Source organism: Persicimonas caeni (assembly GCF_006517175.1).
In the GTDB taxonomy this organism is placed as follows: Bacteria; Myxococcota_A; Bradymonadia; order Bradymonadales; family Bradymonadaceae; genus Persicimonas; species Persicimonas caeni.
In genome coordinates, this window is sequence record NZ_CP041186.1 from 3,107,884 (window position 1) to 3,223,226 (window position 115,343).

Genomic DNA, 115,343 nt, shown 5'->3' on the forward strand with positions numbered 1-115,343 from the left:
CCGAGACCCAACAGACCAAGCCCCAAACCGAGAAGACCTCGGCGACGGCGCAGTCTGCGAGTGAGTCGACGCAGCAACAGCATTCGCAGCAGCAACCGCAGCAGAATCAGCACAACCAGCACAACAAGCTGCCTCTGCCCGGGCTCGAGCGCATGATGCAGAACCTGCCGCGTGGGCAGGCCCAGGCGCCCCAGGCGCCGGTGGCCTCGCGATTCGACGCGCCTCTAGTCGCCCCCGAGGCGATGGCCGAGCGTATCCGAATCGCCACCACGCGCGACGGCGGCGAGGCTCGCTTCGCCGTCGATACGCCCGACGGTCGTCAGATCGAGGTCGAGCTGAAGGTCCGTAACTCGACCGCCGAGCTGACCCTGCGCGGTGAGTCCGACGAGATGCTTCGTCATATGGAGCGCACCGCCAAAGAACTGACCCGCGCGCTGCGCGATTCGGGACTGCAGACCGGTTCGGTCAGCGTCGAGTCGCAGAGCCCGCAGACCGGTCAGGGACGCGACGGGCGCAAAGAGGCGCATAACCCATCGGGTCATAAGGCCACGTCGGGCGCGCCCGGTGAGGGCCGCGAAGCCGGCGACGGTGCGCCCAGCGCGCCGCGCAAGAATCACGACGGTCTCGTGTACGTCGTTGCATAAACCTTCGGTGCGAGGGCCCTGCCCTCTTCCACGAGCGCTGGAAGCACTCGCACCGATTTTTTGGGTGCGAGGGCAACTCTAGCCTCGCACCGGTTTTGGAGAACGCATGAAGATCGACAACGCCAGCGCCGCCCAGCAGAGCCAGGCCAATTCGGCCAGCCAGCGTCCGCCGGACCAGATGGGCAAAGAGGAGTTTCTGAAGCTGCTCACCATGCAGCTCGCCCATCAGGACCCGCTCAATCCGATGGACAACCAGAAATTCGTCACCCAGCTCAGCCAGCTGGCCAGCGTCGAGCGCCTCGAGAACCTGTCGATGGCGATGAACAACATGGCGATGGCCCAGTCGGCCAACACCAGCGCGCAGGTCGTCAGCTTTATCGGCAAGTCGGTGCGGATCGGCTCCAACGAGTTCGAGATGCAAGGCGGCGAAGCGGCCCAGGAGATCGGCTTTTCGGTCCCCGAGGACGCCGCGCGCGTCGAGGTCACCATCAAGGACAAAGACGGCAACGTCGTTCGGACCATCGAGATGGGCGGCTGCGACAAAGGCGAGCATGCGGTCGAGTGGGACGGCCTGGCCGACGACGGAACCCCCGTCGACGACGGCGACTACACCTTCGACGTCAAAGCATACGACAGCGAAGACGAAGAGATGGCCGCCAGCGAAGAGGTCGAGCGCACCGTCAAGGGCGTGACCTTCAACGGCGGCTTCCCGCAACTGTTGATCGGCGACGACAAGTCCGTCCCCCTGGGACAGGTCAAAGAAGTCCGCGAATAGAACCCCTGAACCCCTTAATTTAGCTCCCCGGTGCAAATATGAGCATTCTCAAGTCAATGAATATCGGCGTCAGCGGCCTTCGCGCGAACGGTCGCTCCATGTCCACCATCGGCGACAACATCGCCAACGTGAACACCGTGGGCTACAAGCGCAGCCGCACAAACTTTAACGACGTGCTCGCCGCGACCACCATGGGCGTGGGCGACGGCGTGGGGGTCGGCGGCCAGCAACAGCACTTCGAGCAGGGAACCCTCGAGATGACCGGCGTGTCGACCGACATGGCGATCACCGGCCGCGGCTTCTTCGCCGTGCAGGGCACCGTCGACGGGCGCGAAGGCGAGTTCTACACCCGCGCCGGCCAATTCATGGTCAACAAGGACGGGCTGATGGTGACGACCGGCGGGCTGAAGCTGCAGGGCTACGGGGTCGACTCCAACGGCGAGATCAACCAGGCGTCGGTGGGCGACCTGCAGGTCGGCGGCATCACCGCCCCGCCGCAGGCGACCACCGAGATGGAGGTCGGGGTCAACCTCGACGCCGACGAAGAGGTGCTCACCGACCCGTGGGACCCGGCCAACCCGTCGGAGACGAGCAACTACTCGACCAGCGTGACGATGTACGACTCGCTGGGCAACGCCATCGAGACCGAGGTCTACTACCGCAAGACCGGCCCCAATAGCTGGGAGTACCACGCCATGGTCGACGGCGGCGACGTCACCGGTGGTACCGCGGGCACGCCCACCGAGATCGGCACGGGCACGCTCGACTTCGACACCGACGGCAACCTGACCACGGCGATGCCGGTCAACGTCAGCTTCAACCCGATCAACGCCACCCAGCCCCAAGACGTGACCATCGACTTCACCGGCACCACCCAATTCGCCGGCGACTCGACCTTGCGCGAGCTCGACCAGGACGGTTTTACCTCCGGAGAACTTCGCGACCTCGAGATCGCCCAGGACGGCACGATCACGGGCATCTTCTCGAACGGCGAGCGCCAGACGCTCGGCCAGGTGGCCCTGGTCGACTTCCAGGCCCCCGAAGGCCTGAACCGCTTGGGCAACAACCTGTGGGATGAGAGCCAGATGAGCGGCGAGCCGATGATCGGCACGCCCGGCAGCGGCGGCCGAGGTGGCGTGGCCGCCGGGGCGCTCGAAGGCTCGAACGTCGACCTCGCCCACGAGTTCGTCAAAATGATCGCCTCGCAGCGTGGCTATCAGGCCAACGCCCGCACGGTGACCACCGGCGACGAGATGCTCCAGGAGGCGATGAACCTGAAGCGTTAATGAGAGGGCGGAGCGTTGATGCACCAAGTCGCGCTCCATTACGTTTTTTCTAAAAAACCGAGCAACAGGTGTCGATGTAATCGGCAGATCTGTCGCGATGCCGGGAGGTTTGAGACGCACGCAAACCTCCCGGCATCTTTTTTAGCAGTACGAGGAGGCATCCATGGAGAACTTGAGCGCTGTGAAAGCGGCCCTGGAAGCGGAGATCGGCAACCCGATCGCCTTCAAGTCGGTGGCGGTGCGCATCTTTTTGCGCACTGGCGTCAACTTGCAGGAGGACACGAGCGCACTCGACGCAGACGCGGACAAGGTGGCCGAGGTCCAATCAGAAGCACGCGAAATGGGTTACCTGTCTTGAATCCCGCATCCTCGAGCCCCGAAGGAGTCATTATGTCACAGTCCATCTTTACCTCGCACACCTCCGCCGGCGACGCCGCCGAAGCGGCTCGTGAACTCACCAGCGGCTTTGCAGACGCCGACATCGCCGTCGCCGCCTTCTTTTGCGCCCCCGACCACGACATCGCCGCGGTCGGCGAGCAGTTGGTCGAAGCGCTACCCGACGCGCAGGTCATCGGCTGCACGACCGCCGGCGAGTTTACCGGCACGGCCAGCAGCACCGACGGCGTCTCGCTATTCGCCTTGAGCGCCGACGCAGTCGCAGACGCCTCGGCCGCGCTCATCGAGTTCGGCGACGACGTCGCCGCCGACGTCGAGCAGGCCGCCGACGCGGTCGCCGACGAGCTGGGCGTATCGCTGCGTGAGGCCTCGGCCGACGAGTATATCGGCTTCGTGCTCATCGACGGCCTCTCCGGCAAGGAAGAGGCGGTCAACCGCGCCCTCGGCAACGTCGCCCCCACGCTGAACTTCGTGGGCGGCTCGGCCGGCGACAACCTGGCCTTCGAGAAGACCGAGGTCTTCTGCAACGGCAAGAGCAGCGCCTCGGCCGCCGTCATCCTGCTGGCGCACATGAGCGCGCCCTTCGAGGTGGTCAAAAGCTGCAGCTTCGAGCCCACCGACGCCTCGCTGACGATCACCAAAGCCGACGAAGACCAGCGCATCGTCTGGGAGTTCGACGGCAAGCCGGCCGTCGAAGCCTACGCCGAAGCCGTGGGCGTCGCCCCCGACGCCATCGACAGCTCGGTCTTCATGTCCTCGCCGGTAGGCCTGATGCTCGGCGACGAGCCCTGGATCCGCAGCCCGCAACAAGCGGTCGACGGCGGCGGCATCAAGTTCTACTGCAGCATCAAAGAGGGCATGCAAGTCTCAGTGATGCGCTCGACCGACCTGGTCGGCGAGACCCAAACCCACGTCGCCCAAGCCTGCGACCGCCTCGACGGCGAGCCGGCGGGCATCCTGGCGTTCAACTGCATCCTGCGCCGCCTCGAGCTCGACGCCGACGACGCCCACGAGGCGTTCCGCGAGTCGTTCCCGGCGCCGGTGGCGGGTTTTCATACGTACGGTGAGAGCTGGTTGGGGCATATCAACCAGACGTTGACTGCGGTGGTGTTTGGGGGGTGAGGGGGCCTCTCCCTCGATCTCTCTCCTTCCCTTCGCTTCGCTACGGGTGGAGAGGGGGTTTGGGCCTCTCCCTCGACCCCTCTCCTTCCCTTCGCTTCGCTACGGGCGGAGAGGGGGGCCTCTCCTCGGTCCTCTCCTTCCCTTCGCTTCGCTACGGGCGGAGAGGAAGATGTCGTTCAATCGATCTCTGTACAGGGTACGCTGCAGCAACATCTTCCTCCCCTGCGCGAAGCAAAGCGTAGCGTAGGGGAGGACCGAGGAGGGGACTCCTCCTCCGCAAGCGAAGCGAAGTGGAGGAGGACCGAGGAGGAGGAAAACAGAGCACAACAAAAAAAATCGCCCCCACACACCCACCACACCCCGATCTCACCACCCTCCACGCAACAAAACACCCTGATCTGCCGAAAACCGTAATGAAGCAGTCAAACGACACCTTCCGCTTACGGAGATAGATATGCAGATCAACAAAGCCCACAAAAAAGAGCTCTTGAAGCGCGCGCGCACCATGCGCTCCAACCCCACCGACGCCGAGCGCTTGCTGTGGAATCGTCTACGCAACAAGCAACTCGGCGGCCACAAATTTCGCCGCCAGAACGTGATGGCGCCGTACATCGTCGACTTCTACTGCGCAGCAAAGAAGCTCGTCGTCGAGGTCGACGGCGACGTGCATGACGAGGAGGGCCAGCAGGCCAAGGACGAGACGCGCGATGAGTTTCTCGAGCGTGAGTATGGGGTCGAGGTGGTGCGTTTCGGTATGTGTCAAGATAGTTGTCGCGTCTGAATTATCTACGTCTCTTGTAAATTGAGCGGCGCAAGCCGCACCTCTTCGGGGCGCGTCCATCCTCGCGGCCTTCGACTCCAGCGTGCGGGATTCTTTTGGCGCGCCTGTTCATAGAGCTTTTGGCGTCTTTGTAGCAGCTCGACGTCTTCGCCCGCGTGGCGCTGCTCGGGGGTCACCCAGCCGATCCCGCTGTGATAGTGCTCGGTGTTGTACCAGCGGACAAACGCCTCGACCCACTCAGACCATTCATGCACGCCGTCGAGCGGCTTTTTGGGGTAGCCAGGCCGGTATTTGAGCGTGCGAAAGCTCGATTCGCAGTGAGGGTTGTCGTTGGAGACGCCCGGGCGGCTAAACGAAGCGGCCACCTCCAGGCGCTCCAGCGTCGCCAGAAGCGTCGAGCCCTTCATCGCAGCCCCGTTGTCGGCGTGGATGCAAAGTCCGCTCGCCTCGACCTGTTCGGCGAGGATCGTCTTTTCAATGAGGCGGCTCGACAGCTCCATCGATTCTTGGTCTTCGACGCTAAAGCCGACGATCTTGCGGCTGAACAAGTCCATGATCCAGTAAAGGTAGACAAACCGGCCGCGTACCTGGGTGGGCAAGTATGTGATATCCCACACCCAGACCTGGCCGGGGCTGGCGGCCACTAATTCGGGCTTCGGCCTGGGCTTCGGCGGCCGGCTTGGCTGGCGGTGGGTCATCATCTTCTCTTCGCGCAACACGCGGTAAAATGTCGACTCGCTGGCGACATACTCGCCCCGGTCGGCCAGGCTGCATACGATCTGCCGGGGGCTCACATCACAGAATTCACGACCTGTGGCGATGGCGACCACCTGTGCTCGCTCCTCGTCGGTGAGCGCGTGCGCACACCGACTGTGGGGTCCCTGGCGAGCGTCCTCGGCCTGCGGGTCTTTTCGCCACCGCTGTATGGTGCGCTCGCTGATGCCCAGGGTCCGACAGGCCTGGGCCTGACGCGCGCCGTGGGAGACCGCCTCTGCGATCATGTCGAGGATGACTTGTCGCTCTTGCCGATCATGGGAGCGTCCTCGTCCCCCCACAACCGGCGCGCCTTTTTTGAGAGCACCAACAAGGCGGCCGTCTCGGCCAGCGCGGCCTCCTTTCGGCGAAGCTCGCTTTCGAGTTCGCGCTTGTCCCGTTGGGCCTGGCGCAGCTTCTGGGTGGCCTCCTTCTTGGCCCTGGTGCGTCCATCAAGCCCCTCGTACATCTGCGCTCTCCAGCGTCGAAGGTCGCTTGTATGCACTCCTTCCTCGCGCAGGAAAGCGCCAAACTCCTTGCCCTCGAGCGCCTCGGCGGCCATCACAAGACGCAGCTTTTCGGCCGAAGAGCGTCTCTCGGGTGCCGACTCTGGCTTTGCCTCAGCACGCAAGGCACCATCGAGCGCCGCCTTTCTCCACCGCCAAAGCGTCGTCTTGCCCACGCCGCTCAGCTCGGCCAGGCTCTCCGGGCTGATCTTTTCGTCGAGCATCCGTCGAACAAGACGCTCTTTTAGCTCTTTAGGATATGGACTCATCTCGGATCTCCTTGTTGCCCCTTCGTTCCATGAAACTAACAATCGAAGAGGCGACAACTATCCTGACACCTGGGGGTTTTACGAATGAGGAGGTGCTGTCGAGTACGCGTGAAGTGTTGGATGAGATTTGGAGGATTTGTTCGGTTAAGTAGTGGGGGCCTCTCCCTCGATCCCTCTCCTTCCCTTCGCTTCGCTACGGGTGGAGAGGGGGTTTGGGCCTCTCCCTCGATCCCTCTCCTTCCCTTCGCTTCGCTACGGGTGGAGAGGGGGGTTGTGCCTCTCCCTCGATCCCTCTCCTTCCCTTCGCTTCGCTACGGGTGGAGAGGGGGGCCTCTCCTCGGTCCTCTCCTTCCCTTCACTTCGTTACGGGCGGAGAGGAAGACGTTGCTTCATCGAACTCTGTACCAGGTGCGTACTGGCAACATCTTCCTCCCCTGCGCGAAGCAAAGCGGAGCGTAGGGGAGGACCGAGGAGGGGACTCCTCCTCCGCGCAGCGAAGCGAAGTGGAGGAGGACCGAGGAGGAGGAAAACAACTCACCCCACCTTCCGCAAAAACTCCCTCCCACGCCGCACCTCCACCTCCACCGGCTCACACACCGCCTCCCGCAACGTCGACACCAACCAATCCCAATTCGGCTCCGGCGTCTCCCGACACCACGAGAACCTGAGCGTGCTCGCCAGATCCGCCGGGGCGCGGCCCATCGCCTCGAGGACGTGGCTCGGGCCGCTGGTGTTGTGGGTGCAGGCCGCGCCGGTCGACACGGCGACCTGCGAGGTGAGCAGGGCGACGGCCAGGTCGGCGTCGAGGTGGGGGATGGTGACGTTGAGGACGTGGGGTTGGACGTGGCGCAAGTCGCCGTTGATGCGGGGGCGCAGCCCGCTGAGGCTGAGGACGTCGAGCAGGCGCAGGCGGAATTGGGCGCAGACGGCGTTGCGGGCGTCGGCTTCTTCGACGGCGAGGGCGGCGGCTTTGCCGAATGCGGCGATGAGGGCCGTTGGTTGGGTGCCCGGGCGCAGGCCGCCCTCTTGGCCGCCGCCGTGTAGCACCGGGGTGAGGGGGACGCGCTTGTCGGCGAGGCCGCGGGCGATGAGGGCGCCGACGCCCTGGGGGCCGTAGATCTTGTGGGCCGTGGCGCTGATGAGGTCGATGCCGGGGTGGCGCAGCGCCTCGAGGTCCTTGCCGAAGGATTGGGCTGCGTCGACGTGGAAGAAGCAGTCGCGGTCGGCCAGGAGCTCGGCGAGCTCGGCGACCGGTTGGCGCACGCCCGTTTCGTTGTTGGCGCCCATGACCGACACCACCAACGTCTCGTCGCGCAGGTGACGCATCACCATCTGCGGGTCGAGGCGGCCGTTGGGGCCCACCGGCAGCAGCTCGACGTCGAAGTCGTCGCCGTGCAGCGCGCTCAAGGGGCCGAGCACCGACTTGTGCTCGATGGCGGTCGTCAAAATGTGGCGTTTGTTCGACTGGCGGCCGAACTCGGCCAGACCACCGAGAGCCAGGTTATTACTCTCGGTCGCCCCGCTCGTGAAGATGACGTCGGTCGGCTCGGCAGCGACCACGTGGGCGACTTGCTCGCGGGCGAGCTCCACGCTGTGGCGCGCCCGCATGCCGTAGCTGTGACCGACGCTGGAGGGGTTGCCGAAGGCGGCGCCGAGGTGTTGGAGGAGGGTTTCGCGGACGCGCGGGTCGAGGGGCGTGGATGCGTTGCAGTCGAGGTTGATGGTCATGATCGATGTTCCGGTGCGAGTGCTTTTAGCTCTCGTAGGTCACAGCCGGTCGAGCACCGACTCGAGCTTCTCCTCGGTGCAGCGACGCTGCTCTTCAGTGGTGTTGACCCGGTGGTTGACCAGCACCTCGCCGTGGCGCTCGCCGAGGCGAAACTCGGCGACGAACCGCGCGATCAGACGCACCACGGTGCGCCCGGGCCACGGCTCTTCGCACACGACGAGTTGGTCGTCGAAGGCGGCCTGCAGCCCGTCGACCAACCGAGCGACCTCGGGGGCCGGCTCGACGTGGTAGATGAACTGCAGGCCGCGCAAGCAGCGCGGGTTGGGTCGGCGCTCGTAGGGCATCGCGACGCTCAGCCCTCTTTGGTGACGACGATTTCGCTGAAATCATCGCCCTGCGCCATGCACTTGGTCTGCTCGGCGACGTAGCGATCTTCGGACTCGAAGATCTCCTTGAAGTAGTCCTCGTCGAGCGTGGGGCCGTCGGCGATGCCGCCGGTGTAGACCAAGTTCATGATGCCGGCGGCGCCGCCCTGTGCCAGGTAGCAGATGGGGCGGTCGGCCTCGCCGTACATGCCCAGCCAGCCGCGGCTCTCGTAGTCGTCCCAGATGCGCACGACCAGCTTGTCCTCGCTGAGCTCGTGCACGCGCCACACACCCCAGCCCAGCGCGTTGACCACGGCGACCATGCCGTGGACCCAATCCTCTCGGGTCTCGCACTGCGGGCGTACGACCGCATCCCACTCGGCGCTGGTCATGATGCCGCCGAAGGTGTTGAACGCGCAGCGGTAGCCTGCGTCGACCAGGAGCTGCTCGCCGTACTCGAGCAGGCCGGTGTCGCCCATGCGTCGGACGAACTCGAACGAGATCCGGTCGTAGAAGTTGGCGAAGTGGTGGGTGAGCATCACGCCGAAGCGCGGGATCAATCCCTCTTCGTTGCCGCTGAAGTCGAGGCCGGCGAGCGCCTCGAGTACGGCGGCTTCGTCGACGTTGGTGTGCTCGCTTTGGGGCGGCGGCTCTTGGCCCGAGCCCTTGCCTTCGCCCGGCGAGTTGAAGCTGTCGGCAGGCTCGTCACGGCGCACCAGCGCGATGACGCCTTCCTCGGCGCCCAGCGCCATGCACTGCTCGCAGCGCGCGGCGAAGGCCCCGGCGTCGAGCCCGTAGGCTGCGGCGACGGCGCCGGCGGCGTAGCCCTGGTCGAAGTAGGTCTGCGGCTCGGCGAAGTCGCCGTCGACGATGCTTCGGAAGCATTGGCCGTAGTGGGACGTCGGGGTGCGCACCGTACCGCCGTCGGCGTCCGCTTCCGAGAAGTCGATCGTGCCGAAGCCGTGTTGGGCGAACGCATCGGCGGCGAATTGCAGCGCGCCGGCGGCGTCTTCGAAGCCCAACTCCTCGCGAGCGTTGCTAACCCAGGCGTGCGCCACCGAGGCCGCCGCGTCGCGGATGACCTCTCCCATCTTCAGATCGGTGGGGAGGAGCAGGGTCTTCTGCAGCCAGTAGTTGTAGTGATTGCAGTGAAAGAGGGTGGGCTCGCCGGCCACCAAAGTGCGGCCGTGGGGGGCTTGCTTGGGGGTGGATAGAACGCGTGACATCGTTACTCCTACACGAAGTGTTTGAAGAAAATGCTCGAACTCGAAATCACGACGGGCTCAGCCCGCCTCGACCTCTTCGATGGCCTGTTTGAGCGTGGCGACAAGATCGGGGGACAGCGGCTTGTCGCGGTCCATCTCGGAGAGTTCGGGCATTTGCTTCCGCAAGATCACGCGCACCATGATCATGCGCCCGCTATTTCCGGGAAATAGGTCGTTGAGGGTGGTACTGCTCGACACGTGGGTACCTCCGTTGTCATTCGGTGAATGGCCGATTGTTGTGACGCCAACCCCCCACCTGAGTTAGCTCTACGTGCATCGACACGGAGCACAGCGAGTTTTAGAAAATTTTTCGCGAGGGCAGGGATGAGGCTGTCGCAGAAGCTCGGCGCCGTTTGGAGGCAGCGCTTCCAGCGCTGGTTACAGAAACGTGCGGCCTTGCAACCAGCGCAAGATGCGCTGCCTCCAAAGGCTTTTGCGACAACCTCAGGGATGCCCCGCACCTAAAACGAGAGGATTTTTAGAGTTTCATAAGCAGGTCGGACGACTTGAGCCGTCCGGCCACCTCGGCGGTGGCTTGCAGCGCGGAGGTGATCGACTCGAGGCGTGAGGCGGCCTCGGCGACGTCGGTCGACTCGAGGCGCGAGGCGTCGACCTCACTCTGGAAGGAGATCGCCTCGGAGAAGGCGGCGGCGTGGTCGAGCGCGTCGAGGCGGCTGCCGGCGATCTGGCGAGAGTGGTTGAGCTGCTCGATGGAGCCGTCGATGTCGGTGATCAGCGCGCGGGCGGCGTCCTGGTCGCCGGCGCGCAGCGCCTGCTCGAGTTGGTCGAGCACGAAGGGGATGTCGATGTTCCCGGCGAACGCCTCGGCGCCCGAGAGCTGCTCGATCTTGGTCGTCGGCGCGACCTCGACCTCGCGAAGCCGCGTGCTCCCCACGTAGCCGCCGGCGTCGTACGGCGGCTGGCCGTCGGCGATGCCGCCGAACAGATACCGCCCCTGATGCTTGGTGTTGATCGTCTGCACGAGCGCCTCGCGCATCTCGGCGATCTCGTCGGCCCCGCCGTCGAGCACGGCCTGCGACTTGAGCCCGCTGGCCATCTGCACGGTCAACTCTTTGACGCGCACCATGATGTCGTCGGCGTTGCCCAGCGCGGCGTCGGCGGCCTGCATCTCCTCGCGCACCCGGGCGTTGACCTCCAGATACGCCTTCTGGCGAGCATCGGCGGCCTCGATGCGCGACAACATCGCCGCGGCGACCGGATCGTCGCTGGGTCGATTGACCTGCTTGCCGCTCGAAATCTGCTCGATCGTCTCTTGAAGCCGCGACTGATTGGTGCGCAGCCGGTCGACCAACGACAAGTACTTGTTATGTTCGGTGACACGCATGGTGCTATTTCCTACAGATCCCCCAGCTACGCTTCGCTTCGTGGGGGGCTATCAAATTTTTGGCTCCGCCCTCCGATCCCCCAGCTACGCTTCGCTTCGCAGGGGGCTATCACTTGTTTAGTGAATCGAGGCGAACGCGCTAACGCTACCTCTTGATCGACAGGATCGTATCAAACATCTCATCACCCACCTGAATCAACTTCATCGACGCCTCGAAGGCCCTCTGGGCCTGCGTCATCGCGACCATCTCCTCTTCGAGGGAGACGCCCGAGACCGACGCTTCCAGGCTTTCGAGCTGGGCGAGGCTCGCCGAGGCGGCTTCGGCCATGTTGGAGGCGGACGCGACGGATTTGCCTACTGCGATCGCCACGCCGCGGCTGCCCTGGCGCAGGGTGTTGCCGGAGCTGAGCGCGGCGTCTTGGAGCGTCAGCATCTGCTCGATATTGCCGTTGCCGCCGGGCACGCCCGCCGGGTCGGCGGCGGTGGCCAATGCGTCGGGGTTCGTGGTGACCAGCGAGCTGACCTGCAGGTTGCGCGCGGCGCCGTCGGGCGAGCCGAGGGGCACGAAGAAGTCGCGCCCGCCCACGCCGTCGGTGCCTACGCCGGCCCCGTGTACGGCGTTGAACTCGTTGGCGAAGTCGTAGGCGAGCTGGTCGAGGTCGGCGATCTGGCCGGCGAGTAGCTCGTTGTGCGAGTCGAGCAGGCCGCCCAGGCCGCCGCCGGGCGTGTCGAGTTTGCGCGGGGCGGCCGCGCCCCCGTCGAGCAGGAGCTGCAGCTCGCCGGCCGCGGTGCGCTCGACCTGCAGCGTGCGCGCCTTGCCGGCTTCGACCAGCGCCGCGCCGCTCTTGTCGATGAGCTGGATGGTGCCCGCCTCGCGGGGGACGACGTCGACCGAGATCTGCTCGGAGACGCCGGCGATGAGCCGATCGCGCTTGTCGATGAGTTCGCCGGCGTGCTGGCCGGCCTGCACGGCTTGCTTGATGCGTCCGTCGAGCTGGGCGATCTGCTCGAGGTCGCCGTTGAGCGAGTCGACGCGCGCCTGCATCCCCGTAAAGATCTGGTCCTGCTGGTCGGCCATCGCCTTTCGCGTACGCGAGAAGCGCCGGGTCATCTCCTGGGCCGACTCGATAAAGTCCTGGCGCTCGATGGCGCCCGAGGGGTTCGACGACAAGTTGCGAAGGCTCGAGAAGAAGCTGTCGACTTGCGAGGCGAGGTCCTGGCCGTTGCCGGGGTTGAGGGCGGCCTCGACGATCGATTCGGCCTCGATGCGGGCGGCCTGGTAGCCGAATTCGCCGCGATGATGGGCGAGCTGGCGGTCGATGAAGGGGGCGCGGACAGACTCTTGTGCGCCGACTTGCACCCCGCGAAGCTCGGGGTTGGCGTAGGCGCCGCCCAGGGTGGTCAGCTCGACGCGTTGACGTCGGTATCCGGGCGTAGATGCATTGGCAATATTATTCTGGACGGTCTCCATCCGACTCTGGTGGCTGAGCAGAGCGGTGCGGCCCAGCGAGAGTAGATTTCCGACCGAACTCATCAGATTTTACTCCTGATCGCGCTCAGCGAGCGTCGTTTCATGCGCCCGTTGGCGTTGTAGGTGGTCGACGCAGCGGCGCCGCTGATCTCGCCGATATACGCTTCGATCCAGCTCAGAGAGCGGCTCACCAGCGACTGGTTCACAGAGTTCAGCTCGGTGACCACGTCGACCAGGGCTTCGAAACGATCGGCTTTGTCGCCTAGCTTGCTGCTCAGCTCCGGGTCGGCCTGAGCGGCGAGCCCGCGCAGCGCGTCGGGCATCGACTCGGGCAGGCTCGCCTGGTCGCGGCCGGCGTCGTTCCACAGCCGGCTCAGCGCGGTGCGGCGCTCGGCGCCGTCGCGCTCGAAGCCTTCCAGCAGGCCGCGCTTGCGATCGAGCGTGCTCAACAGGCTGCCCACGTCGAAGACGGTGACGTACTCACGCTCTTTTTGCAGACATTCGGTCAGCTCCACCAGACGTGCCTCGGCGCGAGCGAGAACCGCTTCGAGGGCTTCAACGTGCTTGGTATCGAAAATCTGCATGGTATCCGTCGAGGTATTCATCGGGCGGTGCTCCAAAGGTTCTGCCGAATCTGATCGGGAGATCCGTGGGCCGGCGGGCTCACAATGAGGCCACAAGTCCACGGCGGCTCGTTCGTCTTGCAGAGGATCGAGTCGGCAGCCGTAGTCTCAGCGCGCGCTCAACTGTCGCCCAAGATTTCGATGGCAGCACCGTCACCGAGCATCCGATCGGCCAGGCCCTGCAAGTCGGGCTTGTACTCACCCGAGCGGATCGCGGCCTTGAGCTCTTCGAAGGCGACGTCGTCGACCGGCGATTGCATGGCAATGTCGGTCAACTCGTTGAGATGACGAGAAGCACTCACGTCCACCGAGTCGCGTGCGTTGGCGGCATTTTGCTCGCCAGTCTCGCTTTGCACCTCTGCGGCTTTCTCAGAGCCGCCGGCTTTGTTCACGCGCGTGGAGGGCGTGTTATTCAGATTGATGATTTTCATGGTCTTCTCTCACGGCTATCGGGGTCTCGACACTCTGCGTGGAGTACATCGACACGCGTAAGTATGAGCTTTAAAAATTATTTCCCTTTTTTTCCGTTTCGTCCGAAAGGCCCCAGGCTCGCTCCAAAAGCCGAGCGATTCCAAGCTCTCCTCGGTCGGCGGCCATGTCGGCGACGCGCTCGGAGAGCATATCCTGATAGAACTCTCCGGCCAATTGTTTGTCGGCGCCCATCGCCGACGATTGGTTCATCTGCTTGAAGAGTTGGCGGGCAAAAATTGCCTCGAACTCTTTGGCGGCCTCGCGCATCTTCTCCGATCGCTCGGTGTTTGGTCGCTCGCCACTTTTGCCCACAGCGCCGGCCTCGCCGCTCAGCTGGGCGCGCTGGGTAAGCTGCAGTTGTTGGATGGCGCTCAGGTTCATCGTGCTCATGAATCGTCCTTACTGGATAACCAGTTTGGCGTTGAGGGCTCCGGCCGACTTGATTGCCTGCAAGATCGCGACCAGGTCGCGAGGCGTGGCGCCCAAAGCGTTGAGTCCGGCCACCACATCGCCGATGGTCGCCTCCGGCGCGACCACCCGAAGCGCGCGGTCCTGCTCGTTGGCCGACACGTCCGAGTCGGGCGTCACCGTCGTCTGCCCCGCGCCCAGCGCGTTGGGCTGGGAGGCGCGGTAGTCGGTCGAGATGGCCACGTTCAGGTTGCCGTGGGCGATGGCCACCGGACCCAGGGTGACGTCGCCGCCCAAGACCACCGTGCCGGTGCGCTCGTTGATGATCACCTTGGCGACCGTGCTTCGCTGCACGTCGATGCGCTCGAGGATGGCGATGAACTGCGGGACGTGGTCGGAAAAATTGTCCGGAACTTTTACCCGCACCGTCGACGCGTCGGTCGCGCTTGCGATGCCCTGGAACGGCTCGGGCTTGTCGCTCTCTTCGGCGGGCTGAGCGTTCGGGTCCTGCTGAGCGTTGGGATCGGGCTGGGCATTCGCATCCTGCGCGGGCTCGTCCTCGGCGAACAGCTCGCTGACGGTGCGCGCGATGCCTACGGCGGTGGTGAAGTCGGCCTGGTGCAAGATCAGCCGGATCTCGGTCTTCTGCGACAGGTCCAGCGCCACGCTGCGCTCGACGAGCGCGCCGTCGGGGATGCGCCCGGCGGTCACGTGGTTCTTGGTCACCGAGTTGCCCCCGACGCCGCTCGCCGAGTAGCCCCCCACCGACACCGAGCCCTGGGCCATCGCGTAGATCTTGCCGTCGGGCCCGCGAAGCGGCGACATCAGCAGCGTGCCGCCCTTGAGGCTGCGCGCGTTGCCCATGCTCGAGACAGTCACGTCGAGCTTCTGGCCCGACTGCGCAAACGGCGGCAGCTGGGCGGTCACCATGACCGCGGCGACGTTTTTGGTCTGCAGCTTTTTCTTGTCGACCTTGATGCCCATGCGGCTGAGCATCGAGGCGGTCGACTGCACCGTCAGCGCCGAGCGACCCACGTCGCCGGTGCCGTCGAGGCCGACGACCAGGCCGTAGCCCAGAAGCTGGTTCTCACGCACGCCCTGCACATACGCGATATCCTTGATGCGCACGGCTTCGGCGTCGGCCGGCAGCATGACCAGCAACGCGAGGAGGAAGGCGATTATGTGAGTCAATTGCTTCATGACGTCCATCGGTGCGGGGGCATCTTGCCCTCGTCATCTAAAACGGCCAAATCCACCCAAAGAACCGCGTAAACACACCCGGCTTTTGCTGCTCCGAGAGCACGCCGCGGCCGGTAAACTCGATCTCGGCGTCGGCCAACTTCGTCGAGCTGATCTCGTTCTGCTCGTCGATATCGTGCGGCCGGGCCACACCGCTCACGTAGAAGTGATGTTCCTCGTCGTTGACCAGGATGACGCGGTGTCCCTCGACGAACAGGTTGCCGTTGGGCAGCGTCTTCTTGACGATCACCTGCACCGTCGCGGTCAACTGCTCGCTGCGTCCCGTCTCGCCGCGGCTCTCGTAGTCGATCTCGGAGCCGGCGGCGATGAGCTCTTCGGGGTCGATGTCGGCGTCGAGCTTCTGCAGCTTGGCCATCGCCCCCAGAAACGAGGCGATATTGGCGTTGATCTCGGTCTTGCGGTCGATGCGGGTATTCGCGTCGCGGCGAGCGTCGGCGTACTCCTCGACCTCGACGGTGAGCACGTCGCCCACACGCAGCGCGCGCTGGTCGGCGTACAGGTAATTCGACAGCTCGTTCGCGCTCCACAGCGACCCGTCGGTGCGCCCGCCTTGGGCCTGCTCGGGCTGCACGGGCATCTGGTAGTCACGCGACTTGGGCTTGTACCCGTCGATATGACTCGGCTCGTTGGCGCAGCCTGCTGCGAGCAACGCACCGGCCAAGAGGGATCGAACAGCTACGGTTTGCAGCAGCGACTTGGCCACGTTGTGGCGGTTCTTGGTTCTTGGTTCTTGGTTCTTGGTGAGCATCAGGGGACCTCGACGAGGGCGTTGGAGCGGGCAATGGCGTTGACGACGGCGTTGGAAGAGGCGCTGCGCACGCGCACGGTGTCGCCGCGCTTGCCGCTCTGCAGGGCGACGCCGCGGTCGGTGATCTTGACCGCGCCGCGACGCACCAGAATCGTCACGATCTGGTTGCGCTCCACGGCCACCGGCTCTTCGAGCAGGCTGGCAGTGATCACCTGGCCGGCCTTGATGCGCCGGCGCGCGATCTTGTGGTCGAGCTCGCCCGTGTCGGTGACGAAGCCGTGGGGGAGCCCGTCGAGTGTTTTGGGCTCCACGCGCACCATGGAGCCGACCGCGGCGTCGGCGTCGATGTCGGCGTCGGCCACCAGCACGGGGACCTCGATGGTCACCGGCGCCTGGACCCACGCCCCACGAGCGCTCTCCGAAGAGACGAGTCGAGCGCGGACGCGGCGACGCAAGCGCCGCTCGTCGAGCTCGAGGCGATAGTCGCCGGCGGGCATCTTGCCCACGACGCGAATCTTGCCGACCTCGACGGTGGCGCCCTTCCACGGAAGCGCGGCCTGGACGGCGTCTTCGAGCTGCTGTTTGAGCGGCTGCGAGTCGGCCTGGGCACGGGGAGTCCAGGCGGTCAGCGCGAGTAAGACGAGCGGGAGGAGGTAAAGAAGGCCTCTCCCTCGGTCCCTCTCCATCCCTTCGGGCGGAGAGGGAGTCCTCTCCTCGGTCCTCTCCTGGCCTACGGCCGGAGAGGAAGATGTCGGGTTGACGTAGGTCATCGGCTCGTTGCTTAGCGGATATTCGTGGTCGACTGGAGCATCTCGTCGGCGGTGCGAATCACCTTCGAGTTGAGCTCGTAGGAGCGTTGGCTGACGATCATCGAGATCATCTCCTCGGTCACCTCGACGTTGGAGGTCTCCAGGTACCCCTGGCTGAGCGCGCCGGTGCTTCCCTCGCCCGGAAGCCCCATGCGCTCGGGGCCGGAGGCGACGGTCTCGGCGAACAGGCCTCGCCCGAGGCTGTCGAGCCCGGCGGGGTTGGCGAAGTTGGCCAGCTCGAGCTGGCCGATCTCGACTTCGGCCGGGTCGTCGGCCATGACCACGCTGACGCGGCCGTCGCGGCCGATGGTGATCGAGGTCGCCTCCTCGGGCACGTTGATATTGGGTTCGAGCTGCAGCCCGTCGGCGTTGACGATCTGGCCGTTGGCGTCCACGCGAAACGAGCCCACGCGGGTGTACGCCGGCTGGCCGTTTTGCTGGACGACCTTGAAGAACCCGTTGCCCTCCACGGCGATGTCGAGCGGGTTGTCGGTCGCCTCCAGGTTGCCCTGCGAGAAGCTCTTCTGAGTGGCCGCGGTGCGCACACCGCTGCCGACCTCGAGGTTGGTGGGCGCGCCGCCGGCGTTGGGGTCGCCGGCGTTGCGCGTCTTCTCGTACAGGAGCTCCTGGAACTCGGCGCGCGAGGACTTGAAGCCTGTGGTGTTGGCGTTGGCGATGTTGTTGGCGGTGACATCGATCTTACGCTGCTGTGCCTGCATGCCGCTGGCTGCTGTGCGAAGTGCCTTATACATCGTCTACATCCTCCAATTTGGCCGTCCTCTTCGGCTGAACCTGTTCAGCCGCTCGACTTGCCCACTTTGTTGATCGCCTGCTGGTCCATCGTGCGATAGGTCTTCATGAGCTGGTGCATCGTGTCGAAGTGCCGGTGCAGCGCGATCATCTCGGTCATCGACTCGACCGGGTTGACGTTGGCGTTCTCCACAAAGCCCTGCTCGAGCGAAGCCCCCTGGGCGGGCATCAGGTTCTGTTGGGCGGTGGTATACAAACCATCACCCGAGGCCTGAAGAGCCTGAGGGTCTTGCACGTCGACCAGTCGAATCTCGTCGAGCACTCCGATCTCATCGAAGATCAGCCCATCGGGCGCGATCTGGATGTTGGCGGCGTCACCGGGCACGTAAATGGGGAGTCCGTCGATATTGAGCACGGGGTGTCCGGACTGGGTGACCAACCGCCTGTCGGCGTCGACGCGCAGGTTGCCGTTGCGGGTCAGCGAAGCCTGCTCGCCGCCTGCCCCGGCCTGCACCTGCAAAAAGCCTCTCCCGGTGACGGCGACGTCGAGCGGATTACCCGTCTCCTGCAAAGCCCCCTGGCTCAAATCGAGCCGGCTGCCCTCCATGGCTACCTGGCGGTCGGCCACGTCCTCACCCGCCAACACCTCCGAGAACGACACGCGCTTGGCGCGATATCCGTCGGTGTCCGCATTGGCGAGGTTATGGCTGACCACCTCGAGCTGGCGGTTGCGGGCGATAGCGCCCGACAAGGCTGTGTAGATTCCGTCGCTCATCGTCACGTTCGGTCGAAAGCTTTAATCATTTTTTGGTAGAGCAATTGGCGTGCCAAGCCACAATCGGCCCGAGAGGGGTGTAGGGCGGGGATTTCGGGGCCGAAAAAAAGTGGCGGGAAAATTATGCCGGGTGGGTGGGCAATTGGTTCGGGGGATGGGGGCCCGACCCGTGAACCTGCACGTGCACGTGAACGTCTCACCATCCCGCACACCTTTGTTGATGCGCTGCGTTGACGGTCGGGGCGCGGTCGTCCCCGGCCGCCGGGGTCCGTCTCGGGCCCCGCACGTGTTTGGGCAAGGCGTGTGCCTTGCAGGAAGACACGCAAGCTGGGGCGGGGACGCCCCAGGGCGGGCGAGGACGCCGCGCGCCCCGACCCGGTTGTTCGCCTCCGCCATTTGTGTTGGATGGTGACACGTGAACGTTCACGGCCGTTCCCACAGCAATGCGGTCAATCTTGCGATTGAGTCCCCCACTTCAGCGGCGGACCTTACAGTTCGGAGCCCCATTCCGCCCACCGGAAGCCACCCCGCACCTCACCCATACTTCTTCGGAAAAAAGTCCTCCAACGCCATCGAGGCGAGGTGTAGGCCCTGCAGAAGGCCCACGCCCGTCCGAGAAGCGCGAACGACTCATCCCTCGCCGCCGCCGGCCACCAACGCGTTATCCAACTCATCCGCACGCTTTTTCGCCGGCCGGTCCTTGATCCTGCCCCAATAGTCGACGAACTCCGCCCGCTTTTCCAACGTGCCAAACTCCAGCCCAAACCCGATCTGCAGCCCCACGTACACATCCGCCGCGCTGAACCTGTCGCCGGCAATATACGGACGCTGCGACACGGCGTCGGCCAGCGTATCGAGGACGGCGGCGAGGTTGCCGTAGCCGACCATCCGCTCCTGCTCCGGAGCCACGCTAATCTCCAACGATTGGTTGGTGATCGCCGACTCGAAGGGCCCGGCCGCAAAGAAGAGCCAACGATAATACGCCGCCCGCTGGGCCGGCTCGGGCGCCAGCCCCGCCTGCGGAAATGCATCGGCCAGATACGCACAGATCGCCGCACACTCGGTGACCACCTCATCCCCATGCCGAATCGCCGGCACCTTGCCCATCGGGTTGACGGCCAAATACTCCGCCGACTTCATCTCGTCGCCATACTCCAGCACCACGGTCTCATACGGCGCCCCAACCTCCTCGAGCATCCACCGCACGATCCGGCCCCGCGACTGCGGATTGGTATAAAAGATGAGTTCGTCGGCCATGCTGTCCTCCACGGTTGGGTTGTCATCGGTTGGTTTCTGAGCAGCGCAGACCTACACCCAGGCGCCGACCTCGGTCAATCCGCGCGGGGCCGTTGCGAAACGTACGTCCTGCAGAAGGCCCGCGCCTGCTATTGTAGCAATTATGATTGAAGGGCAGGGAGGGGGGCCTCTCCCTCGATCCCTCTCCTTCCCTTCGCTTCGCTACGGGTGGAGAGGGGGGCCTCTCCTCGGTCCTCTCCTTCCCTCCGCTTCGTTACGGGCGGAGAGGAAGATGTCGTTTAATCGATCTCTGTACAGGGTGCGATGTTGCTCTACCGATCTCTGTACAAGGTGCGTACTGGCAACATCTTCCTCCCCTGCGCGAAGCAAAGCGTAGCGTAGGGGAGGACCGAGGAGGGGACTCCTCCTCCGCGAAGCGAAGCGAAGTGGAGGAGGACCGAGGAGGAGGAAGCCTTTTTACCTACCCCCGACGCATCTCCAACCCCTTTGGCTGTGCGGCTCGACAGGCAAGAAAGACCCCGGCGAGCCTGCGGGAGGCTCTTTCGAGGATGCTCGCAGGGTCGAAAATGCCTGCCGGAGGCTCTTTCGAGGATGCTCGCAGGGTCGAAAATGCCTGCCGGAGGGGGACGCGAGGGCGCGAGATGCTCGGAAGTGCCTCGGCGAGGGGGCGGCGAGCTCGCGGGCATCCACGGAAAAAGCCCCCGGCGGCTCGCCGGGGGCTTTGCTGTCCGCGCGCGCCACGTGCGGAGGTTATGCGGTCGGCTCGACGACGTCCTCGACGACGGCCGCGGCGGCCATGACGGCGTTGTGGAGGTGTTTTGGGGGGGTAGCAGAGATTGGGGGAGGGGGGCCTCTCCCTCGATCCCTCTCTTTCCCTTCGCTTCGCTACGGGTGGAGAGGGGGCCTCTCCTCGGTCCTCTCCTTCCCTTCACTTCGTTACGGGCGGAGAGGAAGATGTCGTTTAATCGATCTCTGTACAGGGTGCGATGTTGCTCTACCGATCTCTGTACCAGGTGCGTACTGGCAACATCTTCCTCCCCTGCGCGAAGCAAAGCGGAGCGTAGGGGAGGACCGAGGAGGGGACTCCTCCTCCGCGAAGCAAAGTGAAGTGGAGGAGGACCGAGGAGGAGGAAAAAAAGCCGTTACCCAGCCATCACCCCCCGCAACTCCTTAATCGCCGCCGACTTCAACTGACTCACCCGCCCCGGCGTCAAATCGAGGATATCGCCGATCTCGGCCAAGGTGAGCTCCTTGTTGAAATACAGGTCCAACACCAACTGCTTGCGCTCACTCAACCCCTTCAAACAGTCGACGAGTTGCTCGCGGGTCTCCTTGTAGTTGACCAGGCGGAACGGGTCGGGGGTCGGGGCCGTGAGCGAGAACGAGACGTCGGCTTCGTCGACGAACGAGTAGGGGGCGACCTTGCCGCGGAGCTCTTGGAGCTCCTGGAGGTCCATCTCCATCTCGGCGGCGAGTTCGGCGGGTTCGGGGGCGCGGCCCAGGTTGGACTCGAGCTTCTTTTCGGCCTTTTGCAGCTTGTTGGCCTTCTGGCGCAGCCGGCGTGGGAAGAAGTCGTGCTTGCGCAGGGAGTCGAGGATGGCGCCCTTGATGCGGAACTCGGCGAAGGTGCCAAAGGGCTTGCCCTCGGACGGGTCGAAGCGCTCGTGGGCGTCGAGCAGGCCCATGACGCCGACGCTGACCAGGTCTTCGAGCTCCAGGCCGCGGATATACGGCGGCAGCCGGCGTAAGATCCGCTGGGCGACCTTGCGCACCAGGCTACCGTACTCCTCGACGAGCGCGCGGTGCTGGCGCGCTTTCTCGAGCTCCTCGTTCGACGAGCTCGACTTCTGGTAGCTGCGAATGCCTCGTTTGGCTCTATACATCGTTCAGTCCCTCAACGTCCTTGTACTTCCAACTTCTCGCCTGCCGACTCCGAGCCAGGTCGCTCACCGAGCATGATCCAATCGACCAACTCCTGGCTGTCCGGGCTGGCGATGTCTTCGGGGACCCGCGGGCCGTAACACACGTGCGACACGGGCAACTCGGTGGCGAAGCTCGTCGACAGGATCGAGCCGAGACGGCGCGATTCGTCGAGCTTGGTGAACACCAGCGAGGCGGGTTGCAGGCGGGCGTACGAGCGCACCGTCTCGACCATGTCGGCGGTGGTGCGCGTGGCGCTCATGCAGATCTCGAAGCGCAGCGCGAAGTCGTCGCGGCATGCTCGGGCAAAATCTTCGTAGGCCAGCCCCTGCGAGGGGGCGGGGGCCCAGGGGCTTCGGCCCATCGTGTCGACCAAGATGAGGTCGAAATCGCTCAGGCGGGTGAGCGCCAGGCGCAGCTCGGCGGGGGCGGAGACCGCGAAGATGGGCACGCCCACCAGGTCGGCGTAGGTCTCGAGCTGGTACAGCCCGCCAATCCGAAACGTGTCGGCGCAGATGATGCCCACGCGCTTGTTGCCCACCAGCTTGGCGTGGGCGGCGACCTTGGCGATGGTGGTCGTCTTGCCCACGCCCGTGGGGCCGACGAAGACGGCCACTTCGGGCTTGTCGCTCTTCGTCTCCCACAGCGGCGGGGTCGTCTCGAGGCGGTCGATCATCTGCTGCTCGATGACGTCGTGGAGCACGCCGGGGCTGAGTTCCCACTCGACGTCGGCGTTGAACGCCCAGGCGATGAGCTCCTCGATATGCCCCTCGAGCACGCCGCGGTAGCTCAGCGCCTCGTAGATCGCGGCGATGGTCTGGCCGAAATTGTCGGTGTGCTGGGGCTGGTATATGCGCTTGATGCCCAGGCGAATCGACTCGAGCGCGTGGTACGGCAGCTCGGGCTTCTCGGGACGCGGCGCGGGGGCCGGCGCCGGGGTGGGCGCGGGCTGCTCGGCGCGCATCTCCTCGCGAATGCGAAGGTGGCGCACCTCCGAGCTCAGCGAGCGAATCTGCTTGGCGAGGTCCTCGACCAGCGCGACCAGGGCCGCCTTCGACGGGTCCTCCTCGATGGGCGCCTGAGTGACCGGGGCCTGTGCCTGTGTCTGGGCGTGGGGCATCGGCGGGTGGGCGAACTCGCTGCTGGAGTCGCTGGGGGCCACCGCGATCTCGAGGTTGCGCCCGTCTTCGGCGTGGGGCAGCCGCGAGGTGCTCACGATGACGGCGTCCTCGCCCAATTCACGTTTGATCTGACGCAAGCCCTCGCGGACGTCTTTGACGCGGTATTTTCGAAGCGGAAGTGTCATAGCGTTCTACCTTGAGTTACGGGTCATGCGTCTTGTTGCATCGTGCGTCATTGAATCTGGGCTTGCTGGGCGCCTTCGAGTTCGCCGGCGGGCAGGCTCAATTGAGCCACGCTGACCAGCTCGGCGCTCGGGACCACCTCGCGGTGGCAAAGCACCTGAATATCCGGGAAAAACTGGGCCAAAAACTGCTCCAGGGGGCCGCGCAAATCGGGCGGAGCCAGGATGACCGGCTCGGCGTCTTTGACGGCGAATTTGCCCAGCGCCTCCTCGATGGCGCCGAACAGCCCCTGCGCGGTGACCAGGTCGCAGGCGAGCACCGGCTCGCCCTGCTGCTTGACCAGGCACTGGCGAAGCTTGTCTTCGAGGGGGCGGTCGAGCAGCGCGGCGTGCAGCGTGCCGTTCTCGTCGGTCAGCTGGGCCGAAATCTGGCGAGCCAGCCGCGCGCGGACCTGGTCGGTCAGGGCGTTGACCGAGGTGTCGGGGTGCGCGCTTTCGGCCAACGCCTCGAGCACCGAGCGCAGGTCTCGGATGGAGACGCCCTCGCTGAGCAGGCGGCGCAAGACGTTGAGCAGCTTGCCGAAGCTGAGGCGCTCGCCGACGAGTTCCTCGACCAGGCGCGGGGCCTGCAGCTTGATCTCTTCGAGGCGATCCTCGAGGTCTTCCCAGCCAAACAGCTCGGCGGCGTGCTGACGGATGACCTCGGTGACGTGGGTGGTGATCACCGCCTCGTGGTCGACCACGGTGTAGCCGGCGGCCTCGGCGCGGTGGCGCTGGCTCTCGTCGACCCACACCGCGTCGAGCCCGAAGGTCGGGTCCTTGGTGGGCTCGCCGTCGATGCGCTGGGTGACGAAGCCGGGGTTGATGGCCATGAGCTTGTTCTGGCGAAGCTCGGCCGAGGCAATGGGCACGCCCTTGAGCAACAGGCGATAGGCGCCGGGCGCCATCTGCAGGTTGTCGCGGATATGAATCGACGGGACGATGATGCCCAGGTCGGAGGCGTATTGGCGGCGCACCTGCACGAGGCGCTTGAGCAAGGAGCCGCCGGAGGCCTCGTCGACGACCTTGACCAGCCCGAAGCCGATCTCGAGGGCGAGGGTCTCGACGCGCAGCAGCTCGTCGAGCTCGGGCTCGGCCTTCTCGTCCTTCTTTTCGTCGGCGTCGTCCAGCTCGACGGTCTCGTCGGCCGCCTGCGAGACGCGCCAGCCGAGCCAGCCAATGGCGCCGGCCATCGTCGCAAAGATCATGAAGGGCATGCCGGGGACCAGCCCCAGCAAAAAGAGGGTGACCGAGGCGCCGAACAACACGCGCTGGTCGCCCAGGAGCTGACCGGTGAGCTCGTCGCCCAGCTCGGCCGCGCTGGCCGCGCGGGTGACGACCACGCCGGTGGCCGTCGAGATGAGCAACGCCGGAATCTGGCTGACCAGGCCGTCGCCCACCGTGAGCACGGTGTAGGTCTGCGCGGCGTCACCGAAGGCCATGCCGCCCTGGAAGACGGCGATGAGCAGGCCGCCCATGATGTTGATGGCGGTGATGATCAGGCCGGCGATGGCGTCGCCGCGCACGAACTTGGAGGCGCCGTCCATCGCCCCGTAGAAGTCGGACTCGCGCTCGACGTCGCTGCGCTTTTGGCGCGCGTCCTCTTCGGTCAACGTGCCCGCGGCGAGCTCGGCGTCGATGGCCATCTGCTTGCCGGGCAGCGCGTCGAGGGTGAAGCGCGCGGCGACCTCGGCGATGCGCCCGGCGCCCTTGGTGATGACCATGAAGTTGATGAGCACCAAGATCAGGAAGACGATGATGCCGATGATGCTGTTGCCGCCGACCACGAAGTGGCCGAAGGTCTCGATGATGCGCCCGGCGTTGGCCTTGCCCTCGGCCGCGCCCAGCAAGATGAGCCGGGTCGAGGCGACGTTCAGGCCCAGGCGAAAGAGCGTGGAGATGAGCAGCAGCGCCGGCAGCACTGAGAACTCGAGCGGCCGGTTGACGAAGACGGCGGTGAGCAGGATGAGCACCGCCACGGTGATGTTGACCGACAACAAAAGGTCGAGCAGCACCGGCGGCAGCGGCAGCACCATCAGCGCGATGACGCTGAGCAGCACGAACATCAGCGGAGCGCTCTTGGCGCCCTGGAGCCTCTCGGTCAGGCTCATCTGCGTGCTGGATTTGGTGGCCGAACTCATCGTTTGCTTATCTCGTGTACTTCGTTTCTCGTTTCGTCACCCTTGCGGGTTAGCGCTTCTTTTTCTTCCAGACGTAGGCCAGAACTTCGGCCACCGCGCGGTAGAAGTTTTCGGGGATTGGCTCCCCGACTTCTACGTGTCTATGCAGTGTGCGTGCCAACGGAGGTTGGGTGACCATCGGCACGTCGTTTTCGGTGGCGATTTCGCGGATACGCAGCGCCTTGTGGTCGAGTCCTTTGGCGACCACCATGGGCACGCCGAAGTCGGGATCGTAGCGCAGCGCCACGGAGACGTGGGTGGGGTTGTTGATGATGACATCGGCCTCGGGCACCGCCTCGATGAGCCGGTTGGCGTCGAGCAGGCCGCGGTGCTGCTGGCGGCGCCGGCTCTTGATGAGCGGGTCGCCCTCGCTTTGCTTGTGCTCTTGCTTGGCCTCCTGCTTGGTCATCTTCATCTTTTCGTTCATCTGATGGCGCTGCCAAAAGAAGTCGGCGATGCCCAGAAGGACCATGGTCAAAGCGGCGGCAAAGAGCGGGTAGACGGAAATTTTCTCGAAGTAGCGGGCAAATTCTGCCGGGTGCATGTGCAGCAGTTGCCCGGGGGCCGGCGCGAAGGCGGTCAGCGCCAGGGCGGCCACCAGGCCGATGACCACGACCTTCGCCAGCGTCTTGATGAGCTGGGCGACGGTGTCCTTGGACAGAAACTTCTTTTTGAAGCCCTTGATGGGGTCGAGCTTCTCGAGCTTGGGCTCGAGCGGTTTGCCGCTCAAAAGCGGGCCGGTCTGCATCATGTGGGCGGCGATGGCGGCCACGCACATCACCCCGAAGACGGGCACCAACGGGGCGACGACCGCCTCGACGAGGCCCGAGAAGACGACCTCGGGGCTGCTGATGAAGTTCTCCGACTCGTCGAGCCGCGCCCACACGCCGCTCAGGGCCGCCGAGATGGGACCGCTGGCCAGCGTCGAGCCGACCCACAGCGCCGCCGCGCTGGCTACGAGCATGACGCCGGCGGCGAGCTCCTGGCTCTTGGCGACTTCACCGCGTTCGCGGAATTGTCGTTTGCGCTGGGGTGTGGCTTGTTCTGTTTTTTCTTGGCCGGACTCGCTCATGGTGAGGAGTGGTGCAAGGGGTGGGCCAAGCCGGTGTCGTCCTCTCCCTCGATCCCTCTCCTTCCCTTCGCTTCGCTACGGGTGGAGAGGGGGGCCTCTCCTCGGTCCTCTCCTTCCCTCCGCTTCGCTACGGGTGGAGAGGAAGACGTTGCTCTATCGATCTCTGTACGGGGTGCGTTGAAGCAACATCTTCCTCCCCTGCGCGAAGCGAAGCGTAGCGCAGGGGAGGACCGAGGAGGACCGAGGAGGAGGAAAGTACTTAGTTTGCCACGAGCATGCGCATCTGATTGGCCACGTCCAAGAGCTGGTCACTCATCAACGCGGCGAACGACGGCATGGTGAAGTAGAGCATGATCATGCCGGCGGGGATGGTCAGCGCGAAGCCGAACGCAAAGAGGTTCATCTGCGGGGCGACCTTGGCCATGACGGCCAAGACGACGTAGACCATCAGGCCGGCGGCCATGACTGGGGCGGCCAGGCGCAGGCTGACCGAGAAGAACTGCGAGCCCAGGTGGGCCATGTCGAGACGCGAGACCGTGGTCATGGCCACGCTGCCCGGCGGGAGCATGCGGAAGGTGTCGAAGACCGCGCTGATGATGTGTAGGTGGGCGTCGACGGCGAAGAAGACCAGGAGGCCGATGACCTTGAGGATGCGGCTGATGACGGTGGTGCTCGCGCCGGTCGACGGGTCGACGAAGCTCGCGAAGCCCAGGCCCATCGAGTAGCTGGCCATCTGGCCCATGCCGGTGGCGAAGGCCATGATCACGCGCACCATAAGCCCCATCGCCAGGCCGAGGATGAACTCGGGGGCGAGCACGGCCAGCCAGGCGGCGATGCCTGCTTCCGGGGGGAGGTGGGGGAAGCCGAGCGCCCAGCACATCACCAGGGTCAGGTGCAGGGCCAAGAGCGCGCGCACCCTCGGCGGCACCGCCGAGTTGGTGCCCAGCGGCGTGCCCGACAAGACGCCCAGCAGGCGCATCATGACCGCCGCGCCGCCCAGTATGTAGCCGTCGGCGGCAAATAGGAGCGCGCTCAGCTCGTTCACGGCAGCTGTCCTACCGTTTCGATGGAGCCGATGATCTCTTGGGCGAAGGTCAGCCAATGCTGCAACAGCCAGCCGCTAAGCCCCCACAACACTGCCCCGATGCCCACGATTTTGGGCACGAAGGTGAGCGTCATCTCGTTGATCTGGGTGGCCGCCTGCAGAATGCTGACAACCAGGCCGATCGCCAGGGCGGCGGCCATGAACGGGCCCCCCAAGAGCACGGCGACCCACATGGCCTGACGCGCCAATTCACTGACCCACTCGGGACTCATCTCAACCTCCCACGATGCTTCGCGCCAGGCTGCCGATGACCAGGTTCCAGCCGTCGGCGAGCACGAAGAGCAAGAGTTTGATGGGCAGCGAGACCATGACCGGGGGCACCATCATCATGCCCATGGCCATGAGCACCGAGGCGACGACCACGTCGATGACGATGAACGGGATATAGAGCAGCGCGCCCATGATGAAGGCGGTGCGAAGCTCGCTGAGCATGAACGCGGGCACGAGCACCAGGGTGCTCACCTCGTCGAAGCTCTTGGGCCGCTGCGACTGCGTCATGCTGACGAAGAGGCGCAGGTCTTTGGGCCGGGTGTGGCGCGACATGAACCGGCGAAGGGGCTGCACGCCCGCGTCGATGGCCTGTTGGTCGGTCAGTTGGCCGGCGCGGTACGGCTCGATGGCCTGCTCGTTGATGTCCGAGATGACCGGGCTCATCGTAAAGAGGCACAAAAAGAGGCTCAGGCCGATGAGCACCTGGCTTGGCGGCAGCGCCTGGGTGCCCAGCGCCTGCTTGAGGAAGCCGAGGACCACGACGATGCGCGTAAAGCTTGTGACGCTGACCAAGAGCGCGGGCAACAGGGTGAGCCCGAGCAGCAAGAAGATGATCTTGAGCACGGGCACCAGGCGCCCATCGCTCTCGCCCAGGTCGATGCGCACGCCGATGCTGGCGTTGCCTGTGTCGACGGCGTTGGTGTCGATGGTCTGCGCGCCTGTGGCGGCGGCCGCGTTGGCCGGGGCGCCCTGCGCGCTCGCCGCGACGGGGACCAGGAGCAAGCAGACCGCGATGACGACGGCGCTCAGGAGCAGATAAAAGTGGTGAATCGGGTTCACGACCGCTCCCAGTTCTTGATGCCGGCCTGGCTCTTGAGCGACTCGAGGCCGCAGACCACGCTGTCCGATTCGAGGTTGGCGCGCGAGGCGCGGCGCAGCTCGCTGCGGGCCTCATCGCGAGAGCTTCGGGTATTTCGGGTATTTCGGGTGCTCCGGGAGCTTCGGTCGGCGTCGGTGCGTCGGAAGAGCCCGTCGTGTCCCTCGGGCCTGGGTCCGGAGTCGATCGCCTCTTGGAGCATCGCCTGCCAGGTATCTTCGTCGCTCTGGCGGGAGGCTGCCTGGCCTAGTGCGGTGGAGCTCAGTGCGGTGGAGCCGAGTGCAGTGGAGCTGCGGGCTGCGGGAACTGCGTCGAGCTCGGCGAGTACTTGCATGTGGCCGTCGGAGAGGCCGAGCAGGAGCCGACGCCCCTCGACCTCGACGATCGTCAGCTGGTGCTTGGTCCCCAGCTTCATGCTGCGAACGTGCTCCATCTCGACGAGCGCGTTCGGGGTCTGGCCGGTGCGGTATTTCTGGTAGGCCCAGCCGCCCAGCGCGATCAACCCGGCGCCGCCGAAGAGGATCCAGAACGACGACATCGGGACTTCGCCGGCCGGGGTGGCGGGCTTTTGGACCTCGCCGTCCCCTACGGGTTGGCCGGCGCCCTGCTCGAGCAAGGCGCGGTAGGCGTCGGCGTCCTCGGCTTGCTCGTCGGATGGTGATGGGTCGGCGGGCGGGTCGGCCGCCACCTTGTCAGCGGCCGGTTTGTCAGCGGCCGGTTTGTCAGCAGCCGGCTTGTCAGCGGCGGCATGATCGGGCTGGGCGGCATCTTTTTCCGCCCGTGGCTCCGAGTTTTTTGCCGGTTCCTTCGCGCTGGCAGGTACGGCGCTCGCCGCCATCACCAACACGGTGGCCATCATCATCAAAATTCGCAGGTTCATTTTCGGCTCCAGCGAGCCTCAACCCTTCTTGAGGCTCTCAATCACTTCGTCGGTATCGATGACCGCGGTCAGTCGAATGCCGAAGCGTTCGTTGACCACGACCGCCTCACCGCGGGCGATGAGCACGCCGTTGACGCGTACGTCCAGCGGCTCGGTGGCCGCCTTCGACAGCTCGATCATCGATGAGGGACCCAACGACAATATCTCGGCGAGGGTCTTGCGGCTTCGGCCCAACTCGACGGTCACCTCGAGGGGGATATCTCCCAGAAACTCGAGGCCGGGCAGGTCGTGCTGCCCGTCGACCAGGCGCTGGTTATCCAGCCCTGCCTGGTCAGACTGCATGTTCTGTGCCGAACCTTGTCCCGAGGGATCGAAAGCGTTGTTGGCCGGGTTCATCTCGTCTTGCATGGCAATATCCTCAGGATCAGGAAGCTTCGTGTAGGGAGGTCAATTCGACGGCCAGGTTGCCGTGGCTCACCGAGATCTGGGCGCGGTACTTGGGCCGGCCCTCGATGCTCACGCACACCGGCTCGCTGGCCGACTGGTCCAGGCGCAGCACGTCGCCGGCCTTGAGCGAGGCGAGTTGGCGAAGGGTGATATTGGTGCGGCCCAACTCGCCGATGAGCTCGACGGGGAGGCCCGAGGCACGTTGCTTGAGCGTCTGCTGCCAGTCGTGGTCGTCGCGCTCGCTTCGCTGGTAGCGCCCCGAGGCGAATAGCTCGCGGTAGTCAGCAAGAAGTTCGAAGGGCAGCGCGAAGCTCATCGACCCGCTCTGCGAGCCGAGGTCGATGTTGAAGGTCGACGCCAGCACCCAGGCCGACGGGCTGGTAAAGGCGATATTCGATGGCGAGGTGTCCACGCGCAGGTGACGCATCGCCACGGGCACCACCGGGCGCCACGCCTCTTCGACGGCGCGGCCGAAGATGCGCACCAGCCGGCGGATCAAACGCAGCTCGATGGCCGAGAAGCGCTCGCGCTTGGGCGGCGCGGCGTCCGCGCCCCCGCTCAGGCCGGCGCCGCCGAAGAGGCGCTCGAGCAGGCCGAACAACAACTTCATCTCGATGGAGACCATGCCGTAGCCGTCGAGGGTCTCGAACTCGACCAGGTTGTAGCACCCCGGCGATTCGAGCTTGTCGAGCAGCTCGCCCCACGGCTCCATGCCGTCGGCGCGCGCCTCGACGTGGGTCTCGACGTTGAGCACGTGGGACAGCTCGATGGCCAAGTATTCGGCCACCCGCGCGTCGATGAGCTCGAGGGTGGGCAGCCGGCTGCGCTCGACGCGGCGCTCGCCGGTCAGGTTGAACGCTCGGTGCTCACGCTCCTCGACGTGGTGGGGCAGGTTCTCGACCAGCGGCGCCGCCTCCTCGACCTCTTCGACAGGAGGCTCGATCGACTCGGGCAGCGAGAGGCTGGAGTCGGCGGGAAGCTCCTCTGGAGCCTCGCCATCTAAGGGTTCGAATGAAAGATCCACGACGGGCTCCCGCTCACTGCATCATGAAGTCAGTGAAATACAGCTGCTGGACGGCGCGCGGCGAGACCACTTTCTTGGCCTCCTCGATGAGCGCCTCGCGCAGCCGGGCTTTGTCCTCCGGCGAGCGCAACTCGGCGGTGGTATACGCCGACAGCTTGCTCAAGTAGGCGTCGCGCAGGCGCACCTTGACCTCGTCGATCTTGGTGACGGCGTCTTTGTCGGTCGCCTCCAGGGTGATGCTCACGCGCAAGTAGCGCGGCTCGCCCGGCTCGTTGAGGTTGACCACGAAGGGGTCGAGGGGAACCAGGGGGCCCGGCGTGGCGCTCGGAGCTGCCTCGACCTCCGCTTCGGCCGGCTCGGCGGCCGCTTCGGGTGGGTTGGCGGCCTGAGCTCCTCCCATCAGCGAGGGGCCCATGAAGAAGAAGAAGGCCGCCAAGCCCGCGTTCGACACCAAGATGGCGGCGACCACGGCGATGATGACGCCTTTGTTCGATCCGCCCCCGGAGGCCTCGGCGGCCTCTTCGGCGCCCTCGACGTTTTCCTGCTCGTTATCCTTACTCATTTCGGTGCCCCCTGAGGCGTTGAAGAAGTCGGTTCGGCGGCCGGAGGGCCGGTCAAGATACTCATTCGCAGTAGATTGCTCTGGCGCAAAAAGCGCTTCTCGCGGCGGCCGGCCTCGTGGCCAAAGCCCATGATGCGCAGCCGGTCGGGCTCGATGCCGCGCTGCAACAGGAAGCGGGCGACTCCGTCGGCGCGGCGAAGCGCCAGGTCCCAGCCCGCTTCGACCTCCTTGAAGGACTCGCCGCCCTTGGCGTAGGTCTCCACGGCGACGTTGAACTGCGGCGGGCCAACCAGACTGACCAGTTGGCGCAAGAAGCGCTGGGCGGCCGGCTGCAACTCGTCGCTCCCCTCTTTGAAGGAGATCTGCCCGTCGACGTTGATGTGGATGCCCTCGGGCCGGTGCTCGACCCACGCCCGCCCTTCGAGGCCGGTGGCCTTGAAGAGCGCGGAGACCAGCGACTCGACCTTCTTCTTGGAGCGCTGTTTGACGGGCATGTTTAGCTCCTTGCGCAGCTCTTCGACCGCCTCGTTCATGGGCGTGCCCGCGATGAGCTCGCGCGTGGAGACCATCGCCGACTCGCTCTGCTGGGGATCGACCATCAGACCGTCACGCATCGCCTGACGAATCTGCTGGTCGTCGAGGCTCGACATGGTCAGCAGCAGCACGAAGAAGGTGAGCATGAGCATCAACAGGTCGGAGAACGTCGACATCCACGCGTTGGGATCGCCGGTCGGCCCCGACGGCTTCGAGCCTCCACGTTTGTCACGTCGGCCCATCACGAACCTCCCTTGCGCACCGGCGGCAAGAAGACGACCTCGACGCGGCGCTGCTGGGTCTCACCGGTGCGCAACGGGCGAGTGGCGCCGTAGCCGGCGGCGGTCAACATGTCGGCGGGCACCCCGGCGGCGTGGTGCAGGTAGCGGTACACCGCCGCGGCGCGCGCGGCCGACAGGTACCAATTCGACTGCGGCCCCGAGCTGGGGACCACGTCGGTGTGCCCCTCGACGCGTACCGGAAAGCCCACGCGCACGATGAGATCGGCCAGCCCGTCGAGCTGCGGAAAGCTTCGCGGGTTGATGCGCTGGCTGCCCGAGGCGAATAGGAGCCGGCTCTCGAAGCGAATTACCACCCGGCCGTCGCTGCGCTCGGCGACGTTGGCGCCCTGCAGGTCGTGAATCTCGAGCAGGGCCTGCACGCGGCGTTTGAGGTTTTGGGGCTGCTTGCGTGACTTCTTCTTGTGGGGCATCTCGGGGCCGAACTCCCCCTGCTTGAAGCCGGGGAGCACGCCGAAAGTACCGATCAACGAGTTGAGCACGATGCGGCTTCGGGCCTCGTCGATGGTCGCCAGGCTGTTGAGCATGATGAAGAAGGCCAACAGGATCATCGACAGCGCCGTAAAGAGCACGATGAACTCGTCGCTTTTCGGCTCGTCCTCTTTTTTCTTTCTGCGTCGTCCCATGATCTGGCTCAGCCGTTGTCACTGCGTTGGGAGGGCGGAAGCTCGACTTCGAGTTGCTGGGCCAGGATGCGCGGGTTCTCGCCGCGGGCGATGCCCATCAAGCCCTTGACGACGAGCGCCTTGGCCTGCAGCTCCTCTTGGTGGCGAATGCGCAATTTGCCGGCCACGGGGGTGAACACGACGTTGGCCAGAAGCGCGCCGTAGAAGGTGGTCAGAAGGGCGACGGCCATCGCGGGGCCGATCGCCGAGGGGTCTTCCATGTTCTGGAGCATGTTGACCAGACCGATGAGCGTACCGACCAGACCGAGTGCGGGCGCCGAGGAGGCGAAGGTCTCGAAGATCTGGGCGCCCGTGCCGTGGCGAGTCTCCATGCCCTCGAGCTCGTCGTACATCAGGTCTTCGATCTTCTCGGGCTCGATGCCGTCGACCAGAAGCTGCACGCCGCGCTTCATGAAGTCGTCCTCGATGCTCGACAGGCTGCCTTCGAGCGACAAGATCCCTTCTTTGCGCGCCGTGTCGGCGAACTCGATGATCTGGGTGTTCTGCTCGCTGATGTCGGGCACCTCGTAGCGAAATACGTTGATGGCGACCTTCATGGCCGAGAGCACCCGGGCCATCGGGAAGCTGATCAAGCCGACGCCGAACGTACCGCCGACCACGATCATCATGCTGGGCACGTCCAAGAAGGAGGTCAGCGAACCGCCGGTGAGAATACTACCGATGATGAGGCCGAAGGCGGCCACCAGGCCAATGATGGTTGCGATGTCCACGACTGCGTCTCTCTCTCCTGAGGCAGACAATCAAACAGTTCCGGGCCCGAGTTGGAGCAAACTCCGTACCAGCCCGAAAACAAAGTTCGTGCTCCGCTCGCACACCCCGTAGAAGGCCTACTCGGAAAATTGTGCCGGATCCGAAGGTGGATTTTTTGCCGGGTGGGTAGGGATCGCGCCTGGCGCCAAGACCCACGACCTCACGACGCCACGACCTCACGACTCCAGCCGTTGGCACACCCCTTGCTAGTTGTTCGGCACGTCAACGAGTGCCCCGCGCCGACCGAGTCGAACGCGGACGATTTCAAGGGTCTTCGCCCCAGACACACATGAACTCCCGATCGATCGAATTACTCCGCCGCGTGCGCGACACCGAGATGGCCGACGCGGTTCGCGCCGTCAGCCGCGCCCGCCAGGCGGTCGAGCAGGCCGAGCAGAAGCTCGACCAACTGATCAGCCAGCGCGACGACTTCCGCCAGCAGGTGCGCGCGCAATTCGAGAGCGGCGTGCCTCAGCGTGAGATGACTTTGCTCCACCGCCAGATGGACTCGTTCGACCGGCAGGTCGAGATGCAGCGACGCGAGCTCAGCCGCCAGTACGGCCAGCTCGAAGAGGCGCGCGAGCACCAGATGGAGCTGGCGATGGTGCTCAAACAGCAAGAGCGCCTCGAAGAGCGACTGGCGGCGATGCGCCGCAGCGAAGACCGCGCCCGCGAGCAGCGCCAGCTCGACGAGCTAGGAGCCCAATCCGTGTACCGCTGGAACCTGTCGGACTGAATCATGACGAGCCTGTGTAAACGAGCTGAGGCCCACGGCTGCGGTCAATTGCTGACCACTCGTGCCCGCGTATTGACGATCGGTGACCGCGACACCTGCGAGCGCCTCGAGCGCAACTTTCGCTCGCCGGCGCCCGACGCCCGGCAGTGTGACCAGCAATCCCACCTGGAGTTCGTCCACCTCGACGAGCAGCCCAAACTGCGTGAAACGTTGAACGCGAGCGCCGATCAGTGGGCGCTGCTCTTCATCGACGGCGACTCCATGCCCAGCTTTCAGGCCGTCCACCTGATGGCCAACGCTCTGACGGTCGAGGCGTCGTTTCTGGTGCTGGTGGCCGTCAAGCGCATCGGCGCCGAGTGGTGCATGGCGCTCGAGCAACTGCAGTGGTCCAACCGCGTCTTCGCCATCGAGTCGTCCCCGGAGGCGGCCAGCGAGGCGCAGACTGCCCGGCGGCTCATCGAGAAATGGTGTTGCTCGTCGCAGGCCGGCCACGGCGCCGAGCTCGGCGAGAACGACACCGAGGTCGACCGAAATCATCAAACCGGCGAGGCGGACGAGGCGTTCGACACCAAGGATACGCAGCGACAGCCGGCGCCGGCCTTTGTCGGCCACGACTCGACCGATGAAGCCGCGTACTCGGAGACCGCCCCCACGCTGGAGGAGGTCGGCGAGGCGCCCGTCCCGGCCATGCCGCCGATGCACCAGGCCCGCGCGCTCGAAGCCGTCGGCCAACTGGCCAGCGGCGTCGCCCACGAGATCAACACCCCGGTGCAATTCGTCAGCGACAGCGTCTTCTTTTTGCAGGAGGCGTTCGAGGCCTTCGCCGAGTTGTTCAGCTCGCATCAGGAGTTGCTCGACGAGATGGTCGACGGCCCGGAGGTGCGCCGCCACTGGAAGCACATCAGCCGCAATCACGACCTCGACTACTTTTTGGAGTCGGCCCCCGGTGCGTTGCGCCGGGCCGTCGAAGGCCTCGAGCAGGTCTCCGATTTGGTGCGCGCCCTCAAGGACTTCGCCCCGCGGGCCAATCAGCACGCCAAGAACCCGGCCGACCTGCACCGCTCGCTGACCAACGCGGCCACCGTGTCGCGCAACCACTACAAGTACGTGGCCGAGCTCGAGCTGGACCTCGAGCCGGTCCCCCACGTGCCGTGCTACGTGACCGAGCTCAACCAGGTCTTCTTGAACCTGATCATCAACGCCACCGACGCCATCGCCGAGCGCTTCGAGGGCTCGGGCCAGATGGGCACCATCAAGGTGTCGTGCTGGCAGGAGGCGAACGAGGCCGTGGTCACCATCGAGGACAACGGCTCGGGCATCTCCCCCGAGACCCAAGACCGGATATTCGACCCCTTTTTCACCACCAAGCCCGTCGGCAAAGGGACCGGTCAGGGACTGGCGATCGCGTGGGCGACCGTCGTCGATGGCCACGGAGGCCAGTTGAGCTTCGAGTCGACCATGGGCGAGGGAACGACCTTTACAGTGCGACTGCCGCTCGTCTGATCAGGCGGGCCGCCAGCCCATCGACCCCAACTTGCCAAAGCAATGAGCCATACCAAACACATTCTCTTCGTCGACGCCGAGCAACGCGCGCTCGAGGCGATCGAGCAGGTGCTGCACCGCGACAGCTACCGCTGGAACCTGTCGTTTGCCTCCGACGGCGAATCGGCGCTGGAGCTGCTGGAGACCGACACCGTCGACGTGCTGGTCACCGAGCTGGCGCTGCCGCGTCTCGACGGAGTCCAACTGCTCGAGTCGGCCCGCCAACTGCACCCGGACTCGATCCGCATCGTCTTCTCGGGCGAGGTCGAGTTGCACCGCATCCTGCAGTCGAGCGCGGTCGCCCACCAGGCGCTGGCCAAGCCGGCCTCCCCGCGACAGGTGCGCCAGGCCATCGAGCGCGCCAGCCAAGTGCACGAAGCCCTGGGCACCGAGGCGTGCCGGCGGCTGGTCAGCGGCGCCGACGGCTTGCCGATGGTCCCGTCGATCTACTCGAAGCTGGTGTGCACCCTGGCCAACCCGAACGCCTCGATGCAGCAGGTGGCCGACGTGATCAGCGAGGACGTCTCGCTGTGCGCCCAGATCCTGCGGCTGGTCAACTCGGCCTTTTTCGGCCTGGCCCGCGAGGTCACCACGGTGGGCGACGCGATCCGCTACCTCGGCCCGGCGGTGGTGCGTGACCTCGTGCTCTCCGAGGAGGCCTACCGGCTGGTCGCCCACGGCTCGCAGCAGGCCAACGCGATCATCGAGAGCGTACGGCGCCACTCGCGCATGACCGCCAAGGTGGCGCGCAAGCTGGTCAGCTCGCCGGAGTTGGCCGAGCAGGCCTTTTTGGCCGGCATGCTCCACCAGGTCGGCACCTTGCTTCTGGCCGCGCGCGGCGAAGACATCGAGTCGCTCGAGCGCCCGGCACGAGCAGACGCCCCGAGCGCCGGCGGCGGGTTGATCGCCCGGCGCAAAGAGCCCGAGCTCGACCATTTTCGCCTGGGCGCCTACTTGCTCGGTCTGTGGGGGCTGCCCGCCGCCATCGTCGAGACGGTCGCCGAGTGCAGCGACCCGTCGATCAGCGCCTCGACCCACGCCGAGTTGATCGCCGCGGTCCACGTCGCCCACCGCGTCATCGCCAACGTTTTGCCTGCCCATGACGGCAGCGAGCCGGTCTACGAAGCTCCGCGCCTGTACTGCCTCGAGCGCCTGGGCCTGCCCGACGCCCACGAATTGACCGCATCGGTGCGCGCCCAGATTTCCGTTCAATCGATGGAGACGCGATCATGATCACTTCGAGTTTGGTGCGCCCCCGCGTGCTGTGTGTCGACGACGAGCCGCGCGTGCTCGCCGGGCTGCGCCTACACCTTCGCCGCGAATACGAGGTCGAGGTGGCCGAAGGTGGCGAGCAGGCCCTCGAAATCATCAACCAGCGCGGGCCCTTTGCGGTGGTCATCTCGGATATGCGCATGCCGTACATGAACGGGGCGGCGTTTTTCGCCCAGGCGCGTGTGCTCGCCCCCGACACCGTGCGCATTCTGCTGACCGGCTACTCCGACATCGACGACGCCATCGCCGCGATCAACCAGGGCCAGATCTTTCGATTTTTAACCAAACCGTGCCGCCCGGCCGTGCTGCGCCACGCCGTCGAAGATGCGGTCGCCCAGTATCGCATGATCACGGCCGACCACGAGCTGGTGCGCCGCGAGGTCGACAAGATCTCGCACCAACTGCTGCACACCGAGCGATTGGCTACCCTGGGCACCATGGCCAGCGGCGTGGGACACGAGCTCAACAACATGGCGGCGGTGTTCAACTCCCTGGTCCACGCCCTCGAGCAATGCGCGCAAAAAGAGCGTCCGCCCAGCGCCGAAGACCTCGAGGACCTCAACTGGGTCGCCAAGCGGCTGACCATGCACGGGCGCCAACTGCTCAATATGGGCCGGCCCCAACGCCACCACACCGAGACGCTCGACCTGCGCGAGCTGGTCCGGCGCACCATCGAGCGCCTGGAGCTGACCGGCAAGCTCAAGACCGTCCAACTGCAGCTCGACCTGCACCCCACCCCGCTCAAAATTACCGGGAAGGCCGGCCAGCTCGAGCAGGTGCTCATCAACCTGTGCCTCAACGCCGTCGACGCCATCGACGACCACGGCACCCGTCCCGGCCGCGTCCACGTCAGCCTGGGCACCGACACCCACGGGGGCGTCTGGTGCAAAGTCACCGACAACGGGGTGGGCATTCCCCAGTCCGACCTCGGCTCGATCTTCGAGCCGTACTTCACCACCAAATCCGACGACCGCGGCACCGGTCTGGGCCTGTCGGTATGCCGTCAGATCGTCGTCGAGCACGACGGCGAGCTGAAGGTCGAGTCACAGGTCGGCGAGGGCACAACGATGACCATGACGCTGCCCAACGCCGAGCCGGACACCGAACCTCTCAGCGAGCCGGGCTTCTCGCTCGACGAAGACACCATCGCCACCCAGGACCGCTCCTAGGTCCTCATACGCCTCCCTACCACTCCAACGAACACCACTCGCCGCGCGCTCGTGCAACTGCCTTTCGTGCACGAGCGTGCACGGTCTCTGCCGTTCTGGCACACATTGGGGAAAGGCTGCACGAAATCTGCACGAAGCCCCTCAAATTGCACGATTTCGGCGGCCATTCGCCCCCCATTCTTCACGCAAATAAGATTGTCTACGCAGGCACTTAAGCTAAACTTACATATGTTGCTTAGAGCCTCTCGGGGGACAGAAACCGGAGGCCAACGCTACCCATTTTGCGTAGGAGTCGAACATGTCAGCATCACTCGAAGAATGGTCGTCCGCCCTTGGACTCGAGGTCTCCGAGGTCTTCGAAGACGAGCGTCCGATTGTCCGTCTGACTCGTTTCCACCAATGGGATGATTCGTATCCTGTGATGGTCTATGGGGACGACAAGACCGAAAAGTTGCTCTGCCTCGCCGAAAGCGTGGCGCGCACGCCGTCCACGGTGCTGTTGCGCGGCGAATCGGGCGTGGGCAAAGAGGTCATGGCCCGGTTCATCCACCGCGAGTCGCCGCGCGCCGACAAGCCGTTCGTGGCGATCAACTGCGCGGCGCTGCCGCCGTCACTGCTCGAATCGGAGCTGTTCGGCCACAACAAAGGTGCGTTTAGCGGCGCCCATAAAGATCATAAGGGAGTGTTCGAGCGCGCAGACGGCGGCACGCTGCTGCTCGACGAGGTCACCGAGATGCCCTTGGAGCTGCAGGCGAAGTTGCTGCGCGTCATCCAGGAGCGCAAGGTGCGCCGCGTGGGCGGCACCAAGGAGCATCCGGTCGACATCCGCATCATCGCCACGACCAACCGGGACCTGAAGGCTTACGTCGACGACGGCGAGTTTCGCGCCGACCTGTACTACCGCCTCAACGTCTTTCCGCTGCGCATGACGCCGCTGCGCGAGCGTCCCGACGACATCGCGCCGCTGGTGCGCTACCACCTGGGTAGGATCGCCGCGACCACCCACCCGGGCCTGCGCGGGTTGACCCAAGACGCGATGCGCAAACTGCAGAGCTACACCTACCCGGGCAACGTGCGCGAGCTGCTCAATATCCTGCAGCGCGCCGTGATCATGGCCGGTCGCTCGGACATGGTCGACGTCGAGCACCTGATGTTCGAGACCAACGTCGAGTGTCTGGCCTCCTACCGCCAGAGCGACGGTCCCGAGCACACGGTGACCATCCGCGCCGGTGACGACCCGCTCGACGACGTTCAGCGCGAGGTCATCCTCAACGCCCTGGCGCGGTTCAACGGCAACCGCACCCAGACCGCCCGCGCCCTGGGAGTCAGCGTGCGCACCATCCGCAACAAGATTCGCACCTATCGCGAGCAGGGTATCCCGGTCCCCGAATGACCTGCCACACCGCACGCCGACCGGACCATCGAGGCCGGTCGGCGTGCGCCTCGAACTTTTTAGTGGTCGAAAGCGCCTAAATGATTCAAGATTGAGTTGGCCAGCCCCGCTCTCCGCCAGCTCCACGTGAATCATGGCAAAGCCCAACGACCCCACGCATTCACCCGCCGTCGACCACCGCGCGCTCGAGCGCAGTGCGGCGCACGCGCCGGTGGCGCTCTACCAGTTTCAACGACTCGACGACCGGGCGCACATCCCCTTTGTGACCGAGCCGGTCGAGCGCGTTCTCGGCGTCGACGCCGCGACCATGATGCGCGAGTTCGACCTCGACTGGCTGGCTGCGCGCGTGGACCCGAACGACTGGGAGGATTTCTCCGACGCCGTCGCCCACTCTTGCCATACGGGCGAGACGTTCGACCAAACATTCCGCTTTCGGGCCGGCGAGGACCAGCCGTGGCGCTGGATTCGGGCGACCTCAGTGGCCGAAAACAACGCGTCGGGGCGGGTGTGGCACGGCTCGTTGCAAGATGTCACCAGTACGATTGAAAAGCGCCAGGCGCTCGATCTGACCCGCCGACGCCTGTCGACGCTGGTCGAAAATGTCTCGGTGGGCTTGCTCGTCGAAGATGACCGCGGCCAAGTCGAGCAGCTCAACCGCACCCTCATCGAACTGTTCGCCGTCGACTACGACACCGACGATCTCGCCGGCCTTCCAATCGAAAAATGCCGCGAGATTCTAGCCCCCCGCTTTGCCGAGCCCGACACCGCCGTCGCCTGGTTCGCCCAGCGCCGGCGCGAGCGCAAACCCGCCCGCCACACCTTCTCCATGGGCGACGGGCGTGTCCTCGAGTGCATCTATCGCCCGCTGACCGACACCAGCGGCGAGGGCGCGCACCTGTGGCAGTGGCACGACGTCACCGACGACAAACGCGCCGAGGGTCAATTGCGCCAGGCCAAAAGGGAGGCCGAGGCCGCCGTGGCCGCCAAGAGCGAGTTCGTCGCGCGCATGAGCCACGAGCTGCGCACGCCGCTGAGCGGGATCTTGGGCATCACCGAATTGATGACGCGCAGCCCGCTGACCGAGGAGCAGCACGAGTATTGCGACATCATCGCCGCCTCGGGTCACACCCTGTTGTCGATCATCAACGAGGTGCTCGATTTCACCCGCGGCGAAGAGGGCAAGCTCGACCACCAAAGCGGCCCCTTCGATCTGTACGAGGTGCTGTTCGGCGCGGCCAAGATGTTGATGGCCAACGCCGCCAACGCCGGCCTCGATCTGGCCGTCCATTACCCGCCCGACGCCCCGCGCACCTTCGTGGGGGACGCGCGCAAGTTACGCCAAGTGGCGCTGAACCTGATCGGCAACGCCATCAAGTTTACCGACGAGGGATACGTGTGCGTGCGCGTCGACGTCTCCGAGCCGGTGGGCGCCAGCAGCAAGGTGCGCGTGGAAGTCTGTGACACCGGCGTGGGCATCCCGCCCCTCGACCAAGATCGCCTCTTCGAGGCGTTCACCCAGCTTCCTGGCCAGCATCGCCCCGGCACCGGGCTGGGGCTGGCCATCTGCCGACACTTCGTCGAATCGATGGGCGGCACGATCGGCGTCGACAGCACCGTAGGCTCTGGCTCGACCTTCTGGCTCGAGCTCGATCTGCCGCGATTCGAGGAGGCAACGGGCGATGTGCTGCACACGTCGCTCAACGACCAGCGGCTCCTGGTGGTCCACGAGTGCGTGGCGGTGCGCAAGCTCACCGAAGACTACCTGCGCTACGCCGGCGCGAGCGTCCACAGCTTCGCCTCCGTCGAAGAGGCCCTCGCCAAACTCGACGTGCTCTGTGCCGCGCCCTTCGACGCCCTGCTCGTCGACGAGCAACGCAGCGCCCAATCGCTGCGCGAGGAACTCTCCCGGCGTCAAGCGGACCCACCGGCGCTGATCTTGCTCGACCACCGCCGCCAACGCGCCGCAGGCGATCACGACACCCCGAGCCTCGAGCAGCCACTGCACATCCACCACCTGCTCGACACCGTCGGCGCGGCGTTGAGCCGCCGCCAGGACCATGACGAGACGGTCCACGATCGCAACCTGCGCTACTGTCGCACGCGGCCCGTGACCGACCCGCGCATCAAACGGGTCAACCGACCGCGACGCGTGCTTTTGGTCGAAGACGACCCCATCAACTGCACCGTGGTCACGCGCATGCTCGAGACCTTACGCTGCGCGGTCACCCACGCGCCCGACGGCCCCGACGCGGTGGCCGCAGCACAAGCCAGCGAGTTCGATCTCATCTTGATGGATTGTCAGTTGCCCACGTTTACGGGCATCGAGGCGACCCGGCGAATCCGTGGGCTCGACACCGAGCGCACCACACACCAGCCGATCCTCGCGCTCAGCGCCAACGTGATGCCCGAGTTCCGACAGGCGTGCATCGAGGCGGGGATGGACGACTTCCTGCTCAAACCGGTCAACCGCGACCAGCTCTCCCGGGCCCTGCTCGAATGGTGCGGCGGCGAGACGTTGGACGAAGCCTCGTCGGCCGCCAGCGACCGTATCGAGCCGCCGGTGGTCTTCGACCGCGACGCCCTGCTGGCTCGCTTCGACTACGAGGAAGACCTGGTCGATGCGGTCGTCGATGCGTTCTGCCAAGATCTGCCCCGGCGGCTGGATCTGATGCGCGAGGCGGTCAAATTGCGCCGCAGCGAAGATCTCGACCGCCACGCCCACACCCTCGCAGGCGCCGCCTCACAGGTGGGCGCCGATACCATCGCGCAGGCTGCCGAGCGGATTCGCCAGGCGATTCGCGCCCACGACTGGGACCGCGTGCGCTACAATATCGGCTGGCTTTTCGAGGAGAGTCAGTTGTTCGGAAGATTGATCAGCGGAGAGCTGACCTCGGTGATCGACGAGTCCGAGGACGAGACGCCATCGTAATGAAGACCGGGGGCTCCATTAAGACACACTGCTAAGACCCACTTCGGTCGTCGAACGAGTTGATCTGGAAGCCCACACCGCGAACCGTCTGGATGAGCTCGACGTCGAAGCGCCGAAACTTCTTGCGCACTCGGCGCACGTGGCTGTCGATGGTGCGCTCGCTGACGACCGTATCCTCGTAGACCTGCTCGATGAGCTCGGCGCGGGGAAACACTCGCCCGGGCGCGCTGGCCAGCACCTGCAAGATCTCGAACTCGGTCTTGGTCAGCTCGACGTCCTCACCGGCCCAGACCACTTGATACTGGTTCAAATCGAGCACCAGCGGGCCTAGCTCGATAAGCCCCTCGTCACCGGCGCGCTCGGCGCTTACCGGCTCCTCGACGGTGCCCGAGCGACCGGTACGCCGGAGCACCGCGCGCACTCGAGCGAGCAACTCGCGCGGGTTGAACGGCTTGCTGATATAGTCGTCGGCCCCCAACTCCAGGCCCACAATGCGGTCGATCTCGTCGGCGAACTTCGACATGAACAAAATCGGGACTTCCGAGCGCTGCCGAATGTAGCGGCAGATGTCTTCGCCGCGCATATTCGGCAAAATATTGTCGAGAACGACGATGTCGAATGCATCGGAGTCGAACACCTCCAGGCAGTCTTCGCCCGTCGTTGCCTCGACGGTCTCGATTCCTGCGCGCTGGAGCGTACGAGTCACCAATGTCAACGTGGTCGGATCGTCGTCGACCACCAGACAGGTTAGGTCAGCCATAGAAGAGAACTAGGGCAAAGGACTTCTATTGCGACGCAAATGGCCCCAAAAACTCCATCAGCGCCTGAAAGGTGCTAAACCACTAGATATCCTATAATTTCTGGACAGTTGTGCAAGTGGCTTTGCAAAAAACGCGCAAAAAGGTGGGTTAACGCCGCGGGGAGAATACGCGCGTCATTCGCAGACAAGCTGGAAGCCGACACCACGCACGGTGCGGATCGGGTCGACGTCGAAATCACGAAATTTTTCTCGAATACGACGCACGTGGCTGTCGATGGTGCGCTCGCTGACGACGACATTGTCATCGTACGCGCGGGCCACCAACTCCTCGCGGGTGTAGACGCGCGACGGCCAGCGTGCCAGCGTGCTCACCAGATCGAACTCGGTTTTGGTGAAGTCGATGGCGTGCTCGCCCCAGAAGGCTTTGTAGGCGTGCAGATCGAGGCGAAGCTTGCCGACTTCGAGTTCGTTGGTGTCGGCGCTCGGTTGGGGGGTGGGTTTGTGCTGGTCTCGCGCCGAGCGGCGCATCACGGCACGGACTCGCGCCAGCAGCTCGCGCGGATTGAACGGCTTGGCGATATAATCGTCGGCGCCCAATTCCAAGCCGACGATTCGGTCGACGTCGTCGGCGAATTTGGAGACGAACAAAATCGGCACGTCCGACTCGGCGCGGATGTGGCGGCAGACTTCCTCGCCGTCGACCTCGGGCATGACGTTGTCGAGCACCACCAAGTCGAGGTCGGTGGAGTCGAACAGTTCGATGGCCTCAGCGCCCGTGGTCGCCTCGATGATATCGAAGCCCGCCCGGGTCAACGTCTTGACCACGATGGCGCGGCTGGTCGGATCGTCTTCTGCGACAAGTGCCTTTTCTCGAGCCATAACCAAGTACTTTTACTGTTCACGACGTCATCCACATCGGTAGCCCACACAGGGAGCCTATCCGATGGCGCTCGCTCTACCGGGGCATTCCCAAAAGAATCGAGTCATCATCACAAAGCGTATATGTCGAGCATTCGGCTTTAATGAAGCTAATGTAGTCGGAACCGCCCACATTGCAACAGAACTATCCGGCCATGCGCTTTGGGTGAATTAGATGCAACAACGACCGCTCGAGTTGCATTTTCTCGAAAAACACAGAAACGGGTTGCGAAGCCCATGTACACGCACGTATCTTCACAGCAACAAATCCCCACGTTCTTTGGGAAGTGTCCATGCAGCACATGGTATCCTCGCTGTTTACGGCGGCAGTCGAGAGCTGTAAGCAACTCTCCTCGGCGCTCGGATCCCCCGACGATCTGATCGTCTTGCTCGACCAAGACCTCCGGCCCGAAGAGGCGTATCGTCCGGCGCGCACCGATGCCGACCGTGGAAATCCCGCGAGCTATGTCACCGCGCATTTCGCCAAGATGGAAAACGGCGCTCAGATTCGCCAGGCGCTCGAAGCTCGCGCTCGAGAGGTCGTTCGCACCGGCGATCCCGCGGCGATGCTCTACCACACCACCATCGAGCAGCACCGGCGGACCTACTCGAGTCGCATCACCCCGCGCACCGACACGGACGGCGACGTGTGCGGGGTGGTCGTGTGCTGCCGCGACATCACCGCCGCCGAGGAAATCGAGACCCAACTCGACCGCCTCAAAGCCGATGTCTCCGAGGCGCTACGCACCCAGATCGAGTTTATCGCGCAAGCTTCTCACGAGCTTCGCACTCCGCTCAACGGCATCTTGGGCATTGCCGAGGTTCTCAAGGACACGAATCTCGACACCGACCAAAAGCACCTGGTCGACGTGCTCGGCGCCTCCGGCGAAGTGCTGCGTGATATCATCGACGACGTGCTCGACTTCTCGCGGCACACCCGCACCTCGACCGAGTTGGAGCATATTCCGTTCGATCTGCACGACGTGCTGGGCGACGTGATTCAGCTGATGGCCATGCCGGCCGAAGCCAAAGGCTTGGAGTTGGCGCTGCGCTTCCCCCCGGATGCGCCGCGCAACTTCTTTGGCGACGCCGGGCGTATCCGCCAGGTGGTGCTCAACCTGGTGAGCAACGCCATCAAGTTCACGGACGACGGTCACGTGCTCGTGGAGGTGGCCGCCGAACCCATCGAAGACGAGCGCATGCAGGTGACGATCACGGTCGAAGACACCGGCATCGGCATCGCGCCCGACGAGCACGACGTGCTGTTCGAAGCGTTTTCGCAGGCCACGACGGCTATCTCCCGGCGCGAGCAAGGCAGCGGCCTGGGGCTGGCGATTTGCAAGCAACTGACCGAACTGATGGGCGGCCAGATCGCGGTCGACAGCCAGCCGGACGAGGGAACCCGGTTCCGAGTCACCGTCGAGCTGGCCAGGCTGAGCAACGTGATCCTGCCTGTGTTGGCCGCCGATCTGCACGGCCGCCGCGCGCTGCTGGTCGACCCGAACCACATCCAGCGCTGGATCTCGCAGGAGTACCTGCAGGATGCCGACATGCGCGTGACCTGCGCGGACGCGGCGGGCGACGCGCTCGACCTGATGCGCGAGGCCGTCGCCCAACACGACCCGTTCGACGTGGTGCTCATCGCCCGCCAGCTAACACGCGGCGACGGGCCGACGCTGGGCCGGCTGATCAAAAGCGACCCGACGCTCAGCCACACGCCCCTGCTTCTGCTCTGCCCGGTCCACCTCGACGAGAGTCCCCACCCGAGCTTTCCGAGCAAAGATTTCGAGGCTCGCCTGCTGCGACCGATTCGGCCGGGCATCCTGCTCGACTCGGTCGCCGCGGCCATCGAGGGCGGCTTCGCCGAGTTGACCAGTGAACCGGTCGACGTCGACCCCGACGCATTCGCCGCCGAGATCGAAAAGAGCGTCGAGGCCCATGCCGAGACCGAGGTCGACTCCACCCCCTCACACGTCTTGGTCGTCGAGGACGATCCCGTCAGCCAGATGGTCACCGTGCGTATGCTCGAGCGCGCCGGCCACAACGCCGACTTGGCCGAGTCGGGCGAGCAGGCCCTCGAGCTCATCGACCCCGACCGTCACCGAGTGGTGCTGCTCGACTGCCAGATGCCCGGCCTGAGCGGCTTCGAGACCGCCCGGCGCATCCGTGCGCGCGGCATCGACACGCCCATCGTCGCCCTGACCGCCGCGGCCGTCGAAGGCATCGAGCAGCATTGCCGCGAAGCGGGCATGGACGCCTACCTTCCCAAACCCGTGCGCTACCAATGCCTGTGCAGCGTGGTCGAGCGGTGGTCGGGAGAAAACTCGTCGACCGAGGAGTTCGATCCGGGAGACCTCCCCGCCGCGCTCGATCTCGAAGGGCTCGTGGATCGCTTCGAGGACGACGTCGAGTTTATCGACGAGGTCACCGACATGTTCCGCAGCGACGTCCACCGGCTCATGGGCAACCTGGTCGACGCGCTCAGCGAACGCGACGCGCGCCGCCTGGCCCGCAACGCGCACACCTTGGCCGGCGCGGCCGCCCAGGCCGGCGCCATGGCCATCAGCGAGCTCGCCTCACGCACCGAGCAGGCCGCCGACATGCTCGACTGGGAGGATTGCGAGCGGCTCTGCTGGGCGATCGGCGCCCATCACCGCCTCTACGAGGCCCGCGTCGCCGAATACCGCGCCCAGCGCGTCTGACCGCTGCCGCGCTCTCTCATCGCGGCCGAACTCATGGGCGTCGAAACCGTCGGTTGTTAAATACGTCCAAATTAACTACAAATGAGCCTCGTAATAACACCATCGACTGGAAGCGAGGGTCACGAGCCGCGTGCGTCCCGTTACAACGCTCGTAAGTGACGACGAATGGAAGAGTTTCTCCAGATTGCACTGTCTTTCCCGACGGTCATCTTCTCGGGCATGCTCATCGGCGTGTTGCTGTACTGGACGATGGTCATCGTCGGCGCGGTCGACATCGACTTATTCGATCTCGACATCGATCTCGACACCGACTTCGACATCGACATGGACCTCGACGTCGACGCCGATGTCGACGGTGACTTCGACGTCGACGCCGACGGGCCCAGCGCAGGCATCATGCATTCGTTGATGGCGGCCATCGGCCTGGGGACCGTGCCGGTGACCATCATCGGCAGCATCGTCACCCTGGCGGCCTGGTTTTTGTCCTTCGCGGCAGTCTACTACCTGGGCCCGATGCTCGGCACCAGCGTCTTTGCCGGCCTGGGCATCGTGGTGGTCAGCTTCGTGTTGAGCCTGCCGATCACCTCGGTCTTCACCCACCCGCTCAAGGGCATCTTCAAGACTCACACGCACACCGGCGGCCAGACTCTGGTCGGCAAGCTGTGCAAAGTCACCTCGGGCTCGGTCACCCAGACCTTCGGGCAGGCCGAGGTCGACGACGGCGGCGCAGGGCTGCTGGTGTCGATCCGCTGCGAGACCGAAGGCCTGCTGAAGCGTGGCTCGCGCGCATTGATCATCGAATACAACGCCGAACAAGATATCTACTTCGTCGAGCCCTATGACAACTTGCTGGCTGACGATGACGATGAAGTCGTCTTCGACACCGCCCAGGCGACCGACGACGCCGTACAACCCCAGCGAAACAAACAACTCGAGACGAATGAGTGAGCCCGCGGGCTCGCGCAAACCGAACGTTCTACTCGGAGAATAGAAATGGACCCGATATCAGGAATGAGCGTGGCGACGATCGTGTTGGCGGCCGCCGCCGCGGTGATCATCCTCGGCGGCTTCGCCTTCGCCATCAAGTGCTATGTAAAGGTCGATCAGGGCCAGGCCTTGATCATCAACAAGACCACCAAAGAGCCGGAGGTCACCTTTACTGGCGGGTTGGTCATCCCGGTGTTCAACCGCGCCGAGTACATGGATATCTCGCTGAAGACGGTCGAGATCGACCGGCGAGGCAAAGAGGGTCTGATATGTGCGGACAATATCCGCGCCGACATCAAGGTCACCTTCTTCGTGCGCATCAACAAGACCGCCGAAGACGTGCTCAAGGTCGCCCAGTCCGTGGGCTGCAAGCGCGCCTCCGACCAGGACAAAATCGAGGAGCTCTTCGTCTCGAAGTTCTCCGAGGCATTGAAGACCGTCGGTAAGCAGCTCGAGTTCGAGTCGCTGTACCAGGAGCGCGTGCACTTCCGCGACAAGATCATCGAGATCATCGGCCAAGACCTCAACGGCTACGTCCTCGAAGACGCCGCCATCGACTACCTCGAGCAGACCCCGGTCGAGAACCTCGACCCGCAGAATATTCTCGACGCCCAGGGCATCCGTAAGATTACGGATCTGACCTCGGTCCAGCGGGTTCAGACCAACGAGTTCAGCAACAAAGCCAAGAAGGATATCGGCAAGGACGACCTCGAAACCAAGATGGCGCTGCTCGAGTACGAGCGCCAAGAGGCCGAGGCGACCGCCAAGCAGCAGCGCGAAATCGGCGTGGTCCAGGCGCGTGAGAAGGCCGAAGAGGCCGAAATCACCGCCAAGGAAGAGGCGCGCGCCCAGAAGGCGCACATCCAGGCGCAGCAAGAGATCGAAATCCAGAAGATCAACAAGCAGCGCGAGGAAGAGGTCGCCCAGAAAAACCGCGAGCGCATCATCGCGGTCGAGACCGAAAACGTCGAAAAAGAGCGCCAGCTCCAGGTCATCAGCCGCGAGCGTGAGACCGAGCTGCAGCGCATCGAGAAGGACAAAGAGGTCGAGGTCGAGAAGAAGAATATCGCCGAGATCGTGCGCGACCGCGTCTCGGTCGACAAGACGGTGGCCGAAGAGGAAGAGCGCATCCAAGACCTGCGCGTGATCGCCGACGCCGAGCGCCAAAAGAAAGCCGCGGTCATCGCCGCCGAAGGCGAGGCCGAGCAAGCGCTCGTCAAAGACATCAAAGAGGCCGAGGCCCAAGAGGCCGCCGCCAAGCACCGCGCCCAGCAGAAGGTCATCGAGGCCGAGGCCGAGCTCGACGCCAGCGAGCGCACCGCCAAGGCCAAAAAGCAGCTCGCCGAAGGTATCGAGGCCGAAGAGGCCGCCGCCGGCCTGGCCAAAGTCCGCGTCAAAGAGGCCGACGCTCAGGCCAACGAAAAGCAGGGTCTGGTCGACGCCCGCGTGCGCAAAGAGCAGCTGCTCGCAGAGGCCGCCGGCGAGGAAGAAAAGGGCATGGTGGAAATCCGCCTGACCGAAAAACGCGCCGAGGCCATCGAGAAGGAAGGCCTGGCCCAAGCCAAGGTCACCCGCGAGAAGGCCGTGGCCGAAGCCGCCGGCGACCAGGAAAAAGGCCTGGCGCAGGTGCGCATCAAAGAAGCCGAGGCCGACGCCATCCGCAAGGAAGGCATGGCCCGCGCCGAGGTCCGCGCCCAGCAGGGCGAGGCCGACGCCAAGGCCATCCAGGACAAGCTGGCCGCCGAGGCTGCCGGTCTGACCGAGAAGGCCGAGGCGATGAAGAACTTCGACAAGGAAGGCTACGAGTTCGAACGCTTCCAGATGGAGCTCGACCTGCAGCGCGAAATCAGCATGGAGCAGCTCGAGAAGTCGATCGAGATCGCCAAGGCGCAAGCCGCGGTGCTCGGAGACGCCTTCAAAGCCTCCAACATCAACATCGTGGGCGGCGACGACGCCTTCTTCGACAACTTCACCAAGTCGATCACCGTCGGCAAAATGGTCGAGGGGTTCATCGACACCAGCCCCACGGCCCGCAAGGTGCTCGACCAGGTCATGAACAAGGTCAGCAAGGACGAGGAGCCCGAGGCGCCCAAGGCGTCGGAGCCGACTGCATCGAAGGCTGACGACGTCGAAGAGGCGGTCACGGATCTGACGCCCGGAGAGTGACGTCGTTCGCGGAGCGGCTGCTTGCTGCCCGCGGAGCGCGCCCCGTTGTTTGGGGCGCCCGTGCAGCCCCGGGGCTCGCCCCGGGGGTTTGATCGACAATCACCACATGCGTTCGGCTATGCGACGTTACGTTGTGCCGACACGTGGCGTTCAGAGTTGCCCCGAGTTCAGGAGACGCACGGTTAACCCCAAGGCAAGCCATGGGGCTGCACCGGCGAGGGCTCCGCTGGGGGCAAGCCCCCGCTCCGCATGATTCCGGCGTTCGCAGGCCATTTGCCATGTCCGAAGAATCCCAAAAAGCCACCGAGACCCAAACCGACCAACCCCAGGTCTCGTCGTCCAACTACGACATCATCCGCAAGCGCCTCGAAGACCAGGCGCGCCAGCTGCGTGAGCGCACCGACAAGCTCAACGCCGCCCGCGCCGACCTCTTCGGCGGCACCGAGATGACCGTCATCGGCCAAGAGCGCATCCGCACCGAGAACAACTGCATCCCGCAGGACATCGTCAACGTCGGCGGGCGCATGCTCTTTGGCTACAACGTGCATATCGGCCTGAAGACCAAGACCGAGGTCGACGACGTCTTCAGCCTGCACGCCTTCGACAAGTCCGACGACGGCTTCAAGCTCGAGTCGGTCGGCCAGGATTCGGACGCCAACTTTCTAAGCGACGCCAAGTTCGTCAAAGACTTCGACGAGCTGTACGCCTACTACAAAGACGCGCGCCTGCGGCAGCTCATCAAGCTCGAGGGCCGACTGCTGGGCATCTTCCAGATCGGCTCGACCCTCGAGGACCGCCGCGTGCTTCGCTGGGGCTTGGACGCCCAGGAAAACGTCGAGTACATCGACAACGCCGGCGACCGCGACCTCAAGGCGCCCGACACCCACGACTTCCAGTGGCAGGGCGTCACCCGCGACGATCACGTCAAGGGCAAGCACCCGCATATCAGCATCCTCGACGAGGTCTTCGTCGAGACCGTCGGCGGCGACCTGACCATCAAGATCGAGGACAACACCGACGACGGCAAAGGCATCTACAGCGAGCCTGTGGAGGACCTGCACCAGTCGCTGGGCGACGGGGAGTTTTTCTGGGCCAAGATCGGCAACCTGATCTTGCTCAAGATCTTGCCGTACCGCGAGGAGGCGTGGCGCTACTTCGTCTACAACACGCTCACCCAAAAGGTGGAGCGCCTCGACGCCATCGGCCAGTCGTGCATCCGGCTGCCCGAAGACCAGGGCGTCATCTTCCCGGGCGGCTTCGTCTTGTCGAACGGCCAATCGAAGCGCTTCGACGCCACCGTCGAAGGCCTTCGCATCCACCAGGTCATCCGCTCGGCCAACGGTGAGGACGTCCTGTACGTCTTCTATCATCCCAAAGAGGGCGACTACCTACTGCTGGCCTACAACGTCATCCGCAAGGACGTCCAAAACCCGATCAACTGCCACGGCTACTCGCTGTTCGACGACGGCACGATGATCGTGTTCCGGTTCATGGGCGACGAGCCCACGCGCATCCATCCGATGCAGATCTGGCAGACGCCGTTTATCTCGGATGAGCACGCCGCCCAGCAGCCCAAAGACGACTCGCTGCTGAGCAATATCGGCAACGCCGAGCTGGTGCGCGGCATCTCCGACGCCTACAGCCTCTGCTCGATGGTCGGCGACCTCGAGCCGTCGATGCCGGTGTACGAGGCGCTCATCGCCACCGCCCAGAAGCTGCTCGACGCCTACTTCTGGCTCGACAAGGACGAGGCGCAAAACCTCGCCGAGGTCGCCACAGAGATCATCTCGACCGCCGAGCTCGTCATCGACGAGTTCCAGAAGGTCACCGCCCTCAAAAAGCGCGCCAAAGAGGCCCTCGAAGAGGCCGAGGCCAAGCAGCGCTCGCTCTTCACCGACGTGCGCTACCACGATTGGAACCGCATCGAGCGCTTCGTCGAGGGCCTCGACAAGCTCCGAAAGCAGCGCGGTCATCTGATCACGCTCAAGGAGATGCGCTACATCAAAGTCAGCCGCCTCGACGAGCTCGAGGCCGAGGTCAGCGAGCGCTACGACGACCTGAGCCGGGCGACCGTCGACTTTTTGCTCCAAGACGAGGCGCTTCGCACGTATCAAGAGGGCCTCGACGAGCTCGACGCCACTGTCGAAAACCTCGAGAACACCAAGCAAGCCGCCGAGCTCGAAAAGAAGCTCGACGAGATCAACAAAGGCCTGAACCTGTTGACCGAGGTCATCAGCGGCCTGCAGATCGACGACCCCACTAAACGCACGAAAATACTGGAGAATATCGGCGAGGTCCTCAGTCGCCAGAACCGCGCCCGCGCCCGGCTCGAGCGCAACACCAAGGAGCTGCAGGAAAAAGAGGGCAAGGCCGAATTCGCCGTCCAATTCCAGCTCTTCAGCCAGAGCGTGACCAGCGCGCTGGGCATGTGCGACACGCCTGAAGCGTGCGACGAGCAGCTCACGCGTTTGATGGTCCAGCTCGAGGAGCTCGAGAGCCGCTTTAGCTCCTTCGACGGCTATCTGGGCCGCCTCGCCGAGAAGCGCGAAGAGGTCTACGAGGTCTTCGAATCGCGCAAGCAAGCCTTGCTCGAGGAGCGCCAGCGCAAGGCGAACAACATCGCCAGGAGCGCCGACCGCATCCTCAAGGGCGTGGTGCGCCGCGCGTCGAACATGAAGTCGGTCGACGACCTGAACGCCTACTTCGCCTCCGACGCCATGGTCATGAAGGTGCGCGACCTGGTGACCAAGCTTCGCGAGCTCGAAGAGGACGTCAAAGCCGACGACATCACCACCCAGCTCAAGGCCGCCAAAGACAAAGCGGTGCGCCAGCTCCGCGACAAGCTCGACCTGTTCGAAGGTGGCGACAACGTCATCAAGTTCGGCCAGCACCGCTTCAGCGTGAACACCCAGTCGCCCGAGATGACGATGGTGCCGCGCGAGGTCGACGGCGAGCCGCGCATGGCGCTGCACATCACGGGCACCGACTTCTTCGAGATCATCGACGACGAGGAGTTCAACAAAACCCGGCGCTTCTGGGACCAGCACCTCATCTCGGAGACCGACACCGTCTACCGCGGCGAGTACTTGGCCGCCTCGATTCTCTTCGACGCCGAAGCGGGCGAAAACGAGCTGACGGTCGCCGAGTTGCAGCGCCGCAAAAAGTCCGAGAAGGGCCTGCAGCCGCTCATCCGCGAGTACATGAACGAGCGCTACGACGAGGGCTACGAGCGCGGCGTCCACGACGAGGACACCGCTAAAATTCTCGGAGCGTTCTTGGGCATGTACGCCACCGCCGGCCTGCTGCGCTTTACGCCGCGCGCCCGGGCGCTGGCGACGATGTTCTGGACGTTCGCCGAGCAACCCGACCGGCGCAAGAACTGGGGCCGAAGAGGCGTGAGCCTCGGGCGTCTGCGCGAGATCTTCGAGCACGGCAAGCCGCTCGAGGCATTGGGCGAAGAGCTCGCCCAAGAGATAGAAGCGTTCGCCGCCACCTTCGGTGCGGGGGCATCCCTGCCCTCGCCGCGAGAGCTAGAAGCACTCGCACCGAAAAAGGGCCTCTGCCGCGAAGCCGGACGCTACCTCGCCGAAGAGCTCGTCGACACCAACCCCCGCTTCGTCGAATCGAGCGAAGCGGTCGCCCTGCGCGACAAGTTCTTCAACTATCTCGACCAAAAGCACACTCGCCTCGACTTCGACGAGGACTTGAAGCAACTCCAAGGCAACCTCGCCGCGCGCTGGGAGCTCGTCATCGCCTGGCTCACGGGCTTCGCCGACAGCCAGCTCGACGACGACATGTCGCACCTGATCCCCGAGGTCGCCGCGCTGATCTTGACCGACGGCACCCTCGAGCGGCAGACCGCGCAGGCGCGCACCACCGCCGAAGTCACCGACCTTCTGGGCGACCACCCGCGCATCGACGGCGGCGCGCTCGAGCTTCGCCTCGACGAGTTTTTGACCCGGCTTCGCCGCTATATCGACGAGCACGTCCCCGCCTACAAGGAGTACAAAAAGCTCAGCCGCGACTTGCTCGAGCGCGAGCGCCGGCGCCTTCGCGTCGACAGCCTCGAGCCGCAGGTCTTCAGCGGATTCGTGCGCAACCGCCTCATCGACGAGGTCTACCTGCCGCTCATCGGCGACAACCTCGCCAAGCAGATGGGCACCGTCGGCGAGGACAGCCGCTCGGACCGAAGCGGCCTGCTCCTGCTCATCTCGCCGCCCGGCTACGGCAAGACGACCTTGATGGAGTATATCGCCGACCGCCTCGGCCTGATGTTCATGAAGATCAACGCACCCAGCCTGGGTCACGACGTCACCTCGCTCGACCCCGACGAGGCGCCCAACGCCACCGCGCGAAACGAGGTCGAAAAGATCAACCTCGCCCTCGAGATGGGCAACAACGTGATGCTCTATCTCGACGATATCCAGCACACCCACCCCGAATTCTTGCAGAAATTCATCTCGCTATGCGACGCCACCCGCCGCATCGAGGGTGTCTGGAACGGACGCACCAAGACCTACGACCTTCGCGGCAAGCGCTTCTCGGTGGTCATGGCCGGTAACCCGTACACCGAGTCGGGCGAGCGCTTCACGATCCCCGACATGCTCGCCAACCGCGCCGACACCTACAACCTGGGCGACATCCTCAGCGGCAAGCAGGACGCCTTCGAGATGAGCTATATCGAAAACGCGCTCACCTCGAACAAGGTCACCGCCCCGCTCGTCACCCGCGAGCGCCAAGACATCATGCGCTTCATGAAGATGGTCGACGGCCAGCAAATCCCGCTGACCGAGTTCGACCACGCCTACTCGTCAGTGGAGGCCGGCGAGATCGTCAACGTGCTCGAAAAGCTGGTGCAAATCCGCGACGTGGTGCTCAAGGTCAACCAGCAGTACATCATCTCGGCGGGCAAAAAGGACGAGTACCGCACCGAGCCGCCCTTCCAGCTGCAGGGCAGCTACCGCAACATGGGCCGCATGACCGAGAAGGTCGCCTCGGCGATGAACGACCGCGAGGTCCAAGAGATCATCGACAACCACTACAACCAGGAATCCCAGACGCTCACCACCGGCTCCGAGCAAAACCTGCTCAAGCTCGCCGAGCTTCGTGGCACCTTGACCGAGGAGCAAAAAGAGCGTTGGGAAGAGATCAAACGCGAGTACAAACGCCGCAAGATGATGGGCGGCGACGACGACCCCGTCAGCCGCGTCGCCGGCCCCCTGGCCACGCTCGTCCAACGCCTCGAAGACGTCCACACCGCCCTGCAGACCGACACGGTCTCCGGCGAGCTGGGCGAAATCCGCGGGGTGCTCGAAAAGGCCGTCGATTCGGCAGCCAAAGCCACAGCCAAAAAGCCGTCGACCGTCGACCGCCCCAAGCCCAAACAACAGCAGCCGGCAGCAACCGCCCCGGCCACCGCCGAAGCCTTGTCCGAAGCCCTGCTCTCCCTGCAACAAGCCAAGCTCGAGGTCCAGGTCGTCGGCGACATGCCCTCGAAACTCGGCGAGGTCCTCGAGAGCCAACTCGGCCTCATCGAAAGCGCCATCTTGCCCTTGGCCAAATTCGTCTACCGCGAAGCCGAAGACGACAAACGCCGCGACGCCCAACTCGACGAGGTCATGCGCAAGCTCGACGCGCTGCGCGGCACGCCCGTGCCGGAAGGCGAGTAACCCAATCGGTCAATTGTTCGACATCTTCCTCCCCCGCGTAGCGAGGGGAGGACCGAGGAGGGGCGTCCCTTTCCATGTAGCGAAGCGAAATGGAGAGGGATTCAGGGAGAGGCCCCTACTACAATCGCCCGCAAGCAATCCGCCCCCCGCTACGGGCAACGCACGTCGGCTACGCCTCCGTGCTCGCCCGCAGCTAAAAGTTCGTATCACCCACAAGGGGTTCGAGGACGAGAAGCGGCTTCGTGGTTAGCAACCGCCGGGAAGCAACCCATTGGAACGAGCGTCGATCGTTGCTAGAATCCGAGTAGGCGCCCACACTTGGGCTGTGAGCATAGGAGGTGCTTCAATGCCGCGTACCGAAATCAAAGAGCAAGCCCACAAACTTGTCGATGAACTACCAGACGACGCGACTTGGGAGGACCTCGAGTACAAGATCTATGTGCGTCGCAAGATAGAGCGTGGCCTCGAGAGTATCGAGAAGGGAGAGACCGTGAGTACCGATGAGGTACGCGCACGCTTCGGACTGGATAAGAGAAGCTACGGGCAACGCACGTCGGCTACGCCTCCGTGCTCGCCCGCAGCTAAAAGTTCCGTATCACCCACAAGGGGTTCGAGGTTGGAGTCCTGGCAGGAGAATGCATTTTGAGCCGTCCGGAGCCTGTTGCTCAATTGTCTCGAACGGGCCGTTTGGGCAGGACCGACGATCGTGGAACCCCTTGTGGGTGCAAAAGAATTTGTAGCTGCGGGCGAGCGAGGCGTCCCGAAGGGCGCCGAGAGTTGCCCGTAGCGGGGTTTGTCCTTGCCTTCCACCTCACGGCACCGTCGCCTGCCCGCTGCTATCACTGCCCCAACAATGGGTCGTCCCATTGTCATCCACCCCGCAGGTATGCCACCGCCCCGCGTCGATGGACGTGAACACGACCGTCGTAGGCGGCGTCGATTGCCCGTAGGAGTCTTGCCCCCAACACTCGACCTGCCCAAAACCGTCGAGCACGCAGGTGTGGTTCCACCCCGACGAGATCTGCTCGTAGCCAGCCCCCGCTGGCGCGTCGCTCACCTCGCCGGCGTCGTCTTTGCCCCAGCAATTGACTTCGCCGCCCGTCGTCAGCGCGCACGTAAAGCTCTGGCCGACGCTGACCTGCGCGAAGCTGCCCTGGCGCACCTGGGCCTGGCCGTGGTCGCTGCGTCCCCAGCACCATAGCTCGTTCGACTCTTTGATCCCGCAGGTATGATGCGGCCCGGCGGCGATCTGCAAAAACTCGCCCGTCGGCGCCGAGGCCTTGCCGTCGTCGGTATTGCCCCAGCATTCGACCCGCCCGTCGACGCCGATCGCGCAGGCGTGCCGGCTGGCCGCGCTCACCTGCACGTACTCGCCGCCCAGCGGCGTCGCCATGCCGTCGGTGTCCGCGCCCCAGCACTGCAACTCGTGAGACATATCGATACCGCAGGTGTGCAGGCCCCCGGCGCTCACGTCGATGAAGCTCGCCTGCGGCGGCGTCGCCTGACCGGCGTTATCCGCGCCCCAGCACCGAACGGAGCCGCCGGCGGCGATCTCGCAGGTGTGGTTGCCGCCGGCGCTCACCTGCGTGTCGATGCAGCTCGCGGTCGTGCTCGGCATCCAGTCCGACGAGACGGACGACGGAAGGCACAACAGACACGCATCGTCGCTCTTGGCCTCGCCGCTCGAAAAACACGTGCCGTCGATCAGACACGCGTCCGCATTCACGCTGCCCTGCTGGCACTGCCCCAGATCGTCGCACGTCCCCTCCCCGGTGCAGCTCAGCCCGTCATCGCAGCTCGCGCCGGGGGTCACGCGCTCCACGCAATTGCCGCGCAGACACACGTTCTCCATGCACGGCGTGTCGATGGGCGCACACTCGACGTCCGCGCACAGGTCGGCCGCGTCCGCCTCTCCCGTATCCTCGTCGCCTGCATCCTCCCGGCCTCCATCCGGAGCGACGGTGCTGTCCTCCTCGACGTCACTCGACGCATCCTGGGGCTGCTCGGCGTCGCCGGCATCAGACACCCCCGCGTCGGCCGTGCCGTTCGGCTCGGGGTCGTCCGAACAGCCGCCCGTCGCCAGCACGGTCGCCAGCGCGACGAACAAAACAACCACCACACGACGGGATGCGGGCACGCGCCCCCGGGACATCGAGTCTGACTTCATACAACTTCTCTCCAAAAGCATCGTCTTGATCAGGCGCCGTATCGCACTCTACAGACTTACCTTGCGGGCGCGTTTGCAAGCAACCTGCGAGCACTGCTCACCGCAGTTGCCCAACCGGCCTCCCTTGGGGCACACTCGCCCAGCAAAACGTTTCTCCAGATTCGGTGCATGTCATGCTCTTCGAAGTCCTCGTCGGCGTATTTTTCATCGCGGTAGGCGCTGCGGTGACGCTCTACCAACAGCACAAGACGTACAAGCCCCCCGAGGGGAGCGCCCTCGACGAGCCGATCAAGTTCGACGAGCTGCGCAACAAGCCCGCCAAGCTCGCCCGCGTGGCCGACAAGATCTCGTCGGTGGGCATCATCCGCTTCGAACAGATCGAGGGCCGCAACGAGCACACGGTCTACGAGGCCTTCGTCATCGACAGCAACGGGATCCCGGTCACGATCGCCCAAGAGCTCGATCATGCGACCGCGCTCGAAAAGGCCCAGTGGCTCGCCGCCAAGCTCGACGTGCCCCTCGACGACCAATCCGACTGACTCACCTCTCCCTACCTCTTCCTCCCCCCACCTCCCCCTCCCATTGTATCGCAACCTCGCTTCCGCTATGCACAAGGCGAGGATCGACAATTCGACCACAATGAATACCACTGGAGGGAGAGGAGTATGAGGTACTGTAGAGACGCAACTGTTTCACCTGCGGCCGGCGCGATGCGCCTGCTCGCCCTGATCGGCCTGCTCGCCTTGACGATCGTCGGCACTGCGTGCTCCGACGACGAGGAGCCGCCCGCCGAGACGACGACGCCGCAGATCTCCGCCTTTGCGGCCGAGCCTGCGACCATCACCGCCGGTGAGCCGGCCACGCTCAACTGGACGATCGCCAACGCGACCTCGGCCGAGATCTCGGTCGTCGACGGCGACTTCAGCCACACGATCGCCGACGAGAACCTCGCCTCCGGCTCGCTCGAAGTCACCCCCGAGGCGACGACCACCTACGTGCTGACCGCCGTCAACGGCGACAAAGAGGCGACCGCGCAGGTCGAAGTCACCGTCGAGGAGCCGGTCGCCGCGCCCAGCGTCGACAGCTTCGAGGCCTCGCCCGAGACGATCACCGAAGGCGAGACGGCCACCCTCAGTTGGACGACGACCGGGGCTACTTCGCTCGCGCTCGTCGACGGCGACGGCAACGACATCGACCTGGGCGACGCCGACGTCGACTCGGGCTCGGTCGACGTCTCGCCGACCGCAGACACCACCTACACCCTGACGGCCACCAACGATGGCGGCAGCGACCAACAGAGCGTGACCGTCTCCGTCGACGCGCTGCCCGACGCCCCGACCATCGACGCCTTCTCGGTCTCGCCGAACCCGGCGCAGGTCGGCGGCACCGTTACCGTCTCCTGGGATGTCACCGGCGCCGACACCCTCACCCTCGAATCGGACGCCGACGGCGCCATCGACATCAGCAGCGAGCCGACCGACACAGGCTCGATCGACGTGACCGTGCCCGACCAGACCGACGTGGTCTACACGCTCACCGCCGAGAACGCCGGCGGCACCGCCACCCAGGACTTCACCCTGACCACCGGCGACGCGGTCACCATCGCCTCGTTCACCGCCGACCCCAGCGACACGATCGTCCAGGGCGACAGCGTCACGCTGAGCTGGTCGGTCGCCAACGCCACCGACGTCACCCTCGAGTCCGACATCACCGGCGCCATCGACCTGAGCAACCTGGCCACGCCCGGCGAGATCTCGCTGCAGCCCCAGCAGACCACGACCTACACGCTGACCGCCGAGGGCCTCGGTGGCCCGGTCACCGAGACCTTGACCGTCGACGTCGCCCCGCCGGTCGCCATCACCGACTTTAGCGCCAGCCCGCAGACCGACGTCGCCCCGGGCTCCGACGTCACCCTCAGCTGGACCGTCACCGGCGCCACCCAGATCGACATCGAGGATAGCGCCGCCAACTCGGTCTACTCGGGCACCGACCTGACCGGCACGGTCACCGTCACCCCCTCGGCCGACGAGACCTACACGATCACGGCGAGCAACGCGGGCAGCTCGGACACCGCCGACGTCACCGTCACCGTGCTTTCCGCCCCCACGATCAACACGTTCGGCGCCACGCCCGACACCGACGTCCCCGCAGGCTCCGACGTCACCCTGAGCTGGGACGTCTCCAACGCAGCCCAGGTCGACATCGTCGACGACGCCGCCACCTCGATCTACTCGGGCAGCGACGCCACCGGCACCGTCACGGTCAACCCGACCGCCGACGTGACCTACACCCTGACGGCGACCAACGCCAACGGCTCGGACACCGCCGACGTCACCGTGACCACCGTGGCCGCGATCACCATCGACAGCTTCAGCGCCGACACCACCACGACCGTCTCCGGTGAAGCCGTCCAACTGAGCTGGACGACCACCAACGGCAACGCGCTGACGATCACCGGCGACGCGGGCATCACCAACTACACCGCCGCCAGCGGCGAAGTCGCCTCGGGCACCCTCGTGGTGCGCCCGCAGACGACCACCATCTATACGCTCACCCTCGACGGGCCGGGCAACCAGCAGCAGACCTCCACGCTCACCGTCACCGTCGACGCCGCCAACCTGGTCATCAGCGAGGTGCTCTATGACGTGGCCGGAAGCGACGACACCTACGAATGGATCGAGGTCTACAACGCCGGCGACACCTTCGTGGACCTGTCGAATTACTCGATGGGCGGCGGCGGGAGCGACTACACCTACTCGCAGCTCGACCTGAGCGGCACCCTCGCCCCGCAGGGCTGCGCGGTCTTCGGCGGGCCGGCCTCCACCGCCGACAACGCCAACCCGACCTTCTTCGACGGCACCGGCACCGACATCGTCAACGACCTGCAAAACGGCGGCAGCACCGCCGACGGCGTGGCGCTCTTCTTCGCCCCCTCGGCCAACGTCGACGCCTCCAGCGTGCCCATCGACTCGGTGCTGTACGGCGACGCCAACAGCTCCGGGCTGCTCGGCGAAGACGGCTCCGCCGACACCGAGCTCTCCCCGGACGTCGCCAGCGGCTCGAGCCTCGCGCGCATCTCGCCGACGAGCGACGTCTTCGTCGAGCGCACCTCGCCGACGCCCGGGCGCTGCTTCAACGCCACCACCGTCAGCTCGGCCAGCGCCCCCGCCGACACCACCGGCACCACCACCATCGAGGGCTTCGGCCTCGACCCGGCCCTCGACACCTACGAACTCGAGGACGACAGCGGCACCGCCTTCGTGCTCACCAACTGCACCGAGACGAGCCAAGACGTCGTCGAATGCACCGTCCCGGTGCTCACGAGCGCCTCGTCGGCCGCCCTCGACCTGGTGATCACCCGCAACCTCGAGTACACCCCCGACGCCGACGGCGACCCCACGGCGACCCCGGCCGCCCAGCCGCAGGAGTTCCGCCTCGCCGACGCCTACGCGCCGAGCAACACCATCAACTGGTGCAACGTCCAGTTTCCCCCCACCGCCACACTCACCACGGGCGGCACCACGATCGTCTACGGCCAGCTCTACATCGCCGGGTACACCGACACGCAGTCGACCGTCTTCGACTCTCCGTCCATCGTCTCGCAGCTGGGCGTCGGCCCCGACAACAGCGACCCGTCCACGGCCACCGGCTGGTCCTGGACCGACGCGTCGCCGAACACGGGCTTCGACTTCTCCCAGAATAACGACGAGTACCAGGCCACGCTCACCGCTCCGGCGACCGCCGGAAACTACGACTACGCCTATCGCTTCTCGGGCGACGGCGGCCAGACCTGGACCTACTGCGACAGCAACGGTCCCGGCGACGGCTACGTACCGAGCGACGCCGGCCAGTTGACGGTGAACTAAGCTCGCCCCGCGTGCACAACATGCGGGCACAAAAAAAGGCCGCCGAGGATTGCCTCGGCGGCCTTTTTTCATGTCACACACGCGAGCTTCTCAGCCGCGATAGACCCGCTCCATGCGGTTGGTCAGCCGGTTGAGGCCGCCACCCATGAAGGTCTTTTGGACCTCGCCGTCCTTGTAGATGACCGTGAACGGAAGGTCGGTCACGTCGGCCAGCCACGGGCTCTGCTTTTTGAACCCGGCCAGACCCGGCTGATTGATGATCAGCTTGCCGAAGCGCACGTCGTCCCATCCCTCGCAGCCTTCGCACCACTCGGTGAGCTCTTTGGCGAACGCATCACATGCGGGGCAGTCAGACTTGCCGAGCATCAGCACGGCCTTGGGCGAATTGACGAACTCTTCCCAGTTGTCGCGTCCAATGATTTCAAATTCCGCCATGATTTACTTCCTTGGGGTTTGAGGCGTTGGGGGTTGGGACTTACCACGGGGGCCACGGCGAACACGGTGAACGACATTATTGTTCTTCCCCGTACTCCCCGTGGTGAATTACATGCAGTTCTCAGTCAGTCTCGACGAACTCTGCGCCCGGCTCCCACTCGGCGCCGCAAAGGCCACCCGACTGGAGCGCCTGCACGGTGCGCAGCACCTCTTTGGCGCTACGGCCGACGCCGGCCTCGTCGCGGTCGATGTCGTTGACCGACAGCGACTTGATGCGGCCTTCGGGGTTGACGACCACGGTGGCGCGGAAGGCGATGCCGTTCTCTTCTTCGTAGACGCCGAACGCCTTGCTCACCGAGTGGTTCGTGTCGGCGAGCACCGGGTGGGTGATGCCCTCTTCGAAGGTCTCTCCGTCTTCGAACCAGTTCTTGTGGCTGAAGAACGAGTCGGTGCTGCAGCCGATCACGGCCACGCCGTCGTCGGCGAAGTCTTCCTGCAGCTCTTCAAACTCACGGATCTCGGTGGGGCAGATGAACGTGAAGTCGGCCGGGTACCAGTAAAGCACGTACCACTGACCCTCATAGTCCTTGCTCGAGACGGTCTTGTTCTCGCCTTTGACGTATGCTGCTGCTTCCCACTCAGGTGCCTGCTGTCCTACGATCGTCATTGGGTTCCTCGCTTCCTGATTACAGAAATACAAATTGGTACTCTTAGATGCGCAATCGCGCCGGCCGTTACATGCGCCGGTGCACTCGCGCCCCGGAGAGTAAAGGGACATCTTGTGCTGTCAATCCCCCATCGGGGATCGCCAGGCAGAGTAATTAAGAACGATTCTAAATTATTTCAAGCCCCGATTTCGTCCGGCGGCGTCACCCCTCGGAGCAACGGGTTTGTGGAGGGCCCTACCTCGCAGCAGCGTCTATCGTTTGCACAAGCGCTGCGGCTTCGCTATCACACCCGGCGTCGAACGATACCTTCTGGCACTACGAATTCGGAGAACCACGATGTACCTCTACAAAGCACTCACGGGCGCAGCCCTGCTGCTCCTCGTCGCCGCTTGCAGCAACACCGTCGGCCGCAGCATCAGCCGCGACCACGTCGGCACCAAATACGCCAAGCTGCAGGGTTATTTTCGCGCCGCCGACATGGTCGAAGAGGTCCCCGGCGACATCCGCCACGACGCGGTCCTGGACGAGGCGATCTTGACCAAAGCGGGCGACGCCGAGACCTGCGCCGAGGTGACCATCCGCACCGCGCGCCGCTACGACGAGCCCATCTCCCAGCAAAGCCCCACCTGCCAGGCCGCCGGCCAGACCGCCGAGGCGATCGCCGACAACGAGACGGTCAGCGTCTACGACTACAGCTACGCCGGCCGCATCGAGACGGTCGCCGTCGACGCCGTCGCCCTCGACGAGTACGTCGGCCTGTCCATCTCCGAGCCGGCCGAAAAGATCTTCCGCGTCGTCGAGCGCAAGGCCACCGTCTGCTGCCCCATCTCCGGCCACTCCGGCGTCGAGCTCACCTTCGAGAACTCGCGCATGGACTACAACAACCTGGCCTACGGGCTGGGCTTCGACTGGAAGCTGCAATAAGCGTCGACATTTGTTCGGTGCGGCCCCGGGCTCACCGCCGACACCCGATACGCTCGGTCGCCACCACCACATCGTCGTACAGGATCGTCTGCTCGTCGGAGACGGTCAGCCCGCGGTCTTCGAGCGCCTGCTGTTTGCGCGCGCTCGAGCCGCGCTCGTAATACGCGTCGAGGATGACGCGCTTGAAGCCGACCTCCTCGGAGGTGCGGAAGTTGAAGCCCTCGAAGGGCTCGGGCTCGCCGCACGCGCTCCAGTCGCAGCCGTCGGTGTGGAATTGGTCGCGCAGCCAGGTCCCCTCGGGGTGGCCGGCGCGGTACTCGCCGACCGGCTCGCCGTCCACCCAGAAGGCCAACTCCCCGTCCATCTGCCCGGGCGTATTCGCCTTCGCGCGCATCTCGATGCACACCCACTCGTCGAGGGGATAGGGCTGCTGGCCGGGCGGGCGGAAGGTGTTGCCATAGTGGTACGTCGTGCCCTGGTCGCCCGCGCAGCCGGGCTCGGCGGTGCCGTCGTTGCAGCGCCCCGAGCGCATCTCGTGCCAGTAGACGTAGAAGTTGAAGACGTTGTCGTTGTTGATGTCGAAGTCGAACCAGAACCCCTCGTCCCCCGGCGGCACGGTGTTGGCCAATCCGCTCGAGTTCCACGACGCGTTGCCCGCCGACACGCGCACCCAGTGGTGCGGGTTGGGGGCCACGTGCGGAAAGCGCGCGTAGAAGCGCCAATAGATCTCGTCGACCCGCTCGAAGCCCACCCGCGACGCCGACGAGATATACTGGTCATTCGCCAAATCCTCGGTGGTCACCGTCGAGCGCAGGTAGCCGCTGCCCGAGTGGGCGACCGCAGCGTCGTCCTGCATCGTCAGGTACTGCGTATCCGCCTGCGGCGCATCCCAGCGCCCCCACCCCGCCTCGAAATCGTCGAAAAAGAGCACCGCCGAATCCTCGGCCATCCCCTCATCCCCCGGATAACGCTCACTGAGCGTCGCCGCGTCGGCCTGTACGTCGGCTTGCGTGTCCGCCAGCACGTCCTCCGACACATCGGCCGCCGTCGTATCCGCCGCATCACTCGTCGCCACGTCGACCAACTCCCCGTCGCCTCCCGAGGAGCCGCCGTCGTCGCAACCGAGCGAGGCGAGCAGAAGCACCGAACACAAACCGACCACCAGACGTGCACCCATCATCATCCTCCGACCACGAGTCATTCACACAAACGAGCCCCCATCTTGCCCGGAGACACCGCGCCAAGGCAACATCTTCCTCCCCTGCGCGAAGCACAGCGGAGCGTAGGGGAGGACCGAGGAGGGGACTCCTCCTCCGCGAAGCAACGCGAAGTGGAGGAGGACCGAGGAGGAGGCCGGGCTCCATAATCGAACCCCGCTACGGGCAACGCTCGACTCCCTCCGGTCGCCTCGCTCGCCCGCAGCTACAAGTTCCGTTTCACCCACAAGGGGTTCGAGGCTGTCGGCCCCGCAAGAAATCACGTCCCGCGCCGGTCGAAGCCAGACGCACAAGCGCCCAGGACCGCCGCACCTACAGGGCCGGAGGTTGTGGTGGATGAGCCGGTCGGGCCGGTCGAGCCGGTTGGGGTGTAGGACTCCCAGCCAGGTTGACCGGCCCCCGGGGCGGCCTACGCCGCCCGGCCCCCCGCCGCTCATTGAGCACACATAAATCCGTGTACTGGCCAAGAGGCCAACTCAGTGCCCGTGACCGCGCCCGCGCCCGCGACCGCGCCCCGTTGTTGAACTGCCAAGAGGTCGCCACTGGCGTTTGCTTCGAACCCACCCGATTTGCTCGTCTGAAACCACAACGCATCTTCGAAGGCCTTGCAGCTCTAAACGGCGGGGCGCGGTCGCGGTCACGGTCGCGGGTTCGAATCGACCGTCGCCGCCAATTAAGTAACTGCACGAAGATTCTGCGGTCATCTCGGCGGTTCTGAGCGCCAATGACTGCGTTGCTTCTTCTCGACGATGCGCTGCATCGCCTCGGCGTCGCGCCTTGTCCTTGACACTCAGTCCTCGCCGAGGCTTTCCCGCACAATCTCCGTGCAGTTACTTAGAAACTCCTGATCAATCATGAGCCGCTCCGTGCGCGGGGGGCAGCGTAGCGAACCTCTCATACCTTCAACTACAACACCTCGACGCCACCCACCCCAACGAGTAAGATGGCCGCCATGAAATACGCCATCACACTCGTCATACTCGCCGCCGGTCTCACCCTCGCCACAGGTTGCGGCTCCGATGCCGACTCCACGCAGCAGAACACGGGCGACGCCGGCCAATCCGATACAACTCAGACCGATACAAACCAGCCTGACACGAATCAGCAGGACGCAGGCGGCGACGCGGCGCTCGCGCCGCCGTGGGATGCGAGCGCGCCGTTGGGCGGCGACCGTCCGGCGCGGGTGATCTTGCCCAACGCCTACGACCGCACGCAGAGCTGGCCGCTGGTCGTGTTGCTGCACGGGTACACGGCCACCGGGCCGCTGCAGGATGCCTATTTCGGGTTGAGCCGGCGTGGCGACGAGCGTGGGTTTATCACCGTGCTGCCCAACGGGACGCAGGACGGGGCGGGCAACCGGTTTTGGAACGCGACCGACGCGTGCTGCAACTTCGGGGGGAGCAGCGTCGACGACGTGCAGTACCTGAGTGACCTGCTCGCCGAGGCCAAAGAGCGCCTGGCGGTCGACGCCGACCGGGTCTACTTCATGGGGCACTCCAACGGCGGGTTCATGAGCTACCGGATGGCCTGCGAGCTCGGCTCCGAGATCGCGGCCATCGCCAGCCTGGCGGGCAGCGCGTTCGACGACGCGCAGGATTGCGCCGAGAACGGGCAGGTGGGCGTGCTGCAGATCCACGGCGACGCCGACGAGACCGTGCTGTACGACGGCGGCCAATTCGCCGGCAACGCCTACCCCGGCGCGCGCGAGGTCGCCGAGCGCTGGGCGGCCAGAAACGGCTGCGACGCCCAGGCGCAGACCGGCGAGGCGGCCGATCTCGACAAGGATGTCGACGGCGCCGAGAGCGATATCGAGCAGTGGGGTGGGTGCGAGGCCGACCGGCGCGTGGAGCTGTGGAGCATCCGCGGCGGCGGGCATATCCCGAGCCTGAGCGACGATTTTACCGACCGGGTGCTCGACTTTTTGTTCGCGCACAGCCGATGAGGAGCGAAAAAGCTAACGAGCGAAGCAGGGAATGAGCGAAGAAGGGAATGAGCGAAGAAGGGAATGAGCGAAGAAGGGAATGAGCGAAGAAGTGAATGAGCGAAGAAGGGAATGAGCGAAAAAGAGAATGAGCAGAACAGGTAATGAGCGAAAAAAGGAATGAGCGAAAAAGGGAATGAGCAGAACAGGTAACGAGCAAAAAAGGCGCGCAAATTCTGCCTACGCGGCGCGCTGACGAAAATATTGCCTACCTCGAACGGCGCTGGAGACCTCTCTAGCGCCGTTTTTCGTGGCACACGCCTTGCATCGCCTTTCTACGGTTTAAATCCACCCCGATTAAGTAACTGCACGGAGATTGTGCGGGAAAGCTCGGCGAGCAATCGGCGGCAAGCACAAGGAGACAGCCCGCAGGCGATGCCAGCGGCATCGTCGAGGGATGGCGACGCAGTGATTGGCGTCGAGAGCCGCCGAGATGACCGGCAGAATCTTCGTGTAGTTACTTAACCAAGATGAGGTAAGGCATGGCATTTATCGACTGGAAAGAATCGTACAACACCGGCGTTGGCCCCATCGACGAGCAGCACCAGAAGCTCGTCGAGCTCATCAACGAGCTGCACTCGGCGATGAAGCAGGCCAAGAGCAAAGAAGTCATCGGCGACGTGATCGGTGAGCTGGCCAAGTACACCCAGTATCACTTCACCGACGAAGAGAAGTACATGCAGCGGGCCAACTACCCGAAGCTGCTCGAGCACAAAAAGGAGCACGACGACTTCGTGGCCCACGTCAGCGATTACAAAGGCCGCTTCGACCGCGGCGAGGTGATGCTGTCGATCGACGTGCTCAACTTCTTGCAGGATTGGCTCGTCGACCACATCGAGGGCAGCGACCAGGATTACGTCAGCTACGTCAAAGGCTGACGTTCACGAGTACGTCTGACCTCTTCGGAGCGTCGGCGTATCGCTGCGCAGCGCGCCCTCACCGCGCTGCGCGGCTCTTGCTTGCTGTCCGCACGCACTTGCTTTCCGCACGCACCTGCCCCCCTGCATCCTTTAGAACGCCCGAGTCCTTCGGAAAGCCCCCGCCTCGGCGCATCGCTTTTGAATATCGACGGTCGCGACACGTCTCACCGGCCCCTGCCGGATTTTGCTCGTGTTGATGATTGACTTGTTTGGGACCGATTCAAATGCGCTACCGTGCTTGTTGTGCCGCCCTCGGTTTATTCGCCCTACTCACTGTGTCCGCCGGATGCTCCGAGGATTCGGGCGGCGGGACGGACGCGCCGCTCGACGGCGGGTCCGGTGCGGACGCCGCGGCTGACGTGGGCGACGTCGGCGACGACGCAGCCGACACGTCCGATCCGGGCGACACCGGCGTCGACGCGACCGATGCGGCGGACGCCGACAGTTCGTCCGACTCCGGGGATGCGGCCGACGCCTCCGACACCGCGGAGGACGTCGAAGAGGACACCACGCCCGCCGCCGAGTGCGGCAACGGCGTGCGCGAAGAGGGCGAGGCGTGCGACGGCGACGATATCCCCGAGGCGTGCACGGGGTGGAGCGAGGCGGTGTCGTGCACGGCCAGCTGCGAGTTGACCCCGTGTCGGGGCAGGCTCACGATCACGCCGAGCACCCAGGGCCAGGTCGACCTGGCCAAGGTCACCGCGGACGGCCAGACGCTCTTCTTCTACACCTCGGCGGGCGGCGACCTCGTCGACTGGCACTCGCTCGATCTGGCGACCGGCAACGTCACCCCGGTGGCCTCGGGGCTCGACGAAGACTTCGCCGCCGTCTACCCGAGCTCCACCGGTGAGCACGCGGTGCTCTACGAGTTCTTGTCGCCCTTCAAGGTGTGGACGAAGTCGACCGGCGCGCTGGTCGACTTGACGGTCGATCCCGTCGAAGACCAGCTCTACGTGTACGACCACGCCCTGGCCTATCTCGAGGAGCGCGGCAACAGCCGCCGCGAGCACGCCCTGCATGTGTTCGACTACGCCAGCGGCCAGACCACCGAGGTGCTCGACAACGTCTACGAACCGTACGGAAGGCTGCGGGTCAGCCCCGACGGGCGCTACATGGCGGTGTGGACGCAGGCGGACTTCGACGCCCCATTCGAGATGCACGTCGTCGACCTGACCACCGCCAGCGTGCTGGCGAGCGACTCGAGCCGCGACACGGTGCGCGGGCGCTTCTCGCCGACCGGCGAGGCGTTCGTCTTCGAGAAGAACTCGGGCCTGGCGGTGTGGTTTGCGGCGACGAACACCATCGAGGAGGCCCCCAACGGCGGCGGCACCGTCCTGGAGGCGCGGTTCTCGCCCGACGGCTCGCTTCTGGCCTACGCCGACCCGGTCAACAGCACCAACAAGGACTACGAGAGCTGGTTGTGGGACTTGCAGGCCAACACCGACACCGCGTTGAGCGATCGAGCGGGCACGCGCTTCGACTTCTCGCCCGACGGCACCAAGCTGGCCCATTTGAGCACCCGCAGCCCGAGCTTGCGAGACAGCGCCGAGCTGCGCATTCGCGACCTGACCACGCAGACCGATATCGTCGTGGCTGACGGCGTGGCCCACGAGCACGTCACCTGGAGCCCGTCGAGCGACGCGGTGGCCTTCGCCGACCCGACCTCCAACTACATCTACGCCGAAGAAGACTTGCGCGTCGCCGAGCTGGCCAACGGGGCGGCCACTGTCCACGACGTGACCCGCGGCGGCTCGGCCCGCGCGGTGTGGCACCCCGACTCCGAAGGCCTGTTCTGGATTACCGCCCAGAGCCAGGTGCAGAGCAAGCGCTTTGGCTACTGGCAGCGCGCCTCGCAGCAGACCACCGAGTTGCTCGACGAGTTGCGCCAGAGCTTTTCGGTGATCGTCAACGCCACCTGGGATCACGTCCTGGGCGTCTTCCCGGGCACCGGGCTCAACCCGGGCGCGCCCATCACCGCCTTCGCCCCCGACACCCAGACGACCACCGAGCTGTCGGCCTCCGACCGCTTCCGCGCCGAGTGGTTCGACGGAGGTTCGCCCCACTCGGCCGCCTGGACCGGCCAGGGTCAGTGGTTGGGGCCGACCTCGCGGTTTGTGAGCTGGCGAGAGCGCGACGAGGAGTTCGACGGCACCGGCCCGCTGGACGTGTTCGACCTGGCCACCGGCACCACCAGCAGCGTGCCGCTGCTGCTGAGCGATGAGGCCCGGCTCAACGACCACATGCACGGGTCGGACGCCGTGGCGGTCGTGGAGTTATACCGCCCGCAGTATACGAACACTTATACGTTCTGGATCTATCGGCCGTAGAGCTTGGAGGCAGCGCATCTTGCGCTGGGTGCATTGGCGCGCGCTCCTGCTACCAGCGCTGGAAGCGCTGCCTCCAAACGGCGCCGTAGAGCTTGGAGGCAGCGCATCTTGCGCTGGGTGCATTGGCGCGCGCTCCTGCTACCAGCGCTGGAAGCGCTGCCTCCGAACGGCGCTGGAAGCGCTGCCTCCAAACAGCGCCGTAGAGCTTGGAGGCAGCGCATTTTGCGCTGGTTGCATTGGCGCGCGCTCCTGCTACCAGCGCTGGAAGCGCTGCCTCCAAACGGCGGCGACGGGACCGGAGCTCTCACCGAGTCGCCGCGCCACGGTTGTCGAGCGCGGCGACTCGACGTAGGATGGGCGGTCCGGAATTGAAACTACGATGAGTGACGAAAATGAAGAACAGAATCCCCTCGAAGCTCCATCTTCTGCTGATCCTCACCTTTGTGCTCGCCCTGGCCGCTTGCTCCGACGACGCGACGAGCGGCACGCAGACGAGCGACGTTGCCCTCGAAGAGGACGCCGCCTCGGCGTCGGACGCGAGCGATATGGCCGCGCGAGACACGGATGAAAAAGATGCCGGCGAAGAGGATACCGGCGAGCAGGATGCGGGAGACGAGGATACCGGCGCGCAGGATGCGGGCGCGGACGATACTGGCGTCCAGGATTCGGGCGCGGAAGATACCGGCGTCCAAGATTCGGGGACCCAGGATGTGGGTCAGCAGGATACCGGCCAGCAGGATACCGGCCAGCAGGACGCGGGCATCGACTCCGGCCTGAGCTGCACACCCGGCGACACCAAGCAGGTCGAATGCAACACCTGCACGTGCACCCAGCAGCAGGTGTGGAGTTGCACCAAGATGGCGTGCCCCGGCGGCCCGTACGACCCGTGCGAGAACAAGAGTTGCGGCGAGACCTGCACGCTGTGCGATCCCGCCGACCCCAACTGCAGCGAGACCGCCGTGGTCAAGTATTGCGACGAGAACGGCAACTGCAGCGCGCAGAACTCGCCGCAATGCAGCATTTGAGGCTCACAGCTCCAAGTCGACCCACACCAGGTGATGGTCGGAGACGTCGACGAGCTCGGCCTGCGGCTGGCCGGGCGCGGGCCAGAACACTCCGCTGTCGGTGACCGACAGGCCCTGTGAGGGCAGCGCGTAGTCGACGCGCAGGTTGCCCACGCGGCCGTCGCTGAAGTCGGCGGTGTCGAGCGCGTGGTCGCCTTCGTGCTCGGCGTTGGCCCGGCCCTGGTCTTCGCCGGCCTGCGCGCCGCCCTCGCTGGTGGGCTGCGGGTCCTGGGCGAAGGCGAGCAGGTCGACGAGCGCGCCGCGCCGGCTGTCGCCGTCTTTCGGGTCGGTGTTCAGATCTCCCACCACCACAAACTCGGCGCCGTCGGCGAGCCCGCCGGCCACGCCGCTATCGTCGACCAAATAGGCCGCCTGCTCGCCGCCGGTGACGTAGTCGAGCCACAGGCGAACCTCGTCGTGATTGCGCCGCCCGTTTCGGTCCTCGGGGCCGTCGAAGGCCGGCGGGGTCGGGTGACTCGCCAGCACGTGCACGGTCGTGCCGTCGATCTCGACGGGCACGTCGACGTGGTTCTTCGACGACAGGCGCATCACGTCCTTGGCCTCCTCCGAGTAGAAGTCGGCGGGCATCTGCGAGTCGGGCATCTCCTTCCACAAGAACTCTTGAAAGCTGCGGATCGCGTCGGTCGCGATGGGATAGCGCGAGTAGATGACCATGCCGTATTGGCCCGTAAACTGGCCGTAGCCGTACGAGTCGTTGCCGTAGGCGTTGCTGCCCGGCTCGGTGGTCGCCTGGCCGTCGCCGTCGAGGTCGACGCCCGACGACAGGCCGGTGTTGGTCGCCGGCACGTAGCGGTGGGCGTAGTCGAGGGCCTCTTGGCCGGCCTGGCCTACTGCCAAATACTCCTCTTGGAAGATCCGCGCGGCCTCGCCGTCGGCGTCCCAGTCGAACTCGTTGATGAGGACGACGTCGGGGCGCACGCGCTGCAGGACCTCGGCGACCTCTTTGGCCTGGGCGTCCTGGCCGCCGGCGAGGTCGTCGGCGAGTTGGCCGGCCTGCTGGCGGTAGAGCGAGGCGTTGTAGGTGGCGACGCGGACGGTGGTGGGGGCACTGGTGGTGTCTTGCTGGGTTGCGTCCTGCTGGGTTGCGTCCTGCTGGGTTGCGTCCTGCTCGGTCGTATCCTGCTCGCCGGCGTCGGCCTGGGCGTTGGAGTCGTCGACGGTGTTGTTCTCGCTGGCGCAGGCGGTCAGGGTGGCGCACAGGGCGAGGGTGAGGAGGTGGTGCTTGCGGATCATGTTGTTTCTCGGGGGGTTGGGTGAGCTTGGCGGGGAGGACTATAAGGGAGGCGTGGGATTTTGGCGACCATTATCGTTTTTTTGGGGCGGGGACGCCCCTGAGGCTGTCACTAAAGGTCGCCATAGTTTGGAGGCAGCGCTTCTAGCGCTGGTTGCATGAGCGTACGGGCTTGCAACCAGGGCAAGATGCCCGGCCTCCAAAGGCTTTCGCGACAGCCTCGTCCCCGACCGCCGGGGTCCGTCTCGGGCCCCGCACGTGTTCGAGCAGGGCGTAGCTTGATGGGGCCCCCATCCACCTCGCGCTGTACGACGCGCGAGGCACCTTCCCCCGGGGGAAGGGATGTCCTTGCTTGTTTGCAAAGCGTTGGGTATTCGCTGGATTGTCGTCGTGGTGTTACAATCGCGCGGCGGGTGGCGGAGTTCGACGCGGGCAGAGGATGTATTCAATATCGTGCGGTGCCTATGACCTCCACGAGGTCATCGGCGAAGGGGGAATGGCCCAGGTTTGGAGGGGCGTCCACCGAGCCAAAGGGGTGCCTGTGGCGGTCAAGGTGGTCACCGCGGGCAACTCGCTCGAGGCGGCCTACGTCGACAGCTTCGAGCGCGAGGTGCAGGCGGTCGCGGCGTTGAACCACCCCGGGATCGTGCGCGTGTTCGACTACGGGCGCATCAGCGAAGAGACCGCCCGCGGGCACGAGAGCCTGGCGGCCGGGAGTCCTTACCTGGTCATGGAGCTGTTCGAGGCGGGCCCGCTCGAGCCGGGGCGCGCCATCACCAGTTGGGCGGAGGTGTGCGATTTTGCCTTCGCGCTGCTCGACGCGCTCGCTCATGCCCATGCTCGCGGGGTCATCCACCGCGACATCAAGCCCGACAATATCCTGTGCGATGACGCAGGCTCCCCCACCCAGCCGAACCGAAACTATCCCAATTCAACCTATACAAATAGGCGTCACTACAAGCTGAGCGATTTCGGCCTGGCGCACGCCGCCGAAGAAGGCGTCGGCGAGGCCGTGTCGGCGGGGACGCCGCAGTATATGCCCCCCGAGCAGCTCACCGGGCGCTGGCGAGACTTCGGCCCGTGGACAGATCTGTACGCGCTCGGGTGTCTGCTCTACGAGCTGGTGTGCGGCCGGCTGCCGTTCGACCACGAGAAGCTGTTGCGCATCGTGCACATGCAGATGCACGAGCCCTTGCCGCCCATCGAGCCGCGATTCGCGGTGCCCGCCGGCCTGGAGGCGTTTTTGCGCCGGATGGTGGCCAAGGAGCCGGCCAAGCGGTTTCGCCGGGCGGCCGACGCGGCCTTCGCGCTGGCGCAGCTCGAGGCGCCGGTGGCCCGAGTGGCTGCCCCGCCGATCGGGCCGCCGCCGTCGCAGATCGACACCGACGCCGACACGCTGATGGACACCTCGCCCGAGGCGTACACGGCGCTGCACGAGGGGCATTTGCCCACGCGGGTCTCCCACGACACGATGGCCGACCTGATCCAGACGGAGACGACGCGCGGCATGGCGACCTTGCCGCTTTGGGAGGGGCCGCTGATCGACGCATCGGCTCCGAAAACGTCGCCCGACACGTTAGTCGATGTCGAGGCGGCGCTCTCCAACTTCGAGCCGCCGCCGCCCCTTCCCGAGAGCTGGCGTCTGGCCGAGCCCGAGCAGAAGCTCAAGCAGCTCGACGGCACCGGGCTGGAGTTGTTCGGGCTGCGCGCGCTGCCGTTTGCGGGCCGCCAACTCGAGCGTGACGAGATGTGGCGGGTCTTTCGCGAGGTCTTCGAGACGCAGGGGCTGCGCGTGGTCAGCCTGCGCGGGCCGGCGGGCATCGGCAAGAGCAGCCTGGCCGAGTGGATGAGCCACCGGGTCGAGGAGATGGGCGCGGCCAACGCGCTCAAGGCGCTGCACAGCTCGCGAAGCGGGGCGAACGAGGGCGTGCCGGCGATGCTCGAGCGTTATTTCGGCGTCTGGCATTGCTCGCGCCAGCAGATCTACGAGCGCATCGTCGAGCGCCTCGAGTATGTGCGGCCTACTAGCGACGGCGGCGCCGACGCCGACGTCGAGCAGGCCGAGGCGGACGACGAGTTGGCGCGCGCGCTCACCGAGATTATTCGCCCGGCGAAGTCCGACACCGACGACGACGGCCCCACCTACCAGTTCTCCAGCCACGGCGAGCGCTACGCCACCGTGCGCAAGCTGCTCGAGCGACTCGGCTCGGAGCGGCCGGTGTTGATGTGGCTCGACGACGCCGTGCGCAGTCAGATGGCGCTCGGATTCGTGCGCTACCTGATGGAGCACGACAGCACGCTGCCCATTTTGATCGTGCTGACCTCGTCGAACGAGACGGCCACCGAGAACACGGTGGCGGCGGGTTATCTGCGAGAGATCGAAGAGGACGACCGGGTCGACCGCCTCGACCTGCGGCCGATGGACACCGCCGCGATGGGCGAGCTGATCGGCCAGGCCTTGCGCCTCGACGACGCGTTGGTCGCGCGCCTGCAGCGCCGCGCCCAGGGCTTGCCGCTGTACGTGACCCAGCTCCTGGGCGACTGGGTCAGCCAGGGTGCGCTCGTCGACGGCGAGGCCGGGTTTCGGCTGCGCGAGGACGGCGCGGAGGCCTTTCCGGTGAGCATCGCCGAGCTGTGGGACCGGCGTATCGAGCGGCTCTTGGGCCGGTTCGACGCCGCGCGTCGCGACGGGTTCGAGATCGCGCTCGAGCTCGCCGCCACGCTCGGCCACCAGATCGACCAGGCCGAGTGGCTCGCCGCGTGTGAAGCGCGCGGGATCTCGGGCGCCAAGCAGCTCTTGGCGGCCATGTTCGACGAGAACCTCGCCCGGCTGACCGCCCCGGGCGCGCTCTTCGCCCACGAATTGCTCACCGACAGGCTGGTGCAGCGCGCTCAGGAGGCCGGACGCACCCGCCAGAACCACCGCGCCTGCGCCCGAGCCCTCGAGCAGGTCTACCCGCCCAGCGACGTGGAAGCTGCGGTGCGAAGCGCGCGCCACCTGATGGACGCCCACGCCCTCGATGACGCCCTCGACAAGCTCGAGGCGACGCTGTTGCACCTGCGCGAGTCGGGCGATGCATCGGCGGCGATGTCGCTGCTCGACCGATGCAAGAAGGCCGCCGACCGACTGGGGCTGGACGAGAACCACCGCCGCAGGGCGCGCCACGCATGGCTTCGCGGCCACTTCTTGCTCATGCGCGGCGAGCTACGCGAGGCGCAGCGCTGCGCCCAGCAGGCCATCGAGTCCGCCGAGCGCCACGAGTGGCATAACGAAGCCGGCCACGCCCGGATCATCGAGGGCCGCTCGCTGATGGGCCAGCTCGAGCTCGACGCCGCGATGGAGAGCTACAAAAAGGCGACGCGTCATTTCGAGGCCACCAAGGATCGCGAGGGGCTCGCCCGCGCGAAGTTCGGCAAGGGCGTCGTTCACACTCACAGCGGCGAGCACGCCGCGGCCAAGCAATGTTTCAAGGAGGCGGCCTGGTGCGCCGAGCTCGTCGACGACGGCCCGCTGCGCGCCAAGTCCCTGGTGCAACTAGGCACCGTCTTGCTCGCCGAAGGCGACCCCGACGAGGCGTTCGCGTGCACCGAGCAAGCCTATAAGATCGCCGAGCAGGCGGGCGCACGCGCCTCCCGCGCGAACGCCGCGCGCCACCTGGGCGAGATCGCCCGGCTGCAAAAAGACTGGGAGACGGCGCGCCGCTGGCTGCAAGAAGCCTACGACGCCACGCTGTCGGCGATGATGTTCGTGCGCCACTACGACCGGCTCAACCTGGCCCTGGTCGACCTGGACACCGAGCACTACGAGCGCGCCGACACCACCTTTGGCGAGTTGCGCGACAGCTTCGCTCAGGCCCAAGACAACGCCGCCCTGCCCTTGATCGACCTGGCGCGCGTGCTGTGCGCCGTGGCGCTCGACCGCCAGGACCAGTACCTCGAAGAGCTCGCCCGAGTCGCCGACAACCCCGCGCCCGCGCCGAATATGCGTCGCGACATGGCCGCGATTGCCGAGAAAGCGGCCAAATTGGCTGAGGCGCGCGGGTGGGATGGGGTTGGGGTGTTGCGGGGTGTTGGTGAGGCGTAGCTTTCGGTGCGAGTGCATCCCTGCTCTCGCTCACGAGGGCGAGATGCCCACGCACCGAACACTTCGCGCGCTATCGGTGCGAGTGCTTCCAGCTCTCGCGTTTTGTTTGTAGTCACAGCTTTCCGTCGCCCCCCATCCGCCCTTCGCTTCGCTACGGGCACCTTCCCCCCGGGGGAAGGGATGCCCTCGCCGCATTGTGGCGTGGTCGGTTGTTGGGGGAGATTCTGCGTGGCGTTGTTATTCTACGACCGACTGACCGAAGTAGAACGTCACCTTGCGTGGGGCTTCGTCATCGCGGCCATGCTCGTCGTTGTAGTCGGAGACTTTCTGGCGAAGGGCCGACACTCGCTCGCGAGTCTCGCGCAGGAGCGCCAGGACCTCGTCCTCGTGCGGATGACCCTCGGGGACGTCGAACGAGTAGGTGCTACCCCCGACGACATCCGACGGGAGTGTCTTGAGGCGCAACTGGCGCAACTTGACGCACAATGCCGTGACCATGGCGTTGAAGTGATCGAAGACCGCGGCTTCCCAGCCTGCGGCTTCGTCCATCGGGATGAAGCAGGTGTCGGCTCGGTACAAAAGTTCGTCGCCGCGCTCGTCTTCGATGATGCGGCCCTCGTCGAGAAGTTGGACGAGTGCGTCTTCGAGTTCTTCTTTGCCGGCGCCGGTCATCGGCCCGAGTTGCTCGAAGCTCACCGGCCCGCTGCGGTACACGGCGATCCAAAGGAGCATCGCCAGCGAGTCGTGGTTCTCACCGGCGACAATCTGCTCGATCTCTTCGTCACTCGCCGCGCGGTAGCTCGTCTTTTGGCCGCGCCCGGTTTGGAAGACGAGCCCCGACTCCACCAGATCACGCAAGATGCCTTTGACGCTGGCCTCATCGTCGTCCGCAAAGCGGGTGAGCACCTCGGCGCGGCGCACGACCTTTTGAGCGCGGATGAAGTCGAGCACCGCCTCCCACAGCGAGCGCTCGCGGTCGGTGAGGCTCTCGGAGAGGCGCTGGATCTTGAGCTGGTAGGAGCGCAACGCCAGCCCGAACATGTCGGCGGCGACCTTGCGCGTACCCCCCTGCGTTTCGAGCTCGTTGGCCAGATCCAAGAAGACCTGGTTGGCCACGTGCGCCAGCGGCGCGCGGATGCCGGCGGTGGTCGCCAGTTGGGCGACGAGCACCGTCGTCTGCTGGATGACTGTGTCGATGAGCAGTTTGACGTTCATGGTGTAGTGGGGCTCAGTTGCAAATGACGTCCCAGCCGTCGCCGGCGTCGGCAACTTCGCCGATGGAGGACTCCGCGCAGCCGTTGTCGCAGGTTCCGACGTAGTCGCCGGGGCCGCAGCTCGATCCCTCGCTGCACGGCATCGGGCCGTAGGGAAGCTGGTAGACCTCTCCGTTTTCACATCGCAGTCCGCCGAAGCAGTCGATATGGCAGTCATCGTCGACATCGGCGTCGTCACTGATGTCCGTAGCGTCGCTCGTGATCGCGTCTGCGGTGTCGGCCGTGTTTCCGGCATCAGCCAGCGTCGACGCGTTCATCATCATGCAATGGCCGCCCAAACACTGCAGCCTCGAGTCGCGCTGCTCGCACTCAGCGTTGGTCTGGCATGGCTCGAAACATACGCCGCCGGAGCCCGACAAGGTCTCGCCGCACGCGTCGTTCAAGTCGACGCCCGGCTCGGCGCACACGGCGACCTGTGCACACGAGTTCTGCGCCCCGCACGCCTCGGTGCACACCCCGCACTGGCAAGAGAGGTCGCTCACGCAGTCGGCGTCGGTGCGGCAGGCTTCCAGATTCCCTGACTGCCAGTGAGTTTCGCTGTCGGTGCTCGGGTCGCTGTCGTTCGAGCACGCAGCGAGCAGAAGGGCGAGGAAGGCGATGAACAAAAGTCGGTCGAGTCGGCGGTGCATCAGCAGGTCCCCAAATAGTCATACATCTTGCAGATTCGAGACTATCAGCCGCCCAAGTCGCCACAAGCGAAAAAAACTACACCCCCAACAACCGACCACGCCACAACGCGCTAAGGCATCCCTTCCCCTGGGGGAAGGTGCCCGTAGCGAAGCGAAGGGCGGATGGGGGGCGACGGAAAGCTGTGACTACAAACAAAACGCGAGGGCAAGATGCCCCCGCACCGAACACATCACGAGGGCAAGATGCCCACGCACCGAATCCACAGCGCCGCGAATTTACACGATCCCCCGTCTGTGTCATCATCTCGACAACCTGTTGTCACAAATATAACCCTGTGGAGGAGCCACGCGATGAAGATCAAGAAGCTTCATGCTCTGCTCGCCCTTGCGCTCAGCGTTTCGCTGGTCGGCGTCGGGTGCGACAAGAAGGAAGAGGCCAAGACCGACGAGAAGGCCGAGGCCGAAGGCGCCGCTGAGGAAGCCGCCCCCGAGATCAAAGCCGACAAGGGCGTCGATTTGGAGAGCAAGACCATCCACGTGGGCGCGCTCAACGACACCAGCGGACCGGCGGTGGCCATCGGCAAGCCGTTCGCGGTGGGTAAGAAGCTCGTGGCCGAGCGGGTCAACGCCGGTGAGGTGCTGCCCGAGGGTTGGAAGGTCGAGATGCACAACAAAGACCACGGCTACAACCCGCAAAAGGCGCTGCAGGGCTACAAAGAGATGAGCGACGACGTCCTGTACGTCGCCACCAGCTTCGGCACCCCGCCGACCTTGCAGGTGCGCCCGATGCTCGAGCGCGACAAGGTCGTGGCCTTCCCGGCGTCGTTGTCCGAGCAGCTCGCCCAAAACGAGTTCACCCCGCCCACCGGCCCGACCTACAAGATGGAGACGATGCGCGCGTTCGACTGGGCGGTCGAGCACGCCAAAAAAGGGGGCAAGGAGTTCAAGCCCGGCATCATCTACCAGGCCGACGACTACGGCAAAGACGGCATCGACGGCATGAAGCAGGCCGCCAAGGCCCACGGCGTCGAGATCGTGGCCGAGGCGTCGATCAAGCCGGGCGAGAAGGAAGTCACCGCCGCGGTCAAAAAGCTCAAGGACGCCGGCGCCAACTACGTCATGCTCACGCTGCTGCCGTCGAGCGCCGCCCCCGTGCTCGGCAAGGCCGCCCAGCTCGAGTACCAGCCGGTCTTCATGGGCAATACCCCCACCTGGGTCGACGCCTTCTTCAGCGACAAGAGCCCGGCGCCGCCGCAGATCTTCGCCAACTTCCACTGGGTCACCGGCTTTCCGTACTGGGGTGAGGACGTGCCCGGCATGAAGGAGTTCGAGGCGGCTTTCGACAAGCACGCCAAGGACCAGCCGCGCGACTTCTACGTGCTCGTCTCCTATATCCAGGGGCTGGCGCAGGCCGAGATCTTGAAGCGCGCCATCGAGAACAAGGACCTGACCCGCGAGGGCTTCGTGACGGCGATGCACAGTATCGAGGACTGGAACGCCGACGGCCTCATCCAGCCCATCAGCCTGGAGAAGGTCCCCTACGTCACCGGCACCAAGACGCGCGTGCTCAAGCCCAACTTCGAGAAGAAGACCTGGGAGGTCGCCGGCGACTACAAGACGCCCAAGGCGTTTGAAGGCGCAGGCGACAAGCAAGCCAAGAAGGACGAATAACCCAAAGGACGTAGCGCAGTGCTCGAGATCGCGAACTTAGAAGTCGTCTACCACTCCGTCGTGCGTGTGCTCGACGGGGTGAGCTTGAAGGTGCCCGAGGGCTCCATCGTCGCCCTGTTGGGGCCTAACGGCGCCGGCAAGACCACGACTCTGCGCGCGATCTCGGGCCTGCTCGACGTCCACGACGGCCAGGCCACCAAAGGCACCATCACCTGGGAGGGCCCGTCGGGTGACCCAAAGGCCCTCTTGGGCAGCCCCGCCGAGCAGATCGTCGGCGCGGGCATCGCCCAGGTGATGGAAGGCCGGCGCATCTTCGCCGACCTGACCGTCGAAGAGAACCTCCTCGCTGGCGCGCACGTGAGCTCCGGCGACGTGAAGCAAGACATCCAAAAATTCTACGAGCGTTTCCCGGTCCTCGGAGACCGGCGAAAACGCACCGCCGGCTACCTGTCGGGCGGTGAGCAGCAGATGCTCGCCATCGCTCGCGCGCTGATGAGCCGGCCCAAGCTCCTGTTGATGGACGAACCCTCGCTGGGGCTCGCCCCCAAGATCGTGGCCGACGTCGCCGAGCTCATCCGCGAGCTCAACGACGAGGGCATGACCATCTTGCTCGTCGAGCAAAACGCGGCCATGGCGCTCGATTTGGCCGAGTACGGCTACGTCATGGAGAACGGCAAGATCGTGCGCGACGGGCCCTCCCAGGAGCTCCTCGACGACGAGGACATCCAAGAATTCTACCTGGGCATGGGTCGCGGCGAGACCAAGAGCTACCGCGACGTCAAGCACTACCGACGCCGAAAGAGGTGGCTTAGCTGATGTTTCTGGCGATCGACAATGTCGAGCTGGCCTTCGAGGGCGTCAAAGCGCTCGACGGGGTGAGCTTGGACGTCCCCAAAGGCTCGCTCACCGCGGTCATCGGCCCCAACGGCGCCGGCAAGACCTCGCTGTTCAACTGCATCTCGGGGGTCTACAAGCCGACCGCCGGCCAGGTGCGTCTGGAGGGCAAAAATATTGCCGGCCAGCCGCCCCACGAAACCGCGGCGATGGGCGTGGCGCGCATGTTCCAGAACCTGGCGCTCTTCGACCAGATGACCGTGCTCGAGAATATGCTCCTGGGCCGCCACCACCGCTACGAGACGAGCTGGTGGAACGACATCTTCTTCTTCGGCAAGACCGCCAAGCAGGAGGTGGCCCACCGCGAGAAGGTCGAGGAGGTCATCGACTTTCTGCACCTGGAGCGCTTCCGAAAGACGCCGGTGGGGATCTTGCCCTACGGCATCCTCAAACGCGTCGAGCTGGGCCGCGCGCTGTGCATGGAGCCCGAGCTGTTGCTGCTCGACGAGCCCGCCGCCGGGCTCAACCAAGAAGAAACCGAGGACATGGCCCGCTACATGCTCGACATCAAAGAGGAGCTGGGCATCACCCAGATCTTGATCGAGCACGAGCTGCACTTCGTGCTCGACCTGGCCGACAATATCGCCGTGCTCGACTTCGGCTCGAAGATCGCCGAGGGACCGCCGGCTCAGATTCGCCAGGAGCCTGCAGTGATCGAGGCGTATGTGGGGGTTGGGCACGGGAGTGTGTGATGACAGCCGCCCACAACATCGACACCGCCGCAAAGCAGCTGCCTTCAGGCGACGCCCTCGAGCTGACCCTCCCCGGCCGACTGCTGACCATGGCGCGCGAGCGCGGCTCGCAGCCCGCCCTTCGCGACAAGCGGTTGGGCGTGTGGCAGGAGATCTCGTGGCAGGAGTACTACGACCAGAGCGCCGCGGTCGGCCGCATGTTGTGGCATCTGGGCATCCGGCCGGGCGACCACGTCTCCATCTTGAGCGAGAACCGGCCCGAGTGGCTCTACGCCGACCTGGGGGCCGAGGGCATCGGGGCCAGGAGCGCGGGCATCTACCAGACCAACCCCGCCGAAGACGTCGCCTACGTGCTCGAGCATAGCCAGAGCAAGCTCGTCTTCTGCGAGGATCAGGAGCAGGTCGACAAGGTCATCGAGGTCAAAGACGAGACCCCGACGGTGCGCCACGTGGTCGTGTTCGACCCGCGCGGCACCCGCGACTACACCGACAGTCGGCTGATGAGCTTCAAGGACTTTTTGAAGAAGGGCCGCGAGCTTCTGGCCAAAGACCCCGACTGGTTCGCCCACCAAATCGCCGAGCGTGACCCGGACGAGGTGTCGATGATCGTGTACACCTCGGGGACCACCGGGCCGCCCAAAGGGGCGATGCTCACGCCCAGAAACGCGCTCGAGACGAGCCGCGAGTTCGTGCCCATCCTCGACGTCAGCGACGACGACAAGATCTTGTCGTACCTGCCGCTATGCCACGTCGCCGAGAAGATCTTTACGTTCTTCTTGCCACTGACCACCGGCTGCGTGGTCCACTTCGGCGAGTCGGTCTACACCGTCCAGCAGGACCTCAAGGAGGTCTCGCCGACCATCTTTTTGGGCGTGCCGCGTATCTGGGAGAAGGTCCACGCAGGCGTCACCGTCAAGATCAAAGACTCGTCGCTGTTGAAGCGGGGGCTGTACTCGTGGTGCGTGGCCTGGGGCCACAAGATTGCGGCCAAGCGCCGCCGCGGGCAGATGAACCCGTTCGACCACCTGCTCTACTTCGTGTGTTGGCTGCTGGTGTTCCGCGCGCTTCGCGAGCGGCTGGGCCTGGGCGCCTGCAGGGTGCCGGTCACCGGCGCGGCGCCGATCTCGGCCGACCTCTTGCGCTGGTTTCACGCCATCGGCGTGCCGGTCATGGAGGGCTACGGCCAGACCGAGTGTGCCGGGGTCAGCCACGTCAACCGCCCCGGGCGCATCCGCCTGGGCACCGTCGGCGAGCCCTTGCCCACCGTCGAGCACACCATCGCCGAGGACGGCGAGATTCTGGTGCGCGGCTCGCTCGTCTTCGCCGGCTACCTGCACAACGACGAGGCGACCCAAAAGACCATCGACGCCGACGGCTGGCTGCATACCGGCGATATCGGCGAGATCGACGACCAGAATTACCTGCGCATCACCGGGCGCAAAAAAGAGATCATCATCACCGCCGGCGGCAAGAACCTGTCGCCCGAAAAGATCGAGAACGCGCTCAAGATGAGCCCGTATATCAAAGAGGCCGTCGCCATCGGCGACCAGCGAAAGTTCATCTCGGCGCTTATTCAGATCGACGCGGCGACGGTGGGCGACTGGGCCACGCGCCGGGCGATCCCGTACACCTCCTTCGAGGACCTCACCCAAAAGGAAGAGGTCCGAGAGCTCATCGAACAGGAGCTCAAGAAGGCCAACGACCGGCTCGCCAGGGTCGAGTCGGTGCGCGCTTTTCGCTTGTTCCCCAAGGAGTTGCACCAGGACGACGGGGAAGTGACGGCGACGCAGAAGGTCAAGAGACGGGCGATTGCGGAGAAGTATGAGGATTTGATTGAGAGTATTTATTGAGGGCTATTTGGGCGGACAAACTACAATTTGGGGGTCGTTTTATTGGAACCGGGTTCCGATTCGCGGCCCTATTTGGGCGGACAAACTACAATTTGGGGGTCGTGGTTTTGAACGTGGTTCCGATTCGCGGCCCTATTTGGGCGGACAAACTACAATTTGAGGGTCGCGTATCTGAACCACGTTCCAAAGATACGACCCTCAAATTGTAGTTTGTGCCCTCAAATAGCCGCCACGCACCTGCAAGGCCGACATCACATAGAATATGAGCTCATTCTTACAATTATTACTAGCCGGCCTCGCGCTGGGCTCGGTCTACGCGCTCGTCGCCCTGGGCTTCGTGGTCATCTACCGCGCCTCGCAGGTCTTCAACTTCGCGCAGGGCGAATTGCTGACCTTCGGCGCGTTCGCCATGCTCACGCTCTTGGGGCTGGGTATCCCGTGGTACGTCGCCGTGGCGGGCACGATGCTGATGACCGGCTTGCTAGGCGCGCTCATCGAGCGGGTCTTCTTGCGGCCGCTGGTCGGCCGGCCGGTCTTCGTGACGATCATCTTGACGATCTTCATCGGCTTTATCCTGCGCACGCTCATGCTCGTCTTTTGGGGCGCCGAGCCGCGCGGCATGCCCACGCCGTGGGAATCGATGGCCGCCGTCGACATCGGCGGTGCGAGCATCCTGGTCAACTCGCTCGCCTCCATCGGAGCGGGCGTGCTGGCGCTGGGCGCCTTCTTCGTGCTCATCAAATACACCCGGCTGGGCGTGAGCATGCGGGCGACGGCGAGTGACCAGGAAGTGTCGATGGCCCTGGGTATCCCGGTCGGCCGTATCCTCGGGGCGACCTGGTTCATCTCGGGAGCCCTCGCCGCTCTGGGCGGAATCTTTCTGGGCATGTTCCCCCGAAGCGTCGACGTCCACCTGGGCTTCATAGCGCTGCGCGCCTTCCCGGCGGTCATCGTCGGCGGGCTGACGTCGGCGACCGGCGCGGTCGTCGCCGGCTTCGCCCTGGGCGTGCTCGAAGTGCTCACCCAAGGCTACGTCAACGAAATGCTCGGCGACTTCGGCCAGAATTTTCACACCGTCTTTCCATACATCGTCATGATCTTGTTTTTGATGGTGCGGCCGTACGGACTGTTCGGAGAAGAAGAGGTCGAGCGCGTGTAGAAGGTCGCCAACCACATGAACGTGCACCTGCACGTGAACGGCTGTTCCCCCTGCACACACGGCCAAAACAACGACGACCTTGGAGTTGAACTCATAAGACCGATCGGAGCAAGTAGAACGCTGAACTCATTGCTGTCTTAACTACCGTTCACGTGCAGGTTCACGGAACCGCAAGTAGCCCATGCCAACCAAGCAACTAGTCACATCCTACAAACAAGACCAAAAGCTCTTTCCCGACGTGTGGCACAAGATCGGGCTGAGCCTGGGCGTCATCGTCTGCCTGGCCTACCCGTTCTTGGCGGAAGGGCAGTGGCTGACGGTCGCCAACCTGGCGCTCATCGCGGTGGTGGGCGCGGTGGGCATGATGATTTTGACCGGGTTTGCCGGCCAGATTTCCCTGGGTCACGCGGCGTTTTTGGCCGTGGGCGCCTACACGGTGGGGACGCTCGGCGTGCACTGGCAGGTGCCGTTTTGGCTCGCCCTGCCCGCCGCGGGCGTCATCTCGGCGGTGGTGGGCCTGGCCATTGGTCCGTTCGCCTTGCGCCTGCGTGGGCTCTACCTGGCGATCGTCACGCTCGGTTTGCTGTTCTTGGTGGACCACGTCTTATTGGCGTTTCCCGAGCTGACCGGCGGGGTGAGCGGCATGTCGGTGCCGATGCACTCGTGGTTCGTGTCGGCCGAGGAGGCGTCGACCTTCGGCTCGTTCAGCGAGGCGTGGGAGGTGGGCGGATTCGAAATCAGCTTCGACCAAAAGCTCTACTTCTTGTTCCTGGCCATCGCGGTCTTCGCCGCGTTCACCTCGAAGAATATCGCCCGCTCGAACTCGGGGCGCGCGATGGTGGCGGTGCGCGACCACGACCTGGCCGCCGCGGTGCTCGGTGTCGACCCGGGCAAGACCAAGATCATCGCCTTTGGCATCTCGTCGTTTTTCGCCGGCATCGCCGGCGCCATGTACGCCTTCCAGCAGCAGTACATCACCGTCGACCCGTTCAACCTGGGCATGAGCGTCGAGTATATCGCCATCATCGTGCTCGGCGGCATCGGCACCACCTTCGGCGCCGTCGCCGGCGCGATTGCGTTCGTGGTGCTCGGGCCGCTGGCCGAGCTCGGCGGCGAGTATATCCCCTACTTCAACGAGCTTAGCGGCGGGCAGCAAGAGACGCTCTTGTTCGCCGGCATCGTCATCGGCTTTTTGGTCTTCGAGCCGCTCGGCTTGTTCGGGATTTGGCTGCGGATCAAACGGTACTTTATGGCGTGGCCGTTTCGCTACTAACTTCGGTGTGAGGGCACCTTGCCCTCGTTACTTCGGTGCGAGGGTACCTTGCCCTCGTTATTTCGGTGCGAGGGCATCTTGCCTTCGTTGGCATGTTGCAGCAACGTGCCAACGAGCGTGCTCCGGTGAGTTCAGCCTGCGTCGGCCCCACCAGTAGAGGTCGTCGAGCCCACTGGGCAACCCCACAGATCGCGCTCTCCGTGACTCTCACACACTGCCTCGACCTGCTCACCTTCGGCGCCGACACAGACGGGCTTCGGGACAGAGCTGTCAGCACAGCGGGCCTCCTCCGTGCACCGGTCATAAGAGGTATCTACAGGGCAGGTTTCTTCACATCGCACATAGGTCGAGACACTGCCATCGTCCCCACAGCAAGGGCTACTCGTGGTACAGTACACCTCAGTATCTTCGTCGTCGGTAATATCCTCACCGTGAGACATATCTGCTGCGGCATCAGCGGCGGTGTCGGTCGACTGCGCCCCGGCGTCGCTCGTCGGCCCCTCATCGGCGGAGCATGCGATCAACACCGTGAAGGCGCAGATGAGGCTCCACGACGACAAAGAGAATCCATTTCGAAATAACTTCATGCGGTTTCCTCGCGGGCAATCAACCCGAATTGGCGTAGCTGAGTCACTGATGGCGTGACACTAGTGATTTTTGGGGTTTGGAGCAAATACGCGCATTCCCGACTTTACGTTCGTGCGAAAAGAGCGCCTCGCCGAGTTGTATGAGGGTGTGGTTCGTGGCGCCCGGCGAAGAGAGATAAATTTCGGTACGAGTGCTTCTAGCGCTCGCAGACGAGGGCAAGATGCCCCGCACCGAAATGACGAGGGCAAGATGCCCCCGCACCGAAATGACGAGGGCAAGATGCCCACGCACCGATAGCCGAGGGCAAGATGCCCTCGCACCCAATTCAGGCTCGCACCCAATTCAAGAAAGAAGAGCGGCCCCCTCGGAAGCTTCCGAGGGAGCCGTTGTGCGGCTCCTGTCTAGAGAGATGGGAGGTAACAGGGGTTATGGGGCGGAGCCGCGAGGTTGGGAGTTCTCCAAGGCGGACGCAATTGGAAGGCAGGGTTACTCGTAAGTGACGGTCATGATGACATCCGTGGTGTGGGTACCCAGTGAAGCGTTCGAATCGATGGTGACCGCGCCGCCGACCTTGGCCTCGTACTTGCCGGCCGAGTCGAGCTTGCCGCTGACGCTGTCGGTGGGGCCGTTGACGTAGGCTTCGTCGACCGAGATGCCCGGGTCGGAGAAATCGGTCACGGCCACCGACACCTGAATGGCGCGGTCGGGTTGGCCGGAGATGGTGTAGACGCCGCTGGTCGAGGTGCCGCCGACCACCTGGGCGTCGCCGGCGCCGCTGGCGGTCACCGAGCCGTCGGCGTGGTTGAGGCTGAGGGTGTTGGTGCCGGCGCTGGGGCGGTGCACGTAGCCGAAATCGACCGACTGCTCTTCGGAGACGGCCAGGCTCTCCAGGATGGTGATGCGCCCGGTGCCCACATACTCGGCTGCCGAGACCGTCGAAGCCAGACCGATAACGGCCGCGAGGATCAGCGCAGTTGCGGTCAGAATTTTGGTGGCGGTCGCTTTGGCAGACATCGTCTTCTCCATCATCCGAAGGAGCATTCCGTGTACGCCTTTCCTTAAAAGCAACCGCCATACCAGCGGGCACAATTTTCCTAGAAATTCTTACTAAACCCTCCCAACCTCCTGAAAAATATACACAAAGGCGCGCCCAACCCACCGTCGCCGCAGAGCTCGCCTCGCGCGTCCGCCCATGCTTTGGAAAGTGTTTCCGTTTCGACGGCGCCGTCTTGGAAAGTGTTTCTGGAAACATCTTCCGTTTTTGATTTGTCGGGTCGGCGGAGCGCGATGTCTTGGCCCGAGACGACCGTGCCGTCCACTCCGATTTCGACCGCGTGCTCGTCAGGCTGCTCGAAGCGAAGCTTGCGCCACTGCTCCGGCGAGACGCGCACGGTGTAGGCGCCCGGCTCGATGAAGTCGAACAGGTAGAAGCCGTCGAAGGCCGTCTCGGTGGTGTCGACGACTTCGCCGTCGGCGTCGACCAGTTGCATCTCGACACCCGCCGCCGGTTGCCTCATGCCGTGAAGCTCGATCCAGACGGTGCCGTCGACCTCGCCGGTCATGATGATGGGGAAATCGAGGTAGGTGACCGCGCCCGGGCGGGTCAGCACGGTGTAGCCCTCCGGGGAGGGGACGAAGAAGGGGTCGTAGAGGCTTCGGCGCGACAGCTCGATATCGACGTACTCGTCTGCGGGCACGTCCGGTAGCACCACCACACCGTCTTCGTCGGTCTTGTACTCCTCCTGACGCGAGTTGTTGACGAAGAATTTGGCGTCGGGCGCCGCCTCGTCGTGCTCTTCGTCGTAGGTGCCGTTTTGGTTTTTGTCCCAATAGACCCGGGGCAAGACGGTGCCCGAAGCGGTCAGCGAATCGGACTCGAGTTGCCACTGGTTGGCCCGCGGGTCGTAGCCGATGCCGGTCGACAAGCTCGCGCCGATGGAGAAGCCACCTTGCAGCGACACGCCGATATCGGCGCCCCAAGCAAATTGTTGCAGCCGATGGGCGACGCCGGTGGTGACCTTGACGTCGTGGATAGTGGCGAACTCGTGGTAGATATTCGCGCGCGCCTGCAGATCGCGGTCGATGCGCCAGAGGGCTCCCAGCCGGTAGGCGCGAAACCCCTGGTCGGTCGAGTACGAGGCCTCGGCGACGGGCATCACGTCGTGGGTGCGCCCGCGGGCGCTGAGCGCCCCGTTGACCAGCGTGTCCTCTCCGGTGCGTTTGTTGATGCGCAGGTCGTGGGCCACGGTCACCCCGTGGATGCGGATCGACAGGCGGTTCGACGCCCGCACCTGATTGCCCTCTTCGCCCAGATAGTCGTTCTCGATCCGCAGAGCCATCGGCACCGGATACTTCGGCGAGACGGGGAGCACCCCGTAGATGCGCATCGAGGTCTGGTTTTGAATGGGGTAGTTGTCGGGGTTGGGAAAGCGCTCGCTGGTAAACTGGGAGAAGAACTGGGCCGTCTCGGCCACGAAGTTCCAGTCCGCCAGGCGCGTCTGTGCCGCCGCGCGCATCGCCCAGCCGTCGCCCACGGTGACGTCGAGCGAGGTGTAGGCCCGCTGGAACGAATACCGCAGCCCCAGCTCGCCGTAGACACGCTGCTTCTCGTCTCGCAGCGGCAGGGTGGTGAACCGCCCGGTGACGGCCAAGTCGTCGTACAGGCCGCGCTCGTACTCGATGATCGCGCGCGGCCAGCCGTCGATGGGCGTCTCGCGGCCGGTCGAGGCGATGGGGACCATGTCGCTGTTATGCTGGGAGACCGACACGCGGTAGTACTGCTCGCCGGGGCGGATCATCCCCGGGCCGATATAGACCTCGCGCCGCTCGACGCGCTTCTCGCCGTGGGGGCCGTACATGACGATGCGAAGCTGGTTGAGGCCGAACAAGAGCGGAACCTGCTCGAAGCGAAACTGCCCGTCGATCGGCTCGGTCTGGAAGTCGAGGAGCACGTCGTTTCGGTACAGCTCGGCCTCCCACTCCGGCTCGAGCGGCCCCGAGACGGTGGTGTAGTCGAAGGCGGTGGGACGGGTCAGCGGGAAGCTCGACACCTGGACGCCGCGGCCGGAGGAGCCGCGAGCGACGAGGGGAACCGGCGGCGAGACCACGTCACCGACGGCGATTTCGGTCGCCTCGAGGTCGCCGAGCATCTTTCCGCCCGGCTCCTTTCGCTGCAGCCTGAGCCTGGCCCGCGAGATGGGGTGGAGCTCGGTGCCCGAGATCGACCAGGTACCGTTCATGTAGAAGAGATCGCCGGCCCCGCGCAGATGGTAGCTGTTCGACTGGCCGACGATGCGTCGGCTCTCTTGATTCTCCTGGAGGTGATTCGCCGTCGGCAGCGCCGCCTCCAGGCGCAGGTCGTGGGCCGGCTTCGACCACATCTTGTAAGGCGTGGGGACGAGCTCGTAGCGCGGTCCCCGGTTGACCAAGACCTTGTCGAGCAGCGCGCGCCGCTTGGCCCGCTCGAGGCGTTGTTGCGCCGGGAGCGGCTCGGCGGGCTCCATCTGGAGGCGCATCAACGAGAAGTCGAATTCGTAGTCGAGGCCGAACCACTCCGAGATCGCCTCCATGTCGACGTAGATATCGTCGTAGTGGCGCTCGACGCGTTTCGGATCGATGGACTGCTCTTGGTTGCGGAGCTCGACCGTGCCGCGGCGCAGGTCGAGGTCGAAGGCGCGGTCTTTGCTCAGAAACCACCCCTTGGCGCGGCCTTCTTCGACGTCGACGTCGATGGGAAACTCGACGATGTCGACGAACATCCACAACGGCACGAAGAGTCGCTCGCCGTCGTAGTAGCCGGGCATGTCCTGCGCCAGGATGAGCTTGGGGACGCGCACCTCGACGATGACGAACTGCTCGTCGGGTCGGTCGACGAGCGCCATCGTCTCGGGCGACTTGCCAGAGTCGGATTGGCCGGAGTCGGATTCGTCGGAGTTGGATTGGCCGGAGGCCGTCTCGCCTTCGGTCGACGCGGCCTCTTCGGGATTCTCCTGCGCGGCGGCCGCAGATGACCCGAGCGCGATCAACAGCGCCAAGCCCAACGCGAACAACCCGCGCAGGCACCCATGCTCCCTGTCGCCCCACGCCCGCTGCCGCTTATTGCTGAAGCGACAGCTCCTCGGAAGCCAACAACGCACCACCGTCCTCACTGCGCTCGCGGTAGGTGACGACGATTCGGCCGTCCTCCAGCTTCATGGCTTCGGCGACGTCCAGGCCCTCCGGGGGCTTCAAAGGGATCTGGAATTTTCGAATCTCGTGGGTGGTGTAGACCGCCACGCCGCCGAGCTTGGCCAGCGTGATCGGCTCGGCTTCCTCGGCCTTGGGGATGAATTTGACCGTGAGGTTGCCGTAGGTCGACTTGTCGCCCTTGCGCGTCATCTCGAACTTCAAGACGTCGGGCTCGTCGACCTTTTTGCCCTTTTCGAAGGTGAGGTTTTTGATGTCGGTCTTCGCCGACAAGTTGCCGTGGCGAACGATGACGGGGATGGAGATGCCCGACACGATGTTGAGCCGCAGGGCGAGTTGGCCGCCCTCGACCTGCTGGTCGACGGTCGCGGCCGCTTTGGGCATCGCCTGAAAGAGCATATGCGAGCGGTACTCGTCTTCGGCGAGCTTGGCGGGCTTGCGCACCATCACGCGCACCCGCTGGGCCACGCCGGGCTTGAGGCGCACCTGGCGCGGGGCGAAGCGCAGCATCTTGTCGGCGAATTTCTCGCCGCCGGTGGGCTTGTCGGCGCGCACGAGCTTGCCCTCTTTGGTCATGCTCATCTGGATGAGCGAGATGCGGTAGGTGACCACCTCGCTGCCCCGGTTGAGCAGCATGAGCTCTTTGGAGCGCTCACGCCCCTCGAAGACCACCCGGGTGGGGGCAATGGTGACGTTTCCCTGGGCGTGTGCAGTGGGAAGGGCGCCAACCAGCGCCTGTGCGACAAATAATCCGAAGACCGTTGCGAGGCACGCGCCCCATCGCAGGTACTTCGGCGTGCTCGGGCGTGCATCCATCTGAGAAGCTCCTCGACCTCGATACAACAAAGGCGGCTTGCGCCGCCCAATTCGACTCGATGAGTCTAACGAAGCAGCTCCTCTTTGTCACAAAATCTCAAAGAGGAGCTGCTCATTCGTCAGATCGTCGCTGTGCGTCGCTTACTGGTAGTTCGCCACGATGTCGATCGATGCGGTGTGCGCGCCGGTGGTCGCTCCGGCGTCGACTTCGACGGTGCCACCCATGCGGGCGGTGGCGGCGCCGGTGGTGTCGAGCGTGGTCGTCGCCGGCGTGCCCGCGTTGGAGACCTGGTCGTCGAGGGTGATCTCGGTCAGGCGAACCCCGGCGGCGAAGTCGGTGGTCACCGTCGTGCTGATATCGACCAGACGTCCCGGCTCACCGGTCAGATCGTAGGTGCCCACCACTTGCGTGCCCGGCGAATGGGTGCCGTCGGTTCCGGTATGGGTGACCGCGCCGGCCGAGTCGAGGCTGAAGCTGTCGGTTCCCGTCGACGGCATGGCGATGATGCCGAAATCCATCTGAGTGACCTCTTGGATGGTCAGGTTCGTCAGAATCTCGACATGAGCCGTGCCTGTTTCGGTGGCGGCGTAAACAACACTCGATCCGGCTGCCACGAGTGCAAGAGCGAGCACAGCAATACCAGTACGTACCTTCGCAGACTTCTGCATGGTTCTCTCCATACTACTTCAAATTGTAATGGGCGTTGGCTCCATCAACTACCCTACCAAACACCTGCCACCACCTCAACCCCTACCTCTAACTTTTTACGTATTCTTAGCATGGGGCGAGGACAGTTTTACTCGTAGTTCAACGTGAGGTTGAGGTCAGTCTGGTGCACGCCCGGTGTGGCGGTGGTGTATACGACGAGAATCCCTCCGACCCGCGCCAGAAAGGTGCCGTTGCCGCTGAGCATGGTCGTGTGGGTGCTCGTCGTTCCGTTGACGTGCGCCTGTCGGACGGTGAGCCCGCTGGCCCCAAAATTGTCGATCGTCGCCGAAATTGTGACCGTGCGATTGGGGCGGCCGCGAATGATGAAGTGTCCGTTCGAGCTTCCGCCCAGGTGCACGGCGTCTCCGGACCCGCCCGTGGCCACCTGGCCGTTTCGCCAGTGCAGAGTAAACGTGTTTGTGCCGTGGGAGGGCCGAACGATCTTGCCGAAGTTGAGTTCCTTGACCTCGCGGAAGCGAGGACCCGCGGCCGACGCCGGAATCGCGCAGGCCAGCAGTCCCAAACAGATCAACCCCGCGCATAGATATCGGCGACGTCTGGAGGGGCTGAGCACGGCGATCACGGGAAGTTGGCGGTAACGTAGACGTCGGTGGTGTGGGCGCCGAGCGCAGCGCTGGACGTCACGGTGATGACCCCGCCGACGCGCAGACGGCGGTAGCCCGTCCCGTCCAACTGCTCGATTTGTGTGTCGCTTCGTCCGTTGACGAAGGTGCGCTCCACGATGATTCCCGGGACGTTGAAGGGGGCGATGGAGGCGGTGACCTGCACCACTTGGCGACGGGGCCCGCGGATCATGTAGCGGCCGTGCTGCTCGTTGCCGAGGTGCGTGGCATCGCCGCCGCCCGAGGTGGTCAGGGTGGTGGTTCCCCACCCGCGCCCATTCAAAATCCAGTACAGCTCGAAGGTGTTCGATCCCGTCGTCGGCCGGTCGATTTGGCCGAAGTCGATGGGCGAAATTTCGTTGAGGTTGAGTTGGTCATGCACCTCGACGTTCCCGGTGCCGTTGGCCTGCGCCTGGCCGTAGGCCGAGCCGGCGCACAGCATCATGGCGACCAAGACGCCCACCATAAGGACCACCCGCTCGAGGTGGTGGGTATGTCGGTGATGGATGGCGTGCATGTTCACTCTTGGGAATCCTCGTCTCGCGATTCGTACTGCTTCAACCGATTGCGGATCGTGCGCGTGCTCACGCCCAGGCTCTCGGCGGCGCGCGACTGGTGGCCGTCGAAGCGATCCAAAGTGCGCTCGATCATGACCCGACGCACGTCGGTCAGCCGGGCTTCGCCGGCACGAAACTCGACCCGGTGCGCCTCTTCCTCGTCTTCGTCGACCTCGGTGCGCTCGTCGAGGCCATCTTGTTGAGCTGGTTGTTGAGCCGGCGCTCGACGCCCTGCGGCGCCGACCTTCTCGCCCTGCAACACGATGTGATGGGCGTCGATGAGCTCGTCGTCGCCGGTCAAGATCAGGGCGCGCTCGATGATATTGACGAGCTCGCGGATATTGCCCGGAAAGCCGTAATTCTCGAGCTTCTCGATGGCCTCCAGCGTAAAGCCGCTCACCGGCCGCTCGAGCATCGCCGACAGCCGCCGGGTGTAGTAGCCGGCCAAGGGCTCGATGTCGGCGGGCCGGTCGCGCAGCGCGGGGATTTCGAGGGGAAAGACGTTGATGCGAAAGAAGAGATCTTGGCGAAAATGCCCCTCGTCGACGTAGGCCTGCAGGTCGCGGTTGGTCGTGGCGATGATGCGGATGTCGACGTCGATGGGGTCCGTGCCGCCCACGCGAACGACCTGTCGCTCCTGGAGCACGCGCAGCAGCTTGGCCTGCAGCTCGAGGGGCATCTCGGAGATCTCGTCGAGCAGCAACGTGCCGCCGTCGGCGCGCTCGAACACACCGGCGTGCTGGCGCACCGCCCCGCTAAAGGCTCCTTTTTCGTGGCCGAACAGCTCGCTTTCGAGCAGGGAAGCTGACAGCGCGGCGCAGTTGACGCCCACAAAAGAGCCGTCGGCGCGCTTGGAGCGGCGGTGGATGAAGCGGGCGAAGACCTCCTTGCCCACCCCGGTCTCCCCGGAGAGCAATACGGTCGTGGGCGCCGTGGCCACACTCTCGGCCAAGGCGCAGATGCGCTCGGTGCACTCATCACGATAGATCAGTGCGTTGTTATCGACGGCGGCTGACGTGTCGTCGAGCGCCGTCGAATCCTCATCATAGAGTTTCGCTAAGTACTTGCGGCTGACTTCGTCGAAGCTGCGCTCGAACTCATTGCGTGAGGACGCCGAACTCACCACTGCTCCTCGAGGATATGAGAGGTACTTCTCTACAACTCATCATACACAAGGAATGGCTTCTTGGAAAACTTCGAGATTTTTGTCGCCGACGAGCAACGTCACAAAAACCGCCGGCTTCCGGCCACGCCGTCGCTCGCGCGGTCTTCGGCGAACCGGTACGGAGGGTCGACCAGGCCGTTGATGCGGTCCATGACCACGTCGACGTAGCCCTGGAACTTGTCGCGGTGCTTGTTCTCGGCCTCGGCGGTAAACGGCTCGAAGTCCTCGCCGATATGAAACTCGCTCATGTCCTCGTAGTGCAGCGCTTCGCCCATTCGGTAGATGATGTGGCCGGGCCGACCCACCGGCGAGTTGCCCGGGTAGACCTTGTCCGAGCCGCTGCAGCCGACCGGCACGACCGGGGCTTTGAGGTGCAGCGCCATCTGCGACAGGCCGATGCGCCCGCGGGAGAGCCGAATGGAGCGCGTGCCCTGCGGGAAGACGAGCAGATCGAGATTCTTGTCGAAGGCCTGCTCGTTGATCTCGACGAAGCGGCGCATCATCTTGCGAAACAGGTCGTTGAGGTAGGTCGTGTACGACTCGCGCCCCGGCGCGTAGCGGCGGCCGAGCACGTTGCGGGGCCGCTCGAGGATGGCCCGCGGGACGATCTCGGCCGGGTCGACCATATCGTCGGGGGCCTCTTTGACGCCGGCGTCGACATCGACGGCGGTGCGAAGCGCGCGGTACTCTTCGCCGGTGGGCGCGCGGTCGCAGACGGCTTTGAAATCGCGCGCGATCAGGTAGCCCCTGGAGACGGTGGGGATATTGTTGGTCATCTCCATGAACTTGCCCATCCACTCGTTCTCGTAATACTTGCCCTTGACCCAGGTGGAGGTAAACCGGTCGTAGCGGCGCCACAGCTTGTACTGGAACGGCCAATAATTGTACCGGTCGGTGTGGTTCATCGCGTAGATGACCGGCTCGTCGGGCACGTGCTCGAAGCCCTCGATGTCGATCTTGACGCGCGGAGGCAAGTCGTAGTTCGGCGCCAGCAACACGGCGGCCACAGCCTTCTGGCCGATCGGGTTGGCGGTCAGACTAATCCGTTCGAGTCGGTTGAGATCGAGCATAGGGCATCAACATTGTAAAGGTAGCTACTTGGCGCGAGAGCTTAGTTGTCCAAGGCGGATCTAACAACTGTCGACTGAAGCCGTACCCCCATGATCCAATTCTTCGAAGCCGTCGCCTTTTACGCCCCCGAGCTCGTCAGTATTCTGGCGACGCTCTCGGCGGTGTTGACCACGGCGCATATCGTGCTGCACAAGCAGGAGACGCGCTCGGCGATCGGCTGGATCGGGCTGAGTTGGCTGGTGCCCGTGGTGGGGAGCGCGCTGTACCTGATGCTCGGGGTCAACCGCATCCACCGCCGCGCGGTGTCGCTGCGCGCCGACCTGCAGCGCTACGAGCCCGATGAAGATGCGCGCGCGGTGGCCGGAGAAAAGATCGACGAGCACCTGGCCGATCGCGCCGCCCACCTGGGCCAACTCGTGCGCCTGGTCGACGAGGTCGTTCGCCGCCCCCTGCTCGCCGGCAATCATATCGAGCCGCTATTCAACGGCGAGCAGGCCTACCCGGAGATGCTCGAGGCGATCGACAACGCCCAGACCTCCATCAGCCTGTCGACCTACATCTTCGACAACGACAAGTGGGGCCGCAAATTCGCCCACGCGCTCACCCAGGCGGTCCAGCGCGGCGTCGAGGTGCGCGTGCTCATCGACGCGGCGGGCCTGCGCTACTCGTTTCCGTCGATCTTGGGCCGGCTCAAACGCGGCGGGATCAAAGCGCGCCGCTTCTTGCCGTCGCTGTGGCCGCCCCACCTGATGAGCGCCAACCTGCGCAACCACCGCAAGGTGATGGTCGTCGACGGGCGCATCGGCTTTACCGGCGGGATGAATATCCGCACCGCCCACGTGGTCAGCGAGGACTCCAAGCTGCCCACCCGCGACCTGCAATTTCGCATCGAGGGGCCCGTCGTCTCGCACCTGCAGGAGGTCTTCGTCGACGACTGGGCGTTTTCGGCCAATGAGGAGCTTCGCGGCGAGACGTGGTTTCCCACGCTCGAGCCCAAAGGCGAGCTCTTCGCCCGCGGCATCGTCGACGGCCCCGACGAAAACGTCGACAAGCTGCCCTGGACGCTCCTGGGGGCGATCACCAGCGCCCAGCGCACCATCCGCGTGGTCACCCCCTACTTCTTGCCCGACGAATCGATCGTCGACGCCCTCAACGTCGCCGCCATGCGCGGGGTGCGTGTCGACATCATCATGCCCAAAAAGAACAACCTGCCGTATGTGCAGTGGGCCTCGTTTGGCCAGCTTCGCCCGCTGTTGGTCCACGGCTGCAACGTCTGGCTGACCCCGCCGCCCTTCGAGCACTCCAAGCTGACCGTCGTCGACCGCTACTGGACCCTGTTCGGCTCGTCGAACTGGGACCCCCGAAGCCATCGGCTCAACTTCGAGTTCGACGTCGAGTGCTACGACACCGACTTCGCCGACGGCCTCGACGACTGGGCGCTCGACAAGCTCGAAGGCGCCCACCGCATCACCCTCGAGGAGTACGACGAGCGCGGCACCGCCCGGAAGCTGCGCGATGGGGCGTTTCGCCTGTTGGCGCCTTATTTGTGAGGTCGGCGTCGGTCGCGCCGATGGGCGTTTGGGCGGCGCGACATACGCGTCGGTCGCGCCGACGGCCGTTTTGGCAATGTGTAGAGCCGCGTCGGTCGCTCCGACGACCGGTCGGTCGGGTGCGAGACGCGCCCCGGAGCGACCGACGCGCCTTTCTAAATCGCAGAACGCCCATCGGCGTGACCGACGCGCATGTCGCACTCGCCCACACGCCCGTCGGTCGCTCCGAGACGGCTTTTGCAAATGAAAAACGCCCGTCGGTCGCTCCGAGACGGCTTTTACAAATGAAAAACGCCCGTCGGTCGCTCCGAGACGGCTTTCGCAAATGAGAAACGCCCGTCGGAGCGACCGACGGGTGGTCGACGAGCGAGTCGTTCGCTGCCGACTCGTGTTTACCTTCACCGATGTCGACAACCCCAAAAAGAGGAGCGACCCCATGGAGTTACACGACATCCGAGAAATGGCCTCCCACGAACTTCGGCGCATGTACTCCGCCCACCGGCAGATTGAGGACAAGCTGCCCAAGATGAAGCAGATGGCCAGCCTGCCCTTTTTGGCCGAGTGCTTCGAGGACGAAGATCTGAAGGCCAAAAACCACGGCGAGCACTTCCAGGAGTTGTTCAACCAGCTTGGCATCGATCTCGAGGAGAACGAGGACGCCACGATGCGCAGCATTTTGGCCGAGCTCGACGACCTCGAGCCCGACAAGTCCTCCCCGGCGGTCATCGACGCGAAGCTCGTCGATATCGGCCGCAAGATGAACCTGTACTTGGAGGCAAGCTACGGCACGCTGAGCGACGTCGCCGAGCAGATGCGGCTGCGCCACTTCGGCGAGCTGCTGCACAACCGGCTCCACGAGGTCGACCAGGCGGCCGAGAAACTGCTCAACGCCGTGCCCGACGTGGTCTACGTTTGAGGCGCTTGTGAGCATAGTCGGTCTCTCGTATCCTGCCGCCAATCGAAGCCCTCTCGAGCTCTCCGGCAGGATACGTACCGATGCGCACCTCGCTCTTGTTGCCGATCATCATCGCGACCACCCTCACCGCCTGCAGCACCTCCAAGCCGGCCGAACAAGAGGCCGAGTCGAGCGGTGGGGCCGACCAACAGCCAGTCGACCCGCCGCAGGCCGACCAACAACAAGTCGACCAACAACAAGTCGACCAACAACAAGCCGACGAGCGGACCGACGATGTGATCGACATTGCGATCGACGCCGAGGCCATCGCGCTCGAAGGCGAGCGGGTCGTCGAGCTGGCCGACTGGGAGGTTCCCGAGGAGCATCTGCCCGAGGAGCGGTTCGGACTGTATATCACGCCGCTGGGTGAAGCGGTGGGCAAGGCGGTCGAGCGCCAGATCTTGAAGGCCAAGAACCCCAACTTCACCCCGGTCGCCGAGTTCCGAACCTCGGCGCTGACGCCGTACGAACTCCTCGCGCAGACGATGTACACGGCCGGATCGAACAAGGTCTCGCGCTTCGTGGTCCGCGTCGACCGAAAGGTCGGCCACGCGACCCAGCCCAACAAAGCCGACGAAGAGGCGACACCGACGACCAAGTTGCCCAGCACCGCCGATCCGCAGCCCAAGGAGCCGCTCGATCTGACCATTGTCGTCGTCGACAAAGGCTTCCGCATCGCGGCCACCGGCGCCATCTTGGCTCCCATCGAAGGCTGTCCGAAAGTTGGCCCCACAATTTGTTTGCAAGATCCGAGCGCCGACGTCATGAAGCTCATCGGCCAAGCCCGCCAGGCACGCAACGCGGGCAAGATCGCCGAGGCCGACGAGCACCTCGCTGAGGCGATGGCGTTGTACGACTTTCGCCGACTCTACAATCTGCTCGCCGACCTGGGTCAAAAATACCCGTCGACTTCGGTCTTCAGACTGAGCGCCGACGCCGACATGCCGATGGCGATCGTCGATCACGTCCGGCAAATCGCGCGCAGCGAACTTCCCAAAGATTCGTACGCCGACAACGAAGCCTTCCAGCAGGCGCTCGACAAGACGCCCGCCAACGACGAACTCTTCGCCGATCCGGTTTTTTCGATTGTCCGGTAGGCACAGATAGCCTTCACCAACTCGAACACCTTTGATACGCTCCGGCCAAACCATTTTCCGGAGAAGTATCATGCATCTGCGCCGCCTCGCCGTACTTGCTTTGTTCGCCTCGCTCGCCCTCTCGCTGGGTGGCTGCGCCGCCATCCAGAAGGCGCTGGGGCTCAAGACCGACCTCCAAGACAAGCCGGTCAAGAAGCTCGAGCTCGACCTGGTGGGCACCGAAGCGCTCTGCCCCGGCGCGAGCGCCCCGCTGATCGTCACCGCCGTGCTCGACGACGGCAAGCGGCTGATGACCGAAGGCGCCGGCCAGGGCAAGGTGACGTGGGACAACTACAAGATCCAGACCGTCGGCGGGCAGATGGCGCGCGGCGGCAACTTCGTGATCGACGGCGACCCGCGGGTCACGCTCGCCAAGCCGGCCAAGATCATCGTGCGCTCGGTCCACCACCCCAAGAAGACGGTCGAGGCGACCGTACCGGCGCGCTACGACTGCGGGTTCGTGGCCAACTTCAGCGGCCAGAACGGGCGCAATGGCGCCAACGGCCGGGTGGGTTCGAGCGGGCGTAACGGCCAGAGCAACCAGTCGTCGGGCTCGTACGCCGAGCCGGGCGGCCACGGCGGTGACGGCCAAGACGGCGGCCACGGCCAAGACGGCGAGCCGGGCCAGGATGCCGATGATGTGGTGGTCTACGTCAAGTTGGCCGAAGTGCCCGAGGGCGACAAGCCGCTGCTCAAGGTGCGCGCCGAGAGTCAGACGAGCAATCACGTCGAGGTCTTCCTCGTCGACCCGGAGGCCGGCGGGCTGAAGGTCGTCGCCAACGGCGGCCACGGCGGCCACGGTGGCAACGGCGGCAGCGGCGGCAAGGGTGGCTCGGGCGGCACCGGCGCCCCGGCCGGCAACGGCGGCAACGGCGGCAATGGTGGCGACGGCGGCAACGGCGCGGCCGGCGGCGACGGAGGCGCGATCAAGCTGGTGGTCGACCCGGCCGCCAAGACCTACCTCAAGGCGATCACCCTCGAGAACGAAGGCGGCCAGGGCGGCCAGCCCGGCACCAAAGGCTACGGCGGCTCGGGCGGCACGACGTTCTCGGGCGGCCAGCAGGGCCAGCGCGGCCAAGACGGCCGCAGCGGCACCCGCGTGGGCCGCGACGGCAAGTCCGGCCCCGAGCCGCAGGTCACGTTCCAGTCGGTTGCGCAGGTGTGGTGAGGGGGGTTGGGATTTGGGGGTTTAGGGGTTTAGGGGTTTGGGGCTGAGGCGCCGATGAACACCAAGAACGCACGCCTCGATTAAACAAAACAAGCCGAGCCCGAAGGGCAGAGCCCCCGCCTTTGATAGCCCCCGGCGAAGCGCAGCGGAGTCGGGGGGCTATCGAATGTGCACGACTTGATCTTCCTTGGATTGCATTCACCCTTGCGTATAGCTATAAGATGGCTGTGGTAGTCTTTACCTGTGAACGGTCCCGATGAACGCATTTCGCCACAAAACCTACACGCGGTTGAGCAAAGCCGTGGTGGTTACCTTGAGTGTACTGCTCGTGCAGGCACTCGGGGCGGCGTTGGTGCACGTGTCGCTGACCGAGCACACCTACTGCGAGAGCCACCAGGCGTTCGAGCATGCCGACGAAGACGGTAACAGCGTCGAGCACACTCAGAACGCCAGCGTCACCCACGAGCGGCCGGCGCCGGCAGACAACCCCGACCAAAATGGCGAGTCGTGTGATTACCTGAGCTGGCTGCAGGGGCCGACCGTGCCGCTGCCCGAGCTGCACGCCTCGCTGCTCAATCTGCCTCCACCGGCCGAAACGATCGCCGTGCACCCCCTCGTACGGCGCACAGATGTTCCCTCTCCGATCGAAATCCTTCGATTGTCTCCGGGGCTCTCTCCCCCGGTGCGTACCGCATAGTTACGCTCGAATTTTGTTGAAGCGCCTCAGCTTTCCGCGCTCTATTAGGGCAGACAAACTACGATTTGAGGGTTGCCATCCTGCATAGCGATTGGTTCTTGAAGGCCGACGCTTGCACGGATCAACCCTGAAACGCCTCGCATCCCCGCGACCCTCAAATTGTAGTTTGTCCGTCCAAATAGCCGCCGCGAATCCTGAAGGCCGCACAAGTCAACTCGCGGTACGAAATGACATTCAAACGATTACTCACACTCGCCCTCATCGGCGCGTTGTGCACGGTTTCGACGTCGGCCTTCGCCCAACAGGAAGAAGGTCTGCCGGGCCCAGACTACGAGTCTGACGCCCCCGAAGACGAAGACGTCGAGAGCGAGCTCGAAGCGCTCGAAGAGGAGGTTTACGACGAAGACGAAGACGCGTCCGATGCAGACAAGTCGGCTGCACGCGGCGCCGTGCAGTCGATGAACCCGGACATCTCGCTCATCTTGACCACCGCCGGCGCCTGGTTCTCCGACGAGCCCGACCTGCGCGGCGGCCACGACCCGCAGAATTTCGGGTTCAACCTGCAGGGGCTCGAGCTGGCCATCGGGGCCGACGTCGACCCGTTCTTTCGCTTCGACAGCGCCATTTTGTTCTCGCTGTTCGGCGTCGAGGTCGAGGAGGCCTACGGCACGACGCTGGCGCTCCCATACCAACTCCAGGCCCGCTTCGGCCAGTTCAAGACCCGCTTTGGCCGGCTCAACCCGACGCACCTGCACTCGTGGAGCTTCGTGACCCAGCCGCTGGTCAACGCCAAGTTTTTGGGCGGCGAGAGCCTGCGCGGATTGGGCGTCGAGCTGAGCCGGCTGGAGCTGTGGATGCCGGGCACTTTTCAATGGTACGTCGCCGTCCAGAACATCAACGGCGCGGCCACCGGCCGCTCGTTCATCCCCACCGAAGACGACATCGAAGGCCTGGACGACCTGACGCTGACGGTGCGCGCCGAGGAGTTCGTCGAGTTGTCCCCCGACTGGGACCTGCTCGTGGGCCTCAACTACGCCAACGGGCACAACAAGACCGGGCGCGACAACCGCACCGAGATCTACGGCGCCGACACCTACCTGCAGTGGAAATCACGCACCACCGGCGGCCGCAGCCAGGTCGGCTGGCAGACCGAGGCGATGCTTCGCCGCCGGCAGGTCCCCGGGGACGTGCTCGAGGATTTCGGGCTGAATAGCTGGCTCGAGTGGCACCTGAGCCGCTTCTGGGCCACCGCCCTTCGCTACGAGTACGTCACCGGCATCGACCCCGACGACGAAGGCGGCTTTCTATTCGCCGACGCCAACGACCTGGGAGCCATCGACCCGCTCGACCCCGACTGGACCGAGGCTCGCCAGCGCGGCGCGCTGCAACTGACGTACTACCCGTCGCACTTCTCGCGGCTGCGGCTGCAGTACAGCCTCGACTACCTGCCGTACCGCGGCGGCGAGCTCGACGACCTCGTTCACATGGTCTTTTTGCAGGCCGAAATCGTAGCAGGAGCCCATGGGACCCATGAATATTGAGAGACAACACGAAATGGAGCGGAGTACAGAACCTGCAACGCCCTCTATTTGGGCATTTAAAGATTTAGGGGTTGCCCGGACACACCACTTCGCAGCCCTCAAATCCTTAGTTGCCCGAATAGCAGGCGCCTCGATTCCTGCAGGCCTACTCTTCGCATCGGCGCTATTTTTGACCGCCTGCACCGCCGAGGACGGCAACCCGTGGGGTTACGCCGAGGCCGAGCTGACGGTCGAGGAGCCGACGGTCGGCGCCGCGTTCGAGGTCGAGTCGTTCGAGCTCGAGGTGAACACCGTGCGGCTGATTACCACGAGCACGACGAGCGCCGGCAGCGGCGAGTTCGACCCGCAGAACCCACCGCCCGGCTGCAACTTGTGTCACGGCGGCCACTGCCACTGCGACGGCGAGCTCATCTCGTACGAAGATCTGCGCGCACAGGTGGCCAGCGGCGGGGGCACGAGCCAACGCGTAGTCGCCAATATCGACCCGAGCGAGGCGATCACCTCGGCCGGCACGGTGAGCCTGGGCGACGCGAGCATCGGTGAGCGCCTGGCGCTCGACACCGTCGAGCTCGAGCTCGCCGGGCTGCGCGTCGACGGCACGTTGACCCGTGACGGCCAAGAGATCCCGACGACGATGTCCCTGCCGGGCATCGCCGGCATGAAATTCTCGGCGCCGGCCACCATCGCGTTCGGCCCGGACGCCCCCGAAATGCAAAGCATGAATATCGCCCTCGACTGGAGGGACGACTGGCTCCAGGTCGTCAACATCGACGAACTCGAGACCGGAGATAACGGAGAGATTGTCATCGCGAGCACCTCCAACCGCGGCCCGGCTGAGGCCATTGTCGCAGCGATCGCCAATTCGTCGATCGCCGTGGAGGTCCATAGCGAGTGAAGTTGCCTCGATTCAGAGGCGGATGAGGCCCCGACAACCACCGGCAAGTGAGCAGTCGGAGCGCTCATCACACGCCCGCCTTCATGAGGAAGGCGAGCGATTAGCCCCACACAGCATAGTAGGAGAAGCTACAGATGAAAACGCGAATGCTTATTGGACGCTTGGGACTGATTCTCGTGGTCGGCGGACTCGCTCTGGCCGGCTCGGCCTGCGGCGATCACGACCACGATCACGAGCACGACAACAACGCCCACCAAGAAGAAGAACTGCCGCCCGATCACGCCTGCGAGCACGCCCAGAACGGGCCGTTCGTGCCCGAAAACGGCACCCTGCAAGCCGCGGCCGAGTCGACCGGCGACCTGCCGGTGATCCACCACGGCGAGTGGTCGACGATCACGCTGACCGACGACGACGGCGACGGCGCCTACGAGGGTTTCGTGACCTTCGAGGCCAAGAAAGACGGCGGACATCGCTTCTTTACGAGCGTGGCCTGGGCCGGTGAAGACGGCGAGTCGACGACTGATCCGTATATCGTCGTCACCGCCCCCGACGGCGCCACCGACCCGACCTTCGAGAAGAAGCACCCGGTCGGCGACGATCCCGGCTGCGTCGAGGTCAACTTCAACCACTTCTACGAAGGCTTCGCCGCCGGCACCAGCTACCTGGTCGAGATCTCGGGTCACCCCGAGGAGACGATCGCGATCGTGCCGGTCCCCGAAGGCGAAGGCGACCACGACCACGACCATTGATTTTTTGTCGCCGGCGGCCCCGGAGGCCGCCGGCGACTTATTTGGAGGACGATATGAGACGTTTACGCGAACATTCCACGCCCTCTACATGGGCATCTAAGGACATAGGGGCTGCCCGGACGCAGCGTCTCGCAACCCCTATGTCCTTAATTGCTTATGTAGCAGGCGCCTCGCTTCCTGCAGGCCCCCTCATCACCGTCGCAACACTTCTGCTGGCCTTGCTGCTGCCGCAGACCGCGATGGCCAAGGTCGACATCGTCACCACCGTCGGCGACCTCGCCGCGGTGGCCAAAGAAGTCGGCGGCGAGCACGTCTCGGTCGAATTGTTGGCGAGTCCGCAGCAGGACCCGCACTTTGTCGACGCCAAGCCGAGCTTTGTGCGCGACGTCGCCAAGGCCGACCTGCTCATCGTCAACGGCATGAGCCTCGAGGCGGGCTGGTTGCCCGCGCTGGTCGAGAGTTCGCGCAACGCCAAGGTGCAAATAGGCGCCGACGGCTACTTCGACGCCTCCGAGCATATCGCGCGCAAGGGCGTCCCCCAGGGCGAAATCAGCCGCGCCCAGGGCGACGTCCACCCCGAGGGCAACCCGCACTACACCCTCGAGCCGCGCCAGATGGCCCGCGTGGCCCTCGCGTTGGGCAAGCGCCTGGCCAAGCTCGATCCCGACCACGCCAAGGCGTACAAAACCCAGGCGAAAGCCTTCGCCAAAAAGGGACTGCAGACGGCGAAATATTGGAAAAAGCAGTTCGAATCGCTGCCCAAACAATGCCGCAATGTGGTCGTCTACCACGAAGCCTGGGTCTACCTGACCGACTGGCTGTCGCTGAACGTGGTGCTGCCCATCGAGCCCAAGCCGGGCGTGCCGCCCAACCCCAAGCATGTCGCCAAGGTTTTCAAGACGATGAAGTCCGAGGAGGTTCCCGTGGTCATCCAAATGGAGTATTACCCGAACTCGAATACCGAGATGATCACCAAGAAGACCGGCGCCTACCTGCTCATCGTTCAGGGCCAGACCCGCGAGGACCAGGACTACTTTTCGCGCGTCAACAAGATGGCCGGCGAGCTGTATTCAGCCGTGAAGGCCAGATGTGAGTGATTCGATGATGCTGCTGACAACCCAAAACCTCGAGGTCGGCTACGACAAGACGCTGCTCGGGCCGATGGATCTGGACTTCGAGCCGGGGCATTTCGTGCTCGTCGAAGGACCTAACGGCATCGGCAAGTCGACGCTGCTCCACACATTTATGGGCCTGCTCGAACCCATCCGCGGCTCCTACGAGTGGTCGGTGCCCCAGAGTGAGCTGCGGTTCGTGCCCCAGACTCGCACCCTCGACGTGCTCTTGCCCGCGACCGTCAACGACGTGATGGGCACCGGGTTCCAGCGTGGCTCGGGCTGGCAGGCGCTGCGAAGCTCGCCGAATAAGGCCGACATCAAGAGAGCGCTCGAGATGGTCGAGATGGATCGATTTCGCCACCATCTATTTCGCGAGCTGTCCGAGGGCCAAAAGCAGCTCGTCCTGCTCGGCCGCGCGTTGTTGGGCGACCCGTCGGTGCTCATCCTCGACGAGCCGTCGGCCTCGATGGACCCCGAGCGCGAGCAACTCGCCGTCGAAATCTTGGTGCGCCAGCGCAACGAGTTCGGCCGCACGATCTTTATGATCGCCCACGGCAGCCAGCCCGCCCAAGCCGCCTCTGACTGCACCCTGCGTATCTACCGCGATCGAACCGTCCACCTGGAGAAGTGCTCATGATCGAAACGCTGTCGATCATCTGGGAGTTTTATCGCGACCCGATCCTGTGCGCCGTCGCCGCCGGCGCGGTGCTCGGACTGCTGGGCGTGTACGTCGTCTCGCGGCGGATCGTCTTTGTGAGCGCGGCTTTGAGCCAAGTGGCCGCCCTGGGCATCGTCGGCGGCTTCTTTCTGGTCGCCTCCATGTCGCTGAGCGGCGTGCTCGCCGGCATCGTGCCCGTCGGGCTCGCCCTGCTATTGGCGCTGGCGGTCGTCTTTGCGCTCGCCTGGGTCGGCGATCGGCCCAGCATCGGACGCGACGCGATCTTGGGCATCGCGTTCATCGTGCCCACCGCGCTGGTGCTCGTGGTCGGCCCCCAGATTCCTCAGGAGATGCACTCCGTCGAGCAGATCTTGCACGGCTCGGCGGTGCTGGTGCGCAAGGCCGACCTGTGGGCCGTGCTCATCGCCGGCGCCCTTGTCATCGCGACCCAACTGGCCGCCTTTCGCGGCTTCGTCTTCGCCAGCCTCGACCCCATCGTCGCGCGCACCCAGGGCGTGCCGGTCAAAGCGCTCGACCTGGTGCTGTTCGGCTCCATCGCCATCATGACCGGCCTGGTCACCCGCGCGCTGGGGGCTCTGCCCACCTTCGGGCTTACCGTACTGCCCGCCATCGGCGTGCTCGGCCTCAAGATCGGGCTTCGCAACGTCTTCGTCCTCGCCGCGCTTATCGGCGCGGTCTCCGGCGCCGGCGGCTATCTTTTGGCCTACTTCCTCGACTGGTCCGTCGGCGCCTCCCAAACCCTCGTCGCCGCCGGATTCGCCGTACTCCTTCGCAGCGTCGGCGTCGTCATGCACCGATAGAAGCCCCCCAGCATACGCGCTCACGCGGTTTTTCAGTTTTTTGTGTAATTTTGCAATAAGACTGGAAAAGCCATCGTTAACCGGACCGAACGCAACACGAGCCGTTCGTTTTCTAAGCAGCGCAAGCCGTAGAAGTCGCGAAAATCTCACCGTCGAAGACCGCAGCAAACTCCGCGTCTGCTGCGGTCTTGCGGTATTCTTGTATCTACGAAAATGCGTCGATTCGGCGCTCCAAGGTTAGTTGTGAGTAGATTCAAAACGCTCAAATCGCTTCGACAGGCCGGTACAGACACGTCCGATGGGAGCATTCGTGAAGTCGCCAAGATGAGTTGGCCGATCATCGTCGGCATGCTCTCGTACACGGTGATGGGCGTGGCCGACACGCTCTTTGTAGGCTGGATCGGCACAAGTGAGCTGGCCGCCGTCGGCCTGGCGACCACCGCGATCCTGCTGCTCAACGCTCTGTTCATGGGCACACTGCACGGCAGCAAGGTGCTGTGCTCGCAGGCGACCGGCCGAGGATGTCCCGAAGAAGCCAAGCGCTTTGGGTGGGCGGGGGTCTACCTGGCACTTCCGTTCGGGCTCATCGTCGCGGCGCTCGCGTTCTTCGGCGCCCCCATCTTCTCGCTGATGGGCGGCCCGGCCGAGGTGCAAGCGCTGGCTCAGGACTATTTTTGGGTGGCCGCCGCCGGCTCGATCTTCTGGTACGTGGCGATGGCCATCTGCAACTACTTCCAGGGCATCGGCAATACGCGCACGCCGATGATGATCAGCGTGCTGGCGAACGTGCTCAACATCGCGCTCGACCCGCTGCTCATCTTTGGCCTCGGCCCGATCCCGGCGATGGGCGTCGGCGGCGCCGCGCTGGCCACCGTCATCGCCCAGGCCGCGGGCATGGTCGTCGCGGCGGTGATCTTTATGCGCCAGGTCGGCCTCATCCGCATGCCCAAATGGCGTCAGGCGGTCGACAAAGTGGTCGACCTCGGCTTGCCCATGGGCATTCGCAACGCGCTGGGGGTGGGGGCGTTTACCGCCTTTACGGCGCTGCTGGCGCGCATGGGCGAAGACCAACTCGCCGCCCACCAGATCGCGCTGAAGGTCATGAGCATCAGCTTTTTGCCCGGCCAGGGCCTCTCGGAGACGGTCACGATCCTGATCGGCCAATACTTCGGCGCCGGCCGCTTCGAGGCAGCCCGGCGCGCCTTCAAGTCGACGCTGCTCATCGCGCTGGGCCTGATGGGCACCTGCGGGGTGGTCTTCTTCGCCTTCGGTGAGCAACTGGTGCGCGTGTTCAACTCCGACGCCTCGGTCGTCTACCTGGGCAGCAAGTTGCTGCTCGTCGCCGCCTTCTATCAGGTGTTCGACGCCATCGCGATCGTGGCTACCGGCGCGCTCAACGGCACCGGCGACACCAAATTCACCATGTGGATGGGGGTGGGCAGCGCGTGGTTGGTGCTGCTGCCGGCGAGTTATCTGTTCGCGTTCACCCTCGAGGGCGGCGCGGTGGGCGCGTGGCTGGGCATGACCGTCCAACTCATCGTGTTGGCCGCCGTTACGCTCCTGCGCTTTACGCGCAGCGACTGGCAAGGTGCAGCCCAGCGGGCAGACGTAAAGCGTCTCGCGCCGGCGTGAGCCTAGTGGGTATTGAAGTCTTGGGGGTCAGAGAAGCCGGACGAGGAGCAATCCGCCGGCGAACGAGACGGCGTTTGCGGTAAACGCAACTCCCAGCGCCGGCGGCCAGCGCAGCTTCAACGCCTTGGCGTAGACGACCGTCTCGGCGGCCACGACCGCGGCCTCGATGACGGCCGCGCGCTGCCAGAAGGGCCAGTCGGCGAGCCCGCTGACAGCCAGGTACCAGGCGATCGGGTGGGTGACCAACGAAGCCGCTACGGCCACCGCGGCCACCCGCGCCAAATCGTCACGCAGTCCACACAGCCAGGCGATGAGCAGCGCGACCGGCACCTCGAGCGCGAGCGTCAGCGCCAGCGCTTCCCATTGCGTCATCGCGGACTACTCGCGGCGTCGGGCGACGGCCAGAATGCCCAGGCCGATGAAGAGCGGGGCGAGCGTGTTCACCGGCGCGCCGAAGCCCGAGCTGACGCTGCAGCCCTCGTCGGACGCGTCATCCGAGCCCGACTCGCCGGTCGAGCCGGTATCCTCGTCCATGCCGGCGTCTTCGTCACTGGCGTCGGGGCCCGCATCTTCGCCGCCGCTGGGCACCTGGCATTCCATGGTCCCGTCGACGTCGGTGCACTCACCGGTCTTGCCGTCGGGCGTGGTGCAGATATTGCCCTCGGGCTGACCCGAGCAGTCGACGATCACGTCGGCGCTCACCGGGGCGGCCAAGGCCAACATACCTGCGAGTGCGACCAAAAAGCTCAACTTCTTCATAACAACTCCATTTACTCGGATCTGACGAGTTCACTCAGTCTAGGGGCAATGTGTGCAAGAATCCAATAAGCGCCCGGCGCTCCTCGGCCGATAAATCGAGGCCGAACGGATGGCCCGGCACGGTCGCGGGGCGCTCGGGGTCCAAAAACGCGTCCAGCGAGCGCACCGACGCGTCGTGGAGCAGGTACGGCCGGTCGCCGACGCCGGCGAGCGACGGGATGCGATAGCGGCCCGTGGTCCGCGCCGGCGAGAGGGCGGCGGCGGGGTCGGTGCCCACCAGCCGGTAATCGACCGGCTCGGCGACGCTGCCGTCGGTGTGGTGACAGCGGCTGCAGTTGGTTTCGAAGAGTGCCCGCCCCGCCTCGCCAGCCTGCTCACTCGCCTGCTCACGCTTGGTCACCGGCAGGTTCCACAGATAATACGCCATGGCGAACGCGAGCTGGCGCGGCGGACGCGCGGTCGCGTTCTGCGAGACGATCAGCAACGTCTCGATGCGCACCGTCAACGCCATCAGGCTGTTGGCGACCGACGCTGCCGCGTGCAGGTGCGACTGGTAGCGCACGGCGCGCAGGTCCGGAATCTTGGTGGGGTTGTCGGTCGCATCTTGGCTCGGGTCGAGCTGGCCGGGCCGCCAGCCTTCGGCCAGCGTCCCCTCGATGCCGCCCAGCCGATACAGCTCGCCGGCGTCGAGGCTCGCGTTCGAGCGGCCCGAGACCAGCGGGCCTCCGCCCTCGCGCACCGAGGCATGGCACGTCGAGCAGGTCCACGCCGCCATCTCGGTGCCATTGTCGAGCCACTCGGCGACCACGCCGCCCACCCGGCCCTCCTCGTCGACCCAAAACCCGGCGCGTTCGGCGTTCTCGCGGCTTTCGACCACCGGCGCCAGGCGCCCGTCGACCCGCAGCGGATAGGTGTAAAACGCGCGCTCACCGAGCGCGATGAGCCCGTCGTGCGTCCACTCGGCGGACCACGGGTCCGACGCCGGCGCGCCAGTCGGCTCACGGCGGCCGAACGTGTCGAAGGAGCCGAAATCGGCGGTCGTCACCGGCGAGGCCGACGGGCGGCGCACCGGCAGCGCGTCCCAACTGTCGGGCGCGCCCGTGGCGTAGTGGGCCAGACGCGTGCGGCTATACAGGTTGTCGGGGTTTTCGAGGCTCGCCTCGAGGATGCCTCGCCGAAACTCGGGCGACTCGACGTAGCGCCTGCCCTGCTCGATCGGCTCCAGTTCGCTCGCGCGCGGCCCACCGGCCGGCTCACTGCCGCAAGCGACGCTCAAACCGAGGAGCACCACTCCAAACACCCCCGCGAACTTGTAACTCATCGACATCATGCACTTAGCATATCGACTCTGCCGGCGAGGGTCGAGAAACCCTCTTGACGCACCTTCTGATTTCTGTTCACGTAAAGGCGTCGCACGAAATTGGCGACGAGTGAATGACTTTTTGCAGGCAATTTTGATGAATCGCACCCTTCCGACATACGGCTTCGACCGCCTCAACTCCCACCCGATCGTCTCCGGCATTTTTGTCGACGAGCGCGTGGTTGTCGTGTCGGTTCGCCAGCCGATTCATCTGCCTGCACGTGAGGATGTGTGATGATGTGACTTAGAGTTCACGCACATACTCCCCCATCTTCAAGGGCCGCAGGCAGACTTCGAACTGCCAGCGGCTTTTTTGTTTTTCTTGTTCGGTATTGGCCGAGCATTTGGACGGCGTCAGGGATGACGCCCGAGGCACATCATGAGTACGGAGAACGAGGACAATTTAGAGCATCGTCACGGGGCGGACGCCCCGGCCGGAAGCATCCGCGAGGTCGCCAAGATCAGCTGGCCGATCGTCGTCGGCATGCTCTCGTACACGGCCATGGGGGTGGCTGACACCCTCTTCGTCGGCTGGGTCGGCAAGACCGAGTTGGCCGCCGTCGGCCTGGCGACCACGGCGATCTTTTTGCTGAACTCGCTGTTCATGGGGACGCTGCACGGCACCAAGGTGTTGAGCTCGCAGGCGACCGGCAAAGGCCGGCCCGAAGAGGCCAAGATGGCCGGGTGGCTCGGCTCCTTGCTCGCCATCCCCTTCGGCCTCATCGTCGCAGTGCTCGCCCTGTTCGGCGGGCCGATCTTCGCGGTGCTGGGCGGGCCGCCCGAGGTCCAGGCGCTGGCCCAAGAGTATTTCGGCGTGCGCGCCCTGGGCGCGGTGTTCTGGTACGTCACGATCGCCTACTGCGACTACTTCCAGGGCACCGGCAACACCCGTACGCCCATGAAGATCAACCTGGTCGCCAACGCGGTGAACATCGCGCTCGACCCGCTGTTGATCTTCGGGCTCGGCCCCATCCCGGCGATGGGAGTGAGCGGCGCGGCCCTGGCGACCATCATCGCCCAGGCTACCGGCATGCTCATCGCCACGGTACTCTTCGTCGGGCGCGCCGGCTTGGTGCGCAAGCCCGACTGGAAGGTGGCCAACAAGTTGATGCGCCTCGGCTTCCCGATGGGCGTACGCGCCACGCTGGGCGTCGGCGCGTTCACCGCCTTCACCGCCTTGTTGGCGCGCATGGGTGAAGACCAGCTGGCGGCGCACCAGATCGCCTTGAAGATCATCAGCATCAGCTTTTTGCCCGGCTACGGCCTGTCCGAGACGGCCACCATCCTGACCGGACAGTACGTCGGCGCACGCCGCTTCGAGGCGGCCCGACGCGCCTTCCGCTCGGTACTCTTCGTCGCCGTTGGCGTCATGGGCACCTGCGGAGTGGCGTTCTTCGCCCTGGGCGAGCATCTGGTGGCGGTGTTCAACACCGACCCCACGGTTGTGCGCCTGGGCACGCGGCTCTTGTACGTCGCCACGCTCTTCCAGGTCTTCGACGCCATCGCCATGGTCGCCACCGGCGCCCTCAACGGCATCGGCGACACGAAGTTCACCATGTGGACGGGCATCGCCTGCTCGTGGTTCGTGATGGTGCCGGCGAGCTACTTCTTCGGCGTCGCCCTCGAAGGCGGCGCGGTGGGAGCTTGGTTGGGGCTGACCGTCGAGATCGTGGTCGTCGCGGCGATCACGTTGGTGCGGTTTAACCGGACGAGTTGGCATGAGGTGGTTGTTGAGTAGGTCTGAGGGGCCTCTCCCTCGATCCCTCTCCTTCCCTTCGCTTCGCTACGGGTGGAGAGGGGGTTTGGGCCTCTCCCTCGATCCCTCTCCTTCCCTTCGCTTCGCTACGGGTGGAGAGGGGGCCTCTCCTCGGTCCTCTCCTTCCCTTCGCTTCGCTACGGGCGGAGAGGAAGATGTCGTTCGATCGATCTCTGTACAAGGTGCGCTGCAGCAACATCTTCCTCCCCTGCGCGAAGCAACGCGTAGCGTAGGGGAGGACCGAGGAGGGGACTCCTCCTCCGCGCAGCGAAGCGAAGTGGAGCGGTATGTGTCAAGATAGTTGTCGCGTCTGAATTATCTACGTCTCTTGTAAATTGAGCGGCGCAAGCCGCACCTCTTCGGGGCGCGTCCATCCTCGCGGCCTTCGACTCCAGCGTGCGGGATTCTTTTGGCGCGCCTGTTCATAGAGCTTTTGGCGTCTTTGTAGCAGCTCGACGTCTTCGCCCGCGTGGCGCTGCTCGGGGGTCACCCAGCCGATCCCGCTGTGATAGTGCTCGGTGTTGTACCAGCGGACAAACGCCTCGACCCACTCAGACCATTCATGCACGCCGTCGAGCGGCTTTTTGGGGTAGCCAGGCCGGTATTTGAGCGTGCGAAAGCTCGATTCGCAGTGAGGGTTGTCGTTGGAGACGCCCGGGCGGCTAAACGAAGCGGCCACCTCCAGGCGCTCCAGCGTCGCCAGAAGCGTCGAGCCCTTCATCGCAGCCCCGTTGTCGGCGTGGATGCAAAGTCCGCTCGCCTCGACCTGTTCGGCGAGGATCGTCTTTTCAATGAGGCGGCTCGACAGCTCCATCGATTCTTGGTCTTCGACGCTAAAGCCGACGATCTTGCGGCTGAACAAGTCCATGATCCAGTAAAGGTAGACAAACCGGCCGCGTACCTGGGTGGGCAAGTATGTGATATCCCACACCCAGACCTGGCCGGGGCTGGCGGCCACTAATTCGGGCTTCGGCCTGGGCTTCGGCGGCCGGCTTGGCTGGCGGTGGGTCATCATCTTCTCTTCGCGCAACACGCGGTAAAATGTCGACTCGCTGGCGACATACTCGCCCCGGTCGGCCAGGCTGCATACGATCTGCCGGGGGCTCACATCACAGAATTCACGACCTGTGGCGATGGCGACCACCTGTGCTCGCTCCTCGTCGGTGAGCGCGTGCGCACACCGACTGTGGGGTCCCTGGCGAGCGTCCTCGGCCTGCGGGTCTTTTCGCCACCGCTGTATGGTGCGCTCGCTGATGCCCAGGGTCCGACAGGCCTGGGCCTGACGCGCGCCGTGGGAGACCGCCTCTGCGATCATGTCGAGGATGACTTGTCGCTCTTGCCGATCATGGGAGCGTCCTCGTCCCCCCACAACCGGCGCGCCTTTTTTGAGAGCACCAACAAGGCGGCCGTCTCGGCCAGCGCGGCCTCCTTTCGGCGAAGCTCGCTTTCGAGTTCGCGCTTGTCCCGTTGGGCCTGGCGCAGCTTCTGGGTGGCCTCCTTCTTGGCCCTGGTGCGTCCATCAAGCCCCTCGTACATCTGCGCTCTCCAGCGTCGAAGGTCGCTTGTATGCACTCCTTCCTCGCGCAGGAAAGCGCCAAACTCCTTGCCCTCGAGCGCCTCGGCGGCCATCACAAGACGCAGCTTTTCGGCCGAAGAGCGTCTCTCGGGTGCCGACTCTGGCTTTGCCTCAGCACGCAAGGCACCATCGAGCGCCGCCTTTCTCCACCGCCAAAGCGTCGTCTTGCCCACGCCGCTCAGCTCGGCCAGGCTCTCCGGGCTGATCTTTTCGTCGAGCATCCGTCGAACAAGACGCTCTTTTAGCTCTTTAGGATATGGACTCATCTCGGATCTCCTTGTTGCCCCTTCGTTCCATGAAACTAACAATCGAAGAGGCGACAACTATCCTGACACCTGGGGGGAGGAGGACCGAGGAGGAGGCCGCCTTTCCTCCTCCCCTGCGCGAAGCACAGCGGAGCGTAGGGGAGGACCGAGGAGGGGACTCCTCCTCCGCGCAGCGAAGCGAAGTGGAGGAGGACCGAGGAGGAGGCCGCCTTTCCTCCTCCCCTGCGCGAAGCACAGCGGAGCGTAGGGGAGGACCGAGGAGGGGACTCCTCCTCCGCGCAGCGAAGCGAAGTGGAGGAGGACCGAGGAGGAGGAAACCAACCTAACTCAAACCTCAAAAAACACCGGCGGCCTCGGCACCCCATCGACCAGCGCATCGATCGCCGCTGCGGCGTTCAACAACGCCTTCTCCTTCCACGGCGCCGCGTAGATCATCAGCCCCACCGGCAGACCTTTGGCGTCGACGCCGCAGGGGATGCTCACCGACGGGTAGCCGCTGATATTGCCCAAAAACGTGTAGCGCGACACGTAGGCATTGATGCGCGAGTTGACTTCGCCGGTCTCCATCGCCCCTTGGGTGATTTCGGGGGCGACCATGCCGGTGGTGGGCGTGATGAAGAAGTCGTAGTCGTCGAAGACCTTGGCGAACTCGTCGACCACCACCGTGCGCACGCGCTGGGCGTGCAGATACTCCTGGGTGCTGATGCGC

98 protein-coding genes (2 of these 98 only partly in view) are annotated in these 115,343 nt (G+C 64.8%); 44 read left to right on the forward strand and 54 right to left on the reverse strand.

Annotated elements, in window-relative coordinates:
• From FIV42_RS11455 to FIV42_RS11475, 6 genes are all read left to right on the forward strand, one after another.
• Positions 1-644 carry the 3' portion of a flagellar hook-length control protein FliK gene (locus tag FIV42_RS11455; RefSeq protein WP_141197819.1) on the forward strand. 1,054 nt of this gene lie to the left of the window's left edge, so only the last 644 of its 1,698 coding nucleotides appear in the window; its start codon lies beyond the left edge, outside the window; its stop codon occupies positions 642-644.
• A gap of 106 nt (positions 645-750) precedes the next feature.
• The gene (locus FIV42_RS11460; protein ID WP_141197820.1) at positions 751-1,419 is read left to right on the forward strand and encodes a flagellar hook assembly protein FlgD; all 669 of its coding nucleotides are present in this window, start codon (positions 751-753) and stop codon (positions 1,417-1,419) included.
• Between the two features lie 38 nt (positions 1,420-1,457).
• The gene (locus tag FIV42_RS11465) at positions 1,458-2,705 is read left to right on the forward strand and encodes a flagellar hook protein FlgE (RefSeq protein WP_141197821.1); all 1,248 of its coding nucleotides are present in this window, start codon (positions 1,458-1,460) and stop codon (positions 2,703-2,705) included.
• 163 nt (positions 2,706-2,868) lie between these two features.
• Positions 2,869-3,063: a hypothetical protein gene (locus FIV42_RS30115; RefSeq protein WP_168210570.1), complete on the forward strand. Its 195-nt coding sequence runs from the start codon at positions 2,869-2,871 to the stop codon at positions 3,061-3,063.
• Positions 3,064-3,095: 32 nt separating this feature from the next.
• Complete coding sequence (locus FIV42_RS11470) at positions 3,096-4,223, forward strand: FIST signal transduction protein (protein WP_168210571.1); 1,128 nt, start codon at positions 3,096-3,098, stop codon at positions 4,221-4,223.
• 454 nt (positions 4,224-4,677) lie between these two features.
• Positions 4,678-5,004 carry an endonuclease domain-containing protein gene (locus FIV42_RS11475; protein ID WP_141197823.1) on the forward strand — a complete coding sequence of 109 codons (327 nt, stop codon included), beginning with the start codon at positions 4,678-4,680 and terminating at the stop codon, positions 5,002-5,004.
• 5 nt (positions 5,005-5,009) lie between these two features.
• Here FIV42_RS11475 and FIV42_RS11480 read toward each other — a convergent pair whose 3' ends face one another.
• The 31 genes from FIV42_RS11480 to FIV42_RS11630 all read right to left on the reverse strand — a co-directional run bounded on the left by FIV42_RS11480 (position 5,010) and on the right by FIV42_RS11630 (position 33,656).
• Positions 5,010-6,005 (reverse strand): IS3 family transposase, encoded by a 996-nt coding sequence (locus FIV42_RS11480; protein ID WP_141196617.1) that lies wholly within the window; start codon positions 6,003-6,005, stop codon positions 5,010-5,012.
• Positions 6,002-6,532, reverse strand: a complete 531-nt coding sequence (locus tag FIV42_RS11485; protein WP_141196618.1) for a transposase — start codon at positions 6,530-6,532, stop codon at positions 6,002-6,004. The genes FIV42_RS11480 and FIV42_RS11485 overlap by 4 nt, the downstream gene beginning before the upstream one ends.
• Before the next feature lie 534 nt (positions 6,533-7,066).
• Positions 7,067-8,260, reverse strand: a complete 1,194-nt coding sequence (locus FIV42_RS11490; protein ID WP_141197824.1) for a cysteine desulfurase family protein — start codon at positions 8,258-8,260, stop codon at positions 7,067-7,069.
• A gap of 39 nt (positions 8,261-8,299) precedes the next feature.
• Positions 8,300-8,605 carry a hypothetical protein gene (locus FIV42_RS11495; RefSeq protein WP_141197825.1) on the reverse strand — a complete coding sequence of 102 codons (306 nt, stop codon included), beginning with the start codon at positions 8,603-8,605 and terminating at the stop codon, positions 8,300-8,302.
• 8 nt (positions 8,606-8,613) lie between these two features.
• A complete protein-coding gene (locus FIV42_RS11500) occupies positions 8,614-9,852 on the reverse strand; it encodes a 4-vinyl reductase (RefSeq protein ID WP_141197826.1) in 1,239 nt (412 codons plus the stop codon).
• Between the two features lie 57 nt (positions 9,853-9,909).
• Complete coding sequence (locus tag FIV42_RS11505) at positions 9,910-10,089, reverse strand: hypothetical protein (protein ID WP_141197827.1); 180 nt, start codon at positions 10,087-10,089, stop codon at positions 9,910-9,912.
• A 280-nt stretch (positions 10,090-10,369) separates the two neighbouring features.
• The gene (locus FIV42_RS11510) at positions 10,370-11,236 is read right to left on the reverse strand and encodes a flagellin N-terminal helical domain-containing protein (protein ID WP_141197828.1); all 867 of its coding nucleotides are present in this window, start codon (positions 11,234-11,236) and stop codon (positions 10,370-10,372) included.
• A 145-nt stretch (positions 11,237-11,381) separates the two neighbouring features.
• Positions 11,382-12,770, reverse strand: coding sequence for a flagellar hook-associated protein FlgK (flgK, locus tag FIV42_RS11515; RefSeq protein WP_141197829.1), 1,389 nt, complete (start codon positions 12,768-12,770; stop codon positions 11,382-11,384).
• Complete coding sequence (gene flgN, locus FIV42_RS11520; protein ID WP_141197830.1) at positions 12,770-13,312, reverse strand: flagellar export chaperone FlgN; 543 nt, start codon at positions 13,310-13,312, stop codon at positions 12,770-12,772. The genes flgK and flgN overlap by 1 nt, the downstream gene beginning before the upstream one ends.
• Before the next feature lie 137 nt (positions 13,313-13,449).
• The gene (gene flgM, locus FIV42_RS11525) at positions 13,450-13,761 is read right to left on the reverse strand and encodes a flagellar biosynthesis anti-sigma factor FlgM (RefSeq protein WP_141197831.1); all 312 of its coding nucleotides are present in this window, start codon (positions 13,759-13,761) and stop codon (positions 13,450-13,452) included.
• 70 nt (positions 13,762-13,831) lie between these two features.
• Positions 13,832-14,191: a flagellar biosynthesis protein FlgI gene (locus FIV42_RS11530; RefSeq protein WP_141197832.1), complete on the reverse strand. Its 360-nt coding sequence runs from the start codon at positions 14,189-14,191 to the stop codon at positions 13,832-13,834.
• Between the two features lie 9 nt (positions 14,192-14,200).
• Positions 14,201-15,409 carry a flagellar basal body P-ring protein FlgI gene (locus FIV42_RS11535; RefSeq protein ID WP_168210572.1) on the reverse strand — a complete coding sequence of 403 codons (1,209 nt, stop codon included), beginning with the start codon at positions 15,407-15,409 and terminating at the stop codon, positions 14,201-14,203.
• Between the two features lie 37 nt (positions 15,410-15,446).
• Entirely contained in the window at positions 15,447-16,217 is a 771-nt protein-coding gene (locus FIV42_RS11540; RefSeq protein ID WP_141197834.1) for a flagellar basal body L-ring protein FlgH, read from the reverse strand.
• Positions 16,217-16,903, reverse strand: a complete 687-nt coding sequence (gene flgA / locus FIV42_RS11545; RefSeq protein ID WP_168210573.1) for a flagellar basal body P-ring formation chaperone FlgA — start codon at positions 16,901-16,903, stop codon at positions 16,217-16,219. Before flgA ends, FIV42_RS11540 begins: the two co-directional genes overlap by 1 nt.
• Before the next feature lie 95 nt (positions 16,904-16,998).
• Positions 16,999-17,778: a flagellar basal-body rod protein FlgG gene (gene flgG / locus FIV42_RS11550; RefSeq protein ID WP_141197836.1), complete on the reverse strand. Its 780-nt coding sequence runs from the start codon at positions 17,776-17,778 to the stop codon at positions 16,999-17,001.
• A 44-nt stretch (positions 17,779-17,822) separates the two neighbouring features.
• On the reverse strand, positions 17,823-18,551 hold the full coding sequence (gene flgF / locus FIV42_RS11555) for a flagellar basal-body rod protein FlgF (RefSeq protein ID WP_141197837.1): 729 nt from the start codon (positions 18,549-18,551) through the stop codon (positions 17,823-17,825).
• A 630-nt stretch (positions 18,552-19,181) separates the two neighbouring features.
• Positions 19,182-19,808, reverse strand: a complete 627-nt coding sequence (locus FIV42_RS11560; RefSeq protein WP_141197838.1) for a glutathione S-transferase family protein — start codon at positions 19,806-19,808, stop codon at positions 19,182-19,184.
• A gap of 1,142 nt (positions 19,809-20,950) precedes the next feature.
• Positions 20,951-21,691 (reverse strand): sigma-70 family RNA polymerase sigma factor, encoded by a 741-nt coding sequence (locus tag FIV42_RS11565; protein ID WP_141197839.1) that lies wholly within the window; start codon positions 21,689-21,691, stop codon positions 20,951-20,953.
• Positions 21,692-21,702: 11 nt separating this feature from the next.
• Positions 21,703-23,034, reverse strand: coding sequence for a flagellar biosynthesis protein FlhF (gene flhF / locus FIV42_RS11570; RefSeq protein ID WP_141197840.1), 1,332 nt, complete (start codon positions 23,032-23,034; stop codon positions 21,703-21,705).
• A 47-nt stretch (positions 23,035-23,081) separates the two neighbouring features.
• Positions 23,082-25,211 carry a flagellar biosynthesis protein FlhA gene (flhA, locus tag FIV42_RS11575; protein ID WP_141197841.1) on the reverse strand — a complete coding sequence of 710 codons (2,130 nt, stop codon included), beginning with the start codon at positions 25,209-25,211 and terminating at the stop codon, positions 23,082-23,084.
• A gap of 49 nt (positions 25,212-25,260) precedes the next feature.
• Entirely contained in the window at positions 25,261-26,322 is a 1,062-nt protein-coding gene (flhB, locus tag FIV42_RS11580; protein WP_141197842.1) for a flagellar biosynthesis protein FlhB, read from the reverse strand.
• 259 nt (positions 26,323-26,581) lie between these two features.
• Positions 26,582-27,367 (reverse strand): flagellar biosynthetic protein FliR, encoded by a 786-nt coding sequence (gene fliR, locus FIV42_RS11585; RefSeq protein ID WP_141197843.1) that lies wholly within the window; start codon positions 27,365-27,367, stop codon positions 26,582-26,584.
• On the reverse strand, positions 27,364-27,639 hold the full coding sequence (locus FIV42_RS11590) for a flagellar biosynthetic protein FliQ (RefSeq protein WP_141197844.1): 276 nt from the start codon (positions 27,637-27,639) through the stop codon (positions 27,364-27,366). The genes fliR and FIV42_RS11590 overlap by 4 nt, the downstream gene beginning before the upstream one ends.
• Position 27,640: 1 nt before the next feature.
• A complete protein-coding gene (fliP, locus tag FIV42_RS11595; protein ID WP_222615436.1) occupies positions 27,641-28,477 on the reverse strand; it encodes a flagellar type III secretion system pore protein FliP in 837 nt (278 codons plus the stop codon).
• Positions 28,474-29,394, reverse strand: coding sequence for a flagellar biosynthetic protein FliO (locus tag FIV42_RS11600; protein WP_141197845.1), 921 nt, complete (start codon positions 29,392-29,394; stop codon positions 28,474-28,476). Before FIV42_RS11600 ends, fliP begins: the two co-directional genes overlap by 4 nt.
• Before the next feature lie 18 nt (positions 29,395-29,412).
• The gene (gene fliN / locus FIV42_RS11605; protein WP_222615437.1) at positions 29,413-29,802 is read right to left on the reverse strand and encodes a flagellar motor switch protein FliN; all 390 of its coding nucleotides are present in this window, start codon (positions 29,800-29,802) and stop codon (positions 29,413-29,415) included.
• 16 nt (positions 29,803-29,818) lie between these two features.
• Positions 29,819-30,865, reverse strand: a complete 1,047-nt coding sequence (locus tag FIV42_RS11610) for a flagellar motor switch protein FliM (protein WP_141197846.1) — start codon at positions 30,863-30,865, stop codon at positions 29,819-29,821.
• Between the two features lie 13 nt (positions 30,866-30,878).
• Positions 30,879-31,427 carry a flagellar basal body-associated FliL family protein gene (locus tag FIV42_RS11615; RefSeq protein ID WP_141197847.1) on the reverse strand — a complete coding sequence of 183 codons (549 nt, stop codon included), beginning with the start codon at positions 31,425-31,427 and terminating at the stop codon, positions 30,879-30,881.
• On the reverse strand, positions 31,424-32,203 hold the full coding sequence (locus FIV42_RS11620; RefSeq protein ID WP_141197848.1) for an OmpA/MotB family protein: 780 nt from the start codon (positions 32,201-32,203) through the stop codon (positions 31,424-31,426). Before FIV42_RS11620 ends, FIV42_RS11615 begins: the two co-directional genes overlap by 4 nt.
• Complete coding sequence (locus FIV42_RS11625; RefSeq protein ID WP_141197849.1) at positions 32,203-32,886, reverse strand: OmpA family protein; 684 nt, start codon at positions 32,884-32,886, stop codon at positions 32,203-32,205. Before FIV42_RS11625 ends, FIV42_RS11620 begins: the two co-directional genes overlap by 1 nt.
• 8 nt (positions 32,887-32,894) lie before the next feature.
• Positions 32,895-33,656 carry a motility protein A gene (locus FIV42_RS11630; RefSeq protein ID WP_141197850.1) on the reverse strand — a complete coding sequence of 254 codons (762 nt, stop codon included), beginning with the start codon at positions 33,654-33,656 and terminating at the stop codon, positions 32,895-32,897.
• A gap of 329 nt (positions 33,657-33,985) precedes the next feature.
• Here FIV42_RS11630 and fliJ point away from each other — a divergent pair, with 329 nt between their 5' ends.
• From fliJ to FIV42_RS11660, 6 genes are all read left to right on the forward strand, one after another.
• Positions 33,986-34,432, forward strand: a complete 447-nt coding sequence (gene fliJ / locus FIV42_RS11635; protein WP_141197851.1) for a flagellar export protein FliJ — start codon at positions 33,986-33,988, stop codon at positions 34,430-34,432.
• Between the two features lie 3 nt (positions 34,433-34,435).
• A complete protein-coding gene (locus FIV42_RS11640) occupies positions 34,436-35,935 on the forward strand; it encodes a sensor histidine kinase (protein WP_141197852.1) in 1,500 nt (499 codons plus the stop codon).
• Between the two features lie 42 nt (positions 35,936-35,977).
• Positions 35,978-37,207 carry an HDOD domain-containing protein gene (locus FIV42_RS11645; RefSeq protein WP_141197853.1) on the forward strand — a complete coding sequence of 410 codons (1,230 nt, stop codon included), beginning with the start codon at positions 35,978-35,980 and terminating at the stop codon, positions 37,205-37,207.
• Positions 37,204-38,415, forward strand: coding sequence for a sensor histidine kinase (locus FIV42_RS11650; RefSeq protein WP_141197854.1), 1,212 nt, complete (start codon positions 37,204-37,206; stop codon positions 38,413-38,415). The genes FIV42_RS11645 and FIV42_RS11650 overlap by 4 nt, the downstream gene beginning before the upstream one ends.
• Positions 38,416-38,713: 298 nt before the next feature.
• Positions 38,714-39,808: a sigma-54 interaction domain-containing protein gene (locus FIV42_RS11655; protein ID WP_141197855.1), complete on the forward strand. Its 1,095-nt coding sequence runs from the start codon at positions 38,714-38,716 to the stop codon at positions 39,806-39,808.
• 133 nt (positions 39,809-39,941) lie between these two features.
• Entirely contained in the window at positions 39,942-42,737 is a 2,796-nt protein-coding gene (locus FIV42_RS11660) for a response regulator (RefSeq protein WP_141197856.1), read from the forward strand.
• Positions 42,738-42,768: 31 nt separating this feature from the next.
• On the opposite strand, the gene FIV42_RS11665 is transcribed toward FIV42_RS11660, so the two are convergent.
• Entirely contained in the window at positions 42,769-43,497 is a 729-nt protein-coding gene (locus FIV42_RS11665; RefSeq protein WP_141197857.1) for a response regulator transcription factor, read from the reverse strand.
• A gap of 174 nt (positions 43,498-43,671) precedes the next feature.
• Positions 43,672-44,376, reverse strand: coding sequence for a response regulator transcription factor (locus tag FIV42_RS11670; protein WP_141197858.1), 705 nt, complete (start codon positions 44,374-44,376; stop codon positions 43,672-43,674).
• Between the two features lie 332 nt (positions 44,377-44,708).
• Here FIV42_RS11670 and FIV42_RS11675 point away from each other — a divergent pair, with 332 nt between their 5' ends.
• The 4 genes from FIV42_RS11675 to FIV42_RS11695 all read left to right on the forward strand — a co-directional run bounded on the left by FIV42_RS11675 (position 44,709) and on the right by FIV42_RS11695 (position 55,939).
• Positions 44,709-47,117: an ATP-binding protein gene (locus tag FIV42_RS11675; protein WP_141197859.1), complete on the forward strand. Its 2,409-nt coding sequence runs from the start codon at positions 44,709-44,711 to the stop codon at positions 47,115-47,117.
• A 165-nt stretch (positions 47,118-47,282) separates the two neighbouring features.
• Positions 47,283-48,065: an OB-fold-containig protein gene (locus FIV42_RS11685; protein ID WP_168210574.1), complete on the forward strand. Its 783-nt coding sequence runs from the start codon at positions 47,283-47,285 to the stop codon at positions 48,063-48,065.
• 45 nt (positions 48,066-48,110) lie between these two features.
• Positions 48,111-50,270: a flotillin family protein gene (locus FIV42_RS11690; protein ID WP_174769495.1), complete on the forward strand. Its 2,160-nt coding sequence runs from the start codon at positions 48,111-48,113 to the stop codon at positions 50,268-50,270.
• A gap of 278 nt (positions 50,271-50,548) precedes the next feature.
• Positions 50,549-55,939, forward strand: coding sequence for a DNA repair ATPase (locus tag FIV42_RS11695; RefSeq protein ID WP_168210575.1), 5,391 nt, complete (start codon positions 50,549-50,551; stop codon positions 55,937-55,939).
• An 811-nt stretch (positions 55,940-56,750) separates the two neighbouring features.
• Here the strand turns inward: FIV42_RS11695 and FIV42_RS11705 are convergent.
• A complete protein-coding gene (locus tag FIV42_RS11705; protein ID WP_168210576.1) occupies positions 56,751-58,106 on the reverse strand; it encodes an RCC1 domain-containing protein in 1,356 nt (451 codons plus the stop codon).
• 173 nt (positions 58,107-58,279) lie between these two features.
• Between FIV42_RS11705 and FIV42_RS11710 the strand changes: the two genes are divergently transcribed.
• Together FIV42_RS11710 and FIV42_RS11715 are read left to right on the forward strand one after the other, a co-directional pair.
• Positions 58,280-58,645, forward strand: coding sequence for a hypothetical protein (locus FIV42_RS11710; protein WP_141197864.1), 366 nt, complete (start codon positions 58,280-58,282; stop codon positions 58,643-58,645).
• Between the two features lie 126 nt (positions 58,646-58,771).
• Complete coding sequence (locus FIV42_RS11715; protein ID WP_141197865.1) at positions 58,772-61,972, forward strand: beta strand repeat-containing protein; 3,201 nt, start codon at positions 58,772-58,774, stop codon at positions 61,970-61,972.
• Between the two features lie 90 nt (positions 61,973-62,062).
• Here FIV42_RS11715 and FIV42_RS11720 read toward each other — a convergent pair whose 3' ends face one another.
• Both FIV42_RS11720 and FIV42_RS11725 read right to left on the reverse strand, forming a co-directional pair.
• The gene (locus tag FIV42_RS11720) at positions 62,063-62,407 is read right to left on the reverse strand and encodes a thioredoxin family protein (protein WP_141197866.1); all 345 of its coding nucleotides are present in this window, start codon (positions 62,405-62,407) and stop codon (positions 62,063-62,065) included.
• 121 nt (positions 62,408-62,528) lie between these two features.
• Positions 62,529-63,074, reverse strand: coding sequence for a peroxiredoxin (locus tag FIV42_RS11725; protein ID WP_141197867.1), 546 nt, complete (start codon positions 63,072-63,074; stop codon positions 62,529-62,531).
• Positions 63,075-63,411: 337 nt separating this feature from the next.
• Here FIV42_RS11725 and FIV42_RS11730 point away from each other — a divergent pair, with 337 nt between their 5' ends.
• Positions 63,412-63,999, forward strand: coding sequence for a hypothetical protein (locus FIV42_RS11730; protein ID WP_141197868.1), 588 nt, complete (start codon positions 63,412-63,414; stop codon positions 63,997-63,999).
• A gap of 31 nt (positions 64,000-64,030) precedes the next feature.
• On the opposite strand, the gene FIV42_RS11735 is transcribed toward FIV42_RS11730, so the two are convergent.
• Entirely contained in the window at positions 64,031-65,176 is a 1,146-nt protein-coding gene (locus tag FIV42_RS11735; protein ID WP_141197869.1) for a hypothetical protein, read from the reverse strand.
• 983 nt (positions 65,177-66,159) lie between these two features.
• Between FIV42_RS11735 and FIV42_RS11740 the strand changes: the two genes are divergently transcribed.
• From FIV42_RS11740 to FIV42_RS11755, 4 genes are all read left to right on the forward strand, one after another.
• A complete protein-coding gene (locus tag FIV42_RS11740) occupies positions 66,160-67,158 on the forward strand; it encodes an alpha/beta hydrolase family esterase (protein ID WP_141197870.1) in 999 nt (332 codons plus the stop codon).
• A 521-nt stretch (positions 67,159-67,679) separates the two neighbouring features.
• A complete protein-coding gene (locus tag FIV42_RS11745; protein ID WP_141197871.1) occupies positions 67,680-68,075 on the forward strand; it encodes a bacteriohemerythrin in 396 nt (131 codons plus the stop codon).
• 266 nt (positions 68,076-68,341) lie between these two features.
• Positions 68,342-70,444, forward strand: coding sequence for a hypothetical protein (locus FIV42_RS11750; RefSeq protein ID WP_168210577.1), 2,103 nt, complete (start codon positions 68,342-68,344; stop codon positions 70,442-70,444).
• Between the two features lie 392 nt (positions 70,445-70,836).
• Positions 70,837-71,469, forward strand: a complete 633-nt coding sequence (locus tag FIV42_RS11755) for a hypothetical protein (RefSeq protein ID WP_141197873.1) — start codon at positions 70,837-70,839, stop codon at positions 71,467-71,469.
• Between the two features lie 3 nt (positions 71,470-71,472).
• Here the strand turns inward: FIV42_RS11755 and FIV42_RS11760 are convergent, their stop codons facing one another.
• Positions 71,473-72,762: an endonuclease/exonuclease/phosphatase family protein gene (locus tag FIV42_RS11760; protein WP_141197874.1), complete on the reverse strand. Its 1,290-nt coding sequence runs from the start codon at positions 72,760-72,762 to the stop codon at positions 71,473-71,475.
• Between the two features lie 437 nt (positions 72,763-73,199).
• Here FIV42_RS11760 and FIV42_RS11765 point away from each other — a divergent pair, with 437 nt between their 5' ends.
• Positions 73,200-76,844: a protein kinase domain-containing protein gene (locus FIV42_RS11765; protein WP_141197875.1), complete on the forward strand. Its 3,645-nt coding sequence runs from the start codon at positions 73,200-73,202 to the stop codon at positions 76,842-76,844.
• 237 nt (positions 76,845-77,081) lie between these two features.
• On the opposite strand, the gene FIV42_RS11770 is transcribed toward FIV42_RS11765, so the two are convergent.
• Positions 77,082-78,059, reverse strand: coding sequence for a hypothetical protein (locus FIV42_RS11770; protein WP_141197876.1), 978 nt, complete (start codon positions 78,057-78,059; stop codon positions 77,082-77,084).
• A gap of 13 nt (positions 78,060-78,072) precedes the next feature.
• Positions 78,073-78,747 (reverse strand): hypothetical protein, encoded by a 675-nt coding sequence (locus tag FIV42_RS11775; protein ID WP_141197877.1) that lies wholly within the window; start codon positions 78,745-78,747, stop codon positions 78,073-78,075.
• Between the two features lie 351 nt (positions 78,748-79,098).
• On the opposite strand from FIV42_RS11775, the gene FIV42_RS11780 reads away from it, so the two are divergent.
• The 6 genes from FIV42_RS11780 (at position 79,099) to FIV42_RS11805 (ending at position 86,286) form a co-directional block, all read left to right on the forward strand.
• On the forward strand, positions 79,099-80,418 hold the full coding sequence (locus tag FIV42_RS11780; protein WP_168210578.1) for an ABC transporter substrate-binding protein: 1,320 nt from the start codon (positions 79,099-79,101) through the stop codon (positions 80,416-80,418).
• Positions 80,419-80,436: 18 nt separating this feature from the next.
• Complete coding sequence (locus tag FIV42_RS11785; RefSeq protein WP_141197879.1) at positions 80,437-81,234, forward strand: ABC transporter ATP-binding protein; 798 nt, start codon at positions 80,437-80,439, stop codon at positions 81,232-81,234.
• The gene (locus FIV42_RS11790; RefSeq protein ID WP_141197880.1) at positions 81,234-82,004 is read left to right on the forward strand and encodes an ABC transporter ATP-binding protein; all 771 of its coding nucleotides are present in this window, start codon (positions 81,234-81,236) and stop codon (positions 82,002-82,004) included. The genes FIV42_RS11785 and FIV42_RS11790 overlap by 1 nt, the downstream gene beginning before the upstream one ends.
• Positions 82,004-83,854, forward strand: a complete 1,851-nt coding sequence (locus FIV42_RS11795) for an AMP-dependent synthetase/ligase (RefSeq protein WP_141197881.1) — start codon at positions 82,004-82,006, stop codon at positions 83,852-83,854. Before FIV42_RS11790 ends, FIV42_RS11795 begins: the two co-directional genes overlap by 1 nt.
• Positions 83,855-84,116: 262 nt before the next feature.
• Positions 84,117-85,013: a branched-chain amino acid ABC transporter permease gene (locus FIV42_RS11800; RefSeq protein WP_141197882.1), complete on the forward strand. Its 897-nt coding sequence runs from the start codon at positions 84,117-84,119 to the stop codon at positions 85,011-85,013.
• 181 nt (positions 85,014-85,194) lie between these two features.
• On the forward strand, positions 85,195-86,286 hold the full coding sequence (locus FIV42_RS11805; RefSeq protein WP_141197883.1) for a branched-chain amino acid ABC transporter permease: 1,092 nt from the start codon (positions 85,195-85,197) through the stop codon (positions 86,284-86,286).
• 1,074 nt (positions 86,287-87,360) lie between these two features.
• On the opposite strand, the gene FIV42_RS11810 is transcribed toward FIV42_RS11805, so the two are convergent.
• From FIV42_RS11810 to FIV42_RS11840, 8 genes are all read right to left on the reverse strand, one after another.
• Positions 87,361-87,888, reverse strand: a complete 528-nt coding sequence (locus FIV42_RS11810) for a DUF4402 domain-containing protein (RefSeq protein WP_168210579.1) — start codon at positions 87,886-87,888, stop codon at positions 87,361-87,363.
• 80 nt (positions 87,889-87,968) lie between these two features.
• Positions 87,969-90,908: an MSCRAMM family protein gene (locus FIV42_RS11815; RefSeq protein ID WP_141197885.1), complete on the reverse strand. Its 2,940-nt coding sequence runs from the start codon at positions 90,906-90,908 to the stop codon at positions 87,969-87,971.
• A 61-nt stretch (positions 90,909-90,969) separates the two neighbouring features.
• Complete coding sequence (locus FIV42_RS11820) at positions 90,970-91,875, reverse strand: fimbrial biogenesis chaperone (protein WP_141197886.1); 906 nt, start codon at positions 91,873-91,875, stop codon at positions 90,970-90,972.
• A gap of 141 nt (positions 91,876-92,016) precedes the next feature.
• Positions 92,017-92,544: a DUF4402 domain-containing protein gene (locus FIV42_RS11825; protein WP_168210580.1), complete on the reverse strand. Its 528-nt coding sequence runs from the start codon at positions 92,542-92,544 to the stop codon at positions 92,017-92,019.
• Positions 92,545-92,672: 128 nt separating this feature from the next.
• A complete protein-coding gene (locus tag FIV42_RS30120) occupies positions 92,673-93,107 on the reverse strand; it encodes a DUF4402 domain-containing protein (RefSeq protein WP_168210581.1) in 435 nt (144 codons plus the stop codon).
• Between the two features lie 56 nt (positions 93,108-93,163).
• The gene (locus FIV42_RS30125) at positions 93,164-93,730 is read right to left on the reverse strand and encodes a hypothetical protein (RefSeq protein WP_168210582.1); all 567 of its coding nucleotides are present in this window, start codon (positions 93,728-93,730) and stop codon (positions 93,164-93,166) included.
• Positions 93,727-94,887: a sigma-54 interaction domain-containing protein gene (locus tag FIV42_RS11835; RefSeq protein ID WP_222615438.1), complete on the reverse strand. Its 1,161-nt coding sequence runs from the start codon at positions 94,885-94,887 to the stop codon at positions 93,727-93,729. The genes FIV42_RS30125 and FIV42_RS11835 overlap by 4 nt, the downstream gene beginning before the upstream one ends.
• Before the next feature lie 101 nt (positions 94,888-94,988).
• Positions 94,989-95,999: a lysophospholipid acyltransferase family protein gene (locus FIV42_RS11840; protein WP_141197890.1), complete on the reverse strand. Its 1,011-nt coding sequence runs from the start codon at positions 95,997-95,999 to the stop codon at positions 94,989-94,991.
• 90 nt (positions 96,000-96,089) lie between these two features.
• Between FIV42_RS11840 and cls the strand changes: the two genes are divergently transcribed.
• The 12 genes from cls (at position 96,090) to FIV42_RS11900 (ending at position 108,917) form a co-directional block, all read left to right on the forward strand.
• Complete coding sequence (cls, locus tag FIV42_RS11845) at positions 96,090-97,550, forward strand: cardiolipin synthase (RefSeq protein WP_141197891.1); 1,461 nt, start codon at positions 96,090-96,092, stop codon at positions 97,548-97,550.
• 436 nt (positions 97,551-97,986) lie between these two features.
• Positions 97,987-98,466 carry a DUF892 family protein gene (locus FIV42_RS11850; RefSeq protein WP_168210583.1) on the forward strand — a complete coding sequence of 160 codons (480 nt, stop codon included), beginning with the start codon at positions 97,987-97,989 and terminating at the stop codon, positions 98,464-98,466.
• Between the two features lie 80 nt (positions 98,467-98,546).
• Positions 98,547-99,602: a hypothetical protein gene (locus tag FIV42_RS11855; protein WP_141197893.1), complete on the forward strand. Its 1,056-nt coding sequence runs from the start codon at positions 98,547-98,549 to the stop codon at positions 99,600-99,602.
• A gap of 70 nt (positions 99,603-99,672) precedes the next feature.
• Complete coding sequence (locus FIV42_RS11860) at positions 99,673-100,809, forward strand: hypothetical protein (protein ID WP_141197894.1); 1,137 nt, start codon at positions 99,673-99,675, stop codon at positions 100,807-100,809.
• A 313-nt stretch (positions 100,810-101,122) separates the two neighbouring features.
• Complete coding sequence (locus tag FIV42_RS11865) at positions 101,123-101,506, forward strand: hypothetical protein (protein WP_141197895.1); 384 nt, start codon at positions 101,123-101,125, stop codon at positions 101,504-101,506.
• Between the two features lie 227 nt (positions 101,507-101,733).
• Positions 101,734-103,047: a zinc-regulated TonB-dependent outer membrane receptor gene (locus FIV42_RS11870; RefSeq protein WP_141197896.1), complete on the forward strand. Its 1,314-nt coding sequence runs from the start codon at positions 101,734-101,736 to the stop codon at positions 103,045-103,047.
• Positions 103,048-103,216: 169 nt separating this feature from the next.
• Complete coding sequence (locus FIV42_RS11875) at positions 103,217-103,942, forward strand: hypothetical protein (protein ID WP_141197897.1); 726 nt, start codon at positions 103,217-103,219, stop codon at positions 103,940-103,942.
• Between the two features lie 134 nt (positions 103,943-104,076).
• On the forward strand, positions 104,077-104,691 hold the full coding sequence (locus FIV42_RS11880; protein ID WP_141197898.1) for a hypothetical protein: 615 nt from the start codon (positions 104,077-104,079) through the stop codon (positions 104,689-104,691).
• Positions 104,692-104,831: 140 nt separating this feature from the next.
• Positions 104,832-105,788 carry a metal ABC transporter substrate-binding protein gene (locus FIV42_RS11885; protein ID WP_168210584.1) on the forward strand — a complete coding sequence of 319 codons (957 nt, stop codon included), beginning with the start codon at positions 104,832-104,834 and terminating at the stop codon, positions 105,786-105,788.
• Positions 105,789-105,792: 4 nt separating this feature from the next.
• Positions 105,793-106,443, forward strand: a complete 651-nt coding sequence (locus FIV42_RS11890; protein ID WP_141197900.1) for a metal ABC transporter ATP-binding protein — start codon at positions 105,793-105,795, stop codon at positions 106,441-106,443.
• Positions 106,440-107,285, forward strand: a complete 846-nt coding sequence (locus FIV42_RS11895; RefSeq protein ID WP_141197901.1) for a metal ABC transporter permease — start codon at positions 106,440-106,442, stop codon at positions 107,283-107,285. Before FIV42_RS11890 ends, FIV42_RS11895 begins: the two co-directional genes overlap by 4 nt.
• A 243-nt stretch (positions 107,286-107,528) precedes the next feature.
• Positions 107,529-108,917 carry an MATE family efflux transporter gene (locus tag FIV42_RS11900; RefSeq protein WP_168210585.1) on the forward strand — a complete coding sequence of 463 codons (1,389 nt, stop codon included), beginning with the start codon at positions 107,529-107,531 and terminating at the stop codon, positions 108,915-108,917.
• A 27-nt stretch (positions 108,918-108,944) separates the two neighbouring features.
• On the opposite strand, the gene FIV42_RS11905 is transcribed toward FIV42_RS11900, so the two are convergent.
• Genes FIV42_RS11905 through FIV42_RS11915 form a run of 3 tightly spaced genes read right to left on the reverse strand, consistent with a single transcriptional unit; the run spans position 108,945 to position 110,997 of the window.
• Complete coding sequence (locus FIV42_RS11905; protein WP_141197903.1) at positions 108,945-109,289, reverse strand: hypothetical protein; 345 nt, start codon at positions 109,287-109,289, stop codon at positions 108,945-108,947.
• 6 nt (positions 109,290-109,295) lie between these two features.
• The gene (locus FIV42_RS11910) at positions 109,296-109,676 is read right to left on the reverse strand and encodes a hypothetical protein (RefSeq protein ID WP_141197904.1); all 381 of its coding nucleotides are present in this window, start codon (positions 109,674-109,676) and stop codon (positions 109,296-109,298) included.
• Between the two features lie 34 nt (positions 109,677-109,710).
• A complete protein-coding gene (locus tag FIV42_RS11915; protein ID WP_168210586.1) occupies positions 109,711-110,997 on the reverse strand; it encodes a c-type cytochrome in 1,287 nt (428 codons plus the stop codon).
• A 136-nt stretch (positions 110,998-111,133) separates the two neighbouring features.
• Between FIV42_RS11915 and FIV42_RS30130 the strand changes: the two genes are divergently transcribed.
• Positions 111,134-111,271 (forward strand): hypothetical protein, encoded by a 138-nt coding sequence (locus tag FIV42_RS30130; RefSeq protein WP_168210587.1) that lies wholly within the window; start codon positions 111,134-111,136, stop codon positions 111,269-111,271.
• A 144-nt stretch (positions 111,272-111,415) separates the two neighbouring features.
• On the forward strand, positions 111,416-112,774 hold the full coding sequence (locus tag FIV42_RS11920; protein ID WP_141197906.1) for an MATE family efflux transporter: 1,359 nt from the start codon (positions 111,416-111,418) through the stop codon (positions 112,772-112,774).
• 337 nt (positions 112,775-113,111) lie between these two features.
• Here FIV42_RS11920 and FIV42_RS11925 read toward each other — a convergent pair whose 3' ends face one another.
• The 3 genes from FIV42_RS11925 to FIV42_RS11935 form a co-directional block, all read right to left on the reverse strand.
• Entirely contained in the window at positions 113,112-114,107 is a 996-nt protein-coding gene (locus tag FIV42_RS11925) for an IS3 family transposase (RefSeq protein WP_141196617.1), read from the reverse strand.
• Complete coding sequence (locus FIV42_RS11930) at positions 114,104-114,634, reverse strand: transposase (protein WP_141196618.1); 531 nt, start codon at positions 114,632-114,634, stop codon at positions 114,104-114,106. The genes FIV42_RS11925 and FIV42_RS11930 overlap by 4 nt, the downstream gene beginning before the upstream one ends.
• Before the next feature lie 327 nt (positions 114,635-114,961).
• Positions 114,962-115,343: the 3' portion of an amidase gene (locus FIV42_RS11935; RefSeq protein WP_141197907.1), read on the reverse strand. The gene runs 1,040 nt beyond the window's last position; only the last 382 of its 1,422 coding nucleotides appear in the window; the start codon falls outside the window, past its right edge; the stop codon is at positions 114,962-114,964.

Bases quoted from the DNA above. Each gene is read 5' to 3' on its own strand.
- FIV42_RS11460 (WP_141197820.1), top strand. From the start codon at position 751: ATGAAGATCGACAACGCCAGCGCCGCCCAGCAGAGCCAGGCCAATTCG.
- FIV42_RS11465 (WP_141197821.1), top strand. From the start codon at position 1,458: ATGAGCATTCTCAAGTCAATGAATATCGGCGTCAGCGGCCTTCGCGCG.
- FIV42_RS30115 (WP_168210570.1), top strand. From the start codon at position 2,869: ATGGAGAACTTGAGCGCTGTGAAAGCGGCCCTGGAAGCGGAGATCGGC.
- FIV42_RS11470 (WP_168210571.1), top strand. From the start codon at position 3,096: ATGTCACAGTCCATCTTTACCTCGCACACCTCCGCCGGCGACGCCGCC.
- FIV42_RS11475 (WP_141197823.1), top strand. From the start codon at position 4,678: ATGCAGATCAACAAAGCCCACAAAAAAGAGCTCTTGAAGCGCGCGCGC.
- FIV42_RS11480 (WP_141196617.1), bottom strand. From the start codon at position 6,005: ATGATCGCAGAGGCGGTCTCCCACGGCGCGCGTCAGGCCCAGGCCTGT.
- FIV42_RS11485 (WP_141196618.1), bottom strand. From the start codon at position 6,532: ATGAGTCCATATCCTAAAGAGCTAAAAGAGCGTCTTGTTCGACGGATG.
- FIV42_RS11490 (WP_141197824.1), bottom strand. From the start codon at position 8,260: ATGACCATCAACCTCGACTGCAACGCATCCACGCCCCTCGACCCGCGC.
- FIV42_RS11495 (WP_141197825.1), bottom strand. From the start codon at position 8,605: ATGCCCTACGAGCGCCGACCCAACCCGCGCTGCTTGCGCGGCCTGCAG.
- FIV42_RS11500 (WP_141197826.1), bottom strand. From the start codon at position 9,852: ATGTCACGCGTTCTATCCACCCCCAAGCAAGCCCCCCACGGCCGCACT.
- FIV42_RS11510 (WP_141197828.1), bottom strand. From the start codon at position 11,236: ATGCGTGTCACCGAACATAACAAGTACTTGTCGTTGGTCGACCGGCTG.
- flgK (WP_141197829.1), bottom strand. From the start codon at position 12,770: ATGAGTTCGGTCGGAAATCTACTCTCGCTGGGCCGCACCGCTCTGCTC.
- flgN (WP_141197830.1), bottom strand. From the start codon at position 13,312: ATGAATACCTCGACGGATACCATGCAGATTTTCGATACCAAGCACGTT.
- flgM (WP_141197831.1), bottom strand. From the start codon at position 13,761: ATGAAAATCATCAATCTGAATAACACGCCCTCCACGCGCGTGAACAAA.
- FIV42_RS11530 (WP_141197832.1), bottom strand. From the start codon at position 14,191: ATGAGCACGATGAACCTGAGCGCCATCCAACAACTGCAGCTTACCCAG.
- FIV42_RS11535 (WP_168210572.1), bottom strand. From the start codon at position 15,409: ATGAAGCAATTGACTCACATAATCGCCTTCCTCCTCGCGTTGCTGGTC.
- FIV42_RS11540 (WP_141197834.1), bottom strand. From the start codon at position 16,217: ATGCTCACCAAGAACCAAGAACCAAGAACCAAGAACCGCCACAACGTG.
- flgA (WP_168210573.1), bottom strand. From the start codon at position 16,903: ATGGAGAGGGACCGAGGGAGAGGCCTTCTTTACCTCCTCCCGCTCGTC.
- flgG (WP_141197836.1), bottom strand. From the start codon at position 17,778: ATGTATAAGGCACTTCGCACAGCAGCCAGCGGCATGCAGGCACAGCAG.
- flgF (WP_141197837.1), bottom strand. From the start codon at position 18,551: ATGAGCGACGGAATCTACACAGCCTTGTCGGGCGCTATCGCCCGCAAC.
- FIV42_RS11560 (WP_141197838.1), bottom strand. From the start codon at position 19,808: ATGGCCGACGAACTCATCTTTTATACCAATCCGCAGTCGCGGGGCCGG.
- FIV42_RS11565 (WP_141197839.1), bottom strand. From the start codon at position 21,691: ATGTATAGAGCCAAACGAGGCATTCGCAGCTACCAGAAGTCGAGCTCG.
- flhF (WP_141197840.1), bottom strand. From the start codon at position 23,034: ATGACACTTCCGCTTCGAAAATACCGCGTCAAAGACGTCCGCGAGGGC.
- flhA (WP_141197841.1), bottom strand. From the start codon at position 25,211: ATGAGTTCGGCCACCAAATCCAGCACGCAGATGAGCCTGACCGAGAGG.
- flhB (WP_141197842.1), bottom strand. From the start codon at position 26,322: ATGAGCGAGTCCGGCCAAGAAAAAACAGAACAAGCCACACCCCAGCGC.
- FIV42_RS11590 (WP_141197844.1), bottom strand. From the start codon at position 27,639: ATGAGTCCCGAGTGGGTCAGTGAATTGGCGCGTCAGGCCATGTGGGTC.
- FIV42_RS11600 (WP_141197845.1), bottom strand. From the start codon at position 29,394: ATGAACCTGCGAATTTTGATGATGATGGCCACCGTGTTGGTGATGGCG.
- fliN (WP_222615437.1), bottom strand. From the start codon at position 29,802: ATGCAAGACGAGATGAACCCGGCCAACAACGCTTTCGATCCCTCGGGA.
- FIV42_RS11615 (WP_141197847.1), bottom strand. From the start codon at position 31,427: ATGAGTAAGGATAACGAGCAGGAAAACGTCGAGGGCGCCGAAGAGGCC.
- FIV42_RS11620 (WP_141197848.1), bottom strand. From the start codon at position 32,203: ATGGGCCGACGTGACAAACGTGGAGGCTCGAAGCCGTCGGGGCCGACC.
- FIV42_RS11625 (WP_141197849.1), bottom strand. From the start codon at position 32,886: ATGGGACGACGCAGAAAGAAAAAAGAGGACGAGCCGAAAAGCGACGAG.
- fliJ (WP_141197851.1), top strand. From the start codon at position 33,986: ATGAACTCCCGATCGATCGAATTACTCCGCCGCGTGCGCGACACCGAG.
- FIV42_RS11640 (WP_141197852.1), top strand. From the start codon at position 34,436: ATGACGAGCCTGTGTAAACGAGCTGAGGCCCACGGCTGCGGTCAATTG.
- FIV42_RS11645 (WP_141197853.1), top strand. From the start codon at position 35,978: ATGAGCCATACCAAACACATTCTCTTCGTCGACGCCGAGCAACGCGCG.
- FIV42_RS11650 (WP_141197854.1), top strand. From the start codon at position 37,204: ATGATCACTTCGAGTTTGGTGCGCCCCCGCGTGCTGTGTGTCGACGAC.
- FIV42_RS11655 (WP_141197855.1), top strand. From the start codon at position 38,714: ATGTCAGCATCACTCGAAGAATGGTCGTCCGCCCTTGGACTCGAGGTC.
- FIV42_RS11660 (WP_141197856.1), top strand. From the start codon at position 39,942: ATGGCAAAGCCCAACGACCCCACGCATTCACCCGCCGTCGACCACCGC.
- FIV42_RS11665 (WP_141197857.1), bottom strand. From the start codon at position 43,497: ATGGCTGACCTAACCTGTCTGGTGGTCGACGACGATCCGACCACGTTG.
- FIV42_RS11670 (WP_141197858.1), bottom strand. From the start codon at position 44,376: ATGGCTCGAGAAAAGGCACTTGTCGCAGAAGACGATCCGACCAGCCGC.
- FIV42_RS11675 (WP_141197859.1), top strand. From the start codon at position 44,709: ATGCAGCACATGGTATCCTCGCTGTTTACGGCGGCAGTCGAGAGCTGT.
- FIV42_RS11685 (WP_168210574.1), top strand. From the start codon at position 47,283: ATGGAAGAGTTTCTCCAGATTGCACTGTCTTTCCCGACGGTCATCTTC.
- FIV42_RS11690 (WP_174769495.1), top strand. From the start codon at position 48,111: ATGGACCCGATATCAGGAATGAGCGTGGCGACGATCGTGTTGGCGGCC.
- FIV42_RS11695 (WP_168210575.1), top strand. From the start codon at position 50,549: ATGTCCGAAGAATCCCAAAAAGCCACCGAGACCCAAACCGACCAACCC.
- FIV42_RS11705 (WP_168210576.1), bottom strand. From the start codon at position 58,106: ATGAAGTCAGACTCGATGTCCCGGGGGCGCGTGCCCGCATCCCGTCGT.
- FIV42_RS11710 (WP_141197864.1), top strand. From the start codon at position 58,280: ATGCTCTTCGAAGTCCTCGTCGGCGTATTTTTCATCGCGGTAGGCGCT.
- FIV42_RS11715 (WP_141197865.1), top strand. From the start codon at position 58,772: ATGAGGTACTGTAGAGACGCAACTGTTTCACCTGCGGCCGGCGCGATG.
- FIV42_RS11720 (WP_141197866.1), bottom strand. From the start codon at position 62,407: ATGGCGGAATTTGAAATCATTGGACGCGACAACTGGGAAGAGTTCGTC.
- FIV42_RS11725 (WP_141197867.1), bottom strand. From the start codon at position 63,074: ATGACGATCGTAGGACAGCAGGCACCTGAGTGGGAAGCAGCAGCATAC.
- FIV42_RS11730 (WP_141197868.1), top strand. From the start codon at position 63,412: ATGTACCTCTACAAAGCACTCACGGGCGCAGCCCTGCTGCTCCTCGTC.
- FIV42_RS11735 (WP_141197869.1), bottom strand. From the start codon at position 65,176: ATGGGTGCACGTCTGGTGGTCGGTTTGTGTTCGGTGCTTCTGCTCGCC.
- FIV42_RS11740 (WP_141197870.1), top strand. From the start codon at position 66,160: ATGGCCGCCATGAAATACGCCATCACACTCGTCATACTCGCCGCCGGT.
- FIV42_RS11745 (WP_141197871.1), top strand. From the start codon at position 67,680: ATGGCATTTATCGACTGGAAAGAATCGTACAACACCGGCGTTGGCCCC.
- FIV42_RS11750 (WP_168210577.1), top strand. From the start codon at position 68,342: ATGCGCTACCGTGCTTGTTGTGCCGCCCTCGGTTTATTCGCCCTACTC.
- FIV42_RS11755 (WP_141197873.1), top strand. From the start codon at position 70,837: ATGAAGAACAGAATCCCCTCGAAGCTCCATCTTCTGCTGATCCTCACC.
- FIV42_RS11760 (WP_141197874.1), bottom strand. From the start codon at position 72,762: ATGATCCGCAAGCACCACCTCCTCACCCTCGCCCTGTGCGCCACCCTG.
- FIV42_RS11765 (WP_141197875.1), top strand. From the start codon at position 73,200: ATGTATTCAATATCGTGCGGTGCCTATGACCTCCACGAGGTCATCGGC.
- FIV42_RS11770 (WP_141197876.1), bottom strand. From the start codon at position 78,059: ATGAACGTCAAACTGCTCATCGACACAGTCATCCAGCAGACGACGGTG.
- FIV42_RS11775 (WP_141197877.1), bottom strand. From the start codon at position 78,747: ATGCACCGCCGACTCGACCGACTTTTGTTCATCGCCTTCCTCGCCCTT.
- FIV42_RS11780 (WP_168210578.1), top strand. From the start codon at position 79,099: ATGAAGATCAAGAAGCTTCATGCTCTGCTCGCCCTTGCGCTCAGCGTT.
- FIV42_RS11790 (WP_141197880.1), top strand. From the start codon at position 81,234: ATGTTTCTGGCGATCGACAATGTCGAGCTGGCCTTCGAGGGCGTCAAA.
- FIV42_RS11795 (WP_141197881.1), top strand. From the start codon at position 82,004: ATGACAGCCGCCCACAACATCGACACCGCCGCAAAGCAGCTGCCTTCA.
- FIV42_RS11800 (WP_141197882.1), top strand. From the start codon at position 84,117: ATGAGCTCATTCTTACAATTATTACTAGCCGGCCTCGCGCTGGGCTCG.
- FIV42_RS11805 (WP_141197883.1), top strand. From the start codon at position 85,195: ATGCCAACCAAGCAACTAGTCACATCCTACAAACAAGACCAAAAGCTC.
- FIV42_RS11810 (WP_168210579.1), bottom strand. From the start codon at position 87,888: ATGTCTGCCAAAGCGACCGCCACCAAAATTCTGACCGCAACTGCGCTG.
- FIV42_RS11820 (WP_141197886.1), bottom strand. From the start codon at position 91,875: ATGGATGCACGCCCGAGCACGCCGAAGTACCTGCGATGGGGCGCGTGC.
- FIV42_RS11825 (WP_168210580.1), bottom strand. From the start codon at position 92,544: ATGCAGAAGTCTGCGAAGGTACGTACTGGTATTGCTGTGCTCGCTCTT.
- FIV42_RS11840 (WP_141197890.1), bottom strand. From the start codon at position 95,999: ATGCTCGATCTCAACCGACTCGAACGGATTAGTCTGACCGCCAACCCG.
- cls (WP_141197891.1), top strand. From the start codon at position 96,090: ATGATCCAATTCTTCGAAGCCGTCGCCTTTTACGCCCCCGAGCTCGTC.
- FIV42_RS11850 (WP_168210583.1), top strand. From the start codon at position 97,987: ATGGAGTTACACGACATCCGAGAAATGGCCTCCCACGAACTTCGGCGC.
- FIV42_RS11855 (WP_141197893.1), top strand. From the start codon at position 98,547: ATGCGCACCTCGCTCTTGTTGCCGATCATCATCGCGACCACCCTCACC.
- FIV42_RS11860 (WP_141197894.1), top strand. From the start codon at position 99,673: ATGCATCTGCGCCGCCTCGCCGTACTTGCTTTGTTCGCCTCGCTCGCC.
- FIV42_RS11870 (WP_141197896.1), top strand. From the start codon at position 101,734: ATGACATTCAAACGATTACTCACACTCGCCCTCATCGGCGCGTTGTGC.
- FIV42_RS11880 (WP_141197898.1), top strand. From the start codon at position 104,077: ATGAAAACGCGAATGCTTATTGGACGCTTGGGACTGATTCTCGTGGTC.
- FIV42_RS11885 (WP_168210584.1), top strand. From the start codon at position 104,832: ATGTCCTTAATTGCTTATGTAGCAGGCGCCTCGCTTCCTGCAGGCCCC.
- FIV42_RS11890 (WP_141197900.1), top strand. From the start codon at position 105,793: ATGATGCTGCTGACAACCCAAAACCTCGAGGTCGGCTACGACAAGACG.
- FIV42_RS11895 (WP_141197901.1), top strand. From the start codon at position 106,440: ATGATCGAAACGCTGTCGATCATCTGGGAGTTTTATCGCGACCCGATC.
- FIV42_RS11905 (WP_141197903.1), bottom strand. From the start codon at position 109,289: ATGACGCAATGGGAAGCGCTGGCGCTGACGCTCGCGCTCGAGGTGCCG.
- FIV42_RS11910 (WP_141197904.1), bottom strand. From the start codon at position 109,676: ATGAAGAAGTTGAGCTTTTTGGTCGCACTCGCAGGTATGTTGGCCTTG.
- FIV42_RS11915 (WP_168210586.1), bottom strand. From the start codon at position 110,997: ATGAGTTACAAGTTCGCGGGGGTGTTTGGAGTGGTGCTCCTCGGTTTG.
- FIV42_RS30130 (WP_168210587.1), top strand. From the start codon at position 111,134: ATGAATCGCACCCTTCCGACATACGGCTTCGACCGCCTCAACTCCCAC.
- FIV42_RS11920 (WP_141197906.1), top strand. From the start codon at position 111,416: ATGAGTACGGAGAACGAGGACAATTTAGAGCATCGTCACGGGGCGGAC.
- FIV42_RS11925 (WP_141196617.1), bottom strand. From the start codon at position 114,107: ATGATCGCAGAGGCGGTCTCCCACGGCGCGCGTCAGGCCCAGGCCTGT.
- FIV42_RS11930 (WP_141196618.1), bottom strand. From the start codon at position 114,634: ATGAGTCCATATCCTAAAGAGCTAAAAGAGCGTCTTGTTCGACGGATG.